Genomic DNA, 112,484 nt, shown 5'->3' with positions numbered 1-112,484 from the left:
AGGGCATCTGCCGGAATATGAAGAAGACAGATCTCAAAAAGGTGCGCGACGCCCTGCTGACGCTCCAACCCCGCGTCACCGTGCCGGACGATGTAGCTGCCAGGGCACGGGGCGCGATCGAACGGATGCTGGCCCTGCCGTAAGGGCGGTCACGGTTTTTTGTGTGCGTTCTCCTGTGCCTTCAGCTGCGCCATCACTTTATGGTAGGTCTCCTCGCCCACGCACTCCTTTGCGTACTTGCACCACTGGACGCAGGAGATGGTGTCGTTATACACCTCAAAACCGCAGGTGCTGCACTTCACGGAGACATCGTTTGAGAAGAGTTCAACCTCGTCACCGCACCGGGGGCACTTTTTGATGGCGAGCGTCGGTGTGCGGAGGTTTGCGGCACCGGGGCAGTGGTCGAGCATGTACAATAGTCACCGTCTTTCCTTATTGAAGTGCGGGCACACCGTCATGCAGGCAACACACGGGGAGCTGATCGCAAGGTGCGTCCCGGCACTGTTCACGAGGGCGGTAACAAAACAGGCACTCCACCGTCCCCGCATCAGCCGCCATGTCAGCGGGCGAAGAACAGGGGGCACGTACTCCGTCAGGTTCCGGCACCGTTTCTGGTCAACGATCCCGTCATGGATCGCCTTTTCGGGGCAGACCGTTGCACACCGGTGACAATGCGTGCAGGACGGGAGGACACCGGGTGCGGGTGACGGGACGATCTGCTGTTCCGTTATCACGGCCGCCAGCGCCAGGCGGTTGCCATACCCGGGATGGATGAGGAGCGTGTTCTCCCCGATTCTACCAAATCCCGCATCCGCTGCACAGTGTTTGAGCGAGAGCCTGCCCTGCAACCGGCCCCCTTCGACCTTCAGGGGAAATGAGGGAAGGATCGCTTCCGCCGCAGATCCGGACTGCGTGAACCGGTCCCGCAGAGCGACGGCTGCTGATTCGAGAACTGCTTTAGTACGCCCGGTCTCTTCAGCCCGTTCCTCATCCGTGCCGGAAAAGAGGCGATCTGTCATGAATGCGCCATAGAGGATCACCGTCCTGCAGCCCGGGAGAAGATCACGGGGGTGCCGTCCCGATGGTGCCAATATCCTGTCTGCATCCGCAATGCAGAATGCATCGATATTCCGGCCTGCGAAGAAACGTCCGATGTCATCGTGAGAGACATCACCGGAAGGCAGAGTGATCATGGGATGATAGCCTCTCTGTCCGGTAAACCCAAAAAGGTGCGGATCACTCGTCCGATACGATGGAGGAGCAGCAGTATCGCCCTGACGAAAGATGTATGTGGGCTGTCACCCTACTATCCGGCAGGTTATGGCCGGAAATCCCCTGATCTCCACGATACAGTACGTTGCCGGGACCCGGTCCTCGTTTTTGCTTTCGGAGATTATTCGGTACCTCGACGCACCAATGACTGTCGACGAGATCTACCGGGCGATTGCACCGGAACTGCCCCGCCTCGGCCTTGCGGCAACGCGGCGGGGCGGGGATGTCGAGATCAACAGACTGCTCCCGGGCGATGGCGGGCGGGGACGCACCAGCACATTCCTTGAGAAGAGGGAACTGCCCCCGGTTCTTGCAACTGCCATTGAGGAGTACATCACAAAGAAGGTCGGGAAGCCCTGGGATGACCCGGTCACGGCCGAACGGCTCCGGAAGGCGATCACGGCCCAGAAAGACGACTACTGGAAGCCCCTGCACAAGCGTTCGCTCCGGTACACGAAAGGCTACAGCGTGCTCGGGTACCTTGCCTACCATTTCCCGGTCTACTTCATGCAGACAGAACACCTGCTCCTGCGGCTTTTCGAGGAAGGGTTCCTGAAAAAGTCGATGACAATCCTGGATGCCGGGACCGGGCCGGGGGTTGTCCCGCTCGCCATCGCGGACTTCTTCTCCCGGCTTGACGGGGTAAAGGCCTCAGTTTACGCTATCGAGCAGTCGGAGGAGCATATCGAGGCGTTCCTCTCTCTCAGGGACGCATTCGTGCCGCGGGGCGGGCCGGTCTCGGTCAAGCCCCCCAAACAGGCGGACATCCGCGACCCGCTCCCTGCAGGCCTGCCGGAACGGTTCGACCTCATCGTCTTCTCCAATGTCCTCGGGGAACTCGCGGACCGGTCGGGAGACCCGCGGGCCGGAATTGTCGGACGGTTCGCGGAGCGGCTGTCTCCCGATGGCGCCATTCTCATTATCGAGCCGGCAGACGAGATTAATTCAACCCGCATGCGGACGCTTGCCGCCGGCCTTGAGCCTGCCGGGCTTGTCGTGCATTCCCCCTGCCCGCTGTTCCGGGGCACTGCCTGCAAAGCTCCGCGGTGCTGGAGTTTTGCCACCGCACCGGCCATCCGCCCCACGCGTCTGATGGAGACCCTTGCCCGGTGTGATGAGCCGTACCGGTACATCAACACGGACATCAAGTACAGCTATGCAGTCCTCCGGCGGGCCGCAATACCCCGCGACGGCTTACGGCTTTCCTCCGCGGCAAAGTTCCTCCAGCTCTCGAAACTGCACCTGCACGTGGGAAAGCGGGTGAACACCATGGTTGCAAAGATGAGCGGTGAACTCGGCGATGCAAAGACCCGCCTCTTCAAGGTCTGCGATGGCACCGCAAAAGCCCCGGTCTATGCCGTCCTGCCGGCATTTCACAAAACAGCGGAAAACGAGGCGCTGCTTTCTGCCGGCTACGGCACCGTACTGGAACTCAGAGGCGTGCTTGTCCGGTACAACCGGGCCCACGATGCCTGGAACCTGCTCGTAAACCGGAACACGGAGGTGCGCGAACCTGACAGGCACGGGGAATGATGCTGCCAGCCCCTGAAATACTGCAGAGATTATTAGGGTGAAGCGGTACAGTAACTACTGGTATACTCCGGCAGGGGACCATGGATACTCCGGGCAATGAGAGCGGGGATGCGGTCATCCACAGGACACAACGGCTGATCATCAACGGTATCGGCTACGAAGCCGTCTTTCTCGAGGGGCGGCTAGTCCTGGTTTGCGAGGATGCAGGAAAGCCCCGGCTGGAGATCCCCTATCAGGACATCACGCTTGCTTCCGCGGAGACCAACCGGCTGCGGGAACCGGTGATCCGGATCACCTACGGTACCGCCGACGGGGGTATGCGCGGGATCGAGCTGATCTTCATCTTCCTTGCCGCAGGGAAGAACATCCAGAACCGCGACCGGTGCCTTACCGTTCTCGAAAAGCAGGGAGTACCGGTCCGGCCCGATCCCACACCTGCAGATTACTATTCCCGCGCCCGGCGCGAGAGGATGGACGCGGGAACGCTGGATACCGCTGCACCCACCGGCCGTCCGGCCGTCCCGGAATGGACGGTATACGGCCCCGCACAGGGCACCCGGCAGGCCCTCCCTGACGAGCCGAAACCGGTATCCCCGGCTTTCACCCTTGTTGCCATCGTCCTCCTTGCAGCCATCCTGCTCGTGGCCATGGTCTCCCCGATACCGGAACCGGGGCTCCAGCACTGGGAGAAGGCGGCCGCAGCAAAGGCAGGGGTCACTGCAACGCCGACGCCTGCACCGGTGTCCGCACCGGCCGCAGCCGTTTCGAATATTGCTCATGAGCCGGGACAGACGATACCAGATTCTGTAGCTGAGGCAACCCTTCCCCCCGGTGCTGTTCCGGGGAACGGGATCTGGGTAAAGATTGCATATCAGGGATACTACGCAGGAACGCTCTCTGCCGGTGGCCTCCAGATTGATGTGAACAGTTCCGGAACCCAGATCTACCAGATGCCGGTACACGACACAGTCATCGATATCTTTGTCGAGAAAGGGGACGGCTCCGGGGAAGCTCTGGAGATTGGCGTGTATAATGGAGGAGAGGTTGTTGAGAGCGATGTGACAAGCAGGCCGCGGGGAGCACTCGAGATGCATGTTCCTGTGGGGCCTGCAATCATCCGAAATGCTACACCCGTCGGGCCGCTTGTTGTGACAACTATCCCTGAGACGGTCGCACCTTCTGGAGCGTCTCCCGTACCTTCAACCGGGGTTTTTGTCCGGGTTCTCTACCCGGGACAGTATACCGGGACTATCTCGGCAAACGGCTTTGAGCGGGCGGTAAACAGTTCCGGGGAACAGATCTTCCAGCTCTCTATGGCCGTAGGGAACATCGATGCTTTCCTTGAGAAAGGGGATGGATCAGTGCGGAATATCCTGGTGGAAGTGTACAAGAACGGGAATATGGTCACATCCGCCGATACGTCAATCCCCTATGGCGTTGTCGAGATCCACACGAGCATATGATATGAGTACTATTGGATAATACACTCAGCAAAACGTGCCAATACGGTATTGTTCAACGGATTCAGAATGTAACAACCAATTCCCGGTTCACAACAGTTCTCATCATCAGGGATCCCATTCTTTTTGGGATGACGTTCAGGGAAATCCCGTTATGTAGAGTCAGGTTGCCTTTTTCCCGATCCAATGTCACGGATACGGGAATCACTTACAGATTACAAAAAATATCAGAATGGATAATCATCAGGGCTGGTGAAATACGTCTCAAGGTTTTTGAAGGTTACCGTAGTCCCTCCACTGATGACATCGAAACCATCCCGGGCAATGACAACCCCCTCGAAGAATCCTCCACTAAAGGTAGCCTTTCCATTTGGCGCAAACAACACACCCCGGAATCCACTGCCGCCAAGGCCGGTAATTGAGATGTCGCCGGCACTTGCGATAATGACAACATCATTGACTGTAGAAGTCCAGGAACTGGAGGAATAACCGGGGGCAAATATTTTCAGGTTATCGGTCAAAGGTCCGGACGAGACATATCCACGCGCTGCATACCAACCGGAAGATTTTACCGAGGGCAGTGCTGTATCCGGCATGGCAAATCCCGGAACGGTTGCCTGATGGATGCATTTGTCCAGGATTCCCTGGTTGTAATATGCAGGGGCGCTGAGCGTCCCGGTATAATAGATGTGTGAACCTGGAGCAAGCCAGGGTGTCCAGTACAGGGTAACATCGCCGTCAACGTACACATTTCCATGAATCCGTGCGTCTTTCAGCCGGAGATTTCCCCGGACATAGACATCGCCATAGATATCCCGCGTTCCACTCAGCAGGTTCATGTCACCGGTGACATAAATATTTCCCGGATTGACCGCCGAACCAAGTCCTGCACTCCCTCCGTCAAGGGTTACATCCCCGTCAATGTAGAGGGTGTTGACTGCGATGGAGGCACCTCGATTAAGGTCGCTGGTTGATAAGGATTCCGTGATGACAACGGTAGCATCAGGTCCGGCAACCTTCGCACCGGAGAAGCGTAACTGACTTCCATAGACGAAGACATTCTCTTCGATAACATAGTTTACAAAGGGGACCGAAGAAACCTGGATATACTCTGTCCTTGTCATAGAATTGGAGCCCGCAGAATTTGTCGCGTTCAGACTTACGGTGTAATTCCCAACAGATACGAACGTGTGCTGCGGATTCTGCTGATAAGAAACATTCCCATCGCCAAACACCCATGACCATGAGGTCGGATTATTCTCCGAGAGATCCGTGAACTGCACAGTCAATGGAACGATACCGGATGTTACATTGGCGGTAAAATTGGCCACAGGCACGGGGGCGCCGGATACAGTAATAATCCTTGTTGCCGTGCTGCTGCCAAGGCTGTTTTCAGCGGTAAGCCTGACGGTATAAGTCCCCGCTGAAGTGAATGTGTGTACCGGGTGCTGGGTGAAAGATATCGATCCATCGCCAAATTCCCATACCCATGAGTCAGGACTGTATTCCGAGGTATCGGTAAACTGCACGTCCAGCGGGGCAATGCCTGACGAAACATCGGTAATGAATGATGCAACGGGAGCATAGGGTCCTCCAGCCCCTCCCGGTGTACTGTTCGAAGCCAGGACATAGGATGCAGATCCGTCCAGGTAGACCACCTGGACATAGGATGATGGCGACAGGTCGTTCATCTGTATGGTGAGCGTATCTCCTATCACCCAGTTGCCGGCAGGAGACGGGAATTTTGTTATCGAACCGGAGGGGACTGGATAGCTGTTCACCAGGATCTGGTAATTACCCTCCGGAAGGGGATCGCCCCCGTTGTGGTGAATGGTGATAATGTTGCCTTTGGAAGCGAAGAGAAAATTCACCGCAGGGATCTTCTCAGGGGGAGGTTGTGAGAATACAGAGACAGCAACAAGGCCAACTGCAGCTGCAATGATTGTGATAAGTATTACCGCGCCGAACACTTCGGAAACACCGGAATCGTCGTAGAGGCAGTGGTGCAGAGAATGCGGGCCGTACTCACATACCATGGTTATGTCACGCTCACGCTCTGTGCGTTCCCGACGAAATACATGCTGTCTGAGTTGGGGTCATATTCCAGGACAAACAACCCGACCCCCACCGGTCGGATGTTCTGGATAACAACAGTACTTGAATTTACCCCATCGATTACCATTGTACCGTTAACCGCAAGGGCCGTGTAATACGATCCGCCGGTTGACCGCACGGTCAGGGTTGATCCTACATCCTGGTATCCGGTAATCCAGGTATGAAACAACTGGGTGGCCGAAGTATTTGTCCAGGTTCCGTTACTCTTGTGTTTCCAGCTGATATCAACTACTTTCGAGCTGTCAGCGGCCGAAAATTCCCAGATCTGGTTGCCAAGGCCGAAGATCTTCCAGGACCCGGGGCTGCTTTTCGAGAGCGTTACCACAAGGATATCCCCAATTCCCAGGCTCTTCGAGGTGGTCGTTCCATACGAGATGGTCGATCCTGCCCCGGTAATATTCAACGAGAGGTGAGTATTCGGGTCGATCGTTGCTTTACCTTCCCGGTAAAAACTGATCGAATTGGCGCCGACCACGTTTGCAATCACCGGCCCGACTGTCGAGGGGGACTGGTTCATAGCATCGCCGATAACCGATACGTTGTTCAGGACAACGGAGAGCACGATCTGCGGGTCGGTGATATTCACGCAGACGGAGGGGGGGATGATGATCTCCGGGGCAGCGGTCACGGAGGGCACGGATACATCGGCCGAGGCAGACCCGATCACGGAGCCCCCGGATCCTGTTGCATTGTACACCAGGATGATTGTACCGGGTTTCTCTCCGGATGACAGCGGCACTACGAGGTTCTTGCCAAGCGACCATTCATTTCCCCCACCGGAGAGCGAGTACGCCCTCATCGTACCATCAACATACACCGAGAATGACCCGAGGGGGAGAATGTCGCCCCCGTTGTGGGTGAGGTAGAGGGTGAGCGGGTTCCTGTTGTCACTGCCCACCATAAAGTTCACATCCGGGATATTCCGGGGAGTGGCCTGTGAGTTCACGAATACGGCAACCAGCGCAACTGCGGTCACGACGAGGGAGATCAGCAGGACCGCGCCGATGACCTCGGATACGCCATCACCATCCCCCGTTCCATGAGTGGCCTGTCCCCGCATCCTGCCAGTCTTTTGGATCATCATGTAATACCCGATGCAATGTTATTGATCGTCACGGCATAATCGACAGACTGGAGCGTGAAGATGATGTCCTGGGTGGAACCTGAAACAGAAGGACCGGTGATGTTCATGAATGCCGTGCCCCGTTTGGTCACCGGGTTTTCGGTAACAGAAAAGGAATACCAGGAACCGGACGTGATACCCCCGCGCACGCGTGTCTCGTTTAAGACATTCATCCACATCAGGGCCGTGGGTTTGTCGGCAACATCGACCCGGATACTCACATAACTGTTCTGCTCCTGCGTGGCAAGCTTTACGGGAGTCCGTAACTGCGAATCAACCCGTACCGGCCCCTTTCCGCCAATCGAACTGCCCCCCAGCACCTGGATCGGGATAAGGGTAACCGATGCGAACTCGCTGGTGCCGCTGGAGGTCCGTGCAAGGGTAAAGGAGGGAGAGATCCGGCAGATGGACCCGTTATCCTGTTTGAGGAAGACACCCCCGGTCTGGTAATAGTACCGCTGCTGGACCCAGTAATTATTGCCGGACTGGTATTCCAGCACGGAGAGATTGAATACCTTTCCTTCCGGGAGGGTACTGGAATTGACCACCAGTCTGTCGCCATCGTCCTTCACTGAAAGGACCGCGGAGGAGGGTATCGGGTTGAGCAGGGGCAGAAAGAGACCGCCTGCTTCCGTAACGCCCTGTCCGGTCCCGAGGTTGAAGGATGTCGAGGTCGTTACACCGGACTGGTTGTTGATCCAGAGCGAGTCCAGGGTGAATTTGTAATCCGTGAACCGGTCCTTGACACTGTTCATCTGGACGATCTCTGCCTCCCTGCCGTTGACGGGAACGATATAGATAGTCCAGAGAGATACAGCAGCAACCACCAGGGCCAGGAGGAGGACAAAACCAATTACTTCAGAAAGAGCATGATCCCTGTTCTGCCCCGTTGTACCGGCTCTCATAATCTATTAACTCGTGTCTTGCTTGACTTATAAAGATAGTTCTGCCACAGAAGAAGGGTTTTGAATGCATATTGCCTAATACTAAGATCACATTTCAGGTACCGGTCCCTGCCGGGATCGCGGACAGGATGCACTCCATGACACTCTCAGACGGTTGTGTTCTCTGCCACCAGGGCGCAAAGATGGTCCTCTTCGTCACGGGACGCTGCCACCGTTCCTGCTGGTACTGCCCGCTCTCATCGGAGCGGAAAGGGACGGACACTGTCTATGCCAATGAAGTCCCTATCGATGTCCCGTCGCAGATCATCGAAGTAGCCGAGACCATGAGCGCACTCGGCACCGGGGTCACAGGCGGCGAACCGCTCCTCTGCCTTGAGAAGGTGACGGAGTACTGCCGGATGCTCAAGGATCATTTCGGGACGGAACACCAGATCCACCTCTACACGGCAAAGGCCCCGTCAGACAGCGAACTTGCGGAGATGCAGGGGCTCGTGGACGAGATCCGGCTCCATCCTCCCCGCGAGTGCTGGGACACGATCCTGGACTCGGACTTCATCCGTTCCGCACAGCGGGCAAAAGAGATGGGTTTCGATATCGGGATCGAGGTGCCGGCCCTCCCCGGGCTTGAACTCCTCATCCCTGCGCTCCCGTACCTTGACTTCCTGAACATCAACGAGCTCGAATGGGGGGAGACCAATGCGTACGCCATGCGGGAGCGGGGCTACGAGCTTGCCGACGAACTCCACAATGCCATCCACGGCGCCCGCGAATGGGCAGGGGAACTCCTGAAGCATGACAAGGTGCACTGGTGCTCCTCGGGATTCAAGGACTCGGTCCAGCTCCGGGAGCGCCTGAAGCGGATCGCAGAGAACACTGCCCGCCCGTTCGACGAGATCACCGATGACGGCACCATCGTGTACGGTATTGTCGAGCCGGAGGTTGGAGAGCGGGAGGCCGTTCTGCAGTTCTGCCGTGAACGGCTGGACCCGGACAGTTTCGAGGAATCGGCGGATGGCATCGAGATGGCCTGGTGGCTCCTCGAAGAGCACAAAGACGGGATGCCCGGGAAAAAGTGCGTGATCGAGCGCTACCCCAACCGGGGCATGGTCGTGGAGATGACTCCGCTATGAACCTGCAGGGCATTCTCGAACCCCTGTACGAGCAGCGGCTTTTGAGACAGTGCCGGCACATCCCCAACCACGTTGCCATCATCATGGACGGCAACCGGCGGTACGCAAAGATGCTCGGGCTGGATACGGCATCCGGCCATCGTGCAGGTGCCGACAAGACGGAGAAGATGCTGGACTGGGCACATGAACTGGGCATCCGGCACGTCACCCTCTACACGTTCTCAACGGAGAACTTCTCGCGGGAGAAGAACGAGGTCGGGTATCTCTTTGCCATGTTCAAGGAGAAGTTCCTGAGCGTCCTCACCGACGAACGGGTGAAGAAGTACCGGATCCGCGTCCAGATGGTCGGCGACCCGTCGATGCTTCCGGACGACCTTAGGGAGGCGGTCCTTGCAGCGGAGGAGGCTACAAAGGAGCATACCGGCTTCTTCCTCAACATCGCCCTCGCCTACGGCGGGAGGAACGAGATCGTCCTTGCCGCCCGGGACATCCTGGAAACCGTCCGGAAGAATGGTGCCGACCCCGATACCATCGATGTCAGCATGGTCGAGGAGCACCTCCACCACGGAAAAGGAATCCCTCCCGTTGACCTGATCATCAGGACGGGCAACGAGTGCCGGACCTCGAACTTCCTTCCCTGGCTTGCGGCAGGGCACGAGTCTGCGGTCTACTTCTGCGCTCCCTACTGGCCGCTCTTCCGGAAGATCGACCTGCTGCGGGCCATCCGGATCTACGACCAGCGGTGTGCTGCAAAAAGCGCCTGAAACTACAGCACACCAATCGTGTCCGCAATCGCGAACTCTATCTATCTTGAACAACAGATCAGGAACTGATCGCTCATGACGGGAAAGAAGGGAGAGGATCCTACAGGGGGCCTGACCGGTATCGCCATCCGGCAGGATATCCTGAGACAGGCGCTGGTATCCGGCCTTGACATCACGGAGATCTGCAACAGGGCGCTTGCCAGCGCAACCGGAATCCCGTATGACCCCATGAGGCCGGAACCGGTCGAACCCCCCGCTCCCGTTATCGTTGCAAAGGACGGGGCCGCCGCGAGGACATCAGGTGCTGCGTTGTCAGCATCCCCCGATGGAATCCACCCGGTCATCAACGCAGACGACCCCCGTGCCGCTTCCGCGGTAAAACAGGTGCCGCGGCCGGCCAAAAGGAACGTTCCCACAGCATTGCCCGGCAGGGCCCCGATACAGGAGAAGCCCCCGGCAGCCCGGTCCCTTCCTGCCAGTGCTCCCCGGAAAAAAGAGAAAATACCGGCACGGAAAAAACCGGCAAAGACCGGAAAGGGGCAGGCACTGAAACAGTTCATCGCCGAGGCGACCATTCGCGGGGATACCGAAGACGACCATGTGACAAAAGAGGCGCTCTACCAGGCATTCGTCCGGTGGTGCCGCGAGCACCGGATCACGTCGGTTCCGGAGAAAAAAACTGTCACCATTGCCCTCAAGAACCAGTTCGCCGTAAAAGAGAAGACGCTGGACGGGGAACCGGCCTGGATTAACATCCGGCTCCGGTGATGAGGCGGGATTATTTCCCGAACCGGCGGACACGCGCCTGGTAGTCCCGCAGGATCCGGAGGAAATCCACCTCGCGGAAGTGCGCCCAGTTCACGTCCGAGAAGAAGAGCTCCGAGTACACGGACTGCCAGATCAAAAAATCCGTGAGGTGGTCCCCGCCGCTCTTGATCACGACATCGGGGGCGTACTGGAAGGTCAGGTAGGACTCGATCACCTTCTCGTCCACGGTCTCCGGAGGAACATTGTCCCGTGCCATCTTCCGGATGCACTCCGTGATCTCTTCCCTCCCGCTCTTGCCCACGGCAACGACAACATCCATCCCGCTCCCGCCGGTCTCTTCGCGGCTGCCGGCATGGAGGCTTACGTGTGCAATCGTGCCGATCTTCCGGATGGCCGGAAGGAGCGAATCGATCTGCTCCGGGTCCGGTGCGGCGATGTGGAACATCAGGTGACGTATCCCGTGTGCGCCAGCCGGGCCGTGCGCTGTCACGTAGGCCGAGATCGCGTTGCACCACGAGGTGACAGCAAAGAGCGATTCGGGCGCTCCGGCAAGGTCCTCCCCGCTGATCATGAAACAGACCTGTTCCGGCAGGTCCACAATCTGCCGCCTAAGCAGCTGCGCATAGAGCCAGTAGATCATTCTCACTTAGGTATAGCCTGCCCAAGGTAATTAGGCCTGATGGTGACCCGGTCAGAGGAAGGGGCCGATGAGGTGGAACAGAAGTGCGCCGAGTGCGATTGCAAGGCTGGTCTCGAGCGCTGTGATCGAGAGCGCCGCCTTCCAGCCGAACTCCTTTGCCAGCGCGAGGATCGTGGAGATGCACGGGGCGTAGAGCAGGGTCACGAGCCCGAAGACGATGATCTGGACCGGGGTGAGGACGTCTGAGAAGACGGTTGTCCCGAGAATCGCCGCAAGGGCGAGGATGGTCATCTCCTTCCGGATGATGCCGAAGATGAACACAACGCCGGTCATGGCCGGGAGGCCCAGCAGGATCACGGTGACGGGATAGAGTGCCGCGTTGATGGGTTCAAGGAGCCCGGCGGCATAGGCCCCAGTGATGACGATGCTCCCGATAATGTAGGCCGGAAGCACGATCCCGATGAGCGACCGGGTCCGCTGCCAGGTCTGGCCGAGCACCCCTTTTACGTGGGGGACATGGTAGTCCGGCATCTCCATGATCATGCCCACCGATTCCCCGGGCAGCAGCCGGAATGCGAGCCGCCCGAGGACCACGATCAGGACAAAAACAAGCAGGTACAGGAAAAGTGCCCACCAGATATTCACAAACACGGCAACAACGCCGAGAATCACGATGGTCCGGGCCGAGCAGGGGATGAGCGTGACCAGGAATGCCGCGATCAGTTTCTGCTTGGGGGATTCGATGATCCGGCACGAGAGGCAGGCCGGCACGGTGCAGCCAAACCCGAGCACGAGCGGGATGATGGCCTTGCCGTGCAGCCCCATGCGGTGCATCCCCTTGTCGAGCATGAGGGAGAAGCGGGTGAGGAACCCGGAGTCCTCGATCAGGGCAAGGACGAGGTAGAAGGGGATGACGTAAGGCACGATAAGCGTGAGGGCGGCGACAAAACCCGTCCATGCACCGTTGAAGATGATATCCGGAAGGGATCCCGTGATCAGGGGTTCGACCGGGGCGATGCCCGACAAAAACTCCATCAGGACGCCGGAGATCCAGGCACCGATGACAAACGTCCAGACAAGCAGCCCGCCGAGCGTGGCGGCAAGGAGGAGGTACCCCAGAACGGGGTGGAGCGCGATGCGGTCGACCTTCTCGGTGAGGGTGATCTCGTTGTCCCCCGGCGACCGGATCTCCATGACCGCTGCGGCCAGTTCTTCAGCAGCATGGTACCGCTCTGCACTCATGACCGTTGCTGCCGGCTCCCCGTGTATCTTCTCCAGTTCGCGGCCGGACTCAAGGGCAGCGGCTGCCACGCCGGGAGAATGCTGCCGGACTTCCCAGACCGTGTCAGGATCGCCTTCCAGCAGCTTGATTGCCGTCCAGCGGGACGGGTAGCCCCCGGATCCCTCGGGAAGCAGGGCCAGGATCCGGGCGATTCGGTCCTCGACCTCTTTCCCGTACCGGATGGTCTTCGGGCGGGGCCGGGAGCAGGTTGCACGGACAATTGCATCCGAGAGTTCAGCTATCCCCTTTCCCTGGATCGCCACAGTCGGGATGACTGGGACGCCAAGAATTGCGGAGAGTTTCCCTGCATCGAGGATAATACCCTTCTTTGCCGCAAGGTCCGCCTGGTTTAAAGCAATCACGAGCGGGCTTTCCAGTTCCGTGAGCTGGAGCGTGAAGAAGAGGTTGCGTTCGAGCGCTGATGAGTCCAGGACGTTTACGACAACGTCCGGGTGGTCGTGGGCAATGAACTCGCGGGACACCTGCTCTTCTGTCGAGAGCGCGTTTATCGAGTAGATGCCCGGGAGGTCGATGACGCGGATCCGCCTGCCCCGGTGCTGGAGGAGGGCCTCGGCCCGTTCCACCGTCTTGCCCGGCCAGTTGCCGATATCCTGGTCAACGCCGGTGAGCTGGTTGAAGGTCGCGCTCTTCCCGACATTGGCATTGCCGGCAAGGGCCACCACGTATTCCGCCTTTGTGTCCACGGGCAGGTGCAGGAGGTCGCACCCGCTGCAGTCTTCGCACCCGCTCATTTACTCTTCTCTCCGCAGGGAGTGACAAAGATGTGATCGGCGATAGCGTGGTCGATGGCAAGTCTCGTCTTCCGGACTGCAATCTCGACAGGCCCGAGAAGGGGGGCTTTCCTGACGAGCTGGACCTCGGTTTTGAGGGTGAGCCCAAGGTCCGTCAGCCGCTGGACAACACCGGTATCTCCCCGGATGAATGCAATGGTCCCTTTCTGACCGGGAGCAAGAGTGGTGACGGGAAGAAGTGGTTCTTTTCGGGCGCTCGCGGGCGGGGCCTGCCCTTCATCGAGACAGGCCGAGCAGCTCTCCACCTTCCGGTCGCAGGCCTCGATCAGGCTGCCGTGGGGGCACCGGGCCGGGGCATTGAGCAGCTTACAGAGCGCACACTCCGTCTCATCCGAGAGCGTGTGCTCCATTTTACAGGCTTCGTCGTGGACATTTTCCCTCGTGATATGGAGCACATCGGTTAAGAAGACCTCGAGGAGACGGTGCCGGCGCTTCACCTTCCGCGCCATCTCCCGGCCCTGCTCTGTCAGGGTTGCCCCCTTGTAGGGCTCATACTTCACAAAGCCCTTGTCGGAGAGCACCTGGAGTGCTTCGGTCACGCTTGCAGGTGCCACCTTGACGCATTTGGCGATCGCCGATGTCCGCGCGATCCCGTGCTTCTCCTCGATGTCAAGGATACTCTCAAGATATTCTTCCAGCTGCTCTGACGCCATCCAGTATTTTTAGGCTTACCTAATGTTAAAATATTTCGGAATGCCTAAAAATGGCCGGATCAGGGAGCGGCTCCACCCGTTCACACGGTATCTTCGCTGCCCGGCCCGACAGGAGAGATTAATAAGTCTTCTGATAAAATGATCAATCGATAAATGTATACCTATAAGTCGGGAATTGCGCAGATAGACGAGGCATCCGGCGGTTTTGATGCCGGCACCAATATCCTGATCCTGGCTCCGCCCATGAGTGCCGCCGACCAGCTGGCCTATGCACTGACAAAACCGGTACCGGGCGAGTACGCCATCGTCCTCTCGACCAATGAACGCGCTGCCGAAGTGGTCGACGCATTCAAGGTAGCCGGGGCCGACAAGCGGTTCACCGGGGTAATCGATGCCATCACCAAGAGCTCGACACCGGGCATCACCGATACCGCCCGGCTGATGTTCGTTTCCAGTCCCACGGACCTGACCGGTATCGGGATCAAGTTCTCGAACATGGTAGAGACGATTTTCGAGGGGAATTTTGCCGACGGCGAGACCGGCCTGTTCCCGCCGCCGATACGCTTCTGTGTCAATTCCATCTCCACCCTCCTGATGTACCGCAGGCTCGAAGTCCTGTACCAGTTCCTGCACGTGCTCACGGCAAAACTGAAGAAGATCGAAGGTGTGGGGGTCTACATCCTCAACAGCGAATCCTTCGATGAAAAGACACTCTCCTTAATCAAGCAGCTGATGACCTGTGTCATCGAGGTCAAGGTCGAGCAGAATATCAACCTGATGCGTATCCGCGGGCTTTCCGGCGTGCCGGGGGACTGGATGAAATTCTCCGTCTCCAAGGGACAGGTGACCATCCTCCCATGATCTCGACCGGGATAAACGGCCTTGACGAGATGCTGGGAAGCGGCATTCCAGATGGCAGCAGGATCCTGTACAGCCTCGAGCCCGGGGTCGACGGCCAGCTTTTCATGATCTCAACCCTGTCCTGTGCACTGGCAAAGAAACGCCCCTGCCTTGTCGTCCTGCCGAATACAACGGTCGATGCATTCCGGAACGATGTACAGAGGATGTACGGGGCCCGGCCCGACCTTGCCCTGGCACCGGTCACCTTCTTCGATTCTGTTGACTGGGAACGGATCCAGAAGGGCAGCAAGTCACCGGAAGGCAGGGCACGCGAACTACAGGCACGGATCCGGAAACTCTGCCGCGAGCATGACGTGGACGTCATCTTTGTCTATTTCGATCTCTTGAACGAGGAGTTCGGGACCGATGCCGCAGCCGCGATCTTCACCTCGGCCCAGGAGAGGGAGAAGAAGATCACGCTTGTCATCGAGCACCTGAACCTGGAAGGGGAACAGCTCCTCGACCATGTCATCAGGGACCTGAACTTTGACCTCGTCCTTGCCATCCGCTCATCGTTCCGGCCCTTCCCGCAGTTCAATTATTTCACCCTCGTCCATACCTCGTGGGCAGATCTGCCCGCCCGCTCGGTCCCGTTCATCATTGGCGAGGGGAGGGTCATTCCCTACATCCCCCGCATCGTGGTCACGGGCCCGGCTTCGTCGGGAAAATCAACGTTTGTCCTCAATGCCGCGGATGACGGGCACTCTGTCGACCGGATGGCACAGGAGGGGAGCATGACAACGGTTGCGCTGGATTTCGGCTGGATCCGGTGGAAGGACTTCGACATCACGCTGTACGGGACGCCCGGGCAGGAGCGGTTCGATTCTCTCCTGCCATCATATCTCGGGCACGCGATGGGGGCACTCCTTGTCATCGATGCAACAAACGCAGACCAGCTCCCCCGTGCACGCCTCCTGATCGAGATGATTGCACGGCGGCGGATCCCGTTTGCCGTTGCGGCAAACAAGAGCGACCTTCCGGGAACCCTCGATCCAGGCCTTATCAGGAGGTCCCTCGCGATCGGTGACGAGATCCCCCTCTACCAGATCTCGGCAATACGGAAATCGGATGTGAATTTTGTTCTTGAATCGCTTGTGGATTCGATAACGCAGTTCAGGTACTGACCGGGGCAAAGAACGCATGCTGACTTTCATCGGCCTTGGCCTCTTTGATAAAACTGACGTATCGGAAAAAGGGCTCTCCCGCATCCGGAACGCTGACCGGGTCTATCTTGAGTGCTACACCTCGCGCCTCATGGGTGCGACACGGGAGGGCCTCGAGCAGTATTACAGGCGGCCGGTTACTCCGCTGTACCGGTCCGATGTGGAACAGGACCCCGATGCTATGCTCGAAGAGGCCACGACAAAGGACGTGGTATTCCTCTGCGCGGGAGACCCGATGGTCTCGACGACCCATGCCGATCTCCGGATTCGGGCAGCGTCCCGCGGGATACCGACAGCGATCATCCATGCCGCATCCATCGCAAGCGCCGTCTGCGGCCTCTCCGGGCTCCAGAACTACCGGTTCGGGAAGTCCTGTTCCCTTCCCTTCCCGCAGAAGAACTGGTTCCCGACCACTCCCCTTGACGTCATCCTCGCAAACCTGTCCCAGCGGCTCCATACGCTGGTCTATCTCGATATCCAGGACGACCGGTACATGACCGTCCCGGAAGCCGTCGCCCTGCTGGAGGAGATGGCAGCTGCACGGAAGGAAAAAATCCCGCTGTACGTGGGCATTGCCCGGGCGGGATCCGACGAGCCGGTGGTCCGGGCAGGGCCGGGAGAGTTGGTGAGGGCCTGCGACTTCGGCCCGCCCCTCCATATCCTGATCGTGCCAGCGGAACTGCACGACATGGAGCGGGAGTACCTGGAGATGTTCGCCGGCCTATGAGGATCGCAGAATGCGCAACAGTGCTTGCATCGGCCCTTGCACGGGCAACGTGCAGTGCACCGGAGGGGACACCGCTCTGGCGGACCGGGCAGGCCGTGCTCCGGATGGCGTCTGCATACGAGAGCGACGGGAAAACATTCCTTTCCGGCGATGACCCGGTCAACGCCCTTGCAGCCTTCCTGTACGGCCTGGGCTGGCTCCATTGCGGCATCGCGTCCGGCCTGCTGGTTTGTTCCGAAAAAAATCCCCAATGCCCGTTTGCAGCTCCGGTGGAGAATGTGCCGACCTCCCACTTCCTGAAACTGGACGAGAAGACCAAACGGTATGCGCGGCTCCTCAAAACGGCCCTTGCCTCGGTTACCCCTGCACCGGCCCCGGGGACACACGCTTATAATTTTGCAGATCAGGTGCTGTTCATTGCCGGGGTCTACCTGCAGAACGGAGAACGCGAGGTTTCGGCGGGAAGGACGGAAACCGCGTTATCCTGCTTCAGTTACGGGCATGGCTGGCTCGATGCCGGGGCTGAGTCCGGCTTCTTTGCGATCCATGCAAACCGCGGGATCTTCACCGTGGACTAAAACGGCTGGACGGCGAAAGAAAGAGTAAATACTTTGCCCAATAACCTGTTAGACTGACCGTTCCAGATATTCCCGGGGTTCGTCAATGGACAAGTCTCAATTGAAATGGCTCTATATTTCCGTCGGCTTCTCCCTTGCCGTCCTCGTGGTTATCCTCCTCCTCACCATCAACGAGAACACCATCACCTACCTCACCCAGATCAATCCCTGGTTCCTCCTCCTTGCATTCCTCACCCACCTCCTGACCATGTGCTTCTGGGCCATGCGGGTTAAGATGATGGCGGGTTCGCTTGGCTACCGCGTCGGATTTTGGTACAGCCTGAACCTGGTCTTTGCAAACCTCCTCGCTTCAGCAATCACACCGGCACAGGCCGGGGGGGAACCGGTCCGGGTCCACGAACTCTACAAGGCAAATGTCCCTCTCGGGGATGCCACTGCGGTCGTCATCATGGAACGGGTCCTCGATGGGATCGCCCTTGCAGCTCTGGCCGCATTCTCCATGATTGTCCTAACCGACCAGTGGAAGCAGCTCGGAACGGTCTCGGAGATCATGGTCTTTGTCACCTGGATCTTCGTTGCCGGGTGCCTCTTCCTCTTCTACCTGGCCATACGGCGCCCGGATGTGGTGAAGCGGGTCGTGGCGCGCTGCACGCGGTGGCTGACCCGTACGTGGGAGAATTCCCGTGTCGAGTCGCTGCTGGTGCGGGCGGACAAGGAAATTGATAATTTTCAGGGATCAACGATCCGGTTTGTCCACACGGCAAAAGGAGGGCTTGTCTGGGGCATGCTCTTCACCCTCCTCTACTGGGTCTCCGAGATCATCACCGCATCCCTCATCCTCGTGGGGCTCGGACAACCCCCGCTCATCCTGGAGTCGTTCGTCATCCAGCTCATCCTCGCAATCCTGATGATGCTCCCCTTAACCCCGGGGAGCTCGGGCATTGCAGAGGTCGGCGCCACGTCCATGTACGCCCTCTTCCTCCCGGCCGGGGTTGTCGGGATCTTTGTCGTGCTCTGGCGCATTGTCCTCTATTACTTCAATATCGCGCTCGGCATCCTCTCAAGCATCATCATTGTCCGGCGGGAGGCACGTGCCTGTCTCGAAGAGGGGAACTGCCCGCCACCGCCCACCTGAACCCTTATCTCGGTTGACAGCAATCACTGTGCACTGGCATGACACAGGTTCGTTGCGAGGTCAAAGGCGTTTTCATGGCAACCGGGGAGACCGCCACAATCCCCCTGGTGATCCTCACGGACGGTTCCGACCGATTCCTCCCGATCTTCATCGGGATTTGGGAGGCAGTCTCCATCAACAGCGCAAAGAACCGGGAGGTGTTGCCCCGCCCGTTCACCCACGACCTCTTTTTAGACCTCTGCGCAAAGTTCTCCATCACCCTGCGCTCCCTCCAGATCGACAGCGTTGAGGACGGGGTCTACTATGCGCAGCTCGTGTTTGTGAACAACCGTCATGAGGAATACCTGGACTGCCGCCCGAGCGACGGGATTGCGCTGGCGCTTCGCGGGGACGTTCCGATCTTTGTGGAAGAGACTGTCCTTGCCACGGCAGCACAGAAAAACGAGGACCTCCCGCAGGTGGTCGACCTTATGGCATTTCTCCAGAAATAGGGGAGAGGACGGGCCGGGCCCAAATCATTTCCGGCGGTGTTCCAGTTCTTCCATCACGTCCGCAAGGCTCACGCCCGAGGCACGGAGTGCGACGAGTACGTGGAAGAACAGGTCGGCAGCCTCGCTCGCCGTCCGCTCGGGAACGCCGTTCTTGACGGCAAGGATGAACTCCGTGGACTCCTCGCCCACCTTCTCCAGCACCTTGTCGATCCCCTTCTCATCCGCCAGAAGCCGGGTGGTATAGGACCCCTCCTTCGGGTGATCCGCACGGTCGCAGATGATCTCCCAGAGCTCGGCAAGGACCTTCGGGTCAACATTCGTCTTCATGCTTCCTCCTTTTCGAGCAGGACTTCCCCGACCTCGGTGTTGTAGAACCGCCGGGTGAGGATCCGGGCCTTCTCGATATTGCACCCGGCTTTCCCGATGGCGATCCCCAGGTCGCTCCTCTGGCGGACGAGAACATTCACCGGGGCGTCCGGGGACGGGCGTTCCACCCTCAAAACCTCGGCCGGTTTGAAGATATTGGCGATGAACGCATCCGGTGTATCGGCGAATTCGACCATCTCGATCCGTTTCCCGAGAACATTCTGCAGCCGCCTGATGTTGTCCCCTTTCTTCCCGATCGCAAGACCCATGTCGCCCTGCCGGATCACGTAGATGACCCGGTCGAACCGGTCATCGATGACGCAGTCAAGGGCGGTTGCCTTGGTGAGGATCCGCAGCTCTTCAATATACCTTCGCTCCTTAAAACCGATCGTGCGCTCCATTGTGAAAATCAATCCTATTGTATCCGCTGATTGATGGATATTCGAGATTTTTTGTATCGTATACCGGAAATGACCGGCACACATGCGGGTTTTATGAAATGATCACGCTGCAAAATTAAAAACATTGTGAAGAGCGTGCAGCGGAGGAGAAAAAAGGAGATTACTGGTAGGTGTAGGTCACGGAGACCTGCGCATTGACCGTAATGTCACCGGACTGGATGGGAGTGGTGGTTGCAGATTTCTCCAGCCTGCCTCCTGCATCCTGTGCATAGTTGGAGTACACAACCGGCATGTAGCCCTGGTAGATCTCGACAGTTCCTGTTCCGGTGATGTTGACACCCATGGCACCGGCAACCGCCTCAGCATCTGCCCTGGCATTAACTACGGCCTTCTTGAGGGCCTCGTTCCGGAGCAGGAGGGCCTGTGCATCAGAGAGCATGAACTGGATGGAATCTGCCTGGTTTGCGCCGTTTGCAACGGCAAGATCGATCACTTCTCCGGTCTTGCTGACATCATGGAGCGTGATAGTCAGGGTATTGGTCACCCGGTAGGACTTGACCTTGGGGTCAAGGAATCCCTTGGCCGAGTCGTCGTACGTGGCATAGATGTTGTACCCGGTTGTCTTGAGGGCGTCGCGGGGGATCCCGGCCGCCACAAGGGCGTCGATGACCTTGGTCATCTTGGCGGCGTTCTGTTCCTGGGCCACCTTGACATCGGAATTCTCGGTCTGGACGGACAACGTCACCTGCGCCCGGTCGGGCGTCCCGATGATATTGCCGCTTCCCTGGGCATGGATGACCTTGTCTGTTGACGAATCTCCCGTTGCCGCAGCAACGGTGCCTACCGCGGCCACCATGAGGATGGCGAGCGCAATACAGAGGAAGTTCAGTCTTCGCATCATGGTATTCGCATAATCCTTGGCCAGAAACGGGATTAAACCTTACTTTGACTGCGAACCCGGTCGCAGTCATGGCGGTGCACGAAACGTGGTGCACAGAAACTACATGAGCAGTGCGTGTCAATAGTAGAGACGATTGAGCATGGCAGCGACAATCGTGGAGAAGATATTCTCAAAAAAGTGTGGCAGGGAGATCAGGGCGGGCGAAGTGGTCATGGCCCCCCTCGACGGGGCGATGATCCACGACATCACGGGCCCGCTTGCCATCCAGAAGTTCTACGAGATGGGCGGGAAGAAGGTCTTTGACCCGAAACGTGTCATCATGCTCTTCGACCACCAGATCCCGGCGGACTCCATCGAGGCGGCAAACAACCATGTCTACATGCGGAAGTTCGCTTTTGAGCAGGACATCCATAACTATGACATCAACGAAGGGGTCTGCCACCAGGTAACGATCGAGAAGGGCCGGGCTGCCCCGGGCGAGATCGTTGTCGGGGCCGACTCCCATACCTGCATGTACGGGGCGGCAGGGGCATTTGCCACCGGTATCGGCTCCACAGACATGGGCTTTGCCCTGAAGTTCGGGGCCCTCTACTTCAAGGTTCCCGAGACGATCCGTGCCGAGGTATCGGGGAAATTCCCCCGGCGCGTGGGGGCAAAGGACCTCATCCTCGCGATCGCCCACGATATCGGCGCTGACGGGGCCACCTACAAGGCCATCGAGTTCACCGGGAAAACCGTCAGGAAACTCGACATGGCCGGCAGGATGACGCTCTGCAACATGGCCATCGAGATGGGCGGCAAGGCAGGCATCGTTGCCCCGGACAAGGTCACGTGGGAGTACATGAAAGGGCGCCGGAAGATGAAGCCCTTCGAACTGGACAGCGACCCGGATGCAACATTTGCGGAGAAGCGCTCCTATGATGTCTCTGACCTCGAACCGCAGGTCGCCGTGCCGCACAATGTCGATACCGGCGTCCCTGTGAGCAAAGTGGCAGGGACGCATGTCCACCAGGTCTTCATCGGCTCCTGCACCAACGGCAGGTTCGAGGACCTCAAGGAGGCTGCGGAGGTGCTGGGCAAGAAGAAGTTCTCCCCGAAGATCCGGACCATCATCATCCCGGCGTCACGGGACGAGTACCTCAAGACCTTAAAAGCAGGACTCATCGAGAAGTTCGTGAAGGCAGGCGCCCTTGTCGAGGCCCCCTGCTGCGGGCCCTGCATGGGCGGGGCGTTCGGCCTGATCGCCCCGGGCGAAGTCTCGCTCTCGACTTCGAACCGGAACTTCAAAGGCAGGCAGGGGAGCACGGACGGGAAGGTCTATCTCTGCTCGCCGGCAACGGCGGCTGCGAGCGCGATCACGGGCGAGATCACCGACCCGCGGGAGGTCTGACATGGCGGCAAAGAAGAGCATCCCGGTCAGGAAGATCGCACCGGAGTCGGGCCCGGTGGCGAAGAATGCCCGGACCTGGAAGTTCGGTGACGATATCGATACCGATGCGATCATCCCCGGCCGGTTCCTGACCATCAACAACCCGGACGAACTGGCAAAGCATGCGTTCGAAGGAACGAGGGACGAGTATGCAAAGAAGGTGAAGCCGGGGGATGTCATCGTCGGGGGTCGCAATTTCGGTTGCGGCTCCTCCCGCGAACACGCCCCGCTCGCCCTCGTGGGGGGAGGGGTGAAGGTCGTGGTGGCACAGTCGTTTGCCCGGATCTTCTTCCGCAACTCCGTCAATGTCGGCGTGCTCCCGGTGGTCTGCCCGGATGCGGACAAGATTGCCGACGGGGCAGCGATCCGGCTGGACATCAAAGAGGGGTTCATTGAGGCGGACAACAAGAAGTACGCCATTGAACCGGTACCGGAGTTCATGCAGGGCATCATCGATGCCGGCGGGCTCGTGGAATATGCAAAAGGACTCAAGGAGACACCCGCATGTACAAGATAGCATCAATCGGTGGAGACGGGATCGGCCCGGAGATCGTGGCCGAGGGAAAGAAAGTACTGGAAGCAGCAGGGGAGAAGTTCAACTTCGCTATCGAGTGGACCGACTTCGATATCGGGGCGGACCGTTACCTTGCAACGAAGAAGCTGGTCACTGAGGATGACCTTGCCGAACTGAAGAAGTTCAAGGCCATCTACTTCGGTTCCATCGGCGACGACCGGGTGAAACCGGGGATCTTAGAGAAAGGCATCCTCCTCGCGCTCCGGTTCCACTTCGACCAGTACGTCAACCTCCGCCCCATCAAACTCCTTGACGGCGTCGAGACCCCCCTTGCCGGCAAGGGGCCAAAGGACATCGACTTCGTGGTAGTGCGGGAGAACACCGAGGACTTCTATGTCGGTATCGGCTCCCGGTTCAGGAAGCACCAGACAATCGAGCTCGACGTTGTCCGCGACATCTACAACGTGAAGTTCGGGCTGGACGTCACGAGCGACGCAGAAGAGATTGCCTACCAGATCGGCGTCATCACCCGCGAGGGTGCACGCCGGGTCCAGACCTATGCCTTCAACCTCGCGATGCAGCGGAAGAAGAAGCTCACCTCGGTGGACAAGGCAAACGTCCTCTCGGACGTGTACGGTCTCTGGCGCGATGTCTTTTTGGATACCGCAAAGAACTACCCGGGCGTTACTACCGAGTTCAACTTCGTGGACGCCGTCACCATGTGGTTTGTCAAAAACCCCGAGTGGTTCGATGTCGTTGTCACCCCCAACATGTTCGGGGATATCATCACCGACCTCGGCGCCATGATCCAGGGCGGGCTCGGCCTCGCCCCGGGCGGGAACATCAACCCGAAGGGCACCTCCATGTTCGAGCCGATCCACGGCTCGGCACCGAAATACAAGGGCAGGGGAGTGGCAAACCCCATTGCCACCATCTGGGCGGGATCGCTCCTCCTCGACCACCTTGGCGAGCACGAGGCGGCAGCGGCAGTGGTAAAGGCTATCGAAGCGAGTATCCGCGATGGTATGGTGACCCGGGATCTTGGCGGGAAGGCGGTCAGCACCTCGAAGGCCGGCTCGTATATAGCAGAGTGCGTGAAGAAGGGCTGCTGACCGGGTTCTTCTTCACGAATCTAGTTTTTCTTTTTTCCGATCTGTTGAAACGTATGTCAAGGATCGGATTCACACCGGGACATTGTAAGACACCTGCACTTTGAGTATGAGTGAGAGCTCCCCGCCTCAGGCTCCCTCGCGGGGCGCCCTACGGGACATCGAACCTCACTGAGGTGAGATGGGAGAAGAACGCGAAGCGTTCTTCGACTTCGGCGGCCGTTCATCACAACCGGGGGTATGGGGGCATCAGCCCCCATCTATGCGAGAGAAGATTTCATCTGAACATATTTTTCCAGGCTAATCATCCCCACTAAAATACCCAATATGGTTTCGCATTCAATCTTTTCACTCATTTGTCTTACTGGAGATATGTACACCGCCCGACCCCCCCGCAAATCCGTGTCTGGGTGCCCATCCCCGTCGTAATCCTATGAAATAATGCAGCTATCAGCGAAAGAGTGCGGGGGGTCGGACGGTGTACTAAACGAACCGGTTGGAAAAATTCGGCAGAAATACAATAACATATCGACGTTAGCTACGAAAACAGGCCGGTCCGGATAGAACAATACGTACACCGTCCGATCACATCTATACCAAAAGACAGAGGATTATTTCGGGCCATCCTGCGAAAGCGCAGGTGCATCGCCATCGTCATCCGTATCGGACGACTTTGAAAAGAGCGCCCGGAAGACCCCGGCAGGACGCTTTGCCTGTTTCCCGGCAATCCGGGCACGGTACTCGTTCACCTGCTCGTCACCGGTGTAATCAGGGATGAGGTGCCCTGCCTCTTCAAGGCCTTCTTCCACCAGCATCCTGTCGGTGACATCGGTCAGGGACCCGGCAACCGCAACCGTCTTCCCGTTTTTCACCACCGGGACCTCGTTTGCCTCGACCCAGATTTTCCGCCCGTCGCGGGTTCCCATCTCCAGCCGGTAGGGGGGTTCCCGTCTCCCGGACGCGATGGCACGGATCGTCCGTTCAAGACCCGAAGCGTTCATCGGGTGGTCGGTCAGGTAGTCGGTCCAGAGGCGTTTTCCTTCGCCCGGGCGGCACCCGAGCATGTCGCGGATCCGCGGGCTGACAAAGACCATCCGGTGGTCGGGGGTATGGGTATAGTACATCTGCGCCCCGCTCTCAAGAAGGACCATGAGCTCGGCATCGCGTTTCCGGATCGCTTTCTGCTCGTTTTTCAGCGGGGTGACATCCCGCCCCGTGGCAACAATGGAGACAACCGTGTTGTCGGGGCCAAGCACGGACCGGGCCGACCAGCTGATGCAGCGCAGCCCCGTCTTTGTCGGGAGCCACTGTTCGACAATGCAGGCATAGGGGGGACGGAAGAGCTTGGTCATCTGCGTTGCGACAACATCGGAGTACCGCTCCCCGGTCACCGGCATGAAGACGCTGTTGTTCAGTTCCTCCCGGGTCTTTCCTGCAATTGCGCAGTAGGCCGCGTTGACAAAAAGGAGACGCCCTTCGAGATTGAACTGCACAATGAGATCCTGCTGGTTCTCAACAAGCTCCCGGTAATCCGCATCCATGGTATCCATACCCGAACCCTTCTGCCCGTGCCGGACCACTCCCGGAACCGTCGGGACTGGTGGGCTTCACTCACGCATGATCATCTGTCGCAGAACTATTAATGTTGCACGCTTACCGCCGTAAAAGAGGAGTGTGGGGAGAGGGAAAAATGGCGAGGTATTCAGACTGCGGCGCCAATGGTCTGCTGGCCATCCGTTACCCTTCGGATCCTGACCAGCGGGGCTTCGGGGATGCGGACGATGACCGCAAGGCGTTCCTTGCCGTAGAGCACGGCCTTGAGCGATGACAGCGAGAGGGTATAACTGCCCAGCCCGAACAGGTCGATGTTCAGGGCCTTTCCGGATGCCGAGACCTGCGCAAGGCCCCGGGTCTGGCCCAGGAAATCGCCCCAGTTCCGGGTAAGGTCCTCGACCTGGACGTGGACCCTGCCACTGACGGCCCGGATCAGGTCGGAGCGGCGGATTGCGTACCGGTTCCCGAGGATGTGGAGCTCGACAATCCCGTGGGGGATGCCATCGCTGTCAACTGCCTGCGACCTTGTTGCCTGGAGATACCCTGCTTTTTCCATCATACACGACCACCTTCTGTCGTATACAGGCGTTGATCCGGGCGATATATAACCCCCCGGCGTGCGCGGGGTGAAAGTGAAACACCGTCGGAGGGTTGAGGGAATGCGAGACCAAATCAGGGTTTTTTATCCATGCAGGAGTTCAGCACCGATTCCATGAACGAGAGTGTGCCGTTGATGCCGGCGAGCGGTGCAGGATAGATCCTGACCCGGCCCCGGAGCGGGGGGATGATCCCGGTAAATGCTTTCTCTCCTGTAAGCGAGCGTTCGAACGAGGACCCTATCACGAGGTCCGGGTCATGGGTCGCGATCAGGTCGCGGACCCGCGAGAGACCGGATACCTGCTCAGCCCTGAAACGGCTCTCGCCGGGTGCATTCCGGGTCCCGATGCAGCAGATCTCCGCGTCGAGGTAGGTATGGAGGGCTTCAGCGGCAAAGAGGGCATACGAGAAGCCGGCAAAGATCGCAGCAGACGGGGGATCGTACCGCTGGAGAAACTTGTCGCAGGCCCGGACAAGGCGCTCCTCCTGCTGCTCCAGTTCCGAAAAGACCGGGTCGCAGTCGGCACCATCAACAGTGTCGCCAATCCGGGCGAAAGTCTCACGGATGCCCGCAAGACCCAGCATTCCGCCAAGATTGTCCCCGACTCCGGAGGGGAAGTCCCCGTTGGTTCCGATGGTGTACGGGGCAGCATGGTGCACGCGGTCGTACCGGTCCGATGAAAAGACCGATGCAACGGGGACTGCCGCCATGCCAAGGAGCCTTCTGATCTCCTGGACGTTCCCGGCAGCAAACGGGTCGAAGAGACAGGTCCCGTCAATGTTGACACCGGCCGATTCCGGGTCAACCCGGGGTTCAAGCATGGCAAGGGCGCGGGCATAGCCGGTCTCGACGTCCCCGGCAAAGCCCGGGCTGTCGACAAGGATCACATCGTGCTCGGCGAGCATGGAGCGGATGTCTTCCCCAAGGAGGGCGGGAACGCAGGTCGTGATGACTGCGATCCGTTTTCCCGTTCCCGACAGGCTGCCGATCACCTCCTGGAGCCGGTCCTCCGACCCGAAGATCACGTCGTCCTCGAGGATGAACGTACCATGGAGCGGGGCATGGAGGAGGGTCGTGGGATAGTAATAACACCCGCTGGAACCGTGGATGACAACCGCAATCCCGTCGAACCCGGCAAGGCAGGCGGCAGCACCGGTCATGGCGCATGGCCAGAGGGGATTGTCGCACTCAGGCATGGGCAGCCCTCCGCCAGCGGTGGAGCATCCGCCGTGTCCCGGCGGTCCCGACAGCAGCGCTCACCGGCAGCCGGGCACACGTCCCCGGGGTGCCCATCACCAGGTCCAGCGCAGCAGCCAGCTCCTCGGCAGCAAGGAGTTCGTCCTCTCCGGAGTGGACGCGGTCGAAGGAGACGGGCACCTGTCGGAGATCGGAGAACTGGCCAAGCATCTCTTCCTGCCGCAGGCACTCCTCCCTGAGCGCTTCCTGCCCGTCGACCCCGCAGAGTACTGCAACCTCACGAATGAACGAGAGGGTTGCAGAGAGCCCGTGGGGGAACGAGGCAATGTACGGGGTGCCGAACCGGTTTTTCAGGTACTCTCCCACGGGAACAAGAGCCGGGCTCCGCAGGATATTGAGCTCTGCTCTCCCGAGCCGAGCAATCTGGTCCCACGAAAGGTTGTGGACAAACCGGAGGTTCACCGGGAGGTGCAGGAGTGAGAGTAGCCGTTCGATCTCCCGGTAATTCTCCTCAACCTCGAATTCGAGGTTCATCTCCCCGATGATGTTGACACCGCGGTCTTTCTGGCAGGGCCCTGCCGTCCCCGCAAGGGCGATGAGGGCATTGTTCATCCCGTCCTGGAACGTGCCCCCGAGGAATCCCGCCGAGGGGATGGATATCACCGGCACGCGGTACTCCTCCGAACAGACAGCGCCGACATCGTCCCCGATCGTCCCGACAACGCAGGTCGAGAGGACAACAACCGCACGGACACCCACCTGTCCCGCCGCGGATCCGATCGCCTTCCGGAGGGCATCCTCCCCCCCGAAGATCACCTCTTTTTCTGAGAGCCCCGTGGAGAGGAGGCTGGGGAGGACAGCATGGTCGTTGTCAAGCCAGCTGGCATGGAGGAGGGAGACATTGTGATGGCTGCACCCCTTCGGCCCGTGGACAACGGTGACCGTATCGCGGAGATGGGAGGTCACCGAGATCGCTCCCGTGAGCGTACAGCCGCCGAGCCTAGAGGAATTCGCGGGCAAGGGATTCGAGGTCATCAGTCTCCAGAGGAGTAGGGATGGAAAGATTGGTGTTCTCCACGATCCTTCCTGCAAGGGAACGGTAATGGCCGGCCTGGGGCGAGTCGGGCGCAAACTCGATCACGGTCTGCCGGTTCACCTCGGCCTGCTGGACAACATGGTCCCGGGGGATGTACTGGACCATCGTGCTGTTCACGCGACGGGCAAACTCCGATACCAGTTCCTCTTCGCGTGGCTGCCCCTTGGCATTACAGATCACACCGCCAAGCCGGCACTTGCTCTTCACCCGCGAGGCCAGCCTCTGGACTGCCTTGCAGATGTTGTTTGCCGCATACAGGGACATCAGTTCGCCGGAGGTGACAAGATAGATCTCCTGCGCATAGCCCTCCCGCATCGGCATGGCAAAACCCCCGCAGACAACGTCGCCGAGGACATCGTACACGATGACATCGCCGTCAAGGGCCCCGAACTTTTCGAGCAGCTGGAAGGTGGCGATGATCCCCCGGCCGGCACAGCCCACGCCCGGCTCGGGCCCGCCCGCCTCCACGCAGCGGATGCCATTGTAGCCGGTGAAGACGACATCTTTAAGGGAGACATTGGCATCGCCCCGGACCCGGACAAGGTCCATGACCGTGGGGATGAACCGGCCCTGCATCAGCATCCGGGTGCTGTCGCGCTTGGGGTCGCACCCGATCTGGAGAACGGAGAGATCCCGGTGGGAGAGCGCGGCAGAGAGGTTGGCTGAGGTCGTGGACTTCCCGATCCCGCCTTTCCCGTACAGGGCGATCTGTTTCATTACTACAGTGTGGAACGGCAATTTATATTAGATCTCCTGATGTTAACAAAAGTACACTTGCGCCGGACTGGCGAGCGTGAACGAATTTTGGGCAATGTGTCTCGCAGGAACCCCGTGGGGAGGCACAGGTATTAAGCGAAAGAACGGTGACCATAAGGTGTCATGGATCACCTGCAGACCCTGATCAAGTTCGTTGCCGGCGGGAGCATCATTGTCGGGGTAACGTATCTTGCACAGCAGGTGAACCCGAAATACGGGGGCATCCTTGCTGCCGCACCCATCATCACCACCATCGCGTTCCTGTTCACGTACAGCGAAGCGGGGATCGAAACAACCCGCCAGCTGGTCCTCGGGACCTTCTTCTTTGCCATTCCGTCGCTTCTCTTCCTCATCTCGCTCTGGTTCCTTGTCAGCCGGTGGGGATTTTTGGAGAGCCTGGGGGGAGCCTATGGGATCTGGCTTGCCTCCGTGCTCGTCATCAGCCGGTTCCTCTCCCTCGGCTGACGGGTTATTCCGGGCCGCGGACCAGGGAAAGGAAGAGGATGATGACCGGGATGACCTCAAGCCTCCCTATCCACATCACGAGGATGAAGATCCATTTCGAGATGACCGGCATATCGGGCATGACGTACCCGGTGTTGATGCCGCAGGTGGAGAAGGCCGAGACCACCTGGAAGACGATCTCCGTCAGGGAGAACGTGGTGAGGTGGTACTGCAGGACGGCAAGAGAGGCAATAAAGATGATGATAACGGAGAGGAGGATGACAAGCATGTTCTTTGCCGTCTCCAGCTCGGCTGTATCCCGCGGGATGACCCTTCCCTCTATCCGGAACGGGACAAGGACCTTGCCGCTGACAAAGAGCCGGCGGAACCACCAGAGGAGCGCCCGCACGCCAAAGGCCACCCGGTCCAGTTTGATCCCGCCGGCCGTGCTGCCGGCAGCTCCCCCGATAAAGGTCAGCATGGCGAGAAAGAGGATCGTCACACCGGCCCAGGTCTGGAGATTCACGGTCTGGAACCCGGTTGTCGTCAGTGCCGAGGCTGACATGAACAGGCCCTGGAGGATTGCGGCAGGCAGGCCGGTATCGGAGAAGAGGACCATGTCGTAGACCAGCACCGCCGTGCCGGCAAGGAGGAGGAGGAAGAAGATCCTGACCTGCTCGTCGCCGAACAGGCTCAGGCGCCGGTGCTCCAGGATCAGGAAATAGAGCTTGAAGGGCAGGGCACCCGCGATCATGATCGGGATGAGGAGGAGCTGGAGGACAACACTGTCATAGTACAGGATTCCCCCCCCGTGCAGGGTGAATCCCCCGGTGGAGATCGCCGAAAGGGCGAGATTCACCGATTCCCAGAGCGAGAGGCCGGTAAAAAGGATCAGGCCGATGGCACAGAAGGTGAGTACTGCATAGATCTTCCAGAGCGAACGGCCGGCAGCGGCAACAGCGGGCATCAGGGATTCGTCCCGGCTCTCGTCCCGGAAGATCCGCGACCGGAACAGCCCTGTGCTGCTGGCCAGCGCCACCGTGAAGGCGATGATCCCGATCCCCCCGATCCACTGCATGTACGACCGCCAGAAGAGGAGCGTGTAGGGGGCGGTATCCACGGACCGGATCATCGAGAAGGCCGTGCCTGTCCACCCGGCCATCCCCTCGAAGACAGCATCGGTGAAACTCATGTGCAGGCCCAGCATGAACGGTATCCCGCTCACCACAGCGCAGGCAAACCAGAAGAGGGCGACAGAACACATAGCCATCGAGAGCCTGCTCCCCTTGGTACTGCGGGGGAGCTGCCGGAAGAAGAGGCCGGCAACAAGAAAGACGGCCGGGACGGAGGCCATGGGCAAAAACATTTCCCACTCGGAGAAGATGATGCAGACAAGGAGGGGAAGGCACGTCACCGGGGCAATGAACGTGAAGATATCCCCGAGGTCGGCAAGGGTCGTCGAGAGGTGTTCGAGCCGGCGCATTACTATTGGGTTACCGCCGGAATCTATTAGTATTTGCCTGCGGGGGCAAAAAAGAGGAGTTACCGGCTGCTTGTCCAGAGCCCGTGGACATTGCAGAACGCCCTTACCTTGACATGGTCGGCCCTGACGGGAAACTCTGCTTCCGGCGCCTGGCCGGGCTTCAGCCCGTGGACATACAGGTTATCCCCGGAGATCACTTCGATCCACTGGATGTAGTGCTTCTCCTCCATGGGGTGGGGGACTGCCCCAAGTTTCACCCGGATCCCGTTTGCCGTCTTCCCGATGACCGGGACATGTTTTTCCTTCCCTGCATCTTCTCTCTTCTCGGCCTGCAGGTTCATCGGCTGGCCGCAGCAGACAAGGGTACCTCCCGACGGGCTCACGACCATCGTGATATTCCCGCAGACCCCGCACTTGTACACTTCAAGCATCTTTGTCATGGATTGTTCCTCACGGTTATACTATACCGATCTCTTTATGTTTCTTTGCAATGTCATCGGCAAGGCGGTTGATGGCAACAACGGCAGCTTCGTCCGGGAGTCCCTTGATAACAACCGGCTCAATCACCTCCACCTTGACATGGTCCAGCATCTTGACGATCGTCTCGGCCGCTTTCCCGCCCCAGCCATAGGACCCGATCACTGACGCAAACCGCATTTTCGGTTTTAAGGCATTGGCAAGGTAGGTGGCAGAGACCACCTGGGGGTGCGGCCCGAAGAGGACAGTCGGTGTCCCGACAACGACTGTTGCCGCGTCCACGAGGGCATAGGCCAGTTCGCCGATATCCGTGTGCGAGAGATTGAACGGTTTGACCTCAACACCCCGCTGGATGAGCGCCCCGACCAGGTGGTCGACCAGGATCTGCGTGCTCCCGTGCATGGATACGTAGGGCAGGACGACCACGTTCTTCACAGTGTCCGAAACCCAGTCCTCGTACGCATCGAGCATGAACTTCGGGTTCTTGTTGATCGGGCCGTGGCTCGGTGCAATCATGGCCGGGTTTAAGTCCCTCACCTTCGGGATGTACCCCCTGATGCTGTTCCGGAACGGCATCATGATCTCGGCAAAATACCGTTTTGCGGACCGGTATGCCTCAGCCTCGTTTGTTATGTACAGTTCGCTCGTTGCCTGATGGAACCCGAAAAGGTCGCAGGGGAAGAGGATGCGATCCTCGACAAGGAACGTTACTTGCGTCTCCGGCCAGTGGGTCCAGGGCGTGAGATGGAATTGTAAGGTCTTATTCCCGAGGGAGAGTGTTTCCCCGTCCTTTATCACCATGACGGACTCCGCCGGGATCTGGAGGAGGGCGACGAGAAGGTCGCGGCACTTCTCGTTGGTGACGACTTTTGCCCTTGGGTACATTTCCAGTACCATGGGGAGGGAGCCGGCATGGTCCTGCTCGGCATGGTTGATGATGATGTAATCGATCTGCTCGATCCCGAGCTTGATGAGGTTGACGATGAGTTCCTCCTCTTTCTTCGGGTCGACCGTGTCGATCAGCGCAGTCTTCTCGCTCCCCCGGATAAGGTACGAATTGTAGCTCGTCCCCTCCGGCAGGGGGATCAGTTCGTCAAAAAGTCTCCGGTCGAAGTCCAGGGCCCCGACCCAGAAAACATCCTTTGTAATCTCCCGTGCTACCATGGCATCATCCCGCCTTCACGAATTTGTCCTTCTCAGCGAAACAGACCGGGCACTGCCAGTCACCGGGGAGCTCGGCAAAATCCTTTCCGGGGGCAAGATCCAAGCGAGGTTCCCCTCTCTCCGGGTCATAGACATGACCGCAAATCGTACAAACGTACTTGTCCATTGCAAAAACCTCAATTCAGGTATTACAGAATGGCGTCACGCGTTAAAAAATGGTTTCGATGATGCCATTAAGTCCCTTTTTTGGGAAAGAAAGACACAATTCCGGAATCAGCCGGGATTCTCGTACACCTGGTACCGCTCAACGAAGAACCGGAACGAGCTGTTCTTCTTTGCTGCCGTATCAAGGGAGAACGATTTGAGGATCTCGAACATGAAATCGATCCGGGAATCGAATTTTCTCGGGATCCGCACATTGAAGTCCTCCTTTGTCAGGTCGTCGGTATTCCCGGTCTCCGTTATGCCCAGCTCCTGAGCAAGCGAACCGGAGATCCCGGCATAGTACCAGCTCTCGATCTCGCGGATCACGATCACGATTTTTCCCCCGTCGATCTCGCTGAACCGGTAGTACAGGATCTGCTTCTTGTCCCGTACCGACCGTTCGTTGTCGATGTCCGCGACAAAGATGTAGTCGTTCTTCATTAAGATGACGCTTTTTAAGAACCGGTTCACCTTCTCGCGCTTGATGCAGGCATAGGGGATGATCTCGATGGAATCATAGCGGGGGGCGATCAGGGGTTTGATGAGCCGGCCGAAGAACCGGACATCGTCCTCGCCCTCCACCATGATGAACAGACGCTTCTTCATTCAGATTCCCAGCAGGTTCTGGATATAGAGTTCCTCGATGCCGATCTCGTTCTCGAGGAACGTCCGCACTTCCTCCTTGTCTGCCGGCCGGGAGATTATCGAGAAGCCCTCGCTGTCCCGGGAGATGAGGAGGATGTTGTCAAGCCCGGTGTGCCGGACCACCTCGGTACTGTGGGTGGTGAGGAGGATCTGCTTCTTTTCGGAGGCCTCCTTCATCATGGCGATCAGGCGCCCGACCAGGAACGGGTGGATGTGGCTGACCGGTTCCTCGATGACGATGAACGGCTTGTCCTCGAAGTAGAGCGCAATGATAAGGGCAAAGATGACGATTGTCCCGTCGGAGAGCGAGGAGGCCGGGAGGTCCCGCTCCTTTGCATACCGTTCGCGGAGGGTGAGGATGAGGGAGACGTCCATGAACTTCTGGACCGAGAACTCCTCCACGAATGGCAGGGTGTCCCGGAGGAGGTTCGAGAACTTCCGCTTCTTCTCGGGGTCCTCGATGATCCGCTTGAGCACGAGGGCGAGGTTCCCCCCGTCGGGGTCCAGTTCGCGCTTCCCGGTGATGACCGCTCCTTTCTTCGGGAGTTTCGGGTCGATGTCGTATACTGCGATCCGGTCAAAGAATTTGTCGAGGTGGGGGAGGGGAAAGCCGTAGATGGTTTCTAACAGGAGCGTCTTCTCCGGCAACTGCTTGTTCCGGAAGAAGATGGGAATGATCTCCTCCTCCCGGAGCGGGCAGCCCTGCGGTATGGTGACCGAGTACCGGATTTTACCGTTCTCGCTCTCGATTGCAATCTTCCCCCTGCCGATAGGGCTGTCCTCGACAACACCTGCCCCGATACGCCGGCAGGACGAGACATCACACCCGATCTCGAGCCGGTCCCGGACAATGGAAAATTCGTCCTGGTGGCCGGTGAACCGCAGCGCAAACTCGTACTGGGACTCGCAGGCCCGCATCCCCAGCAGTGCCGGGCCCTCTCGCGTATTCTCCACGTACTCGAGCGTGCTCTCGGGAACGTACCGGACGCGGATAACGAGGTCGCGTGATATGCCGATCTTCGCATTCCGGAGATAGTCCGCACCGCCCTGCATGGCAATCGCGTTCACGATTCCCGCGGTGGCAATGTCCCGCAGGAACCGGAAGATACTGATGAAGTTGGACTTCCCCGCCGCGTTTGACCCGATCACGACATTGAACCGTGCAAGGTCGATGTCGAGCTCGGAGAAACTCTTGAAATTTTCCACGTGGATCTGCTGGATCGGCATATGCACTCCCTGTGTCATCGTCACCCTGGAACAAAAAGAAGGTATTGGTCAAAAAAAGGAGGGCAACGCCTGCCTCACTTGCCTTTCGGGCGGAGGTTTAAGAGATCTGCCCAGCGGAGGAGTGCATGAGAGTTGTGAGAGGGGAATACTCCTTCCGCCACCGCCTTGACGTCCTCAACCGAGTAGAAAGCATCGGGATTGAAGTCCTTGATAATGGAGACGACATGCTGGAGGTCCTGCCGCTTGATAATAGTGAAGATGACTTTCACCCTGCCCTTACCACCCTCTGCATCGAGAACCGTCACCCCGTAATCGTGCGAACGCAGGACCCGGATAAGCCCGGCCGGGTCCTCTGCTGTAATGATCCTGACGGTCGCAAGGCCGAGGGAGAGCCGCTCCTCAATGGCCATACCGATGATGGTGCCGGTGGCAAAACCCGCACCGTACGCAAGGTAACAGACAACATTGGTGAGGTTGTTCATCACCTGGCCGATGGCAACGAGCCAGATGATGACCTCGAAAAACCCGACAATGGCAGGGAGGTAGCGGATCCCTTTTGAGACAAAAATGACCCGGATCGTGTCAAGACTCATGTCGCAGACACGGGCAAGGAAGATCAGGACAGGTACGATAACGAAAGCAAAGACTTCCGGGGTGATGAACGATCCCGTCATCACTACCGGATATCCGGTGTATCCTGTTAAGGATTGTGGTGGCCATCCCCGCGGGAGGCAATCCCTGCGGGCCGCATGATACGCGTGACGGCCCCCCTCTCTGCACAACCGTCCCGGGGATTACCCGTGCGGGGCGGGGATGGTGATGTAATGCCGGGAGAGGTACCAGTGGAGGGCTGCAAGGGTACCTGCACAAAGAAGGGCTGCGGCAAGGACCGCGGGATACTGCAAAAAGACCTGTGCAGGGTCCAGCCACCCGTCCGTGAGCCAGACAAGGATCCCCGTGACGACAACCGAGACCGCCCAGACATCCCGCACGGCAAAGAAGAAGAGGGCCGAGAGGGCTCCGGCCGAGAAGAAGCGGAGAAAGGATACCGGGGTCACAGCGTCAGGAAAGTGCGCTGTCAGGGAGAGGGCAAAGAGCAGCGCCGATACTGCTGTCCCGGCAAGGATGGCCACGAGCGCCCCCCGCTCGCGGACGAACGCCTGCACGTGCGTCCCGGCAAGGACGCAGCAGACCATGGCAGATGCGATGCCGGTCGGCAGCAGGAGAAGATATACTGAAACAAACGCCATGCGGTCGGTACCAAAGGGATTCTGGAGAACGACCGCCACCCAGACGATCAGCAGGGTAAGGCTGGTCATCAGGACGGTGCGGCGTACTGATCGGAACCCGAGCTGGTGCATGTTGGCATCCCCGCGGAGGAATGCCTGCCGCATGAGGAACACGGGAACAAGGATCCCGATAAACACACAGGTCATCAGGGTATAGAAGAGAAGCCCGGACGGCCGGGGAGAGAGGAAGACCTGCGGCCACCCCTGGAAGAGGAAGGTCTCGAAGATCCAGACACCGGAGAGGATGAGGGGAAGCAGGATCAGGCGGCCGGTGACAGTCTGCATCCAGTCCCGCGGGCACACGGGCTGTCCGGCCGATCCGGTCTTCCGGTCATGTTCCTTGGTTCTCACGAACGTTCCCCTTCTTCCGGCAATTCCCGGCCCTCGCGGTAACCCGGGATCTCCGGACGAGGGCACTCTTTTCATCCATGGAACCGCCCGGGTTAAATCCGTGCTGCAATGATATCCCGGACGGCCTGTTCCCTCTCTGAAGCCGTCTTTATGGGCACCGCAATCCGTTCGCCAAATCCCGGCATGCTCTTCCGGTACAGGACTCCGAGCGCAATCCGGGCATCGGAGTTGTAGTCCCATTCCCGGGCAAGCAGGCAGGCTTTCCCGAAATCCGTGGGATCGTGGTCGGCCGGTTCGTACACCCGCGGGGTATAATAATCGGCAGCCGGGAAGAAGGTTGCACAGATCTGGAGCACGTCAATGAACGAGAATCCCTTGTGCATAACTCCCTCACGGATCAGGGTTCTGAGCTGGTCCATCTTCTTCGTGTACCCGCGTGCGATGAAGGTTGCCCCGCAGGCAAGCATCAGTTCCAGCGGGTTGAGCGGGAGCTCTGCCGTGCCGGAAGGCGTTGACTTTCCCTTAAATCCCAGCGGGGACGTGGGCGTGTACTGCCCTGTGGTAAGGCCATACACCCGGTTGTCGTGGACAAGGACCGCGATGTCGATGTTCCGTTTCGCGGCAAAGACCAGGTGATCGAGCCCTTCTGCGTAACAGTCCCCGTCGCCGCAGCAGCAGATAACGGTGAGGTCGGGATTAGCCAGTTTGATCCCGGTCGCCACCGGGATCGTCCTGCCGTGGAGGGAGTAGAAACTGTTGATGTTGAGATAATCGGCAATTTTCGCATGACAACCGATCCCTGTGACGAGGACAACATTGTCAAGCAACCGGCCTTCCTTCTCCCATTCGGCAAGAAGTGCCTTGAGTGTGTGCTGGATAGTGAAGTTCCCGCACCCCGGGCACCAGGTGTTCTGGACGTCCGTGATCAGGTTCCGGCCGGTCATGGGATCACCTCCCGCACTTTTCCAAGGAGACTCTCGTACGTGAACGGGCGGCCGTCGTACCGGAGGATCGCCTCATCAGCGGTGATGCCGTATTCTGACGCGATGGCGGCGAGCTGGCCGGTCGCGTTTTCCTCAACGCAGATGAGTTTTGTCGCGCCAGCAAGGGCAACCCGGAGCTGGGTCACCGGGAACGGTTCGAGGACAACCGGCTGGACCACCCGGAGCCCGAGGGCCTCTCCCACCTCAGCACAGACACCCTTTGTCGATCCCCAGCAGAGAAGGGCCACCGCTGCATCGGCCGTTCCAAGGACATTGACCTGCGGGAGGGTGTTCATCGCACGGGCAAGCGCCTCCTGCTTCCGGAGCCGCTTTTCTGTCATCAGGGAGACCATGTCACCCTCTTCTGTCGTATACCCGTCTTCATCGTGGGCATAGCTGTTCACCTTCACAACTGCACCCGGCGTACCGGGGAATGCAGGTGGGGAGACGCCATCGGGCATATCGGCATAGCGGCGGTACGGGAGCGATGCGGATGCTGTCCTGCCCGGAACCGCAGGTACATCTTCCCGCAAGGGGAGTGCAGCAGTGTCAACGCTCCAGGTCCCTTCCGACAGGGTCTTGTCGGGGAGGATGAATGCCGGGACCTGGAACTGCCAGGCGATCTCCAGTGCAATGGCGGACCAGGCAAGCGCCTCACCGGCATCGCCAGGGGCAACGATCAGCCGGGGAAACTCTCCCTGCCCGGCATGCAGGATAAACTCCAGCTCGGACTGCCCGGTGTACGTGGGAAGACCCGTTGAAGGACCGGCCCGCTGGGAGACCACGAAGACAAGCGGCAGCTCGGCCATACCGGCAAGGGACAAACCCTCGGTCATCAGGCAGAACCCACCGCCTGACGTCCCGACCGCAGCGCGTTTCCCGGCATAGGCAAACCCGAGCCCCATCAGGACAACGGCGATCTCGTTCTCCGGGTGGACCACGGTGATCCCGAACGTCTCCTTCTCGCCGGCAAGGAAGTGCAGCAGGCTTGAGGAGGGCGTCATCGGGTAGGAGACATATGCGTCCAGCCCGCCGCGGATGAACCCGAGGCCGATCGCCTCGTTCCCGGTCAGCAGGGGAAGGGGAGGGTTCCCGCGTTCCGGGATTGCCCGGGCAACGGTAAGCTGGTCGTATGCCCTCTTTGCTACCTTCAGGTTCAGGTCCGTCCGCTGGGGAAGCGCTGCCCGGAACACGTCCTCGACAAGTTCCCAGGATATCCCGGCAGATTTTGCAAACCCGCCGATCATGACAGAGTTCCCCATGATCTCGGGAGCCTGCTCTGCTGCAAGGATTGTTTTGACCGGAACACCCTGGCCTTCGGATTTCACCACGTCGGCGTTGAAGACAATGGCGGTACCGTCATGGACCATCCCCCGGTGCCGGGTCACGGTTTCCTGGTTCAGGGCAAGGACAAAATCCACCTTCTCCCGACAGGTCCCCACGTCGCGACTGGCGGCACGGACCACGGCGAAGTTATGTCCCCCGCGGATGAGCGAAGGGTAGTCGAAATAGAGGTAGATCCGGTACCCGAGCCGGCCGAGCAGCCGGGCCACCAGTGCACCGGCATTGTTGATCCCATCCCCTGCTCTCCCCCCGACAAGGACCGACACTTCCCGTTCTTCTGCCATGGTATCTCCGCATGATACGGTGCTGCCATGGTGCGTATATACATTGGGATGGTTGCAGGAACTCTGCCAAAAAATGTGAAACCTGCCCGGATTTCCCCGGATCCCGTTCCTTCGGCATATTCAAATAGCACGAAACCAATCATCAGAACAGGGGTGAACAGACTGGAGATGCAGAATACAGGTACCGACAGGAAGGCCTACTCCATCCATACGTCAAGCGGCATGGACATGGACGGGCTCATCAAGGCGATCCGGCACCAGAACCTCGGGATCCGGTGGCGGGCGGCCCTTGCCCTCGGGGACATCGGGGAACCGGCAATAAAGCCCCTGATCCGTGCCATGCGGGAGAACGACCACGATGTCCGGTGGCTGGCCGGGCTTGCCCTTGGCCATATCGGGGAGCGGGCGATCCCCCAGCTGCTCCGGGCATTGTCCGAGGAGGACCACGATGTCCGGTGGCATGCGACACGGGTTCTTGCCGGGATGGGGCAGGTGGCGATCCCTCACATGATAGCGGCCCTGCATGACGAGGACAGCGACACCCAGTGGCGGAGCGCGTACGTCCTTTCGAACATCGGCGAACCTGCCGTGGAACCGCTGATCCTTGCCCTTAAGGACCCGCTCTGGTGGGTGCGGGTGCGGGCGGCCTGGGCCCTCGGGGAGATTGGCGACAGGCGGGCTGTCGAGCCGCTGATCCAATCGGTGAACGACATGGACTGGTACGTGCGCTGGAGCGCTGCCGACGCACTCGGGAAGATCGGCGACAAGCGGGCCGCAGTCTGCCTCTCCAAGGCGCTCAAGGAGCCGGACTCGTTTGTGCAGGTCCCGGCCACCTGGGCGCTCGGGAAGCTCGGGAGCGATGCCCCTGTCGATACCCTCATCCAGTGCCTGAAGAGCGGCGACTGGTACGTGCGCTGGGGAGCCGCAGATGCCCTCGGCAACATCGGCGATGCCCGTGCGCTCGATGCCCTTCGGGAACTCGCCGGTGACAAGGACGAGTACGTCCGGCGTGCAGCAGACAATGCAATCGCAAAGATCGGGAAAAAAGGCGGCAGCTGACGGGACCGGACGGGTCCGCCCGGGGCCGGCATCCCGTTACTTTTTCAGCAGCTCTTCAAGGGTCGCCTTCAGGTCCGTGATCTTGTAGGGCTTGGTGAGCTTTGCGGAGAACCCGTAATCAGAATACGCGGTGACCGCAGGGTCATTTGCATATCCGCTGGAGACGATGGCCTTTACCGAGGGGTCGTACTCCCGGAGTTTCTGCATCGCCTCCTTCCCGCCCATGCCTTCCGGGACGGAAAGGTCGAGGATGACTGCATCGAACGGGGCACCGGCCTCCTTCTCGCGCCGGTACAGCTCGACTGCTGCCGCCCCGTCCTGAGCAAACATGACATCATAGCCAAGGAACGCGAGGACTTCGTTTGTCACGTCAAGAATGATCTGCTCGTCGTCCATCAGCAGGATCTTTGCTTTGCCGGCCATGATCACCCCGTATAGTTCCTTATTGATCTACCTGCTATATAGCGATAGGGGATACCAAACGGCTCTTCGTTCTCAACCCTTCGGTCCTCCATGATATGCGGGATGCGGGTTCCCCCCAACCAGGAGAGAATGGGTAAACGGGACAACAACCGGGCCGTTACTTTTTCAGTGCCCGGAGCCGGGCGGCTTCCGCCGTGTCTTCCACCCGGAGGAGGAACGTCCCGTGGCAGGGTTTCGTGTACGGGAAGACCACAAAATCGCCATCAAGGCCGATGGATATCGGGGGCAGGCCAATCACGTGGACGTCGAAGACCTTGAATCCGGGCTGAACATCAATCGATTCCCTGAAATGACTCCGGATATAATCGCGGGACTCCTTGAAGGTCGCATCCCGAAGAACAATCTCGTAATTCATCGACTCTACGCAGCCCATGGTGCCACCTCGTCGATTGCCTTCTTTAACGGCAGGGGGTTGTGGACGGCTTTTGCCGCAACCACCGTGCAGGGGAAGTCGATCTTCTTTGCCTGCTCCTCGAAATGCTCGCCATATACCAGCCCGTAGAGTTTTGCTTTCGAGATTGCGCCCATTGTTGCGGCATAACTGACCCCGGCATCGTTATGGATAAAGACAAAGCAGAGATCGAACGTCCGTTTCCCGTCCGTGATGAGGCCGATGGCCCGGTCGAGGTCGATGACCTCGCCGAGATAATGCCGGTCCTGGTCGGCAACCACAAGCAGGGTGTTTGCAGCCTTATTCCCGGCAACAACGGGAGATATCCCGGCCTTCTTCAGCCGGTTGATCAGGTAGAGCGCGATGCTGGTCTGCACCGGTACCTGCGGGCACCCGAGTACAAGGAGGGCGGTCTTTGGCTGCGGTGTCTGTCCTTCTGCCACGGTCAATCAGTCCCGGACTACTGTATTTTTGTTGCCCGTCCATGGGAAATAAGCTTGTGTATTCCGGACCCCCCGGGCATCCGCCAGCAGGCGATTTAGTCCCGCGTCTCTTCCTGCACCCATGCGAGATAGGGCGGGTGTCCCGCGATGACCGGCAGGACAATGATCTCGGGAACCTCGTACGGGTGCATGCCTTTTAATTCCCGTATGACCAGATCCGCAAGGCTCTTTTTTGTCTTCATGATAAGCAGGTGTTCCCGGTCATCGCATGCCTCTCCCTTCCAGCGATAGAGCGACCGTACGGGAGTGATGTTGACACAGGCAACCAGCTCCTTATCAAGAAGCCGTTTTGCCAGGTCTTCCGACCGCGATGGCGGCACCGTTGACCAGATCACGCACATCCCTGTTGCCGGTTCAGCCTGTTGCATTGTCTCCATGCCGCTGATCTTATTCCTGCAGGATGATAAGCATGGTTCATGAGGGGGGGCGGCACAGGAGGAAGATCCATTCCATGAACGGAGTTAAATTCTATAGCGTCCAGCGCCAAAATAGTGGGTACCTATGTACGCATCACGCATGAGCAATCTCCCGCCGTACCTTTTTGCACGGATCGACGCGATGAAAGCCGAACAACGGAAGAAAGGTGTCGATCTCATCGACCTCGGTGTCGGCGATCCGGACCTTGCAACGCCGCCCCATATCGTAGATTCCCTCATTGCGGCAGCAAAGGACTCAAAGAACCACCACTACCCGGACTATGCCGGCATGCCGGCCTACCGGAACGCCGTTGCCGGCTGGTACAGGAAGCGGTTCGGTGTCACGCTCGACGCTGACAAAGAAGTCGTTGCCCTGATGGGCTCCAAGGACGGCATCGCCCATATCGGCGAAGCGTTCGTCAACCCCGGCGACTATGTCCTCGCCCCGAGCCCCGGCTACCCGGTGTACCGGACCGGCACCCTCTTTGCCGAGGGGAAGGTGCACGAGATGCCGCTCCTGCGGGAGAATAATTTCCTTCCCGTCCTCTCCGACATCCCGAAAAACGTGGCAAAAGCCGCAAAGATCCTGTACATCAACTACCCGAACAATCCCACCGGTGCCATTGCCCCGGCCGGGTTCTACAAGGAAGTCGTGGACTTTGCCCGCGACAATGATATTGTTGTGGTCTCGGACAATGCGTACTCCGAGGTCTCCTTTGACGGCTACAAGGCTCCCTCATTCCTTGAAACTCCCGGTGCCATGGAGATCGGTATCGAGATGCACTCGCTCTCGAAAACCTACAACATGACCGGCTGGCGGATCGGCATGGCGGTCGGCAATGCCGACGTCATCGCGGGCCTCGGGAGGGTCAAGACGAACGTGGACTCCGGCGTCTTCGATGCCGTGCAGCACGCCGCCATCACCGCACTCTCCGGCCCGCAGGACTGCGTAAAGGAGGCCTGTACCATCTACCAGGAGCGCCGGAACGTGCTCTGCGAGGGATTACAAGACCTCGGCTTCGATGTGCCGGTCCCGAAGGCGACCTTCTATGTCTGGGTGCCGGTAAAGGACTGCATGGAATTCTCCGGCCGGCTCCTGACCGAGGCAGGCATCGTTGCAACGCCGGGCGTCGGTTTCGGTGCAAGCGGGGACGGCTATGTCAGGTTTGCCATCACCCGCCCGGTTGCACGGATCCGGGAAGCTATCGAACGCATGCGGAAGATGCAGCTGTGAACCTCCACCGCTTCCTCACGATCACGAGCGGCCATCCCATTCACGAGTAGCGGAGGACCTGCCCTGTGCTCTTCCACTATGCGCTGGTCGACGACCTCATAACAAAAGAGGAGTTCGAACAGCGCGTTGAGAAGAAGATCGACGAGTGCGGGGACCTCGTGGACGAGCCGACCGCCGCGATGATGGTGGTCGGAGAGCTGGGCCGGGAGCATGTCAAGATCAAGGGGCTTTGTGCAAAGTCCAGCCTCTTCTCTTTTTTCGGGAAAGTTGTTGACAAGACGGAACCTAAGGAGTTCGACCGGGCCGATGGCGAGAAGGGCTGGGTCGCAACACTCCTCCTTGGCGACGAGACCGGGACTACCCGTGTCGTTCTCTGGGACGAGAAGGCAGGGGCCGCGCTGGACGTGACGGCAGGGGAGGCCCTGGAGGTCATCGGCCGCCACCCGGGAAAGAATACCCGGGAGATCTATGCACTGGCGTTACGGAAAGTCAGCATCGAGATCGCAGGCCCGGTGCTGAAAAACGGGAACGCCAGCCTCTCGAACGAGCCGGTCGAGCTGGACGTTCTTTTGGTTTTCCGCGGGGAGCCCCGCACCTATACCCGTCGCGACGGATCGACCGGGGAGATGGTGGAAGCCCTTGTCGCAGATGCTACGGGGACCGCACGGCTTGTTGCATGGGCACCGGACCTCCTCCGTTCCGTGTCGCCGGGCTCCTGCCTCCATATCACGGGCGCAAAACCGAATCAGCGCGACGAGGGGCGGAGTTACAGCCTGGACGAGAAGAGCACGGTCGTGCCCACAGACCTTGCGGTATCTGTCCCGTTCACACCGCCGGGCTCGGTGGGCGACCAGGGGATCTATTCCGTTACGGGCGAAGTGAAGCAGGTGCAGCAGCCCCGGTCGTTTACCGCGCGGAACGGGACCCCGTCGTGGGTGAAAAATATCGTAATTACAGACGGGAGCGATGACCTGAATGTTGTGCTCTGGGGCGACCATGCGCTCGTCCCGCTGGCCGCCGGGGACAAAATCGAGGTCTTCCATGCCACCGCGAAACCCGGCCGGTTCGGGAACATCGAGCTTGCGGCAGGACGCGGGAGCGTGGTGAGGATCCCGGACGAACGGGCCTGGCCCATTGTCTTTTCCGGGACCATCATCCCGGGCCCGGGGTGCACCTTCATCGACAATGGCAGCGAGCGGTACCTTATCGATGCGGACTTCCCGACCGGGACGGAGCTGCAGGTCACCGGCACCGTTCGCGGCAGCCGTATCCTCCCGGAAGAGATCGTGCCGGTGGCGATCACGCCCGAGACGGTTACAGCGCACATAGCGTCCTTAAAGAAAGCCCTGGACGAATGAACGGCACTTTCACCCTGCGCACGCTGGGGGGTTTATGTGCTAATCTTTTACATCTTGTTGTGCCATAGGAGTGTTATAAGAAATGGCTGAAGGACCACTCGAGATTGAAGATTTACCGGGCGTCGGCCCGAGCACTGCGGATAAACTCCGGGAAGCCGGTTACCTCTCGGTCGAGAGCATTGCCACGGCATCGCCGGCAGAGCTCTCCGAGGTCTCGGAGATCTCGGAGTCCACGGCAAAGAAGATCATCAAGGCTGCCCGCGAGGCTGCCGATGTCGGGGGATTCAAGACCGGCAAGGACATCTTCGAGCAGAGAAAGGATGTCCGGAAACTCTCGTTCCGTGTCCCGGAACTGGATACCCTGCTGGGCGGGGGGCTTGAGACGCAGGCCATCACGGAGATGTACGGTGAGTTCGGTTCCGGTAAGAGTCAGATCGTCCACCAGATGGCGGTCAATGTCCAGCTCCCGGAAGAGGAGGGCGGGCTTAACGGCAGCGTCATCTATATCGATACCGAGAATACGTTCCGCCCCGAGCGTATCGAGCAGATGGTCAATGGTCTTGGCCTCGACAATATCCCGGATACCCAGGAGTTCCTCGACAATATCCATATCGCCCGTGCCCACACCTCCGACCACCAGATGCTCTTGATCGACAACTCCCGCGAGCTGGCAACCGAGCTCAAAGAGAACGGGAAGCCGGTCAAGCTCTTCATCATTGACTCGCTCACGGCCCACTTCCGGGCAGAGTATGCCGGCCGCGGCACGCTTGCAGCCCGGCAGCAGAAACTGAACCGGCACATGCACGAGCTCTTCAAGCTCATTGACGAGCACAATGCCGTGGGCCTCGTGACGAACCAGGTCATGTCCAACCCGGCGGTCTTCTTCGGCGACCCGACAAAGCCGATCGGCGGCAACATCGTCGGGCACACGGCAACGTTCCGTCTCTACCTGAGAAAGAGCAAGGGCGGGAAACGCATTGCACGTCTCGTGGACAGCCCCAACCTCCCCGAGGGCGAAGCGCCGTTCATGGTCGAAGAGGCAGGCCTCAAGTCGTGCTGATATATCCGAGACCTTCATCAGAAGGTAGAGGACGAGAAGAAATCCGAAGGATTTCTTCGAACCTGTCGAAACTCGAAGTTTCGAGGATTATCAAATCCGAGAAATGAGAAGAATCCATCAGGATTCTTCGAAGAACGCTGATGCGTTCTTCTCGTCCTCCAGGTCTGATGACCTGTCGGATCGCGAGGATTTAATCCCGAGCCGTCAGAGAGTACATCGTGTTAAAAGCACTCATCACTGATATCGACGGCACCATCACCGGCCCCGACCGCAGGATCCATACCGGGGCAATCGAGACGATCCGCTCGCTCGTGGACGATGGGGTTGAGGTAGTGCTCGCAAGCGGGAACGCCTCCTGCCTCATGGACGCCCTCTGCAAGATGATCGGGACAAAAGGAACGTTTATTGCCGAGAACGGGGGCGTATACCGGATCGGCTTTACCGGCACGCCACGGATCATCGGGGGCCAGAAAGCCGTAAGAATTGCCCTTGATGCCATCCAGGCCCATTTTTCCCGGAAGGGTGTTGAGCTGAACCTGTACAGTCCCACGTACCGGTTTGCCGACCTCGCGTTTGCCCGGACCGTAGCGGTTGAAGAGGTCCGGGAGGTCATACGGGATCATCCGGTGCAGGTGATCGATACCGGGTTTGCCATCCACCTCCAGACCCCGGGAATCAGCAAGGGGACAACCCTTGTCATGCTTGCAGAGGCGTTGGGCCTGAAACCGGAGGACTTCCTTGCAATCGGGGACTCCGTGAACGACACCCGGATGATCCAGGTCGCCGGTATCGGCATTGCGGTTGCAAATGCCCATCCCGACACAAAAGCAGCTGCAGATTATGTCACAAAAGAGCCGTACGGCAATGGGTTTGTCGAAGGCGTAAAAAAGTATTCTTCTTATTTCCGGGCAAGGTAGCGGTCGACAACGATATAGTCCTTGATATCCTTGACAGCCTCAAAAGAGACCTTTAAGATCTTGTCGTCTTCCATATCATAGTTCGAGGTATCGAAACTGGCGTCCGGGTGGACGAGCATCTCGACAACCTGGCCGGAGTCGAAGTCAACCCGGAGGTTCTTTAAGGTGCCGATGACCTTCCCGTCATTGCTCATTACCTTTTTTCTCGAGAGGCTGCGGGCGAATACACGCGTCATAAAAAAATTGACGATGTATAAATATTTAAATTGTTCTGAATTGGCGGCAAAAATGAGTTTTTGATGAAAGAGCAGAAAAAATCGTTATTTGAACATTTCTGCGGCCATCCTGACATCGGTACCCCGGAGGGTCTTCCGGCCGGCATGGTCCGCCATCTTCTTGGCTTCCTTTGCAAGAAGCGCCCCGTACTCCTCCATCAGGCCGGCAAGGGTCTCGGTGGCATCCGCGCTGACCCGGTCAGCACCGGCTTTTTTGATGATCCGTTCTACTGCTGCTTGGGATATCTCTGTCATGATACACTGATCCTCCCATAAAAAATAGCGGGGAATATGTAAAGATATTGTGATTTAAAGCGACGGGAAGACCCGGATGATGTCCGACTGCGTAATGATGCCCACGGGCTTGCCATCCTCGATGACGATCAGCCGGCCGATCTCGCGTTCCTTGAACTGCCGGATGACCTCGAACAACTTGATATCGGACGGTGCTTCGACAACGTTCATGGTCATGCAGGCCGCGGCCTTTGTCGAGAGCGGGAGTTCCTTCTCAACCGCTTTTGCAATGTCGCTCATCGTGATGATGCCGGCAAGTTTCCCGTTGTCGACAACCGGTGCGCCGTGGATGCGGTGGCGGTTGAAGAGCGAGAGGACGTCCATTAAGGAATCGGTGCTTTTCAGGGTGATCAGGGGCGACGACATGTAATGCTTGATCGACCGCTTCGGGAGCGAGATGATCTCGTTCGTTGAGATGAGGAGGGACTGTTTTGCCTCGTCCTTGCCAAAGACCTCGCCGCGGATGAGGAGCTTGTTGACCGGGGTCGGCCCGATGGTGACCTGATCGCCGATCTCGAAGAGCTTGGCGCTGCCGACCAACTTGATGACCGCGTGGCAGATATCCGGGTGGCAGAGGGTGGTGAAGTCCACTTCCTGGACGTGAGCCCCTCGTATCTCCTCGCCGTTCCGGCTGATCGGGACATCGTAGTCCCCTTCGGCAGTGCTCATGTTGAGCTCCCGGTACGCGGTCTCCGTGGGGATGTAGCCCCCTTTCGGCCCGGGAACGCCATCGACAAGCCCGATTGCCTTTAAGGCCTGCATCTGGTTTCTCACCGTCCCGGGATTCCTCTGGATCATCTCGGCGATCTCCTCGCCCTTGATCGAGTGCGAGTGCTGGTGGTAGAGGGTGATCAAGGTGATGAGGATATCCTTCTGGATGAGGGACAGGTCCATAACGATAATCCGTTTGACGTTCCATAATAAATAGATAGGTAGGCAGGCCGGCTGTGGAATTCGAGAAGATGCCAACGGTGCCCACTGCGGATGAGATCCTTGACCGGAGTTTCCGCCGTGCGGCAAAGAAGATGAAGGAGAAGACCAACAAGGAGCGGGCGAACCAGGAGTTCGTCCGGGCCGTGGGTGCAGCAATCCATGACCGGCTCGTGTACATCATCCGGGGGTTTCCCGAGTTCGAGAAGATCCACCCGTTTTACCGGGACCTTGCGGAGATCCTGTACGGGATCGACAGGATCAAGCAGTCCCTCGGGGCAGTAGGCTGGGCGGCAAAGCACACCAAGATGGTGGGAAACCAGCTGGCGTTCCAGTCCCGGAAAGCCGAGGACACGCTGGTTGTCCGCAAGCGGGCAGTGGCCCGGCTCGCCTCCATGGTCCACCAGATCGACAAGGACCTGCATTTCTTAAACGAGGTCAGGAATGTGCTGCGGACCCTTCCCAATATTGAGGAGGGGTTTACGATTGTCATTGCCGGTTACCCGAACGTGGGGAAGTCCTCGTTCATCCGGCGCGTCTCTTCCGCTGATCCGGAAGTGGCCTCATACCCGTTCACCACGAAGGGGATCATCGTGGGCCACCGCGAGATGGGACGCGAACGGATCCAGTTCGTGGACACCCCCGGTATCCTTGACCGCCCGGTAGAGGAGCGGAACGCGATCGAGAAGCAGGCGCTCTCCGCGATCATGAACGTTGCGGATGTCATCCTCTTCATCACCGACCCTTCCGAGCACTGCGGGTACCCGATGTGCGTGCAGCTGAGCCTGCTTGAAGAAGTGAAGGGCATGGTCAGCGTTCCCGTCATCGTTGTCGCGAACAAGTCGGACATCTCGGTTGCCGACGGGTATATCACAATGTCAACCGCGGACGGGACGGGTATCGATGCGGTGCTTGCAGAACTCCTCGTGCACAAGCCGGAGCCGGAAGCAAGGAGGAGGTCGGAGGATATCCGGTCTGCCCTCCCGCAGGAGCCGGAGGAGGCGGAGTCGTATACGGACGAGGGAATGCTCGGGGCAGATAAACCACAGCGGAAGCGGGTGCGCAGGCCGCGGAAGCCGAGGACGAAAACGGGGAATGAATAAGGGGGCCGGATCCATCCCCTCCCGGACACTCCGGCCGGGCTCATGTCCGGATTATCCCCATTTCATCGAACCAAAAGGCAACAATTAATCCGATTTTGGCGCCCGTATTATTCCCAGATTCTCGAAATTTCCCCTATACTTCAATATTTCTGAAATCAATCGCTGGAATTCGCCAAAAAACGCGACTATCGGGAAACCCGTTTCTCAAAATGGCCTCCGATCTGAAAAATAAGCCCAAATCAAAGGGATAGTTTTATGAGAGAGCCCCCCGGCCGGGATGCCGGTTGCGAGCCGGAGTTTTTTGATCCGCCGGATCAACCGGTCGCGGTCTTCCATGTGCCGTCGCCTCCCTACCGTAATCGGGGAGAGGAATGCCCTCGACCCGGGGCATCCTTCATGGTACCTTCACCGTTGCAAGGATGCGATCGATGATCGAATCGGTCGTGACATTGTCCGCCTCTCCCTCGTAGGTGAGAAGGATCCGGTGCCGCAGGACATCGTGGGCAACGGCCCGTATGTCCTCGGGGATGACATATCCCCGCCCGGCCATCAGGGCATGGGCTTTGCCGCCGAGGACGAGGAAGATCGAGGCTCGCGGGGAAGCGCCGAGCGCAATGTACTTCGTGTCGGCGAGGCCGTGCTCCGCAGGCTTCCGTGTGGCGTTCACGATCCCGCTGACGTACTTCTTGATGGCGGGATCGGCATATACGGTCTGCACGAATGCCTGGAGTTCCAGGATTTTCTTTGCCGGGATTACCTTCTCCGGGACGGCCGCGATCCCTTCCGTGAACCGGTCGAGGATCCTCACCTCGTCTTCCCGGGAGGGGTAGGTCATCAGGATCTTGAACATGAACCGGTCCAGCTGGGCCTCGGGGAGCGGGTACGTGCCCTCGGACTCGATGGGGTTCTGGGTGGCAAGCACGAAGAACGGCCGGGCAAGCGTATGGGTCTCGCCCTGGATCGTGACCTGCCGTTCCTGCATGGCTTCGAGAAGCGCTGACTGGACCTTGGGAGGCGCCCGGTTGATCTCGTCGGCAAGAACGAAATGTGCGAAGACCGGGCCCTTCACCGTGGAGAACGTTCCATCCTTCTGGTTGTAGATCCTCGTTCCCGTTATGTCGGCGGGGAGGAGATCGGGGGTGAACTGGATCCGGACGAACCTGCAGTCCAGGCATTGCGAGAGCGTCCGGATCGTGAGGGTCTTTGCGATCCCCGGCACTCCTTCGAGGAGCACGTGGCCGCCGGCGCAGAGCGCGAGGATGAGCCGGTCGATCGCGTCGTCCTGTCCCACGACAACGGTCTTTATTCCGGCCCGGAGCCGCTCGAGCTCGTTTGCGTACTCCAGTGCCCGGTTTGTCAGGTTTTCAATCTCTTTGTCCATGCACACACCGTTCCCCATCCATTTCTGGCCCCTGTCATCGTACAGCCTTCCGGCTAATCCACTGTAATGAATCCGGTCTTTACCGTTGTGTTGGTCCCGTACTCGTTCGTAGTCGCGAGACTGACCGTGTAGAGACCGGGACGGGTATAGGTGCAGAACGGGGTCTTCTCTGTGCTGTCAACCGTGCTGTCGCCGTTGAAGTCCCAGGCCCATGCGGAGATGTTCGTCCCGACGGAGGTATCGCGGAACTGGATGGTGAGCGGGGCATAGCCCCAAGTGGTGTTCACGGCAAACCGCGCCCGTGGCCTTCCGTCCGTCACAGCGATGAACGCCGGCATGAGCTTTGTTGCCGTGCCGCGTGCGTCCGTGACCGTGAGGTTTACCGCATAATCTCCCGAAGCGGTGTACACGCAGACCGGGTCCTTTTCGGTACTGTCGATTGTACCATCGTTGTCGAAGTCCCAGGCCCGGCTGGCAATATTCTCCCCGGTGGAGTTGTCCGTGAAACGGACGGCAAACGGCGTGATCCCAGCGGTCTCGTTTGCCGAGAAGTCCGGGGTGGCACTGCTTCTCGCGGTGATGAAATCGATGGCGGAGATCGCCTCCACCCCATACGGGTTGGTGATCCAGAGGTTGACCGTGTAGTTCCCGGGTTTTTTGTACACGCAGGCCGGGTTCCGTTCGGTACTGTCGATGACGGTATCGTTGTCGAAGTCCCAGGCCCACCCGGTGATGTCCTTTGCTGTCGTGTTGTCGGCAAACTGCACCCAGAGCGGGGCAAGGCCTGACGTGACGTTTGCGGTGAAATCGACCGCTGCGCCGTTTGTCACGGTGACGAACGCGGGGACCGATGTCGTGTTGGTGCCGTATGCGTTTGTGACCGTGAGCCGGACGGTATAATCCCCTGCGGTAGTATAGACGCAGACCGGGTCTTTTTCCGTGCTGTCAACGGTGCCATCGTTGTTGAAGTCCCATGCCCTGGCGGTGATATTTGCCCCGGTCGAGTTGTCGTACAGCCGGACGGTGAGCGGGAGGCCCCCGAAGGTGGTGTTGGCGGTGAACCGGGCAATGGGAAGGGGGTCTTCTACGGTGATGAATTTTTCCAGGATGGTCGTGTTCGTTCCCGAACTGTTGGTTGCTAGGAGGCTGACCGTGTAGTTCCCCGTGAGGTTGTACACGCAGACCGGGTTCTTTCCGGTGCTGTCGATGACACCGTTGTTGTCGAAGTCCCACGCCCACGCGGTCACACCCTGTGCTGTTGCATTGTCGGCAAACTGCACGGCAAGGGGCGGGAGGCCTGAGGTCGCGTTCGCCACGACCACCGGGACGGGGCCGGGGTTTGCCACGGTGATGATATCCGTCATGGTGACGGTCTCCGTCCGGAAGCTGTTCGTCGCCCAGAGTGTCACGGAGTAGGTTCCCGGCAGCCGGTACACGCAGACCGGGTCCTTCTCCCGGCTGTCGATGATCCCATTGTTGTCGAAGTCCCACGCCCACGATGTCGGGGCCCCGGCAGAGGTGTCGGTGAACTGCACCCAGAGCGGGGCCGTTCCGGAGGTGACATTGTACGCGAAGTCCGGCTGCGGGGGGATGTTCTGCGCTGCGGTATCCGCTGACGCCCCGCATGCGAGGGCGAGCAGGAGGATGGCGGCGATGGCCCGGGGGATCCACGGTCCGGCTGTCATTTTTCATCCCACCGGAGCGGGTCGCGGTCACGCCGCCTCTTCTTCAGATAGCCGGCGGTTGCCACGGTAAGGATGGCAATTGCGGCGATGATCTCTGCGGCAAGGAAGAGCGGGTTCTTCCAGAGTGTTTTCATTCCCGGCCCGGTTGCGTTGCTGACGGCTGGCATGATGGATTCCTCCTGCGGTGCGGGCTGCACCTCTCCGGTCGGCCACGGGGTTATCCTCACCTTCGGTTTCGTGGGTTCGGTTTGGACCGGGGTTGCGGTCGGCGTGGCGGTCGCGGTCCCCGTTGCCGTGACGGCGGGAATTGCTGTGGTGGGCGGGTAATAAGTATAACTGTCGCTCCCGCCATAATACGACCAGGACGACGAGGAGCTGCTGGTCGTTGTCGTCACCGGTGCGTATGCGGTCAGGACGAATGTCGAGAGCCCCTCGGGTGAGACCGCAACAAAGTAGTCGTTGCCGTCCGCAGCGCAGAGGCCGGTCCATTCGGTTGTCAGGAACGTGACTTTCCCGGCATCCGACCGGTGCATGACCACGATGCGGGATTTGCCGCCGTTGTCCTCGACCCAGGTGTGGTTGACCGCCATCGTGATGTTGGCACTCTGGATGATGCCGCCGGTGCCGGAATTGGCGATATCGGTCTTGGTGAAGTTGACCGTGTACGCGGTTGCCACGATCTCCTTATTCTGCGAGGAGGCCGCCAGCGTGAACGAGCTCCAGACCGATGCGTCGGGATCGGACGAGATGGTGCTGGTGATGGCGGCCGTGCTGTTGGGGACCTGTGACATCGTCAGGGAGAGCGTGACGTTCGGGTTGCCGAGCGACTCGATCGGGACGGTGACATTCGCGGCAACGGCCTCGACGCTCTGCACGGTGCCGGTCAGGTTGCCCAGTCCGTCATCTGCCGGAGCGGCAGCAAGAGCGACATTGAGGTGGTCCCAGGTGCTGCTGACATTGGTCACGGTTATGATATTGCTGCTGGTGGTCGAGTTGCTGGCGTTGACCGCGATGGTCTGGGCGGAGCCGGTTGTTGTAGCGTTGACGCCGGTGAGGGTGAAGGCATTCGTCGTCTCTTTCGGGGCCGTAACGATGATGTAGCCGGACCGGGTCTTTGTATCGGAGCCCTTGCTGTTGGTTGCGGTGAGCTTGACCGAATAGGTGCCGGCTGCCGTGTAGGTGTAGTCCGGGATCTGTTTGGTATTGTCGATGACTCCGTCATTGTCAAAGTCCCATGCCCAGCCGGTCGGCGTGTTGAGCGAGGTGTCCTTGAACCTCGGGTTGAATGGCGCGATGCCTTCGGTCTGGTTGGCGGCGAAGTCCGCGACCGCGGGGAGGCCGATAGACGGGGAGACCACGATATATCCGCTGCTGTTGATCTCATTGGTGAAGCCCATGCCCTTGGCGGTCTTCCAGCCATAGACGCCGAAACTTGCTGTGTCAGGAAGGTTTGTGAAGGTGTACTGGATCTTCACCGCACCGTTATTGACGAAGCTGGTGTTCTTGACGGCCCCGACCCGGGTATCGATGAACATGAGCTGGTACATGTATGCCGTACTGTTCATGTCCTCACCATGGATGAGCGGGTAGTCGACATCGCCCTGCGTGGGTTTCCAGTTCTGCGGGCCGTAGAAGAGGTCCTTCTTGGTAAATGTCTGGTCGAGAGCCGCGGACTGGTACGTGCCGGATACCGGCGCAGAGCCGGAAACGGGTGTCCACGTGTATCCGCTCGTCCTGATCCTGACCGCAAAATTATCCGGGACCGTGCCATTAACGGCAACCAGCAGGATGACGTCGTCTTGGTAATCGGAACTTATGGCATAGAACGTCCCGTCCTGGCTGACCGTTTCTGTTATCTTCCCGGTGTTGTCAGAGGCATCCGTTGAGATATGGAGAGACGCGAGGCCGCTGCCTTTCGAGGCTGAAGGTACGTAATAGGTCCCGTTATTCGTAGTATCCCACTGTATGCCATCGTGGTTTGCTGTCCGGATATAGACATTGTGGTAGTCGGGCAGGGCTCCGGTCTCGTTGGCCACGTAGATGAGGCTTGACGCCGAGTGCGTAGTGCTCCCCTTGCTGTTGGTTGCGGAGAGTTTCACTGTGTAAGTCCCGGCTGTACCATAGGTGTGCGTCGGGTTCTGGTAGGACGATGCCCCGCCATCGCCGAAGTCCCACGTCCAGCCGGTCGGAGTGTTGGTCGATGTGTCTGTGAAAGTCACGGTCAGCGGGGCGACACCGTTGACAACCGATGCGGTGAACGAGGCGACCGATGTTCCGGCGGATTCCGACACTGTGATGTAATTCGACCGGGTAACGGTGTTGGATCCCTTGTCGTTGGTTGCGGTCAGTTTGACCGTGTAGGTACCGGCGCTGCTGTAGGCATGGACCGGGTTCTGTTCAGCTGATGTGCTGCTGTCGCCAAAGTCCCAGGACCACGAGGTCGGGACGCCGGTCGACGTGTCCGTGAATTGGATTGGTGCAAGGATGGCCGCGACGGTTGTGTTCGCCGTGAAACCTGCTACCGGTCCGACTGATCCTCCGGTCCCGACAACCGAGTACCCGCTCATTGTCTTATCGGAAGTGAGTGCGTTGGTCCAGCCGATCATATCAGCACCGGCATTAGAGTTCTTGCAGTACCCATAGACGCTGAATGCCGCAAAGGAGGTCAGGTTCTGGAATGAGTAGTTGATCCTTACCGCACCGTTATTCATGAGACTCGAATCCGGATGGAGCACCCCGGAGTTCAGGTCAACGAACATCAGCTGGAAGGTATTTGCGGTGTTGCTCATGTCCTGTCCCGAATAGATGGGATAATTCAGGCCGTCCGCCGTGGGTTTCCAGATCTGGGGGCCGTACCGGAAGTCGCTGCCCGAGAACGTCTGGCTGAGTGCCGAGGACTGGTAGACAATGCTGTCGGCGGTGGGAGCGGTGTTGCTTGCGGTATTCGGGGTCCAAGTATACCCGTCGGAATTGATCGTCATCCGGAAATCGTCCGGAAGGGTTCCGTTGACCGCGACCATCAGGATGATCTCGTCCTCATATCCCTTTCCGCCGGAATCTGTGGCATAGAACGTCCCGCTCTGGTTCTCGGATATGGTCACCTGCCCGTAATTCGCTGTCGGGTCTGTGGAGATGTGCAGGGCGTTCAGTCCCTGGCCTGCACCCTGGAATAGGATGTGGTAGGTGTTGTTGCTGAAGGAATTGTACTTCGGTCCTGCAGTATTTGCAACAGCGACATAGATGTCGTTGTAGGTCGGGAGCGGCTGGGTTATCGCAATATAGGACAATTTCGACACAGTATCCGGCCCTACACCGTTTGTTGCCGTGAGTTTTACTGTATAGGTGCCAGCTGTCGTGTAAGTGTGCGCGGGATTCTGGAGAGAGGATACCCCGCCGTCACCGAAGTCCCAGGACCAGCTTGTCGGGGCATTCGTCGACTTGTCGGTGAACTGGACTGCGGAACCGACCGGTGCAGATGTTGAATTTGCCGCAAAATCCGCGGCCGGGGGGCTGGTGACCGGGTCCACGGTATACCCGCAGGCATCATTGTTGCTCGTCATGATGACGCCGGTGCCGTGGTTGGACCGCATGTACCAGCCATAGGCATTGAACACCGCCCGGCCGGAGAGGTTGGTGAAGCTGTAGTCTACCCGGAGCTGGCCGTTGTCAGGCAGGCTCGTGTTCTGGCACGTGCCGGCCCGGAGGTCGACGAACATGATATGGAACTGGTTGATCGGGTCGGTCTGGTCCTCACCGTAAAAGATCGGCCGGTCCGCGGTGCTGTCAGGCTTCCAGCTCTGCGTGCCGTAGATGAAGTCGTTCTTGTCAAAGGTCTGGTCAACCCCGGTAACGCGCTGGGTCTCGCCCGGGGCGGCGAACTGCCAGATGTTCGTTATGTCCGGTGAACCGACGTCAAATATCTCGCCGGTCGATTTGATATGGACCTTAAAATCGTCCGGGATGGTGCCGTTGACGGCGATCATCAGGATGCCGTTGTGCATGGTCTGCTGCCCGCCGCTCTGCGAGATCCAGAAGTGGCCGGACTGGCTGGACGTGGTGGTGCGATCGGCAGCGTTCCAGCTCGAACTCAGCGCGGAGATGCGCATCGGGTTCGTCCCGCCGCCGGCGTTCCGGAACATGACCCAGTAGGTGTTCGGGACGTAGGTATAGGCGCCGCCGGAGTTAAACACGCCGTTCGGTACATCGAACCTGACACCCTCGTCGTTGGCTGTGTAGATGTTGATGAAGTGGAAGTTGGAGAGCGGGGCCTCCGCCGCAAGGACCGTGACGGGATACGTGCTGGTGTTGGTGCTGGTCCCCTGGGCGTTGGTTGCCGTGAGCGTGACCGTGTAGTTCCCTGCCGAAGTGTAGGTATGCGACGGGTTCTTCAGCGCCGACGTACTGCTGCTGTCCCCGAAGTTCCAGCTCCACGATGTCGGGTAGTGCGCCGAGGTATCGTTGAACTGGACGGCCAGGGGCGCAAGGCCGACGCGGTGGGAGACCGTGAGGTTTGCCACGGGCGCGGCCGGGGCATCGATCGTGATATAGCCGGTCTTCGTGAGGATATTGGATCCGTATGAGTTGGACGCGTTCAGGCTCACATCGTAGGACCCGGCTGACGAATACGTGTGGACCGGGTTCCGGAGCTCGCTGTACGTCGCGTCGCCAAAGGACCAGTTCCACGCGGTCGGGTTCAGCGTGGACGAGTCGGTGAACTGGACGGCCAGGCCGGGGATGCCGCCGGTCTGGTTGGCGGTGAAGGATGCCACGGGGATGGTTGGAGCAGAGACCGCGATATATGCCTTTTTGCTGGTGGTGTTGCTGCCCGCGGGATTGGTCACCGTGAGGTTGACCGTGAAGTTTCCCGGTGCCGTATACGTATGGGTTGCATTCTGGCTTGAAGCGTAGCTGCCGTCGCCAAAGGACCAGTTCCACGCAGTCGGGATATTGGTAGACTGGTCGGTGAAGCTGACCGGCAGGTTATAGAACCCCCCGGTGACGTTTGTGGTAAAGGCGGCTGTCGGCGCCGAATAGACCTTGATATAACCCGTCCTGCGGAGGTAGTTTGTCGTCCCGTACGTCTGGTTGACGATGGAAAGGTTGACCGTGTAGGACCCGGGGGATGTGTAAGTGTGGGACGGGCTCTGGAGCGTTGAGGTGCCGCCGTCCCCGAAGTCCCAGGACCAGGACGAGGGGCTCACGGTCGAGGTGCCGGTGAACTGGACGGCAAGCGTCTCTTTTCCGGCGGTCTGGTCTGCGGTGTAATCGACCACGCCGTTGAAGGCGTATAGTTTCCCCTCCTTCGTTGCGACGTACACGGTTCCGTCCGACCCGATCGCGGGGGAACCTTGTATATCTTGAGCTAATCCTGTCCCAAGTGTGAAGATCCATTTCTGGGTCGCGTCAGGGTTCAGCGCATAAAAATTCCTCGTTTTACCTGAAGCTGTCGAATAGGTCCCGAAATAAATCGTGCCATCAGCGCCGATTGCGGGGGCTTCCGGTATCATTGCAGATGTAGTAAAGTTCCATTTCTGGGTTCCATCAGAGTTCAGCGCAAAAAACTTCCCATTCGCATAACGTGATCCGATATAGATCGTCCCATCCGAGCCGACGGCGGGTCCGGCAGCTATCGAATATCCGGTCGTGAAATTCCATTTCTCGGTCCCATCCGGGTTCACCGCCCAGAGCTTCTTGTCCGTATATGACGTTACATAAATCGTGCCATCAGCACCGATTGCTGGCTGGTTATAAACAGATCCCCCGGTTGTGAAGGTCCATTTCTCGGTCCCGTCTGGGTTCACCGCCCAGAGTTTCTTGTCAGCATAGGTTCCGATATAAATCGTACCGTCAGGGCCGATTGCCGGTGAACCTCCCCGCATACCTCCCCCGGTTGTGAAGTTCCATTTCTCGGTCCCGTCCGGGTTTAGCGCATAGAGCTTGTTGCTGCTATAACCTGGCACATAAATTGTACCGTCGGGGCCAATTGCCGGTGAGGCCTGGACTGATCCCCCAGTTGTGAAGTTCCATTTCCGTGTCCCGTCTGGGTTCAGCGCGGTTAAATTATAGTTCGTGTAGTCCCCGAAGTATATCGTGCCATCGGACCCTATTGCAGGTGAATAATAAAGATTCCCTCCGCTATAGTATGTCCACTTGACGGACCCGTCAGGGTTGATGGCATAGAGATTCTTGTCGCCATAATTCGGGATATAGATAGTACCATCCGGCCCAATGACCGGGCTACTATACGTGAAGTTACCGGGTGCTGGATAGATCCATTTTACCGTAGCGTCCTGCGAACCGATGAACGGGGACCGGCCGGTGTTGTTGAGATCGTATCCGTACTTCGGCCACGGGCTGTTGGCAAGCCCGCCATCCGCCATGGCAGGAACCATCATGAATACAAGACAGAGCAGGAGCGCCGCTACCCGGAAGAGCCGCGGGATCATGAAACTCCTCCAAGCGGATTGCCAGACGGTTCATCGCAACGCGGCCGGTTTCCAAGGACAACCGGGGATTGCATCGGGAAAATCGGCCCCGACATATGCCGGACGAGGAACTGTGCCGGGGGTGGGGTCCTGAAGTACATCAGGCATATATTGGCCTCACCACATGTAAAATGTTTTCACTTTATTTTTTATAATTATTAAATGAATTATGTTAATAGGAATTTTTCAGTTAATAATCTCCGCTTGATCCGGGCCTGGCAGGGTAAATCCCATAGGAACGGGTTCGCGAAAAAAAGGAGATTGCATGCCGGTGAACCGGCATTGTTCCGGGATTTGTTCCAGGTTGCCAGATCAGGACCCGGGGAGGATTACCTGGTATCCGCTCTGTGCTGTCCCGCTCAATGCATTGAGCCAGTGGATAGTGCCCTTTGCCTGCGGGGCGTCCCAATTGTATACGTAAGTGTTGAAGGTCACATTCATGGGATCCTTGGGGGTGCTTGTGATCGAGTACGAGACATTGATCGTACCATAGTCCTTCAGGTTCTGGTAATTTGCCCAACGGTTCGATACCAGTCCCGCATTGAGATCAACCAGAATCAATTTGAAGTCCTTGTCGGCTGCCATGTCCTGGCCGCCATAGATCGGGTAGTTGTCCAGAGGTGCGAATTTCCATCTCTGGGTAACGTCACCATTGGTGTTCTCCAGGTAATTGTCAACATTGAACGAGCGGCTCACTGTTGAATAGTTGTAATACAAATCATCATAACCTGGATCAAACCAGTCCGGTGCGACTGCTCCCGCCAGAGGGTCCCAGTTGTATCCTTTCGCATCGATCTGGATCGCGAACTGGGCCAGGTCCGTCTGGTTGGTGCTGTTGACCGCTATCAGGAGAAGGGCGGCATCATCGCCGGTATGCCCACCGGTGCTCGATACGTAGAAGTAGTGGGATTTTTCCGTCGAATTCGTGAGCTGGCCGTAGGGACTGGAGAAGCTGTTGGTAATGTGGATCGCGTTCATCCCCTGCGTCCCGTTCACCATCCAGAAATAATAGCTTCCGTTACCATTGTAACTGAAATCGTGGTCATTGCCATCATTATCCCCGTGGGTCCTAATCCCGTTTGCGGGAATAATGAAGGTATCGTTGTTCGACGACCACGCGTTGCTCGCCGCCACCGGCACCACCGCCAGCGCGACAAAGAGGAGGACGACCGCCGAGGCCATCCACCACATCCTGTTCATGTGTGTTTGTTCTTTTCTCATACGAAAACCTCCATGCAGGGCTCCGCCCTGCATGCGTCAATAATTTGCATTAAACTCTTGCAAATTATCAACTAATTTTAATTGATCGCGTATAAACTGATATATCTTTCGATTGCATAAAAATTGTAAATATAATTCCTTTTTGGAAATTTGAGAATAATCAAACCCGGATTTCTTTCCGACAAAGGTGGCGCGCCACACTGCACCGGGGATGGCCGGCAGGGAAATGTTTTTCATAGGGTTGGGATCGATCCAGATATCAGACACCTGACCGGGACCGGCCTGATCCGGGCCCCGCCTTTCCATAGATCCGGCCGGGCGGCAGCACAAATCCTGGCGCAGGCCAGCCGCACGGGAACTGGAGACGGGACACAGGCGAACCGGGAAAGCGGACCGGGCGGTGGAGAAAGATGCAGGAGAAAGGGAGAGACCTGGCGGGGGTCGGCGGGGGATTTTCCTCACAAAGTTGATGACCACGACAATACTATATCTGCTGAGTGATTGACATGGCGGAATATAAGAACACCGAGATTATTTTTATTGTCGAAGAATCTCCGGAAGGCGGATACGAAGCCCGGTCGTTGAACCATTCCATCTTCACGGAAACAGATACCTTTGACGAACTCAAAGAGATGGTTCACGATGCGGTCTCCTGCCATTTCACCGGTAAGGACCGGGCCCGCTTTGATCCGGCTCCACATGGTAAAAGAGGAACTGATAGCAGTATGAAACTGCCGAGGAATGCCGATGGCGACAAACTCACCCGCCTTCTTCCTGCGGTTCGAGCACTACCGTATATTGCATGATCATTCCTTGGTCGTGCAGGCAATACCTGTTCTCTGTCATGACGAAACGCGATCCCGTTAAGCGGAGAATGAGAATATCAGGAACAGCACTCTCGGAAAAGGGTCTGCCGGGAATTCCGCTGCGCCAGGAACCCGTGCACACCAGCGAGCCGGATTACCGGCCGGAGTGGTGCGCCGGAATCGACAACCTGCCTAGGCCATCACGTACCGCGTCGCACGTCCCTTTCCATCGATCCTGATGACGTTGTTCTCAACAATCCGGATCAGTTCTTTCCCGGCAGCCTGCTGGTAAATGCCATACGATCGCATCAGATCGCTGTTTTTCACCGGACCATGCGAGGATAATCGTTAGTAATCATTCCGAAGATCCCGAAATATCATATGTACCAACACAAATATACTCCGGAAATAAGTGTTGTTGATGACACTGACCGGTGAGCAGAAACTGGTACTGAAAACCATCTTCCGGATGAGTACCGGCAACCCCTCCGTCCTGCTCGAACGGGGCCTGATAGAAAACGTCCGGCCAAGCCGGGAACGGATGGAGGAAGTTCCGGCACAGCATATCTGATTATGTGACATCCCGGGGAAATCCCCCATCCGGAATCGCTGGAATAACATCAGCCGCATTCATGCCTGAAGCCGGGCCGGATAATCAGGAAAGAACCCGTGGGGGATATTATACCGGGTCGGGACGATTACTTCGAGGAGATCTGGATTTTTTTATAAGAACCCAGCCTGAGGATACAATCAAGTTTCTTGACCCCTTTAATAGTCGGGTCGATTTCAAGAGCCCTGTCATAGCACCAGATTGCTTCCTCATAGTATTCGAGATCCCGGAGAATCCTCCCTTTCGTCAGCCATGCCTGGGAAAAAAAGAGATTTATCGATAATGCTTTGTTCACATTCTCAAGGGCGACTTTGTGCTGCCCCAACTGGTAATATGCATTCGCAATATGGAACCAGGCGTTCTCATTTTTCGGGGTGATTTGCAGTACATTGTCGTAGGCGTTTATCGCCTCCGTGTACCGGCTGAGTTTATAGAGTGAATCTCCAATAATGAGCCAGGCAACAGCATTTAACGGATCTTGTAATAGCGCTTTTCTGCAAGCAGTGATTGCCCGGTTATATCGGCAATTCTGGAAAAACTCCAGCCCGATCAAGGTCCAATCACTGTCATCTATCAAAATAAACACCGGATTCTGCTGATGAGGTACAGCAGTATAAGGTAAATAATGTTACTAAATTCAATGGCAATGTCAATATATATAATTAAACATGCATTGTTTAAATAAGTACTACATAGATCATTGAAAACAGGAAAACCTGATAGTCTAGGAAAAATTGCTATACCGGAGTATAGTCGCGTACTAGACACGACACCGGATACCGGTTCATCGATGGAGGAGATAGATTCCGGACATCAGGGTAAATAAACCCATCACAGATATGGTGTTGATAACACTGAACAACGAGCAGGAAAGGGTCCTCTCCACTATCTTCCGTCTCAGTACCGGCAACCCCACCGTCCCGGTCACCATCGGCGCAATCCACCATTCCTTCACGGACATGGACGTCAGTGTCCTCGTCCGGCACCTCTCCGTCCTGCTCGATCTCGGCTTGATCGAAAACGCACGCCCGGGCCGCGAGCGGCTGGGGAACACATACCGGATCACTGCAGCAGGGATCGCGTACTGTTCGCATTCAGGTAAAAATGAGTTGTGATACCTGTTGTGCCGGACAGGAAATGCACTCAATGTAACTGTTTACCTGCACCTCCCCCGAGATACTCTACATGGTAAAAGGAAAACCAAAGCTATCCTTTTATACCAACACGGTAGATTGTGTCATGGTGAAAACCATGAAGATCAGTGCACGAAACCAGATTGCGGGCACCGTCAAGTCCATCAAGAAGGGCCCGGTAAGTACGGAAGTCGTCATCAATATTGGCGGCGGCCACGAGATGGTCTCCTCGATCACCACCCACTCGGCAGAGTCCCTGAAGCTGAAAGAGGGCTCCAAGGTCTACGCAGTTGTCAAGGCCTCCGAAGTGATGGTGGCAGTAGACTAATCTCTTTTTTTTGTTGAGGGTCTTCAGACCTGAAACACGAGAAGAACCGTAAGGTTCTTCGAATTATTCGAGGGTCTTCAGACCTGAAACACGAGAAGAACCGTAAGGCTCTTCGATGTGTTCGTGCATCATCAGATCCCGGTTAAAACCGCGTCCCGAACAGCGCATCCACGTATTCCGAAGGATACGCCCCCTGCTCCGGCGCGAACCAGACCTCTGCCTCCCGTTCGCCCACGATCAGGTTGATCTCCACGAGCCCGAACTTGTGGATGATGGCCCGTGTGCCGGACGGCGTCTCGCGGATATACAGTTCCTGGTCCTGTAGGAACGCCTCGATGTCCTCGTCCGTAACCGGGCGGGAGAGCCGGTACATCCGGCGCGTCCATCCGGGGAACGGGGGAACCGGGTCGGTGAACGGTGAGGTCATCTGCTTCAACCATAGGTAATGGTTCCCGGGACTTAATGCCAGCGGACGTTTCCGAAGATACCGGTGCCCGCTAGCCGGGGAAGGACAGCATCGGTTTCGCCGGGAGGGGCGGGGTCCGTCCTAATCGTCATCGTCGATATACACGATGGGGCAACAGGCCGGGCATATACAAAAGGTGTCGGGCTTTTTTCCTGCCGGGTACTCCCGGTTGCAGGCCCTGCAGCGGAGTTTTCGCCCGTCTGGAGGAATCTGTCGAAGGCGATGGTTTGTCATAAGAACGAGAACGCATGCAGGGATTACCGGTTCCTGTCGGGAACCGGTCCTGACCACGGACCGGCTCGCTTCCAGACGTATCCTGATCGTTGATGAGACTCTTTGTTGTGAGCTTATCCTGTTCATTTGTCCGTTCGGTTGACAACGCATCTCAATCTCTTGGGCACCTGGTGTGTGATTGCCGTATGGCTCGATGGATCTTTTTTGGAAATGCGTTATCATCCATCTGATAGGCCGGAGCCGTATAAATAGTTAATTATTTCACTTTAATTAAAAAGAAAATCAACAATTTTTAGTTGATAGCCGGTATTCCCGAGGTCGTTGGATGGCATGTTGCGGAACCGGTCAGTCGTCGTCATCGTGCCCGTGCCTAGCATGGCCGTGGCACCGGCCCCGGCCGGACCCCGGCACGTGCCCGCCGGGACCATGGTCCTCATCCTGCCACGATCGCTCCAGTACCCCGCCTTCCGAAGTGTGGACACGGATTCCATCGATGAGAACCGTCTTGCACTCTCCCGAGGCATCCTGGATGGAGACGGAATCGCCGGGCCGGATCGTGATGTCTTTTAACTTCTCCCGCTTGCCGTGCATCTGGAGGTCCTCGACCAGCACGTGGGTACCACAGGACTTGTTCAGCACCATCTGCACAACGCCCGAGTGGACCAGCTGCCGCATGCAGTGTGCCGGGAGGAACCGCATCCGGAACCCGACCACGGGTTCGTGCCGGACGGTCCTCGCAATACCTTCGAACCCGATCTCGTGGTAGGCCCGTATGTCAAACACCTTCGTATCCGTACGGGCTGCCATCGGCCCGACCGTATGGCAGGAGAGGATGCCGGTCACGGGATCGACCGAGAATACTCTGAGCACGTGCTGGATGGGACAACTTGGCTCCACCGGCCGTCCCCGCAGGATGTCCCCGGGAAGAAGATCCCACCGCTCGGCAAGGTCCGGCCGGAGCAGCTGGATATGCCGGCGGGCCGAAGGCTCGTTCGGGAACGGGTGGATCGCAAAATCGTAATCGAATCCCAGCAGGTCCCGGCCGGATCCCGGTCGGGCAGCCGGCAGTGAGTCCCGCTTCTCCGGCCGCTCGTAATACGGGCAGTCCGGAAGATCTTTTTTCCCCTGCCGGGCCAGGAGCAGGAAATCGCTGCAGTTTGCGGCCCCGCAGGCCCCGCAGTTCCGGCCGGGAGGTTCCCATGCCATCCCGTTTCACTCTCCCCGGTACAGGTCGTCGGCGCCATCGAGGGTCTTTAAGATCCCGAAGTGCTGCTGCCACCCGATCTCCTTCTTCCCGGCACAGATCGTGCACACGGCAAGGGGGGGCATGCCCCGGAGCACGATTGCATCCGGGTCGAGGATCTCCGGCATCGCCCGGATCGCCTTCATCAGGAACCGTAGCCCGGTCCCGTGCACCGCGTTCGTCTCGATGATGTCGGCACGGGGGGCAACCTCCCGCACCCGCTCCCGAAATACTTCCTTCTCCGCCTGCGAGATCAAATCCACTTTCGTCACGACCGCGATATCGGCAAGGGCGATCATGGGCGCCATCTTGAGGGGGCTGTTCGTTCCCCCGACTGCAGAGAGCACCGCGATCCCGAGCGACTGGGTAGTGTACGGCGTGCAGCGGAGGCAGAGACCGGCACTCTCGACAATGAGGATGCCGGCACCCAGGTCCTCTGCCCACGAGATCGCATCGCGGAGCACGAGGATCCCGGTATGGTCGGGACAGACATCGCCGGAATAGACCTTCTTCGTCGGGATCTTAAATTCCGCTTTCAGCTCCTCGTCTTCGAAAGCACGGACAACATCGATCTTTAAGAATGCGATCAGGTGCTCTCCCGCAAGCTGCCGGATGATCTGCCGGACAACCGCAGTCTTACCGGCGCTTGGCGGCCCGGCAAGGATGATGAGCTTCAATTCGTATCAGCCTCCTCGGTTAGGATCTCCCCGGCCCGGATCTTCTCCCGTACCCGGGAGAAGGCGCCATCGATCCAGGTCATCCGGGTGAGGACCGCCTGCTCGCGGTCGCCCGGTTCGAGGAGCTTCTCCACCGAACCGTTCCGCATCACGATACGCCGGTCCGAGAGGAGCGCGAGGAGGGGGTCGTGGGTGACGAAGATGACAGCCTTGTTGTTTTTCCGGAGGGAATCGATCACGTTCTCCTTGAAGATCCCCCCGCTCTCCACTTCGTCAAGCAGGATGATCGGGGCGCTGCTCACGGCAATGGCATCCGCAATCAGGAGCGAGCGGGTCTGCCCCCCCGAGAGCGCGGTCATGCGCATCGTGCTGTCGATCTTCTCTCCGGTGAAGCGATTGGCAAGCGTGATGGTCTCTTCCGTGCGGGTGGTATCGGCGATCTTCCGGGCCTTCACGTGCATCTCCAGGAACTCGCCGACCGTGAGATCCGCGAGACACTTGGTGTTCTGGGTGATGAGCGCGATCGGTTTTTTTGCCGGGTCCCGCACCATCTCGTCGGGGGGCACCTCGCCGTTGACGAGCACGGTCCTCCCGGTCACGGTATCTCCGCTCGCAAAGACCTCGATGTCGTTGATGAACGCGGTCTTACCGGAGCCGGTCGGCCCGACGATCGAGACCAGATCGCCTGCCCGGATCGTAATCTCGGTAAATGACTCCCGGTTCCCGTCCTTTGATTTGCCGGGCAGGACCGTTATCGTCTGGATCTCGCTGGACTCATCAGGCATGTACGGATACTCCTCCTCAGGTTCCGGACCGGGATCTCCGGGCAGTCACGGGATGATACTCTCCGACACGGTAGCTGTCCCGTTTCATGGGGAGCTCTCTTTGTCATTCACATCTTCCTCCAGATGACAAGACCCGCCCCGATAACGGCGACCACGATAATGGCATCGAAGAGGAGCCCGGCGATCTTCTCCCCCAGCGGCGAGGTTCCCCCGGCTGCACCCGGGCTCTGGTTTACCGCCGGTGTCGGCGCCGGGGTACCCGACGTAACGGCCGCAAGGGCAAATGTCGAGAGGCCGGTTGGCGAATCGGCCGTGAAGAGCTCGTTGCCGCGTTCGTCCGTCCCCAGGTACCGCGTCGGGAGCACCGTTGTCCTGCCATCGTCAGCACGGTGGATGATCACGACCTGCCCGGTTCCGCCTTGTGAAGCGACCCAGGCTGGGCTGACCGCCATCGAGATGGTGGCATCCCGGATGATCCCGCCGTTCTCCTCATTTGCGATACCGTCCTTGCTGTATGCCACTGTGTACGCGACTGCCGAAAGGTCATTGCCGTTCGCCTTCACGGCATCCCGGAAGGCGGTCTCCCCGGCAGGCCCGCACCCGGAGACAGCAGTGCTCGTGATGGATGCCGCCGAATCGGGAAGCCCTGCAAGGCCCAGGGACATCGTGACCGAGGGGTTCCCGAGCGATACTGACGGGACCGTAACCGGCTTTGTCTCTGCCTGGACGCTTTTTATCGTACCGGAAAGAGTCGTCCCATCGTTTACCGGCGGGGCGGCAAATGTGATGGCAACATTCTCCCAGCTCCCGCCGGCACTGTTCAGCCTGACAACGCTTCCGGACGTTTCGGCGGGCGCCTGCCGGGTATCGATCGTCACGTCCTGCTTCCCTCCGTTCGTCCCGGCCCGGACACCGCTGAAGGCAAACGAGCTGGTGGAGACTGCTGCTGCTTCTCTTTTCCCGGTACCCGGATTGCCCTGCCCGGCCTCAGCCTTATCCGACGATATCCAGCCAATATCGCTGTCAAGGGACACCTTGTCGACGACGTGGATGTAACCGGTGCGGTTCACTGAGAACCTCCCTCCATCGCTGGTAGTGACTACTAAATTCACGGAATACGTGCCGGGACTTTTGAATACATAGGCGGGATCTTTCACAGTACTCTCAGGCTTGCCGTCACCGGTAAAGTCCCATGCCCAGGCAATCGTCCCGGGAATGCCCGAGACATCGGAGAACTGGACGGAGAGCGGGGCTACGCCGGAGGTAACGCTGGCAGTGAAATTGACAGGATACGAAACACCGGTGAGAGGGTTCGTGTAGCTGCCGTTCTGGTTCCCGGTGCCGGTTGCTCCGCCACTGTTTGCCGCGGATCCACCCGTCGGTGCCGTGACTATGATAAGGTTTGTCTGGGTTTTTGTTGTCGTAATACCCTGGTTATTGGCATCCGTGAGGGCAACCGTATAAGTCCCTTCCTTGGTGTAGACATGCACCGGGTTCCTTTCGGTCGAAGAAAACCCGTCCCCAAAATCCCATGCCGAGAGGGAAATTGTCTGGACAGTGGTGTCGTTAAAATGCACCGTAAGAGGAGCCGGACCGCTCACGGGAGCCGCGGTGAAGTTGGTCTCGGGCCCGCGGTAGGATGGGGTACTGCCGCTATAGGTCGGGAATTCCGATGCCCGGCTGGCGTATTGGGGCCCGAGCACCGTATATCCGCTGATCATGGACGGGTTGCTGTTCTGAGACGGGGATGTAACGCCGTTAGTCCAGGAGATGCCGTGCCCCGCTGGTGCATTATCGGCCCAGGCGTACACGTTGAACGTAACGACTGTATCCAAGTTCTCTATCGTGTAATCGACCCTGATCGCCCCGTTGTCTTTCAGGGAGGTATGATCAAGATCCCCGTTTGGGCCGAGATTCCCGCTCTTGAGATCCACGAACATCAGCTTCCAGAGGTTCGTGGTATCGGACATATCCTGCCCATAATAAAGGGGGTAGTCTGCCGGCTGGTTGTTCCCGCAGGGTTTCCAGGTCTGCGGTCCGTATACAAAGTTGGATCGGGTAAACGTCTGGTCAACGGCACCGGAACGGTACGTTATCTCAGAGAGTGTTGGCTGGTAACTCAGTACGCCGTTCGGCACCCAGATATACCCGCTCGATTTTATATGGATGGCAAAATTGCTGGGGATATCACCTTTCACAGCAACCAGGAGGATGAAGTTGTCATCATACCCACGACCGCCGGTCTGCGTGATATAGAACGTCCCGGACTGGGAAGTCGTCGTTGAAACATCCCCGAAGTTGCGACCCGTTGAATCGAGCGCCGATGTCGACGAGATATGGATTGCGTTGATACCGCCCCCCCCGGACTGGTTGAACTTGAAATAATAATCCATGCCGGTCGGCGCCGGGGGATTAGCTACGGCAAGGTTGTCGACATTGTGTTTTGCCGGGAAGATACCGAGCGCAGTGGAAGAATCATCCGCTCTTGCAGGCGGGATAGTGACCGCTGCAGCAAGGAAGAGTACGAGAAGGGATAGTATCCATAATTTCCTGATACTGATAGGGAAATCTTGTATTTTTTCATTCATTCGTGTGCTCCGGGGCCCTTCAAGAAGTTAATAATATATCTTTAATTTCAAAGTTAGATAATCATTTTTATTTGATATCCCGGGAAACCAGTATGTCACCCGACGGTGTTTCCTCACCGGCACTATCCGGAACAACCAGCACTGTTGCGGGAAAATACAAGCATAAGAGATAATGTCACAAAGAAGGAACGCAAAGCGGCGGCATTCATGAGACCTTTCGTCACCATAGCAGGTATTTTCATCATATTCCTTTGCGTACCGATAGCCGGTGCCTCGGAAGTTGCCCTCACAACACCCCAGAGTGAATATTATTTTCCGACCGGCAGGGAAGCCGTCATCCCCTTTACCATTGTAAGTACTTACGACCACGATATCACCGGGACCCTGACGAGGACGGAGATCCTGATGGGGCCCGAAAATGGCGGAGCGCAGACAGCGGGCGTCCATTCCCAGGCCTTCTCCGCGTTCACGGAAATGCGCACCGTTTCCCTTCCCGTTGGAACATCGGACGTCCCGGCCGAGTACCTCCTCACGATATCGTTTGATTACCAGGAAGGAGGAGACCGGCGTTCCAGCCTGGGGGGGATAGCGGTCCATTTTGTCATGGACGCAGGGAATACTGGCAACAACCAGGACACTCTGGTCAGCACCGATAACGGAATTACATCTGCCGGGGCACCTTCAGGGAGTCCTGCTCCCGCAACAAAATCACCAGACCAGGATCTGCAGGCCAGACTCCAAAATAACCAGATGCCGCAGGATATAGCCCTGCTGAAAAACACCCTCGGGCAGGAAAGGAATGTTTCAGGCAGTGATACCGATTCCCTCAGGGCGTATGTCCTTTCGGATCCGATTGTCCTGTCGATAAACCAGACCCTGGCCGGTGCGGGATTCTCTCTGGAAAACGCCGACTTCAGACCGGTATCAGCCAGTTCCGGTTCCTTTACCCTCACCTATAAATCCGGAACAAAAACCGTTCAGGTCTCCGGCCCGGTACAGGATACCCGGGTTGGTTTTGCCGAGGAGATCTCAAATAGTGCAGTTCCCCTGCCACAACCCCTTGAAGACAATACAACGTTCCGTCAGTATGGCAACAGCATGGCAGAGGCCGGGTTCACTGTCAGCCGGACCCGGATCAACGTCACGCCGGGATGGGATACGATCAACCTGTCCTATACAAACCAGGGGGGCCGTATCGTCCGCTTCAATGCGCAGGTTGAAGGAGGGACCGTTGTTGCTGCGGAGGGGGAGAGCCCGGAAGACCCGCTAGCCCCCATCCTTCCCGTCATTTCCTTTGGGGCAATCCTCCTCATCTCCGCAGGGATCTGGTACCTGGCCAGGACGCACAATGGAGGGGTCCCGTTACCGGCACCTTTACCGCCCGGGCCGGAACCGCAGGAGTCGTACAGGAAGATTGCCAGCCGGCTCCTTGACGAGGCTGAGCGGGAAGCCGCAGGGGGATCCTGGCCGGAAGCGTACCGGAAGACCGGGCGGGCGGTACGGGTCTTCGTATCGCACGAGAGGGGGGATGGCAGGGAAACGACCAGCACCGAGGTAGAACGCTTTGTACGACCCTCAGCGGATTCCGCTGGTATCGGATATATCCTTGAACGGTGCAGGATCGTAGGATTTGCCCGGGGAACGCCGAACCCCGCGGAACTCCGGAAAATGATAAAGGATATCCGGGTGCTCCTGAAAGAGGAGCTGGTGGCGGGATAGTCCGGTCAGCTAAGGAACTCACTGCAAATCCCGTTCAGGCTTTCCTGTTAACATTTGCAAAAGGTTAAACAAAACAGTAGCATATCTCTCACCTGCCAAAGGAGCAAACCCGTACGATCTACATCTGCATTGACGATACGGACACGCTGACCGGGCCCAGGGGGACCGGGAAACTGGCGCGTGCCATCGCCGACACCATCGCCCGCGACTACCCGGTTTTCGGCGTCACTCGCCACCAGCTTTACGTCCACCCCGACATCCCGTACACCTCGCACAACAGCGATGCCGTCATCCACGTGGAGACAGACGCGGACGATGCCATGGATCACCTCTTCGAGATCGCCGAACAGGTCATGCTCGACGATTTCCTGGAAGGCAGCGATCCCGGCCTGGCCGTGGCATCCGAGAGGCAGATTACGCCTTCCCTGATCGTGTACGGGCAGGACGCAAAATGCTCCGTTCTCACCCAGGAGCGGGCCAGGACGCTTGCAAAGAACCTGCATATCCGGCTCAAGGGCCTCGGGGGCACTGAGGACGGGGTCATCGGCGCCATGGCCGGACTTGGGCTCGCCTACCTGAAATGCGACGGGCGATACCTCCAGAAAGGGATAGTCCGCAGCATTCTGGACTCCTGCACCGTGGAACGGCTTTTTGAGGCAGGAGTCGATGAAGTCTGTTCCCTTGACGGCACGCAGTATACCACCGGAACCGTGTACTTCCGTCCGGGCAAGTCCCCCCGCTTCTGCCCGGTGTGCGGCAGGACGGTCGTTTTCGTGAAACAGGAAAAAGACCGCCTGGTAGACGATAAAAGGGATTAATATGGAGTTCCGTGCCCGGGTCGGACTGGTATTCGTCCTTATCGGCTGCTTTCTCGGGGGGATGGTCATACTCGACATGGTCGGGGACACCCTGTTCCCGACTTCCCTGGGGCAAACAGAACTGGTGCCGGGTGTATTCACCGATCAGGTCTTCACCAAAGCAGGATTCCTGTACGGTCCACAACCATGGCGTCCCAGTTACAACCCTCTGGGCATCGACCCGGGGCAGGACGTCCTTGATAACGAGAGCTGGTTCCTGATGTTCATTGATGCCAATACAACACCGGTCAGCGGCAATCCCATGGTCAAGAGGCTTGGGATAGTAAGGGTAACATATAATTTTACCAGCCTCTCGGGCAGGGCCGTCTTCCATGTCTATGGCCTGACGAACAGAACCGGGGTGCCAACACGGACGAACCGCCAGACGGGGATCCGGCAGTGCGCTTATGTCGTGACGGGAGATGCACCAGCGGGTTCTTCCATGCCCGCAGCTTCCCCTCTTCGAGTGTCCGGCACACACGGGTATACTGTCGCCGTCTCCAATAACCAGGTCGCAGATCTCCGGAGCATGACCGCCACAACCCGCCAGATGTGGTTCAGCGGGCCCTTGAGTGGCCAGGGGGCACTGCATATTGCGGCAAATCTTACGAAGCCTATGGGTGGGATCACGGACACGACAAACCTGAACGGGACGTTCTATATCACCGCTACCGGTGGAGATGCAGGGTACGATACGCTTCTCCTCGTCGCAACCGATCACCCCCAGCCGGACGATTTCGCCCTCAGGATCAGGACAGAATTCGTGAGGACGAGTTAAAATGCCGGTAAAGAGACCCTACTTCTCCCTGCACGAGGTCGCCCTGCTCTCGCTCTGCGCCACCCTCATCGTGGTCCTGAACACGGCGTTCACCATCCCGCTGAAGATCCCCGGCCACACCGGAATCTACTGGGTGGTCCCGGTCATCATCGGCGTCGGCATCGTGAAGAAGCCGGGGGCAGGGACCTTCATCGGGCTCATCTCCGGGATCCTCGCGACCCTCTTTGGGCTCAACACCCTCCACATCTTCAATATCTTCATCTACGTTGCGCTGGGCGGGACAATTGACCTCCTCGGGTTCCTCTTCTTCTACCGTCTCGACCACCCGGCCGCCGGGTTCATTGCCGGGGCCTGCGGGAACCTCGCCAAGATGGCAGTCAACTACGCCCTCCAGACGTTCCTCGGGATCCCGGCAGCCTTCATCGTCATCGGGATCGGGACTGCGTCCATCACGCACTTCATCTTCGGCGGGCTCGGGGGCATTGTCGCAGCGCTGGTCCTTGCCCGGCTCATCAGGGCGGGGGTGGTATCGCGTGACGGGGCATGATCCCGTTATTACGATCCGCGGGCTCTCGTTCCGGTACCCGCCATCCATTTCAGGAAGGGCCGGCTTTGCCCTCCGCACCATCAGCCTTTCCATTGATCCCGGGGAATTTGTGGTCGTCACCGGGCACAGCGGCTCCGGTAAGTCCACCCTTGCCCGGTGCCTGAACGGGCTCATCCCCCATGCCACCCGGGGGACCATGGACGGCCGTGTTGTCGCAGCCGGGCTGGACACGCGGGAGCACGATGTCCCCGACTTTGCCCGGACGGTCGGCCTCGTCTTCCAGGACCCCGCATACCAGATCGTGACCAGTGATGTCGAGAGCGAGATCGCCTTTGCGCTTGAAGCCCAGAACCTCCCGGAAGAAGAGATCCAGACGAGGATCGAAACGACTGTCTCGCTCCTCCGGATCGGGCACCTGCTGGGAAGGACAACAGCCGACCTGTCGTGGGGGGAACGGCAGCGGGTCGCTATCGCATCCGTCCTCGCTGCCCGCCCGAAAGTCCTTGTCATGGACGAACCCTTCTCCGGGATCGATCCCCCTGCTGCGGCAGAACTGGCAGGCCTCCTGCACGACCTCAAAAAGGAGACCGGGATCACGATTGTCATCTTCGAGCACCGCACAACCTGGCTCCATGCGATTGCCGACCGCTGGATCGCCATGCAGGACGGGACGGTCGTCTCCGATACCAGGCCGGCCGCCGGGGGGGATGCCTTCGGTAAACCGGGGCCGGCTGCCACCCGGTTCCAGCTGGGCCGCCGGGAGATCCCGGCCATTCATCCGGCTCCGGTGCTCTCGCTCCGGAACGTGACGTACACCTACCCGGGACAGAAAGGACCGGCCCTTTCGAAGGTGAGCCTCGACTTCTATCCCGGGGAACTTGCGGTCATCACCGGCCCGAACGGCTCGGGGAAGACAACGCTCTTAAAACACTGCAACGGCCTCCTAGTTCCCGACGGGGGGGTCGTCCTCCTCGGCACCAGTCCGCTCGCGGGAAAGACCGTTGCGGAAGCGGCCCGGACGGTCGGGCTCCTTGGCCAGCACGCGGATCACCAGCTCTTCGAGGACACTATCGCCGGCGAAGTGTCGTTCGGCCCCCGAAACCTCGGGAAGATCGGCAGCATACTCGACGAGGCGGTGCAGACAGCCATACACATGTGCTCCCTCAGTCACATCGACCCGGCAACGCCCCCGCTCGGGCTCTCCGGTGGCGAGAAGCAGCGGGTCGCACTCGCCGGTATCCTCTCGATGGAGACACCGGTTGTCGTCCTCGACGAACCGACCTTCGGCCTCGACCCCGGGCTGAAACACTCGCTGTCCTCGCTGCTCCGGACGTTATGCGCCGGGAAAAAGTGCGTCATCCTCGCAACCCATGACGAGGAGTTCGCGGAATCGTGCGGCGACCGTTTCATCCGGATTGCCGGCGGGCGCATTGCAGGAGATTACCGGAGAGTGACGGAAACGCATGACAACTCCCATTCCCCGGGAGAATGGGTGATCCCTGCCGGGGGTGGCGATCCTGGAGTGCCATGACCCGCCGGCCGGGACGGGAATGACAAAGAAGGCCAGGAGGCTCGCCCTCCTCCGCTTCCGGCCGGGCACCTCCTTCCTTCATCGCCTCGACCCCCGTACGAAACTTCTCATGGTCCTTGTCGTGAGCATCGCGGCGCTCCTGTTCAGCTCGCTCTCTGCACTGGCCCTGGTATTTCTTTTCCTGCTGGTCCTTGCCATCACCTCGCGGATGGGGACGGCTCTAGGAAAAGCGCTTACACTCATCCTCCCGCTCCTCCTCCTCGTGATCGTGCTCGACAGTTTCTTCTCAAAGGCACCGTCCGGCACAGTCTGGTTCTCCGCGGAAATCGGCATCCTCCACCCGGAAGTCACGACAGGGGGAATCCTCTTCGCCCTCTCGATGGGCCTCCGGCTCCTCACGCTCGCCGGGATATCGTTCCTCTTTGTCATGACCACCTCTCCCGATGACCTGGTGAGGAGCCTCCGGGGCATGCGGGCCCCGCCGATCCTCACATTCTCGCTCGGGTATGCCCTCCGGTCAACAACCGCACTTGCCGATGACACCCGGCAGATCATCGACGCCCAGCGGTCGCGGGGATTCGAGCTGGACAAAGGGAGCCTTGTTGGGAACAGCAACCGGCTCGTGGCGCTCTTTGCCCCGGTCACCGTCTCCCTCCTCAAGCGGTCGAAATACACGGCCGATGCCATGCAGGCCCGGGGCTTCCGCCAGTCGGAGAACCCGGCCTGCTGCCGGTCGCAGGAGTTCAGCCGGGCGGATGCAGGGATGGTGGCAGGACTGGCAGTCCTTGTGCTCGTGCTCATTCTCGTTACGGGGATCCCGGGAGGGGGATGATGCCGCTGCAGCCTTCCCCAAAGAAACGATTCGCTCGCCGCCCGGGCCGGAACAGTCTCCGTCGTTCTCATAAGAAGAGAGCCCGCCGGGCAAAAAAGGACAGGGACGTGAAACACACGATACTCTCCAAAAAAATGATGGAAGTCCTGCGGTACCGCAAACAGGGGATGACGCTTGGGCAGATCGCAGAGATCTATGGCACAAGCCGGGCAGACATCTGCGTAACCGAGAAGCGGGCGCGGCAGAAAATCATGAAGGCAATGATAACCCTGAACGCACTCCGGTTTCTCGATGTGACTCCTATCTGTACATTCAGACAGGGATCGGATCTGATGGACGTGACTGCGGCATTTTATGCAGAGATGGCCAAACGGGGTATCCCGCTACCCGAAGATCCCATGGAGCTGATCAACCGGCTCCGCTCCGAGAACACGGAACGGATCCACGGACGACTCATCAAAAAAGACATTGACATATATCTCCTGAATGACGGGGAGATCTATTCGCGATAGAGGAAACATAATTATCGGAAAAATGCCCGGGAGTAAAAAAGGAGGGATCAGATAATATTTCCTTCGCGCTTGATCTTCATGTCGACATGGGCGTCCACCTGGTTGCCGTCGAACTGGACGATATACTCCCCGGCATTCCGGATGGTAAACGTCTTTTTCGTGATATGACCGTATTCGAGACCGAACCCATCCTGCATGATCTCCTGATGGGAGCGGGGATCATAGATCGTGACGGTGAATTCCGACTGGGGGCAGATATAGGTGATATTGAGAAGATCATCGGTTATTCCCGCTTTTTTTGCGGACGTTGTTTTGTTGCCCCCGATCTTACTGTCGTGAACAATCAGCGGGGTGACCTCGTACTCGATCACGAGTGGCGGTTCCCTGACATTCACGTTCATGGCAGTCGGGGCCTCGCCGAGATAATAGGAAAGATCTCCCGAATAGATATACGCATACGAACTCTCATCTGATGTCTGGGAAGGTGCAGCCAGGGTCCGGTATACCAGCCGGTCTTCGCCATTGATGACGGGTGTGACCGAAGAAACATAACTCACAACCGGTACCGGGGTCGCAGTCGTTGGGACGAAGATTGCGGAACCCGCAGCCCCGCCCCCGCTGGCCGATACGTTACCCGGGGCGGCGGTGCCGGTGAATGCTGATGATGGGGAGCTTTTCACATCAGAGCCGGCTCCGGCCGGCTTGACGAGAAGAGTGAACAACGACGGGCTGCCAAGGGCAAATACATTGATGATATCCGCGATCAGGATAATCCCGATAAGCAGCAACAAGATCACCGGAAGGCGGTCGGAAATTTTCTTATCCATGGGATAACTATTTCTCAATAGTTATTATTTATTAGTTTACTTTTGTATTTTGTTAGGTAAAAATGTTTTATATTCTGACCGGGCACAGTTTACTGGAAGCCCGGCATGATTCCCTCGCGCGGGTCGAAGAGCACCTCACGGTGCTCCATCGAAAACTTCGTTTTTCTCCTATCTCAATTCTGATGATCTTCAACATTCTCCAGCGCTTACTGCCCTTGGGGCAGTAATCGCTCATCCAAAAGGCACCGATTAAGCAATTTTTGGAGCCTGAAATGACCCCCAACTGTAGAAAATAACACCAATTCACCATCCGTTCCAAATCCGCACCCTGTAATTCGCCAAAAAACGCGATTTCCCAAAAACCTGTTTTTCAAAATGGGCTCCGATCCGAAAAATAAGCCCAAATCAAAGAGGTAGTTTTCAGGCAGAGAGAGACTGAGAAGAGGTACCCGGGTAACACCCGCTTTCAAAGAAAAAAAGATTGGCTGGTTAGTACCCGCCCATACCCGGGGGCATGCCACCCATACCGCCCATGCCACCGGGAGGCATCCCTCCGGCCGGCCCGGCGGATTTCTGGGCTGCGATGATATCGTCGATGCGGAGGATCATGACGGCTGCCTCCGTCGCACTGGAGATGGCCTGCGTCTTCACGCGGAGCGGCTCGACAACGCCCGCCTTCAGCATGTCAGCCGGTTTCTTGGCATCGGCATCAAGCCCCACCGTTTTCTTCCCGGCCTGGTGAGCCGAGCGCAGCGCAACAAGGATGTTGATTGCGTCAACACCGGCATTCTCGGCAAGGGTCCGCGGGATGATCTCCACCGATGCGGCAAACGCTTCGATGGCGAGCTGGGCCCGGCCACCGACCGTTGCGGCATGCTCGCGGAGCCGGAGCGAGAGCTCGACCTCGGGGGCTCCACCACCGGCAACGACCTTCTTCCCTTCGACAACAACCGAGACCACCATCAGGGCATCGTGAATGGCCCGCTCGAGTTCATCGACAACATGCACCGTGCCGCCCCGGACAACGATCGAGACCGCTTTCGGGTTCTTGCACTTCGAGACATAGATCATGTCGTCGCCCGAGACCTTCTTCTCCTCAACGAGGCCGGCTGACCCGAGGTCATTTTTGGTGATGGCATCAAGGCTCGTCACGAGGTTTGCCCCGGTTGCCCGGGCCAGGTTCTCGCTGTCACTCTTCTTGACACGGCGGACGGCAAAGATGCCGGCCTTTGCCAGGTAGTGCTGGGCAAGATCGTCAATCCCTTTCTGGCAGAAGAGGACAGTTGCGCCACTCTTGACCACCTTGTCCACCATGGCACGCACCATGTGCTCCTCCTCATCGAGGAATGCTGCGGCCTGCCCGGGGGTGGAGATGTTGATCTTCGCGTTCACCTCGGTCTTCTTGAACTCCAGCGCCGCGTTGAGGATCAGGATCTTTGCATCGGTCACTGACTTGGGCATGGCCGGGTGGACCCGTTCCTTGTCGATGGCCATCCCTTCGATGAGGGTTGTGTCATCAGCTGAGCCACCGACCTTTTTCGTGACATTGATGTGGGCAAGGTCGGCTTTTCCATCGGCGTCGGTGACGGACGTTACCGCCTTCACGATGATATCGCTGAGCAGGTCCTTCCGTACTTCCGCGTTCTTGCCACTCAGGGCAGTAATGGAGATCTTCTTCAGCATCGCTGTGTCGGTCGGCTTCACGGTGACGGCGATGCCATCGAGGATTGAAAGCGCCTTCTCCGCGGCCATCTGGTACCCTTCCGTGATCACGGTCGGGTGGACGCCCTGGACAACCAGCCCTTCGGCGCTTTTCAGCAGTTCGCCGGCAATGACAACCGAGGACGTTGTCCCATCACCGACTTCGTCGTCCTGGGTCTTGGCCACTTCCACGATCATCTTTGCTGCCGGGTGCTCGATGTCCATCTCTTTTAAGATCGTCACCCCGTCGTTCGTGATCGTGATGTCCCCGATGCCATCGATGAGCATCTTGTCCATCCCTTTGGGGCCGAGCGTTGAGCGGACTGCTGCTGCAACGGCCTTTGCCGCTGCAAAGTTGCTGTTCTGGGCTTCCTCTCCCCGGTTCCGGGTAGTTCCTTCTTTTACGATAATAATGGGTTGTCCCCCGAGTTGTTGCGCCATGATATACCTCGCTATACTTCGATTTTCCGCGGGTGTTCCGACGGTCTGTTACCACCGCTGTGCGGACATCATCTCCATCAAAACAAGAAGTCATCAGCCCGGATCCGGGCGATTGATGGTGGACCTCATCACCAGATGATAAAAATGATGGGCCGCCATCGGGTTTATGTGTATCCCTTTTTTCGGGACGGCAGGGCACGTTCCCGCAAGGGTACGATCGCCATGGCCGGCCGGTCCTTCCCGGCCCGGCCAGGCATCCCGGTCCGTCCACTAGAGAAAGGAGATAAATGCTTCAATGGTATCATCTGTCATGAAACACGGCAGAAAAAAAGCCGGGCATGACGAGCCTGAAGACCAGGTCCATGGCGGGCATGGTGCCGGCGGGGAGACCAGCGACACTCCCGGAGGGATTGATGCCGTCCGTCTCCTCCAGCTGATCACCGGAGGGGTTGCACTCATCATCCTGGCCTGGCTTGTCCTCCACACGGTCCTGAACATCATCTGACCCCGATTCCGGGACCACCATTCCTCTCCAGCCAGCCAGTCCCGGCACCCCTCCGCAGTGTCATTCAGCCCCTCATACCCGCGATCACCTGCGGATCTTGTCGATGATCAGGATGATAACAAGTGACCCGGCAATGAACGTTGCAAGCCCACCCGTCTGGATCCATGCATTCAGGTAATGGGCCCCGGCAATATAGGTTGCATCCGGGAACTCGAACCCCGAAACAAGGTGCACGCCAATGGTGACGAGAAGCGCAGCCGGGATGACGTACTTGCAGAGCGGGAAGACAACCCGGCTCATCAGGAACGATTGTTTTGTTTCGGACACGAAGATTTCCCGCGGCAAAAACCAGGTGAAGGCTATCGCCATGATGGCAGCAGAAAGGTGGAGCCCGATCGTGCCGATTGTCTCGTCCATGAGGTCGAGCACGGGGATACCGCCAAGAGAGAGCTGTACTGTGCTGAAACTCAGTGCCGGTATGATGCTCACCACGAGAAGGACGCCGGTCAGTACAGCCGTGGTTCTCCTGCGCGTCCATGCGGTTGCTTCCTGTACCGACGCAACGGAGACCTCCAGCATGGAGACTGCCGAGGTGAATGCGGCAAAGAAGAGGACGACAAAGAAGGCCACGGCGACCACCTGCCCTGCCGGCATCAGGGAGAATGCAAGGGGGAGGGTCGTGAAGGCAAGTTCCGTGCCCGCGGAGGGGGAGAGACCGAACGAGAAGACGATCGGGAAGATGACCAGTGCCGCAAGGAGCGAGACCGAGACATCGGTGCAGGTGATGACGAGGGACGAACGGGGGATATCCTCCTCCTTTGCCAGGTACGCACCGTAGGTCAGGAGGATGCCCTCGCCTACCGAGAGGGAAAAGAATGCCTGCCCGAAAGCAGCGACCCAGACATCGGCATGAAGAAGGACGGAGAAGTCCGGGGTGAAGAGGAACCCGATGCCCTCCCCGAACCCGGAGAGTGTGGTGCAGTAGAGGACCATGACTCCAAGGATGATGACAATCAGGGGGACCATGGTCACCGAGACGCGCTCGATCCCGTTCTTCACCCCGGCGGCAACCACGAGCCCGGTCAGGAGGACCGCAATGACCGCAAAGATGACGGGCAGGTACGATCCGGTGAACGTGGCAAACGTCCCTGCACTCCCTGTTGCAGAGAACAGGGTATACGCGATCGTCCAGCCGGTGATGACAAGGTAGTAACTCAGGATCAGGAAGATGATTGCGCAGACGAGCCACCCGATGATGCGGAATTCGGGCCGGACTCCCCTGAATGCACTCACAACCGTTCCCCGGAAATGCCGGCCCATCGTGATCTCGAGGATCATCAGCGGCAGGCCGAAGACAAAGACTGCGATGAGGTAGGGGACAAGGTAGGCTCCCCCGCCGTTTTCCCCCAGCATGGCCGGGAACCGCCAGATGTTGCCGATCCCCACGGCGGCACCAATGGCGGCAAGGATGAAGACTGCGTGCGACGACCAGCGTTCCTTTGTCTGTGCGCTCATAGTCTCCCCCGTTCATTTTCCGGAGGTTTTGTCGTCCCCCACGTGAACCCGGAGCCCCAGGGCCATCCCCCTTCCGGCGGTTCGGGCTCATCCGGTTCCATCTCCGTCTCCCCCGTGATGATGCGGCGGACCGCCTGCGCTGCATCCGGTGTCGTGAGGATGAGGAGGGTGTCCCCGTCTTCGAGCACCGTTGCCCCGCGGGGCGAGAACTGCTCGCTGCCCTTTGCGATCAGGATGATCAGGGTACCGGCCGGCAGACCGAGGTTCACGATCTGCTTTCCGGAGGCCGGGGAACCATGGGGGACAACGAGCTCGAAGAGTTCGTTCCGGGAATCCTCCGGGGAATCCAGTTCCAGCCCGAACCGCGACCTCCCGGGGAGGGGAGCGGCGAGCCCCAGGTGCTTTGCCACGAACGGGATCGATGTCCCGTGGAGGAGCGCGGATGCGATCACCATGAAGAAGACCAGGTTGAAGAAGACCTGGGCCTGCGGCACGCCGGCAATGAGCGGGAACGTGGCAAGCACGATGGGAGCTGCGCCGCGGAGCCCCACCCACGAGATCATCAGTTTCTCGTTCTTCTTCATCTTCCACGGGAGGAGCGAAAGGTATACCGCAATCGGCCGGGCCACGAAGATCAGGACGATGGAAATGATGATACCGGGAACGAGCACGGGCAGGAGCTCGGAGGGGAAGACAAAGAGCCCGAGCGTGAGGAAGAGGGTGATCTGCATCAGCCATCCGATACCCTCGTGGAACCGGATCAGGCTTTTCCGGTGGACAATGGCACTGTTGCCGATGACGAGCCCGGCAATGTATGCGGCAAGGAACCCGTTGCCACCTACAATTGTTGTCAGGCCATAGATGAGCAGAGCCGAGGCGAGGGTCAGGACCGCGTAGAGTCCTTCGTACTCCACCTTTACGGCATTGATCAGCCAGGCTGCACCCTTCCCCATGCCGTACCCGAGGAGGCCCCCGACCGCCATCTGCTGCACGAAGAGAGGCACCAGCGAGAAGAACGAGGTACCAGGCTGCATCAGGAGCGTGATGGCCCCGATGGTCAGGAGGATTGCCATGGGATCGTTGCTGCCCGATTCGAACTCGAGGAGCGGGCGCAGGTCGCCCTTGAGACTTGCCCGGCGCGAACGCAGGATGGAGAAGACCGCTGCTGCATCGGTTGACGAGACGATCGCACCCAGCAGGAACCCTTCGAGCGGGGAGAAACCCAGCAGGAAGATCGCTGCAGCGCAGACAACCAGGGCCGTGAGGGCAACGCCGACTGTCGAGAGCATGAGGCCCTTGTACAGGACGGGTCGTACTTCCGTCCACCGCGTATCGAGACCTCCCGAGAAGAGGATGAGGGCAAGACCGACAACGCCGATGCTCTGTGCTATAAACGGGTCGTCGAAGTAGATCCCGCCGGGGCCTTCGGAACCGGCAAGCATGCCGACAAAAATGAAGATCAGGAGGGCGGGAAGGCCGAGCCTCCCCGAGACCTTGTTCGCGATGATGCTGAACAGGATAAGGACTGCGGCACCGGCAAGGACGTATTCGATCGCTATCATAGTCTTCGTTCGCCCTACCCGGCCGTACCTGGCGGGGACTGCCTCCCCATCCCGCCGGACCCGTTGTTTCCGGTCATTCGCGTTGTATCCCCCTATTCTTTTGTCTCCCGCACCCGGATATCGATCTGCCGGAACGGCATCTCGATGCCTTCTCTCTGGAACCGGCTGAGGATCTCCCGGTTGATCCAGTCTTCGGTCTCCCACTGGAGGCTGAAGTCGTTGATCCAGAGAGTAAGCTGCCCGTTGAGTGCGGATTCCCCGAATTCGCGGAGAAAGACCGCGGGAGCCGGCTCGGAAAGGACCCACGGGGTCTTCTCCACAGCGTCCCTCGCAATGGAGAGGAGTATCTCCGTGACCTTGTCCATATCCGTCCCGTAAGCAACGGAGAACGGGATCCGGACTTTCAGGGTGGTATCGGGCATGGAATAGTTGGTCACGACATTCGAGGTGACCGTGGTGTTGGGGATGGTCACGATCTGGCTGTCCATAGTCCGGATCCGGGTGCTCCGGGCGCCAAGGCGCACGACATCGCCAAAGAACGTGTCGATCCGGACCCGGTCACCCAGCCGGAAGGGCTTGTCGAAGGCAATGACAATGCCGGCAAAGAAGTTGCCGATGATGTCCTGTGCGGCAAGAGCAACGGCTATCCCGGCAATCCCGGCAGCGGCAAGCAGCGCGGTGATATCGATCTCGAAGGTGTGCAACAGGATGAGGAAAACGACAAACCAGATGACATATTTTACGATGATGAGGAGGATCTGGATGATCCGGTCAAGGTCGGCTTCCGTCCGTTCCGCAAGCAGGGTGCCGTACGTCCTGATAAGGTTGGAGAGGAAGACCGAGACTGCCCAAGCAGCAAGGAGGATGAAGACCGCGTTGATGATCTGGCCGGTGCTGAACCTGCCCAGGGTTGACGGGACAATGTCGTACTGGGTCAGCGCAATATAGATCGAGATGAGGACGATCCAGATGACAAGGGGGGTGCCCACCGCATTCAGGATGATATCGTCCAGGTGGGTGGTTGTCTGTTCGGCTTTCTTCTTCAGCCACCAGATGATGCCCCAGGCAATGCCCGCGATGACGAACCCGACAACAATCGTGATAGCAGCGAAGATGATATTTTCAAGCATCTCAGGAGGTCTCCCATTTTTTAAAGAATACTAAGTTTCTCTTCACGACTCTTCCCCGTTCCTTTCCGCGTCCTTTCGATCATACTCTCTTTTGGCCGGTTTAAATGCATATGGTCTCCTGCCCGGCCCTTATGGTATACCGGTACGGGTGGGAACGCCAACGGGCCGGGCCGGATCATTCGTTCCGGCATTTCGTACGGTCCTGCGTCACCCTGTCAGAAGAGCCACATCTTCCGTGGTGTATAATCGGTCAGTGCATGCCGGTAATCGTCAAACCACCGTGCCACGGGGTTTGCCTTAAAGACCATGAATTTCCCGATGTTTGCCGGGTCGGCGGCCTGGTGGTACCGCATGAAGACATGCCCGGCGGTCTTCCCGACAAATTCAATCTTGCCGGTTGCGTGCGACATGACGAACCGGGCCCGCTTTGCAAGCCCCGAGCAGGCCTGCCAGGACTTCTGGAGGATCTCGTAGGACTGCTCGACCGGCACCTGGAAGATCTGGTTCCCGAGGGAGGGCCGGCACTGGAAGACGTAATACGGGGAGATGCCGGCAAAGGAGACCTTGCGGAAGAGTGCGGTGAGTGTATCCGGGTCGTTGTTGATCCCGTGAAGGATGGGGGTCTGGTTGACAACGGCAACACCGGCCTTCCTTAACGCATCGGCTGCCTGCATCGAGACTTCGGTGAGCTCGCGGGGGTGGTTGAAGTGCGCCATTACGTAGATCCGCTTCTCCGCCGTGCTGTAACGCGAGAGGACCGACAGGAGTGCCGGGTCATTGAGGATCCGGTACGGGTTGTACGCGAGCAGCTTGCTCCCGATCCGGATGATATTGACGTGGGGGATCTCGCGGAGCTCGCGGAGGACACCTTCAAGCCTCTTCGTCTCCAGCATGAGGGGGTCGCCCCCGCTTAAGAGGATGTTGGTGATCTCCTTATGCTCGCGGATATAGTCGAGGGAGCCGGAGATGTCCTTTACCGTTTCGCGCTCGCAGGACATGAAGAGGCGTTTCCGGAAACAGAAGCGGCAGATACCGCCACACACATCGGTGAGGAGAAGAAGGCCGGTCTGGTCATACTTGTGCTGGAGACCGGGTTTCCGGGTAAAGTCCCGTTCGCACGAGGGGTCGCTTGACCCGCAGCCGGTAAGTTCGGATGCATCGGGGATCACAATCCTCCTGAGGGGGTCGTGACGGTTCTTCCAGTCGATTAAGGAGAGGTAGTAATCGTTCGTGCGGAACGGGAACGTGTCCGTCACGGTCTCCATCGTCTCTCTCTCCTTGGGGGCAAGCCCGACACGGTTGTCGAGCTCGTCTACAGTAGTAATGTATCTGGGATTCACTAGTATCACCTCGGTTCCGGAGGTTTTCTCTGTCCGTTTGAGGACAGGGGCGAGCAGTGCAGAAATATCTAAACGATGATGAACAGGAATGAAACGTACCTGATTGCACTACTCAGTAAACGTTTTTTTATGGACCCTATCCTTTAAACCCTTTTTGCAATTCCCAAAAGAGAGAGAAGGGGAGAGAAGCCGGGTTTATCCCCGCACGAGGTCCTACCCGGTGATCTTTCCTGCGGAATATTTGCTGCGCAAACACATGGCTGGATACTGGGGGGATAGGGCGTCATTCTCCGCTGCACCCTGCCGTGATCAGGACCGGCCGATGCGCCCGCCGCACGACCGCGCTCGTTGTGCTGCCGATGATGAGCGCACGGAGTTCCCGCATCCAGCCCTCGCCCTTCGGGCTCATCAGGATGAGCGTTGCAGAAAGCCGGTCGGCAGTTGCCGTAATCTCGTCGGGGGGATAGCCGATGTGGACCACCGGCTCCGCTTCACGTCCCCTGCCCGCAAGCTCGTGTGCAATTCCTGCCAGGTTCTCCTTTGCAGCCCCGACCGCTGCCTGGATCTCTTCTCTGGATTCGCCCTTGTCTACCACGTGGAGAAGCGTGACCTTCCTTTGTGCCGGGATACGGGCAAGGCAGGCGAGTGCATCGCGTGACGGTTCCGAGAAGTCGAGCGGCACAAGAATGCGGGAGAACAGGCTCGGACGGCTGCCCATGGAACAGGACTCCGGCGGAAAGCGCATGAGGAGGACCGGCATCTTTGCATGACGGGTGACGTTTGCCGACACGCTGCCAAGGAGGATACTCTCTATCGTGTTCCTGCCGCGTGCACCCATGACGATGAGGTCTGTCTTCTCCCGCTCTGCCTTCTCAAGAATGGTGAGCGGGATGTTCCCCCGGGTAATCGTGTTCACGAGGGTCTCGATTTTTATGTCCGCCACGAGCCCGGCCTGTTCCAGCATCCTCTGGTTCTCTTTGATCAGGATCTTCGCGTTCTCGATCTTCGGGTCATGCTCCCATCCCCGTAGCGACGCCCGAGTGGCATCGACCACGTGAAGGAGGATGACCTTTTTTACCCCCGGAATGTCCCTGACGTACTCAAGCACCTTCTGCGAGTCCGGGGAAAAATCCGTTGGCAGCAGAACGTTCTCAAACATGTTTCCTGCTCCTGATTGTTAGATGGTTGTCCCGTTATTTAAGGCAATGTCAGATGGCAGGATGATGACACTTCAGCTACCTCTCCGCCGGCAGATTCCGTGTTGGCGAACGGGAATAAGTGCATCATTCCGTTTCCGTACCGTTGTTAAAAGGAGACGATATCGGTTGCCCGCTATCTCCCCTCACCAATGCCTGCCCCCTTGTCATCATACGTGCAGTACTCTCCCTTGTAGAACCAGTTGCGGTACACGATGGGCGTGATGATGGTCGTGAGCAGGCTCATCAAAACAAGTGCCACGTAAACGCCCTGCCCGATGATCCCGGCTTCGAGTCCGATGAGCGCAACGATCATCGCCACCTCCCCCCGGGGAGCCATACCAAATCCCACGATGAGCGAGTCCTTGCCGCAGAGCCCGCCGAGCTTTGCCGGGATCCCGCAGCCGATCACCTTGGTCAGGATCGCAACAAGGGTCAGGGCTGCGAGGAAGATGACGATCTCCGGTGTGACCTGGTGAAGGTCGGCGATGATGCCGAGCGAGACAAAGAAGATCGAGGCAAAGATGATCTGGAGGTACTCCGCCCCTTCCTTGAGGCTGTGGCTCTGGTGGAGTTCCACGTCCTTGAACGAGACGCCGGCAATGAACGCCCCGACAATGGCCGAGAGCCCGACCAGTTCGGCAAACATGGCATACAGGAACGCGAGCATCATCGCAAAGATGAAGATAAACTCAGGGTATTTCCGGACAAACGGTGTCGCATCGAGCCGCACGAGGAATTTGCTGATCACGAGCAGGCCGAATGCTCCCGCGAGAACGATAAACGCTACCGCCTTGACCGTGACGACCGCGATGCCGAGATAAGAGAACGATCCACCAACCACGTCCGTGCTGATCGCAAGTACCAGCAGGGCAAGAACATCATCAATGACTGCAGCCCCGATGATCGCTTTGGCGGCTTCCGTCTGGAGCTTGCCCAGTTCCTTCAAGACATTCGCGGTGATCGCAATGCTCGTTGCCGTGCACGCAGTCCCGACGAAGATGGCGCTGGCCGAGTCAAACCCGAAGAGGACGGCAAGCCACCAGCCGCCAATCCACGGCACGATGACACCGACAGCGGCAATGGCAAAGTTCCGCGGGTGGAGGATGTCCTTCATGTTGAACTCGAAGCCGATGACAAAGAGCAGGATCACAGCCCCGAGATGGGCGAGGCTGCGGACAAAGTCCGTATAGGTGATCCACCCAAGAACGCTCGGGCCCACGAGGAGGCCGACCAGGATGAGGCCGATGACGGCCGACTGGTTGATCCGCGATGCGATGAGATATCCGCCGAGCGCAACGAAGAGGAGCAGGCTCATCTGGAATTCAGGTGAGGTAAACAGGCTCTCCATGGGATCATACTGGGAAGGATGAGTAAAAACCCTTTGTGACGGGGACGGGAGAAGAGGGGTCAACGGAACCGGTTCTGGAATGGGAAATGCTCATTTACATAAAATAATGGCCCCCCCTTGCGCCAGCCCTGTCCCCATGGGGGTGCTGAAGGTCGTCAGACCTGAAGCAGGAGAAGAGGGTTTCACCATCTTCGACTCGGGGGCGCTGAGGATGCCTCGGTATTACCTGTACGGGATATCCCGCTGATACGAGGGGACAGGTAATACGGCATCATCGCCTCAGGGGGGTGCCCACGCGGCAGGGCGGAGCCCCAAGAGCGTCAAATCTCTACAAATTTCCAAATCACGAGATGTCCGGACTAATCAAGCGGTCTCATGTGGATTACAGAGATCCCAAGATTCACCTGATTCTCCTTTACGCAAACCCTACCGCCGACCACCCAATCAAAAATCCGATGATCGTCCCACCACAAATCGGCGGCAGCCCGGCCTGCGGCTTCCCGGACATGACAAAGTACAGGAGCACGACAAGACCCGCGACCGAACCAAGAATTGCCCCAAGCGCCGGGAGATTGATAAGCCCGCCCAGCCGTGAGCCTTTCAGGAAAACATTGGCCGAGACCACGAGGATCGCGGGCATGATCATGTCGCCCATGCCAATGATGAACGCTGCCCGCTCGCCACCATCGGCAAGCTTGCCAATCCCTTCTTTGATGAACGAGTAGTCTTTCCGCTTGGGGATGACAAAGAGAATGGGCGTTTTCTGGTCGATGACACCTTCGGCCAGCGTGATCATATGCTTGGTTTTGTACACGGAGATCGCGTCGTAGGCTGCGAGCAGGACGAGAAGGATGAGGACCGGGAGGATCTCCAGCGAGGCCCCGAAGATCGCTGCCACCCCGGCCCCGATAAGGACACCAAGGCCATCGATGACGTACCATTCCGGGAATTTGTATAACAGGATCGTGGCCAGGATGGCAAGGATGAACGCAATGACCATTGCCGGGTCGGTCTCACCCATCGCCGCGAACGTGACCGCCGCAAAGATGTAGCAGAACGTCAGGAAGATGGAGATCCCGATAACCGCCGCGATGACCCGCTTCATATCATACTTGATCAGGACAAGAAGGAATGCCGTGAAGACAAGCAGGATGCCGATGAACCAGACCGGGTTTGCCAGGTCTTCCGGGTTCTCGAAGGCCACGATGCCCGAGGCCTGGACGGGGAGCGAGAGGAGGACGGCTCCGATCTCCACGGCAAGGAGCAGGAGCGGCATTGCGATCAGGGGGGCGAGGTTCTTTGTCTCCATTGAACAATCTCCGTGCCGGATGACGGCACCGGTTTAGTTAGATTAATTAGTGCGCTCTCATCATGTTAAAAGCATGGAGATACGCGAGTACTTACCCGATATCCTGCTCACGGTCGTGATGGTCGTATCGACCCTCGTCCTCATTCTCCGGTTCTGGCAGGACCTGATCATCGCGGTCGCGGCAGCCCTGATGATGCTCTCGATCGGGGGGCTCTTCCTCTCGCTCGAAGTCAAGATGCGCAGGCTCGAAGAGAGCGTGATCACCCGTGAGCGGATGCTGCGGACGAACCTCGAGGAGATCTCCACCCGCATGGTGGAGAAGTACGACATGGCCATCACCCACCTCGACGAGCACGTAGCCGAGCTCTCGCGTCGGGCATACCGGTAATTGGACCCCCGGGGCTGAGAACGAATGGGCGTTGCACTACGGGATATCATCGCGGACTATAAGACACCGGTCAGCTGGGAGGCCCTGCCGGGCATAGCGGCAGTGGACGCCAACAACACCCTGTACCAGTTCCTCACCATCATCCGGCAGCCGGACGGCACGCCCCTGATGGACCGCCAAGGAAGGGTCACCTCCCACCTCTCCGGTATCCTCTTCCGGATCTCGAACTTCATGGCAAAGGGGATCAAGCCGGTCTTTGTCTTCGACGGGAAGCCCACGCAGCTGAAGCAGGCAACGATCGAAGAGCGCCGTAAGCTCCGCGATACAGCCGGGGAGAAGTGGCGGGAAGCAGTTGAACGCGGGGACGAAGCCGAGGCATACAAGCAGGCGCGGTCATCGACACGGGTCGACGACACGATCATCAGAACATCCAGGGAACTCCTCGGGCTCATGGGAATCCCGGTGGTGCAGGCACCGGGCGAGGGAGAGGCGCAGGCCGCGTTCATGGTGGCGAGGGGCGATTGCCTGTACGTCATCTCGCAGGACTACGACACGCTCCTCTTCGGCGCCCCGACTCTTGTCCGCAACCTGACGGTATCGGGCAAGCGGAAGATCCGGGGCCGGCAGATCACGGTGAATCCGGAACGCATCGTACTTGCTGAAACGCTTGCAGGGCTGAAGCTCACCCGCGAACAGTTGATCGAGATCGGAATCCTCGTGGGGACGGACTTCAACCCGGGCGTTGAAGGCGTTGGTGCAAAGACCGGCCTGAAGATCGTGCAGAAGGGGGAATTCGCGGCAAAACTCAAAGAAAAACAGCCGGACTTCGACCCGGCACCGGTGATGGAGATGTTCTTAAAGCCACCGGTCACAACGGAATACTCGGTTGCCGCAGGCCATCCTGATGCTGAAGGGATCAAAAAGATGCTCTGCGATGGTTACGACTTCTCGGAAGAGCGGGTGGACAAGGCACTCGAAGGGTTCTCGGTGAAGGCCGGGCAGAAGACGCTCGAGAGCTGGTTCTGAACGCATCCACAAGGTTTCTCTTTTCCTGCCGCCTATCTTCATCAGACAGCCGGCCGGCCCTGAACCGGCGGCCGAGGAATCATCATGAAGAAGGATCCGGTCTCCCCGCAGTATGCATTTCTCGTTGAAAAAGCCAGGGAACTCGGTGCGAAAGATGTAAAAGTGATCCCGGCAGCGGATATCGTTGTCGAGAACCGCATCCCTCTCAAGTGCCGGGCCGGCTGCATCAGCTATGGGAAGAAACTGATCTGTCCGCCGTACGTGCCAACCCCGGACGAGTTCCGGAAGATCCTCTCGGAGTACCGCTACGCCCTGCTCGTGAAGTTCATCTCACCGGCAGAAGCCGATCCTGTCGTGATCTGTTCGATCTACAAGTACTGGCTTGATCCCGAAGCACCAGCTGACAGGAAGGAGCAGGCAACGCAGTTCTGGAAAGATCACTTCAACGGCACCGGTGCATTCGCACCGATGATGCTTGAACTGGAACGGACCGCGTTCAATGCCGGCAACCCGTTCGCTCTCGCATTCGTCAACGGCTCGTGCCGGCTCTGCGAGACCTGCAACGTGAAAGCAGGAATCTGCGTACATCCCACGCAGGCCCGGATTCCCGAGCATGCGGTGGGCGTCAACATGGTGAAGACTGCAGAGAAGGCGGGGATGCCGATCCGGTTCCCGGTACAGGGACACCCTGAACTCATGGCACTCCTTCTTATAGACTGAGCGCGATGGAACCACTGAGGATGTGGCCATGACCGAACACAAGCTGAAGCCCGCCGACCGGGTCGAGATCACGGTCCTGGTTGACAACTATACGGACGTTCTTATGAACACTTCTTCAACGCCCGTTGACCGACGGCTGCCGTACAACCCTGACCGGCATATCCTGGCCGAGCACGGCCTCTCCTGCCTCGTGAAGGTATTCTCTAGGAAAAAGGAGCATGCCATTCTGCTGGATGCCGGGCTCTCCGCTGAGTGCCTGCCCCGGAATGCCTGCCAGATGAGGATCTCCCTTGCCGGGATCGAAGCGGTTGTCTTAAGCCACGGCCACTATGACCATACCGGGGCACTCGATTGCGTTGTTTCCGGAGCAGGGCGGCAGATCCCCCTCATCGCCCACCCGGATGCCTTCCTCCCCCGCAGGCGGAATGTCCCTGGAAAAGGCATCTTCAACCAGCGCTTCCCGGACGCTGTGGCACTGAAGAGAGCAGGGGCCGACATCAGGATGCGCAGCGGACCATCGACCCTTGCAGCCGGTCACCTGCTCGTCACGGGTGAAGTGGAGCGGAAGACATCCTTCGAGAAGGGTGTGACGGGGGCTGAGATCGAGCGGGACGGGAAATGGGTCGCCGATCTCCTCCGCGACGACCAAGCACTGGTGATGAGCGTGAAGGACAAGGGGCTTGTTGTGCTGAGCGGCTGCGCCCATGCCGGGATCATCAATACCGTGGAATACGCAAAGAAGATCACCGGGACCGATCACGTCCATGCAGTCCTGGGGGGGTTCCACCTTTCCGGCAAGGTATACGAACAGGTCGTCCCCCCGACCATCGAAGCGATGACGCAGATCAACCCGCAGTACATTGTCCCCATGCACTGCACCGGGTGGAGCACCATCAACCGGTTCATGACAGCAATGACGGGGAAGTGCATCTTAAACACGCTCGGGACAACATACGTGTTCTGACTGGGGCCGTTTTTCTCTCAGGTGAGAGAGGGGCCATCCGGCCCCGCTTTTCAGCACTTCGCTTCGCAGTCAAAGGCAGCAGCCGGGTCCGCAGTCTCCCGTGCCACGCACTGTTCCACGCAGGCCTTGCAGGTGGCAAACTGCGAATCGGTCACGAGCGTGCAGCTCCCGCCGCTCGAATCACAGCGGGCGTACTGTCGGCACTTGTCACCGAGACGGTATTCCATGGTACAGACTTCAGGCGGATTGGCACCGCAGGCAAGGTCAAGGCCGTGGCAGCTGGTTATGCCACAGGATGACCCGGAGGGCACAGGGGCAGTTGTTACCGGGGAGACCGGAGGCATGGGTTTTGTGTCCGGCGGTGCAGACATGCAGCCGGCAAACAACACAACAGCCGTCAGCAGCACAGCCACGACAAGGGTAAGGACTACAGGGTGTTTCATAGCAGATCAGTTCTCCGGTTGACTATTCATCCCGGGCACTATTTATCGGTTTATTTAGCTGCGAATTCTCTCGCAGTATTGACATTCCCGAATCCCGGATGAGCATGTATAAACCCCGGCAGTGAGAAATCTCTCAACACAGAAACCCTCCTGACAAAACCCCGGTGATCCACAGATGCAGCTCCAATCGTGCAAAAAGACCTACAACAACGAGACCCAGCGTGCTGTCCCCCTTGAAGAGACCCTTGCCCGGATCGAGCCGAAAGTCGCGGCTGCCGGCATCACCCGCGTCGCGGACATCACGAGCCTGGACCGGATCGGGATCCCGGTCTTCTCCTGCATCCGGCCCACGGCAGAAGCAGGGGCAATCACAGTTTACAACGGGAAGGGGGCAACGGTCGAGGAGTCGCGGATCTCGGCCATAATGGAAGGGATAGAACGGTATTCCGCGGAAGTCCATGACCGCGAGATCCGGGTCGCGCTCTATGACGAGATGAAGATGGAGGGAAACGTCCTTGACCCGCACGACCTCATCCTCCCGGAAGGCGCCCAGACGGACCGGTTCATGTCTTGGTGCCGGGGGTACGATATCGCACGCGGCGAGGACCTCTGGGTACCGGCCTATGCGGTCTTCCACCCGGTCCCGTTCCAGTACCGGGGGCCCATGCGCACGAATACCAACGGCCTTGCATCGGGGAATACCCGGGAGGAGGCGATCTTCCACGCGCTCTCCGAGGTAGTCGAGCGGGACGCATGGTCACTTGTGGAGACGACACGCAACACGGGACCGGCGGTCATCGATATTGACGATCCCACCATCCGCGATATGCAGAAGAAGTTTGCCGATGCCGGGGTCGAGGTGACCGTCCGCGATATAACAAGCGACATCGGCATCCCCACCATGGCCGCGGTTGCAGACGACGTGCTGACAAAAGACCCGATGCTCCTTACCATCGGTATCGGAACGCACACGAGCGCCCGGATCGCGGTGATGCGGGCGCTGACCGAGGTTGCGCAGAGCCGCCTTACGCAGATCCACGGGGCACGCGAAGACACGACGCTTGCCGAGATGCGGAAGCGGATGGGGTACGAGCGGGCAAAGCGGATCAACGGCTACTGGTACCGCGACAACGGGACTATTCCCTACAAGGACGTTACATCATCCGACAGCGATGACTTCAAAAAGGATATCGAGTTCGTTGTTGAGTCCTTAAAGAAGCAGGGCCTGGACCGGGTGATCGTCGTGGACCTTACCCGGGAAGAGATCGGGATCCCGGTTGTCCGCGTCATCGTGCCGGGCCTTGAAGTGTTCGCCATGGATCCGGAGCGGAAAGGGGAGCGGGTGAAGAATGCAGCGGATCACCGTCTTTCTCGGGCCAAGCCTTGAGCGGGAAGCTGCCGAGAAGATCCTTCCCGCAGAGTACCGGCCACCGGCAAAACGCGGGGATCTCCTGCGGGCAGCAGAAGAAGGTGCAACGATCATCGGTCTTATCGACGGGGTCTTCCACCAGGAATCCGCTGTTGCCCACCGCGAGATCCTTGCCGCCGTAAAGAAGGGTATCAGGGTAGTAGGGGCATCCAGCATGGGGGCGCTCCGGGCCGCCGAGATGGACACGCTGGGCATGACCGGGATCGGTGAAGTATACCGGTTGTACAAAAACGGGGAGCTCATCTCCGACGACGAGGTCGCGCTCGTCTTCGACCCGGAAACCGGGCTCTCCCTGTCTGAACCTCTCGTCAATATCCGTTTTACCCTGAAACGGGCGGAAACCGAGGGGACCATAACCTCGCAGGAGCATGCAGACCTGCTCGCTGCTGCAAGATCCGTGTTTTACCCGCAACGCACGTATCCGAAGATCGTATCAGCGGCAGGAAACGCTCTCGATCCCTCTACCGCACAACAGTTTCTATCATGGGTAATGGACCATGCCGTTGACCGGAAGAGGCTGGACGCGATCGAGGCACTGGAATACATCCGGGACCTGGCCGCCAAAGGTTCCTGAAAAAAGGATAGTTTTACTCCACTTTTGCCCAGATGTACGCGAACCGCTGGAGTGCCGTGATGTGGCCGAACAACCCGAAGAGGACGAGCATCCAGCCAAGGAGCGTGAGCCCGACAATTGGCGAAGGGTAGAGCAGGCTCGCGACACCTACAACAAGAATCATGACCAGCCGGTCTGCCCGCCCGAGAACCCCGCCATAGTAGCGCCCGACACCCACGGCCTGTGCTTGCGTACCGAGATAAGATGACATCAGGACACCGGTCAGGGCGAAGACCCCGATCTGCCACGGGACAAGGCCCCCGGCAAAGATGCCGGTGATGATGAAAATGTCCGCGTACCGGTCCACGGCATGGTCGAGGAAGTCGCCCCGTTTGCTCTGGGCCTTCATCTCCCGGGCAACGGCTCCGTCCATGGCATCGCAGAAGGCGTTGGCCGCAACTGCGACCACTGCCCAGAGCAGCATGTTGAAGAAGAAGAGGAGCCCTGCTGCCATCGAGGCAAGGAGCGCCGCGATGGTGAAGAAGTTCGGGGTCAGCCGGCACCGGATGGCAACCGCTACCAGGGGATCGAAGAAGACCTTGGCGCTGGAGCGGTACTGATCGAGGGTCACAGGTGCGCCTCCAGATAGGACGACCAGTCTATGTGGCCGAAATCTGCCGGGATCTCCCCGCGGACGAACGCCTCGATCCGGTCGGCACAGTACGCAGCATCGCGGCCGGTGGTATCGAGCTCGAAAATGTGGGACGGGTCGTGTTCCTCGATCGTCTCTATAAGACAGGAGTCGAGGGCTTCCGCCTCGGTGTTCTCCCGAATTTTAGCTTCACGGTACTTGCGCTGTTCTAAGCGGGCAGCGAGTTCATCGGGGCGGCAGCGGAGGACCACCACACGATCACAGGGGAGCAGGTGGGCGAAGTGCCCCTCCACAAACCCGTCAACCGGTTTGAACTCCGCAACCCACCGGTCCACGTCGATAATCTGCACATCGCGCTTCTCGTCTTCACCGGTGACATAGGGGCCGACCGTTTCGGTGATGTGGACAACCGTATGCCCGCGGCGGGCCAGCTCGTCTGCGATCATCGATTTGCCGGTGCCGGGCGTGCCGGTAATGCCACACATCATAGGCTGTTGATCACCTCAAGGAAGAGCTCGTTCTCCCAGTCCGCGCCGATACTGGCCCGGATATAATGATCCTCAAGACCGGTGAAACTCCGGCAGGACCGGACCACCACGCCTTTCCTTGCCAGCTCCTCCACGATCTCATCGCTCTTGTGGGGCGAGACATCGATCATGACGAAGTTTGCATCGGAGGGCATGACAGGATATTTCACTTCGTCCATGAAACGCTTCCGCCAGCGTTTCACCTGAGCGATATAGCGTTCCGCACGCTCCCTGTCGGAAAGCGCCGCTGCGGCAGCAGCCATGGAGACCGCATTGACCGCAAACGGGGTCCCGGCCCGGTTATACCACGGCGGAAGCCAGCGGGGCGTGAAGGCATAGCCGACCCGGAGCCCGGCAAGGGCATACACTTTCGAGAGGGTCCGGCCAAGGACAAGGTTCTCGTGCTTTCTCATCAGTGGGAGGTAATCGATTCCCGAGAACTCCACGTAGGCATTGTCGAGGAAGAGCAGGCCCTCGATCCCTTCGAGGATCTCCTCGACAACCGGAACCGGGGTCGCATTCCCGGTCGGGTTGTTGGGGGAGCAGAGGACCGTTACCTTCGCGTCCTTCGCTTCTTTCAACAGCTTCCTGGGATCGACCGAGAAGTCTGCTTCCCGGGGAACCGTTGCTGTCTCGGCTCCCTGCCCCATGGCGGCGAGCGCGTAAAAGGAGAAGGTCGGGGTCGAGATCACGACCTTCTCGCCGGGTTCGACCAGCGTGCGTAAGATCGTCTCAATGACACCATCCATCCCGACCCCGGTCACGAAGTGTTCGTGCGCATAGGTGGCGCGGAGGGCGCTCATGAGGACGCTGGCCTTCTCATCGGGATACCGGTTCACGGTCGCGAGGGCATCTGTTGCAGCGGCAAGCGCTGCAGGGGAGAGCGGTTCGGGGTTCTCGTTACTCGCGAGCCGGGCGATGCGGGTCATGCCGTACTCGCGTGCGATATCCTCCGCTTTTTTCGCAAAGACATACCCGCTCTTCTTCTTGTAGCAGGACCTAACCAAGCGTTCCATTGAGGACCTTCACTACCGTGTCGATCTCGGCATTGCTGATGGTGAGCGGGGGCACGAGACGGAGGTTGCCGTCCGCTGCGCAGTTGACGAGCACGCCCTGCTCCGCACACTTCTTCTGGATCTCGGGACACTTGTCGCCAATCGTAATCCCGATCATGAGCCCCCGGACACGGGGGTTGTATTTCGCAAGCCCGTTCCGGAAACGCTCGCCCTTGACCGCCACTTCCGGCAGGATCTTCTCGATCACACCGAGCGTGGCAAGGGAGGCGGCGCAGGCAAGCGGTCCACCGGCAAAGGTGCTCCCGTGCTCGCTTTTCTTAAACTCCAGATCTTCCCGGGCAGCGAGAGCTCCCATGGGGAACCCGCTCGCGATCCCTTTTGCCAGGGTAACGATATCCGGTTTCACCTTCGTGTGCTGAATGCCCAGCCACTTCCCCGTGCGGCCAAGACCGGTCTGTACCTCGTCCACGATCATGAGAGCCCCGCTCTTGTCGCAGACTTCGCGGATTCCCTCAAAGAACGTGTCGGGAGGGATGATGACACCCGCTTCACCCTGGATCGGCTCGACAATGACACCGGCGGTATCGGAATCAACGGCCTTTTTCAGGCCCTCGAGATCGCCATACTCAACGAAGGTCTTCTCCATACCGAGCGGTTCGAAAGGCTCGCGGATCGCGGGCTTGTGGGTGACGGCAAGGGAGCCGATCGTCCGCCCGTGGAACCCGTGGGTAAAGGCAACGAACTTCTTCTTCCCGGTCCTGACGCGGGCGAGTTTCAGGGCACCATCCGTGGCTTCAGCTCCCGAGTTCGAGAAGAATGCCTTGTGCATCCCGGTGATTTCGACAACTTTCTTTGCCACCTCACCCTGGTGCGGGACATAGTAGAGATTAGAGCAGTGGATTAACTGGTGAGCCTGGTCGCAGATCGCCTTTACGACCTCCGGGTGGCAGTGGCCGGTGCTGCAGACCGCAATCCCTGCAACGCAGTCGATATACTCCTTCCCTTCTCCATCCCAGACTTTAGATCCTTCCCCTTTGACAATTGCCATGTCACGGGAGAACGCAGGCATGAAATAGCGCTCGTCAAGCGCTTTCATCTGTTGTGTTGTTTCCATTCCCATCACGTTTTTGTATTTCTCAGAGTATCTCAGATTATTCGTATTCGATGGTTGCCGGGGGTTTTGCCGTTACATCGTAGACAACCCGGGCAACACTCGGGATATCGGCAGTGATTCTCGACCCGATCTTCATGAGATGGTCGAACGGGATGTTGACCGGTTCAGCGGTCATCGCATCCCGTGAGTGGACCGCTCTCACCGCCACGATCCACCCGTGGATCCGGTTGTCGCCCTTGACACCGGTCCCGAGGCCGAGCAGGGCTGCAAAACACTGCCAGGGGCGGTACTTCTCCACCAGCTCATCCTCGACAATCCAGTTGGCTTCGCGGACAACGGCAATCTTCTCTTTCGTTGCCTCCCCGATCACTCTCACCGAGAGGCCGGGGCCGGGGAAGGGCATCCGGTGCTGGATCTCCTTTGGCAGGCAGAGGGCGCCGGCAACCTCGCGGACTTCGTCCTTGTACAGGTCGCGAATCGGCTCGATCACTTTCGTGAACTCCATCTTTGTCGGCATCCCTCCCACGTTGTGGTGGCTCTTGATTCCGCCCTGGCTCTCGATGATGTCAGGGTAAATCGTGCCCTGCAGGAGGCATTTGGCCCCCTTCTTCTTTGCTTCGCGCTCGAAGACGCGGATGAAGCGTTCGCCAACCGCCTTGCGCTTCGCCTCGGGATCCACGATCCCTTTCAGTGCTCCAAGGAACTCGTCCTCTGCCTGCACGACATCGAGAGAGATGCTGCTGAATACCTGCCGGATCCGCTCGGTCTCGCCCTTCCGCATCAGGCCGGTGTCGATGTAGATGGGGATGAGGTTATCTCCGATAGCCCGGGCAGCGAGGGCGGCACAGACCGAACTGTCCACCCCTCCCGAGAGGGCCATGACGACTTTCTCCGATCCCGCAGAGGTCTGTATCTCCTCGATTGCCTTTGCGATGAATTTCTTCGTATTAACCATGGTTTTCTCTGCTCCTGTTCTTGGTTTTTCGTCCTATTTCGTCCGCTTGTTTGCCCTACAAGCCTCGACAAAGCCCAGGTAGGGCGGCGACGGTTTTGTCGGCCTCGATTTGAACTCCGGGTGGAACTGGGTGGCAAAGAAGAACGGATGCCCGGGGAGTTCCAGGCACTCCATCCGGTTTTTATTCGTAGCCGAGAAGACAAGCCCTTCCTTCTCCAGTGTTGCGATATACTCCGGGTTTACCTCGTACCGGTGCCGGTGCCGCTCGATCACCTGCTTCTCTCCATAGAGTTTCCGTGCAAGGGTCCCGTCGCGGATGTCAGCCGTGTAATTGCCAAGACGCATCGTTCCGCCCAGTTCATGGAGTCCTTCCTGCTCGGGCAGGAGGGCAATCACGTGGGTGCCCTCGCCAAACTCCTCGCTTGTGGCATCGGCAATCCCGGCAACGTGCCGGGCATATTCAGCGGTTGCCAGCTGGAATCCGAGACAGAGGCCAAGGAATGGCACCTTGTTTTCGCGGGCAAACTGGATCGCCTCGATCTTGCCCTCGATCCCGCGTTTGCCAAAACCACCGGGAATCAGGATGCCATCATAGTCTTTTAAGGAACAGCGCTCGTACCGCTCGGCATCCAGCCATGCGATCTTCACCTCGGTGGAGAGAGCACGGCCGGCATGCTTGAGGGCTTCCTTGATGCTGATGTAAACGTCCTCGATGCCGTACTTGCTGACGATGGCTACGGTCACCCGGCTCGTGTACTCCTTGTTGACAACCCGGTACCACGAGGTGTCTGCGTCCTTCCGGTCGAGGCCGAGATGGGCGGAGAGGACATCGGCAATGCCCTCCTTCTCCATCTCCATCGGGACCGCGTAGGTGTCCGGAGCGGTTGCTGCCGAGATGACCGCATTCTGGGGCAGGTCGCAGAACGCCGAGATCTTGCGCTTGGTATTGGCGCTCATCGGGTGCTCGCTCCTGCCAACAATGATGTCTGCATGAAGGCCCAGTTCCCGCAGTGCCTTCACCGAGTGCTGCGTGGGCTTGGTCTTCATGTCGCCCATCGTATCTTCCGGGATCAGGGTCACGTGGATCAGGACATAATCGTGCTGGGGGAGCTCTCCCCGCATCTGGCGGATCGCTTCCAGGAAGGGCATGCTCTCGATATCGCCGACCGTACCGCCAACCTCAACAAGGCAGATCTCCGCTTTTGTCCCGTCCGGGAACTCCTCCTCTGCTGCCTGGCGGATGCAGGTCTTGATCTGGTCGGTGATGTGGGGGATGATCTGCACGGTCTCGCCCAGGAAGTCGCCACGGCGTTCCTTCTCGATCACCGTGCGGTAGACCTTGCCGGTCGTGATATTGTGGGAAGCCGTGAGCTCGATGTCAAGGAAACGCTCGTAGTTGCCAAGGTCGAGGTCTACTTCGCTCCCGTCCTTTAAGACAAAGACCTCGCCGTGCTGTGCCGGGTTCATCGTACCGGCATCGATATTCAGGTACGGGTCGATCTTGACCGCGGTGACGCGGTAGCCCCGGTTTTTCAGGATCCGGCCCACGGATGCCGCCGTGATCCCCTTGCCCAGTCCGCTCATCACACCGCCGGTAACAATGATGTACTTCACGTGATCTCCCCGATTGCTGTATAGGTTGCTCATAATCCGTATTAGTGTTGTCGTACTGCGGCGGGGGGAGACCGTTTTTCACCCCTCCGGACACCAATTCCAAGGAAGAAAGTTCATTTAGGCACAAACGAAAAATAAGAGGCATGGAATCTAGGTATTTCCTGACCGTTGTTGCTTTGGTCCTGGTCGCAGCACTCGCAATCCCCCCGGTTGCCGCGGCCACAGGAGCAGACCCTGCAACAGAATACTTCAATATGGCACAGGTTGCCATCGGCAATGGAGACTACAGCCGGGCTGTCGAACTCTTTGACAAGGCACTTGCCGAGAACACGACCCTGATCAGCCAAGGCGATACGCTCATGTACCTCTATAAGGACAAGGCCGCCGCGCTTGCTGACATGGGAAAATATGACGATGCCCTCACGACAGTAAATGCGGGACTCGTGCAGTTCAAGAACAGTACCGGCATGTGGAACAATAAGGGCTACATCCTGTTCAGGATGGGCCGCTACAACGAGGCCGTTGATGCCTATAGCCAGGCCGTGACCATCGACCCGGCATACGAAAAAGGCTGGATCAACACGGGCGACGCCCTGGTAAAGGCCGGAAGGGCCGGTGAAGCAATTGAAGCCTACAACAAGGCCCTCAGCCTGGACCCGGAGAGCAGCTCGGCAAAAGAAGGACTTGCAACAGCCCATAAAGAAGCCGGACCCGGTTCAATGCTCATCATCCTTGTCGTCATTGTCATCGTCGCTGCAGGGGCAGCCGTGTGGTATGTGAAGTTCCGCAACACAGACGCCAGGGATACAGGTTCCAAAAAGAGCGGAAAGAAAGAATAATTTTTCTGATACATCCGTTATTTTTTTTAGGATTCCGTTTCCGTTTATTTTGTTTCTTTGGTCACCGTGAACGCAGCAGAAGTCCGCGAGAGCAGGGATCTCTCCCCACCATTGTCTGCCCAGACCTCCGCCTCGCAGAAGGCCACTCGTCGCCCTTTCCGGATGACCCGACCTTCGGCCGTGATCGATCCTTCGCGGACGCCCCGGAGGAAACTGGTAGATTCCGAGATGGTTGCGATCCCCTCGCCGTCAGCCAGTTGTGTGTAGATGGCAAGCGCCATCGCCTCATCGGCAAGGGCAACAAGCATTCCGCCCTGGAGCCAGCCCACACCGTTGTGCATGTCCGGCCGTACCTGCATCGCCAGCTCGGCCTTCCCGTCACCGGCACTCACGACATCGATTCCCATCAGGCAGAAAAAGGGATTCGCTGCCCGGCCGTTTCGCTGTATCCGTTCGCGATAGTTCATAGTCTTCTTATGCATCTTTTGCCGGGCGGGGATTAAGATTCCCCTTTTTTGTGCAGGTTCACCCTGCGCAGGGTGCCGGGTTAATAAGTCACAACGATCGACCACTCCTCTATGCAGGACACAGAAACCAAAGAGATGCTTGCAGACCTCATCTGGCTGAATGCGGTCATTGCAACGGAACTGATCCAGATCACCGAGAATACATCGGCAATCCTCCGGAAATCCGCTCCCCCGGCAAGCTGTCTCACCGAGCATAACGCCCTTCGTGAGACAGCACTTGCCATGGCAGAGAAATACCGGCCGGGCACGATGCTCTCCCAGCATCTCACGAAGCACCAATAGAACAGTGACCATGGCAGGATTACCACTAACGTTATTGGGAATCTTTCCCAACCATTATGCAGGTTATCCTGCCACGATCCTTTCTGTGAGCACCATACAGGCTGCAGAATACGCAGCCGGATACGGATCCCAGCCTGACAGATTGTAAAACCATGATTCCCGAACCAGCACCCCGCCATAGTCTCGTCATCCCTGCCTATAACGAAGAGGCCCGGATCACCCCGCTCCTTGAGAGCATCACGGAGTTTGATGGAGAACTCATCATTGTCTGCGATGGAACGGACCGGACCGCAGAGATTGTGAAAACAATCTCTGCCCGCCGCACAGACCTTATCATCCGCTGCCTTGAATTTGATCACCGGCTGGGAAAAGGAGGGGGGGTCCGGGCCGGTCTTGCTGTGGCACGGGCACCGCTGGTCGGGTATTTCGATGCGGACGGTTCGACCACCCTTGGCGAGATGCTCCGTCTCTTCTCGTCGCTGGACTCTGCAGACGGTGCAATCGGTTCCCGTTGGGTACCCGGATCCAACCTCACGGTCCGCCAGGGGTGGATGCGGAGGATGGAGAGCCGGGGATTCAACCTGATTATGAGAATCCTGTACGGGCTCCCGTACCACGACACCCAGTGTGGTGCCAAGGTCTTCAGGAAAACCGCGGTGGATGCCGTCCTGTCATCGATGGTCTCCAACGGATTCGAGTTCGATGTCGAACTTCTCTGGCGGCTTCGTTCTGCAGGATACACAATCATTGAAGTCCCCATTGAATGGCAGAACAAGGGCGACTCGCGGGTGAAGAAAAGGGACATGATCGGGATGCTCTCCGGCCTGCTCCGCGTCCGCCTGCACCGGGGCAGGGCATGACCTCACGGGATCCTAAAGAAACGACAAGGGAGGCGTTCCGGCTCTTTGAAGACGGCAGGTACCAGGATTCGCTTGCTGTCTGTAACCGGTTGCTGGAGGGGGCAAAGGACCCTTCCCTCGAAGTCCTTGCGGCAACGAATCTCTTCCATATCGGCCGGTACGAGGATGCCGAGGTCTTCTTCCGTGACCTGGCCGTCAGGATGCCGGACTCTTCGTATGTCCACAGTTACCTCGGAAAAGTGCTGGAAGCCCGGGGGGATGATGAGGCGACATCCGAACACGCTGCGGCGGTCCGGCTGGACCCGGCTAACCAGGATGCCCTGAGGAGTTATGCCGGGTATCTCCTCTCCCATAACGACTTCCGGGGAGCCCTGCCATTATTGCTCCATCTCACGAAACTGGCCGGAACAGAGAAAGATACCGGTAACCTGGTGCGGGCGCTCATCGGTTGCGGAAGGGGGGAGGAAGCGCTAGTAATACTCAAGGGGCAGGAGGGGAGCCGGTCATTCTTACCGGAATATGTCGAAGCACTCCTCCAGGTACAGGACTTTCGTGGCGCAGCAGGTTACGCACATTCTGCATGGGAGTCAACACGTGACCCGACCATGCTTCGGATCTATCTTGATGCGCTTGCCCGGTATGACACCGGCCGGGCGCTTGAAGCCTATGCTTCCGTTCTGAAGGATCAGCCGGATGGTCCCCTGTTCTTCGATTATGTCCATGCCCTCCATTTCGCGGGAAGGCCCCGGGATGCGCTCAAGGCTGTGCTCGACCTCCTCGCCCTCAGCCCGGGCGAACCGGAGTACCGCCTTGCCGAGTGCGACCTGCTCGGTGCTACCGGAGATACGGCGCGGGCACTGGAACGGTACGAGCGCCTTGTGCAGGACGAGCTGGCTGCCAAAACCGACATGATCAAGCTCGGGCGAATCATTGGCGGGTACCGGAGGTTCCTGACGAAAACCCTGTCCGCAGACGAAGCAGAGCGTCACCTCCTTGACACGGTATCTGGTGACCTGAACGTTGTGAGCCTGCTTGAGACCGCCCGATTCTACGAGGAGACCGGGAACCCTGCCATGGCCCGGTCCTGGTATTACCGGGCATACCGGGCGGACTTCCTTGCCGGGGGGCTGGACTATGCGTTGTTCCTTGCGGGAAACGGGGAAGAGCGCGAGTGCGAGAAGGTGATGATCTATATCCTTTCCAATGTCCGGAAAGGGTCCGATCTTGTGCGGGTGGCTGCCCTCATTGTCGAAGGGAGCGGCAGGATGCATACCATGAAGCGCTTAATGGATCAGTTGATCCGGAAGCTGGAGGGTCGGACAGGATCGCTCTCCACCGAAGGCAGGGAGATCCTCGCTAACGCGTTCTTCCATTCAGCGACGAATGCACTGGAAGCTGCGGATTACCCGGCCTGCAAGTACTTCTGCCTCCGGGGCATCGATGCCCTGCCGGCCCACCCGAAGACATTACCGATGGAAGACTATCTTGCCCTTCTTGTGCGCTGCAAGGAGTACGCCCTTGCCGATAGTCCTGTCCTGCCGGCGCACCAGCCAGCGGAGAAGCAGGGAGCCGCACCGGCCGGGAGCATGATTGTGGAACAACTCGGCCTTTCCGAGCAGGAGCAGAAGATCGTCTCGTTCCTCCGCCACCACCGGAAGGCAAGCGAGATGGAGCTCCGCACCCTCCTTGGGACGCGGAGGATTGCCGGGGTGGTGAACCGGCTGGTACAGAAGGCGGCATCGCAGGGCATCAGCCTGATTGCGAAGAAAGGGATGGGAGAGGACGGAGAGATCTATGAGTATTGCGGATCCTGAACGGATGGAGAAAAACCGGCTCGAAAGCATCAACATCATCAACGCGCTCCGGCGGGGTACCGTTCCGGCGGGAGGCCTTGAGCGGATCGCTGTCGGCCTTGAGGTGGAAGAGGGAGTTATCGGAAAGCAGCTGGACTATGTGGCCAGAGGCGGCGGCGACCTCAAGTTCATCCGCGGGGAGTACGGGAGCGGCAAGACGTTTCTTGTCGCACGGGCCCTCGAGATCGCCCGTTCCAAGGGATTTGTCACGTCCCACATCGTGATCTCTCCGGGAATCCCCCTGCACAAGCTCCGGGGAGTATACCAGCAGGTGTGCGCCAACCTCCGGACTACTGGCGAAGAACATGCCCTGAAGGCGATTATCGATACCTGGCTCTTCAACATCGAGGAGCGGATCCTCTCTGTCAGCGGGGAGGCTGAAAACGATGCTGCCCTCGAAGCCGCAACGGAACGGGAAATCGAGGCCGCCCTTGCAGGGATCTCCTCGCTGAACTCCGCGCTTGCTGCCACCCTGCGGACCTATTACCGGGCTGGAAATGCCGGTGACTTCACGCTCGCCCAGGCTGCGCTCGGGTGGATCTCCGCAGAGCCGAACATTGGCCGCGAACTGAAGGCAAAGGCCGGAGTAAAGGGCGACATCGATGATTCAGTCGCCTTCATCTTTCTCCAGGCGCTCGTCTCGATCATCCATGGCGCCGGGTACAGCGGTCTTGTGATTGCCATTGACGAGCTGGAGACCACCCAGGGACTCCAGCGGAATCAGCGCGAGAAAGCGTACCAGGTCCTTGTTCGGATCATCGATGCCGTTGACAAGGGGGAGATGCCCCGCTGTTTCTTCCTCTTCACCGGAACGCCGGCATTGTTTGACGGGTCACGCGGGATCCGCTCCCTTCCCCCGCTCTACGACCGTATCAGTGTTACCCAGAGTGACGATTTTAAAAATCCCCGGCAGCCGCAGATCCTTCTCTCAAAGTTCGACACCGCAAAGCTCGAACTTGTTGCGCTCCGGGTCGTGGACGTGTATGCACAGGCCTATTCAGAACCCGACCGGGAACGGATCTCCCACCGGTTCATCCGGGCGATGATCCGGAAGATTACCACCCGTTTCGGGGGCCGTGTCGACATCATCCCGCGGATCTTCCTGAAAGAGTTTGTCGATATCCTGGACAAGTGCGAGCTGTACGAGGACTATAATCCCCATGATGCCTATGATTTCGATGCCGGCCACCTCAAAGGGGAACTTAAAAAAGAGGAGGAGGCCGTCATGGTGGTCACCTTCTGACCGCACAGGTGCAGATCAACCTTTTTTTTAAGGTCCAACAGCACACGATCTTTCCATGAGAGGGGTATGCCTGCTGCTGTTCCTGACGGCAGTGATGCTCGTGGCAGTCCCGGCTGCCGCGGCAGTCACCCTCACCATCGATGCATCCCCAAAGACAGCCCATATCGGCGACACCATTGTCCTGAACGGGACTATCAACGGATCCGCAACCATCGCCGTATTCCTCTTCCTGACCGGAGACCACCTCGATACGCGGGGCGTTGCGCTCGATAACCTGAACATTCCTGCAGGACGGGGTATGTTCACCACGGCACCCGTGCAGCTTGCGGACAAGTCCTGGACCTACACCTGGGACACTTCTGCCATTATCGGCACGCTCGAACCCGGGAAGTATACCGTCTACGTCACCGACCGACCGATGGACCGTCTCAGGTTTACCAAACCCGAATATGCGACCGCGGAGATCGAGTTCCTCCCCCCAATGCGCCCGGTGGAGGAAACTCCGCTCGACCCGCCCCTGCCGGTTGCGGGGCTCATCTGCGCCGCATTTCTTCTGGCTGCCGTTGGCCGGAAGCAGTGATCGCTGAACAAAACCGCCCCAGCCCGTGTTTCTCCCGCATCTTTTTCTGCGGTATTACGGGGACATCGCCTCCGGGCCGGTCAACGGTATGCAACACCGATCATGATTCCCGACTTCCTTTATGAAGGAGGGGGTCGGACAAGGACATACTGCTTTTCAAACTGGCTTTCTTCATTTGCCGGAAGAACGTGGCTCGGCCGGGATCTTCCGTCTTAACCTGATGCAGGAAAGGGCCGTGCCTGCTGAAACGATCCCGTGTTCGTACGGGCTCCGGAACCAGATTGCCCCTGCCCGACCCCCCGTTTCAGGCAGGCAAAAACACCATAATTTCCTGTGGAATTTGCGATGTAAATTCCCCTAAAAATCTTCCATGAGAAGCCAAGGGGGGTCGGGCAGGGGTGCGTTGGTGCACGAGATAATCATCCCTCCGGATCAGGAGTATTTCCCGTCACGAAAGGTTGGAAAACGAGTCCCGGTACCAACTGGTCGGGAATCTCTGGGTTCTTAACGCGACAGAAAGAAAAGGAGGATTACAGGGAGTTACAATGCCCGCCGGACCTTTACGGACTGGGAGTGGGCATACAGCCCCTCGGCTTCGGCAATCGTCTCAACAATATCACCAATCGCTTCAAGCCCGTCGCGGTCGATGATCTCCACCGATGCCGTCTTGCAGAAGTGTGCAACATCCAGCCCCGAGTACATCTTCGAGTACCCTGCAGTGGGAAGGCAGTGGTTGGTGCCGACCGCATAGTCGCCACAGGCAACCGCCGAGTACCGGCCAACGAAGATGGCGCCGGCATTCTGTACTTTTGTCACTACCATGAGCGGATCGGCAACCTGGATGGAGAGATGCTCGGGTGCCACGACATCGGATGCCGCGATTGCCTCGTCGATATCCTTCACTACAGTATACCCGGAGTTCTTCAGGGCCTCGACAATGATCTCTTTCCGGGGAGCCTCGGCCACCATCTTCTCGATCTCCTTTCCGACCTTTGCCGGGAGGGTGGGATCCGTTGTGATGAGGATGCAGGCTGCGTTCGGGTCGTGCTCGGCCTGTGCAAGGACGTCTGCTGCAACAACTTTCGGGTGGGCCGTGCTGTCCGCGATGATCCCGATCTCACTCGGGCCTGCCGGGAAGTCGATCTCGGCATGTTCGCGGAGCATCATCTTTGCGAGGGTAACATAGATATTGCCGGGGCCGACAATCTTCTGGACCGGACGGATGGATTCCGTGCCAAGCGCCATGGCCGCAACTGCCTGCGCACCGCCCGCCTGGTAGATCTCGGTGACACCTGCAATGTCAAGCGCAACAAGGGTCAGGGGCTTGATGGGCGGTGGCGAGCAGGCACAGATCTCTTTTACCCCGGCAACCTTCGCCGGGACAGCGCACATCAGTGCAGACGACGGGTAGGCTGCCCTGCCGCCGGGCACGTAGAGGCCGACCCGGTTCAGGCCGGTAGACTTCATCCCGAGGACAACACCCGGCTCCATCTCCTCGAACCAGAGATCACGGGGCCGCTGGCGTTCGTGGAAGCGTTCGATCCGGGCGTGGGCTTCGATCAGGGCCTCGACAACCTGTGCATCAACTTCGTCGTATGCGGATTCCCGCTCCTCATCGGTAACCGCAACATGCTCCAGCGTGCAGTATTTCTTTGCCAGGTCAATGAGTGCGGCATCCCCCTCGTTTTTCACCCGCCCGATGATCCCGGTGACGGTCCCGCGTGCATCCTCAAGGCTCGTCTTCCGTGCTGCGAGCCATGCATCGATCCCGACTGCCTTCCACATAGTGCCAATATCTTCAGCAGGAAAGGTTGTTAAGGTTTCTGCTCATGGGAGAAACGCTGGAATGCCGGGTGCCGTAAGCGCCCGAAACGATTCCTTGTTGTCCCGGCAGGGTATCACAGACACGGGACATCGTGCGAAAGCGCACCTGTGGCCTCCGGTAACAACAAGGGCTATTGCCCTTCAGAACGCACATGAGTGATAGGAACGTGGGATTATGGGAAGCCCTTACCTGAACGGCAATGAAGCAATCATCCTGTCAACGCATAACGTGGTTATCAACACGACACCGGCAGAGGCGATCCTGACCAGCCAGCGCCTTATCCTTGTTGATGCCCGCCACTCGCGGCTGCGGCCGCAGGACATTCCCTTTGCATCAGTAGAGACAGTAACCATTGGAGAGAATACCTCGATGGACCCGGTCCTCTCCCTTTCCATTGTGCTTCCGGATGAGACACGCCACACCCTCGGTATCGTCTTCCCGCAGGCTCCCCGGCAGAAACGGACCAGTGAACGGGATGAATGGGCTGCAAAGATCCGGGAGATGAGCCTTGGTGAACAGAAGGAGGGCGGAGTGAAACCTGCTGAACTCGTGCCTCCCTGGGTTGCCGGTGAACTTCCCGAGGAAGAAGGGGGGATGGGAGAGGGAACAGGAACGGAAGCAGGAGGGCATGTCAATCCCCCTCTTGCACCACGGAAACCCCGGGCAAAGGCTTCCTCCGGCAACCGCCGCATCTTCCTTGCAGCCGGGATCGTGCTGGTCCTTGTAATCACCCTTGTTGCAGCAGTCACGTTCCTTGCACCCACATTTACCGGCAATCTTCCAAAAACTCCCGTGACACCAGTTCCCACAGAAGTGATACCATCAGTCACGCCTTCACGTGCTGCCACAGAGCAGCCGACAACTGTGGCAACACAAGAGCCAGCGGAGACACCGGAAACCACACCCGTTGTGACGGCAACTGCGGTTCCCGAAGCAACGCAGGCTCCTGCTCCCCAGCTCTCGGGGGTCTGGGTCAGAATCCAGTACTATGGGAAATACACAGCCGCGTATGGCACCTCAGGCCGTATAAGGGAGGTATCCGCAAGCGGGGAACAATACTACCAGATCCCGGCAAAAGACCAGATTGTCGATGCAGTTGTCCAGAAACTGGATGCATCTGGTGATCTTCTTGTGGTGTCCATCTATGAAGACGGGGTCATGGTCAAAGGCAGCTCAACCACAAAGCCCTACGGGACCGTCGAGATCCATGCGGACTTACGGCCTTCCTGACGGGCACCGGCACACGGAACAGTCAGCGGGCATATCCTGCGGACGCCCTTCCCATTCCTTTTTCCCGGAAGCGATCACGAGGACCCGGTCCCCGATCTCGTGACAGTCGGCCACGCGGTGAGTGACGATGATGCAGGGGATATGCATGCGGTCGACGAATGTTTTTATCAGCTGTTTGACAGTATGGGTGCTTTCAAGATCCAGAGAAGAAAAAGGCTCATCCATCATCAGGAGCGTTGGCCGGATCGCGATCGCCCGGGCAAGGGCAACCCGTTGTTTCTGGCCGCCGGACAGGCGGGAGGCTGTGACCCCGGAAAGGTCACCAAGGCCCATGGTCTGAATAAGATTCCTGACCTGTTCTTCGATCTCCTGTGAGCTTGCGTTGTGTGCCCGGAGCCCGTATGCAATATTCTCTCTGACCGACAAGTGGGGAAAGACCGCCGTGTTCTGGAAGACATACCCGATCCTGCGGTCCTCAATCGGGACAGAGATATTCCGGCGCGGTTCACAGAAGGTTGTACCGTTCAGGCGGATGCAACCGGCGTCCGGTTCAAGGAGCCCGGCAAGGATATTGAGGGTCGTGGATTTTCCCGAACCATTGCTTCCCATCAGGACAAGGATCCCGCCGGGGCGGACCGAAAATGAGAGATCAAGCTCAAAGTCCCTCAGTTTTTTCCGGATTGCTGCATCAAGCATGCGGCACCTCGGTTTTTGTGAGGATTCTCACCGCAATCATAATGAGGAAGGAGATGATAACGAGCAGGATGGATATGGTCAGCCCGAGATTGAAATTGCTCTCCATTCCCACATAGACCGCAAGGGGCATGGTCTGGGTGACCCCCGGGAGGTTCCCAGCAAACATGATGGTAGCACCAAACTCGCCAAGGGCCCGGCCAAAGGTCATGACCGCTCCGGAGACAAGTCCTCCTGCCGTCAGCGGGAGGGTGATGGTCAGGAATGTACGCAGGGGGGAAGCCCCGAGGGTCCGGGCGGTGTGCTCATAACTCCTGTCGAACTGCTCGAAGAGGGATTTTGCCTGCCTGAGATAGAAGGGCGAGGCAACGAAGATCTGGGCCATGATGACGGCAAGCGTGGTGAAGGCGATCGGGATCCCCAGCATCCTGAAGTACTGGCCGAGAAGCCCCATCCTCCCGTAGAGCACGAGGAGGGCAAACCCTGCCACCGCCGGGGGAAGGACAAGAGGGAGATCGATGAGCGTGTCCACCAGTACTTTTCCCGGGTAGGCGGAGCGGGAGTGCACATACGCAAAGGGGGTGCCGACAAGGATGACGACCAGGAGTGAGATCGCCGATGTTGTGAGGCTCAGCCAGAGCGCGCTGATCACAAGAGGATCGGAAAGCGATGCCCAGAACAGCTCGGGAGTTGTACGGAAGAAGAGCGCGGCGATTGGCAGTGCCAGGTAAAGTGTGACTGAAAGGACCAGGACAATAGCTCCGGTGTACAGGAAGAGACGACGGTATTTTTCCGGGATGAGGGATGGTGGTTTCATGGAGCCGGACCTGATCCGAATGGGTGTTCAACAATACAGGTAAACTCCCGGATATAATAAATAAAAAGGATTAGAGGGGCCTGAAGCCATAGTCCTCAAGGATCTGCTGGCCATCCGCTGAGAGCATGAAAGTCTCGAAATCGGCTGCTGCCCCCTTGCTCGTGGAGTCTTTCATAACACCGATTGTGTAGGTCTGGAGGTAATTGATCGCTTTCGGGACCGAAATGGCTACGAACTTGTCCTTGCCGGCGATGTACGTAGACTCGTACACGAACCCTGCATCTACTTCACCAAGCTCAACCTTGCCCGCAACAGCAGGTTCGGAGGTCTCATATGTCACAATGTTGCCATATACGGAGCTGTTCCATTCCTTGCCATAGTTGGCAGACTTCGCCAGGTTTGCAATCACAGACGTTGTTGCGGTCCCGACCGGGACGCTCTTATCGGCAACGGCAATCTTCACTCCCTTTTTGGCAAGATCGGAGAGCGATCTGATGTTTGCCGGATTGTCCTTGGGCAGGATCACAATCACGTAGTTGGACGTGAGCGGCTTTACCGTGCCGGAGACAAAGTAGCCGCCTTTTGTCAGTTCATTGGTGTAGGAATTGCTGGCCGAGATGAAGACATCGCAGTAGGCGCCATTCTGGACCTGGGTCTTGAGGGCCTGGGTTCCTGCCAGGTTGAAAACCACCTTGTGTCCAGGGTACATTTTCTCAAAGCCCTCAGCAAGCTTCGGTGACACACCGGAAAGTGACGCTGCGGTGTAGGCAACAACATTTCCTTCAGAATACGTGTAGACCGGTTTGGGGGTGCTGGTGGGTTTCACAGCTTCCTTGGTTGCGGCAGGAGCTGCCGTGGTCACGACAAGCGTGGGTGCAGCAGTCTCCAGAGCGGCCGGTGTCGACACCGGTGCTGCGGTTGCAGACGGTGTGGCAGGAGCCGTTGAAGTGGACGTGCAACCGGCGATCAATGCCGTTACAAGCAGCAGGTTGATGACGATACCGATGATCATGAGGGTTCGTGTCGATGATTTCTGTTGCATAAGAATCGTTCCTCTGCACGGATGTGTAGGTTGGAATAGGGTAAAACTATTTTCTTTTATTACTGAAATAAGTAAATTGATACAAATTAATAGTGCGGGACTCATAATTTCTCTCGCGAAACCGTATCGTTCGCTGACGGACAGGCGTATCATTTTCCGGCAGTTGCCTCGTTATGCAATCCTATATCATAGTCCCCCTCCGTAAAGTAAATTAATAATATTAAACATATCAATAAAGTTAAACAAAAAATATTATAAGTTACCAGTGTCAATACCTATGTGTCCCTTTGGATACACGCACCAACCGGACGCATGCACACACAACAGGATTTACCCACATACCTCTGGTTTATGGGCCGGATGCCGGGAGCAGCACATCTACGATTTGCCACGGCTTGATCCCGGGCAGGGAACCCGGTCCACACCTCACCTGTTTTTCCTTTCCGGTCCTGCAAGACGGCGGCAGGGTCTCTGGATCCCCTTATGATTCTTATCAAGCCAAGGACGCTCGGTTCAGCGGCCGGCTAAAAAGCATATCTTCCCGTACAACAAAGATGAGATGATACTGAGGTATCATGAGCGTCCCGTACCTGAACCGCGGCGAATCCATTGTCCTGACAACCCACCGCGTGAGCACCGGCTCTGTCCTGTACGACGCAATGCTGACAAACCAGCGCCTCATCCTCATGGACAGCCGGTACGACCGG

The 112,484-nt window shown here is 58.4% G+C and carries 113 protein-coding genes and 1 riboswitch (2 of these 114 running past the window's edge); of the genes, 48 read left to right on the top strand and 65 right to left on the bottom strand.

Going from position 1 to position 112,484, the window contains the following annotated elements; all coding sequences use genetic code 11:
- Positions 1-143, top strand: partial view of a quinolinate synthase NadA gene (gene nadA / locus METFOR_RS04015; protein WP_015284825.1) — the 3' portion only. The gene continues 778 nt to the left of window position 1, outside the view; 143 of the gene's 921 nt are visible here — the last part of the coding sequence; the start codon falls outside the window, past its left edge; the stop codon is at positions 141-143.
- A gap of 6 nt (positions 144-149) precedes the next feature.
- Here nadA and METFOR_RS04010 read toward each other — a convergent pair whose 3' ends face one another.
- Positions 150-410 (bottom strand): hypothetical protein, encoded by a 261-nt coding sequence (locus tag METFOR_RS04010; RefSeq protein ID WP_015284824.1) that lies wholly within the window; start codon positions 408-410, stop codon positions 150-152.
- A gap of 9 nt (positions 411-419) precedes the next feature.
- Positions 420-1,193, bottom strand: coding sequence for a hypothetical protein (locus METFOR_RS04005; protein WP_015284823.1), 774 nt, complete (start codon positions 1,191-1,193; stop codon positions 420-422).
- Between the two features lie 127 nt (positions 1,194-1,320).
- Here METFOR_RS04005 and METFOR_RS04000 point away from each other — a divergent pair, with 127 nt between their 5' ends.
- Together METFOR_RS04000 and METFOR_RS03995 are read left to right on the top strand one after the other, a co-directional pair.
- Positions 1,321-2,805: a small ribosomal subunit Rsm22 family protein gene (locus METFOR_RS04000; protein WP_015284822.1), complete on the top strand. Its 1,485-nt coding sequence runs from the start codon at positions 1,321-1,323 to the stop codon at positions 2,803-2,805.
- A gap of 80 nt (positions 2,806-2,885) precedes the next feature.
- Positions 2,886-4,268: a hypothetical protein gene (locus METFOR_RS03995; protein WP_015284821.1), complete on the top strand. Its 1,383-nt coding sequence runs from the start codon at positions 2,886-2,888 to the stop codon at positions 4,266-4,268.
- Positions 4,269-4,492: 224 nt separating this feature from the next.
- Here METFOR_RS03995 and METFOR_RS14445 read toward each other — a convergent pair whose 3' ends face one another.
- Genes METFOR_RS14445 through METFOR_RS03980 form a run of 3 tightly spaced genes read right to left on the bottom strand, consistent with a single transcriptional unit; the run spans position 4,493 to position 8,408 of the window.
- Positions 4,493-6,301: a PKD domain-containing protein gene (locus METFOR_RS14445; RefSeq protein WP_015284820.1), complete on the bottom strand. Its 1,809-nt coding sequence runs from the start codon at positions 6,299-6,301 to the stop codon at positions 4,493-4,495.
- 2 nt (positions 6,302-6,303) lie between these two features.
- On the bottom strand, positions 6,304-7,464 hold the full coding sequence (locus tag METFOR_RS03985; protein ID WP_015284819.1) for a type IV pilin N-terminal domain-containing protein: 1,161 nt from the start codon (positions 7,462-7,464) through the stop codon (positions 6,304-6,306).
- Positions 7,461-8,408, bottom strand: a complete 948-nt coding sequence (locus tag METFOR_RS03980) for a hypothetical protein (RefSeq protein WP_015284818.1) — start codon at positions 8,406-8,408, stop codon at positions 7,461-7,463. The genes METFOR_RS03985 and METFOR_RS03980 overlap by 4 nt, the downstream gene beginning before the upstream one ends.
- Before the next feature lie 137 nt (positions 8,409-8,545).
- Between METFOR_RS03980 and METFOR_RS03975 the strand changes: the two genes are divergently transcribed.
- The 3 genes from METFOR_RS03975 to METFOR_RS03965 all read left to right on the top strand — a co-directional run bounded on the left by METFOR_RS03975 (position 8,546) and on the right by METFOR_RS03965 (position 11,070).
- Positions 8,546-9,538, top strand: a complete 993-nt coding sequence (locus tag METFOR_RS03975) for a radical SAM protein (protein WP_015284817.1) — start codon at positions 8,546-8,548, stop codon at positions 9,536-9,538.
- Positions 9,535-10,302, top strand: a complete 768-nt coding sequence (uppS, locus tag METFOR_RS03970; RefSeq protein WP_015284816.1) for a polyprenyl diphosphate synthase — start codon at positions 9,535-9,537, stop codon at positions 10,300-10,302. The genes METFOR_RS03975 and uppS overlap by 4 nt, the downstream gene beginning before the upstream one ends.
- A 75-nt stretch (positions 10,303-10,377) precedes the next feature.
- A complete protein-coding gene (locus METFOR_RS03965; protein WP_015284815.1) occupies positions 10,378-11,070 on the top strand; it encodes a hypothetical protein in 693 nt (230 codons plus the stop codon).
- A gap of 10 nt (positions 11,071-11,080) precedes the next feature.
- Here METFOR_RS03965 and METFOR_RS03960 read toward each other — a convergent pair whose 3' ends face one another.
- The 3 genes from METFOR_RS03960 to METFOR_RS03950 are packed head-to-tail and all read right to left on the bottom strand — an operon-like array spanning position 11,081 to position 14,457.
- Positions 11,081-11,710 carry an undecaprenyl diphosphate synthase family protein gene (locus tag METFOR_RS03960; protein WP_015284814.1) on the bottom strand — a complete coding sequence of 210 codons (630 nt, stop codon included), beginning with the start codon at positions 11,708-11,710 and terminating at the stop codon, positions 11,081-11,083.
- Positions 11,711-11,761: 51 nt separating this feature from the next.
- Positions 11,762-13,744: a ferrous iron transport protein B gene (gene feoB / locus METFOR_RS03955; RefSeq protein ID WP_015284813.1), complete on the bottom strand. Its 1,983-nt coding sequence runs from the start codon at positions 13,742-13,744 to the stop codon at positions 11,762-11,764.
- A complete protein-coding gene (locus METFOR_RS03950) occupies positions 13,741-14,457 on the bottom strand; it encodes a metal-dependent transcriptional regulator (protein ID WP_015284812.1) in 717 nt (238 codons plus the stop codon). The genes feoB and METFOR_RS03950 overlap by 4 nt, the downstream gene beginning before the upstream one ends.
- A gap of 153 nt (positions 14,458-14,610) precedes the next feature.
- Here METFOR_RS03950 and METFOR_RS03945 point away from each other — a divergent pair, with 153 nt between their 5' ends.
- From METFOR_RS03945 to METFOR_RS03920, 6 genes are all read left to right on the top strand, one after another.
- Positions 14,611-15,318: an RAD55 family ATPase gene (locus METFOR_RS03945; protein ID WP_015284811.1), complete on the top strand. Its 708-nt coding sequence runs from the start codon at positions 14,611-14,613 to the stop codon at positions 15,316-15,318.
- Entirely contained in the window at positions 15,315-16,481 is a 1,167-nt protein-coding gene (locus tag METFOR_RS03940) for a GTP-binding protein (protein ID WP_015284810.1), read from the top strand. Before METFOR_RS03945 ends, METFOR_RS03940 begins: the two co-directional genes overlap by 4 nt.
- A gap of 16 nt (positions 16,482-16,497) precedes the next feature.
- Positions 16,498-17,247, top strand: coding sequence for a diphthine synthase (gene dph5 / locus METFOR_RS03935; protein WP_015284809.1), 750 nt, complete (start codon positions 16,498-16,500; stop codon positions 17,245-17,247).
- Positions 17,244-17,825, top strand: coding sequence for a DUF357 domain-containing protein (locus METFOR_RS14440; RefSeq protein ID WP_015284808.1), 582 nt, complete (start codon positions 17,244-17,246; stop codon positions 17,823-17,825). The genes dph5 and METFOR_RS14440 overlap by 4 nt, the downstream gene beginning before the upstream one ends.
- A gap of 85 nt (positions 17,826-17,910) precedes the next feature.
- Positions 17,911-18,960: a lysylphosphatidylglycerol synthase transmembrane domain-containing protein gene (locus tag METFOR_RS03925; protein WP_015284807.1), complete on the top strand. Its 1,050-nt coding sequence runs from the start codon at positions 17,911-17,913 to the stop codon at positions 18,958-18,960.
- Between the two features lie 38 nt (positions 18,961-18,998).
- Positions 18,999-19,451 (top strand): bifunctional nuclease family protein, encoded by a 453-nt coding sequence (locus METFOR_RS03920; protein ID WP_015284806.1) that lies wholly within the window; start codon positions 18,999-19,001, stop codon positions 19,449-19,451.
- A 24-nt stretch (positions 19,452-19,475) separates the two neighbouring features.
- Here the strand turns inward: METFOR_RS03920 and hisE are convergent, their stop codons facing one another.
- The 3 genes from hisE to METFOR_RS03905 form a co-directional block, all read right to left on the bottom strand.
- Positions 19,476-19,778: a phosphoribosyl-ATP diphosphatase gene (gene hisE / locus METFOR_RS03915; RefSeq protein ID WP_015284805.1), complete on the bottom strand. Its 303-nt coding sequence runs from the start codon at positions 19,776-19,778 to the stop codon at positions 19,476-19,478.
- The gene (locus METFOR_RS03910; protein WP_015284804.1) at positions 19,775-20,218 is read right to left on the bottom strand and encodes a NusA-like transcription termination signal-binding factor; all 444 of its coding nucleotides are present in this window, start codon (positions 20,216-20,218) and stop codon (positions 19,775-19,777) included. The genes hisE and METFOR_RS03910 overlap by 4 nt, the downstream gene beginning before the upstream one ends.
- Positions 20,219-20,378: 160 nt before the next feature.
- Positions 20,379-21,119 carry an SIMPL domain-containing protein gene (locus METFOR_RS03905; RefSeq protein WP_015284803.1) on the bottom strand — a complete coding sequence of 247 codons (741 nt, stop codon included), beginning with the start codon at positions 21,117-21,119 and terminating at the stop codon, positions 20,379-20,381.
- 139 nt (positions 21,120-21,258) lie between these two features.
- On the opposite strand from METFOR_RS03905, the gene METFOR_RS03900 reads away from it, so the two are divergent.
- The 3 genes from METFOR_RS03900 to METFOR_RS03890 are packed head-to-tail and all read left to right on the top strand — an operon-like array spanning position 21,259 to position 24,174.
- On the top strand, positions 21,259-22,509 hold the full coding sequence (locus tag METFOR_RS03900) for a 3-isopropylmalate dehydratase large subunit (RefSeq protein WP_015284802.1): 1,251 nt from the start codon (positions 21,259-21,261) through the stop codon (positions 22,507-22,509).
- A gap of 1 nt (position 22,510) precedes the next feature.
- On the top strand, positions 22,511-23,065 hold the full coding sequence (locus METFOR_RS03895) for a LeuD/DmdB family oxidoreductase small subunit (protein WP_015284801.1): 555 nt from the start codon (positions 22,511-22,513) through the stop codon (positions 23,063-23,065).
- Entirely contained in the window at positions 23,053-24,174 is a 1,122-nt protein-coding gene (locus tag METFOR_RS03890; RefSeq protein ID WP_015284800.1) for an isocitrate/isopropylmalate dehydrogenase family protein, read from the top strand. Before METFOR_RS03895 ends, METFOR_RS03890 begins: the two co-directional genes overlap by 13 nt.
- A gap of 608 nt (positions 24,175-24,782) precedes the next feature.
- Here the strand turns inward: METFOR_RS03890 and METFOR_RS03885 are convergent.
- The 5 genes from METFOR_RS03885 to cfbC form a co-directional block, all read right to left on the bottom strand.
- On the bottom strand, positions 24,783-25,721 hold the full coding sequence (locus METFOR_RS03885; RefSeq protein WP_015284799.1) for a PAS domain-containing protein: 939 nt from the start codon (positions 25,719-25,721) through the stop codon (positions 24,783-24,785).
- Between the two features lie 152 nt (positions 25,722-25,873).
- Positions 25,874-26,284, bottom strand: a complete 411-nt coding sequence (locus tag METFOR_RS03880; protein ID WP_015284798.1) for a hypothetical protein — start codon at positions 26,282-26,284, stop codon at positions 25,874-25,876.
- A 113-nt stretch (positions 26,285-26,397) separates the two neighbouring features.
- Positions 26,398-27,519 (bottom strand): nitrogenase component 1, encoded by a 1,122-nt coding sequence (locus METFOR_RS03875; protein ID WP_015284797.1) that lies wholly within the window; start codon positions 27,517-27,519, stop codon positions 26,398-26,400.
- Positions 27,512-28,555 carry a nitrogenase component 1 gene (locus tag METFOR_RS03870; protein ID WP_015284796.1) on the bottom strand — a complete coding sequence of 348 codons (1,044 nt, stop codon included), beginning with the start codon at positions 28,553-28,555 and terminating at the stop codon, positions 27,512-27,514. The genes METFOR_RS03875 and METFOR_RS03870 overlap by 8 nt, the downstream gene beginning before the upstream one ends.
- Complete coding sequence (gene cfbC / locus METFOR_RS03865) at positions 28,521-29,333, bottom strand: Ni-sirohydrochlorin a,c-diamide reductive cyclase ATP-dependent reductase subunit (protein WP_015284795.1); 813 nt, start codon at positions 29,331-29,333, stop codon at positions 28,521-28,523. Before cfbC ends, METFOR_RS03870 begins: the two co-directional genes overlap by 35 nt.
- Positions 29,334-29,495: 162 nt before the next feature.
- On the opposite strand from cfbC, the gene METFOR_RS03860 reads away from it, so the two are divergent.
- On the top strand, positions 29,496-29,837 hold the full coding sequence (locus METFOR_RS03860; protein WP_015284794.1) for a GlpM family protein: 342 nt from the start codon (positions 29,496-29,498) through the stop codon (positions 29,835-29,837).
- 4 nt (positions 29,838-29,841) lie between these two features.
- On the opposite strand, the gene METFOR_RS03855 is transcribed toward METFOR_RS03860, so the two are convergent.
- The 10 genes from METFOR_RS03855 to METFOR_RS03810 form a co-directional block, all read right to left on the bottom strand.
- The gene (locus tag METFOR_RS03855; RefSeq protein WP_015284793.1) at positions 29,842-31,299 is read right to left on the bottom strand and encodes a TrkH family potassium uptake protein; all 1,458 of its coding nucleotides are present in this window, start codon (positions 31,297-31,299) and stop codon (positions 29,842-29,844) included.
- Between the two features lie 59 nt (positions 31,300-31,358).
- Positions 31,359-31,739, bottom strand: a complete 381-nt coding sequence (locus METFOR_RS03850; protein ID WP_015284792.1) for a desulfoferrodoxin — start codon at positions 31,737-31,739, stop codon at positions 31,359-31,361.
- A 16-nt stretch (positions 31,740-31,755) separates the two neighbouring features.
- Positions 31,756-32,940, bottom strand: coding sequence for an FprA family A-type flavoprotein (locus METFOR_RS03845; RefSeq protein ID WP_015284791.1), 1,185 nt, complete (start codon positions 32,938-32,940; stop codon positions 31,756-31,758).
- Positions 32,941-32,944: 4 nt separating this feature from the next.
- Positions 32,945-33,106: a rubredoxin gene (locus tag METFOR_RS03840; RefSeq protein ID WP_015284790.1), complete on the bottom strand. Its 162-nt coding sequence runs from the start codon at positions 33,104-33,106 to the stop codon at positions 32,945-32,947.
- Between the two features lie 107 nt (positions 33,107-33,213).
- Positions 33,214-33,750, bottom strand: a complete 537-nt coding sequence (locus METFOR_RS03835; RefSeq protein ID WP_015284789.1) for a hypothetical protein — start codon at positions 33,748-33,750, stop codon at positions 33,214-33,216.
- Positions 33,751-35,016: an AAA family ATPase gene (locus METFOR_RS03830; protein ID WP_015284788.1), complete on the bottom strand. Its 1,266-nt coding sequence runs from the start codon at positions 35,014-35,016 to the stop codon at positions 33,751-33,753.
- Positions 35,017-35,090: 74 nt separating this feature from the next.
- Complete coding sequence (locus METFOR_RS03825) at positions 35,091-35,690, bottom strand: DUF2179 domain-containing protein (RefSeq protein WP_015284787.1); 600 nt, start codon at positions 35,688-35,690, stop codon at positions 35,091-35,093.
- Between the two features lie 120 nt (positions 35,691-35,810).
- Positions 35,811-36,656 (bottom strand): hypothetical protein, encoded by an 846-nt coding sequence (locus tag METFOR_RS03820; RefSeq protein ID WP_048110795.1) that lies wholly within the window; start codon positions 36,654-36,656, stop codon positions 35,811-35,813.
- 92 nt (positions 36,657-36,748) lie between these two features.
- Positions 36,749-37,600, bottom strand: a complete 852-nt coding sequence (locus METFOR_RS03815) for a thiamine pyrophosphate-dependent enzyme (protein WP_015284785.1) — start codon at positions 37,598-37,600, stop codon at positions 36,749-36,751.
- On the bottom strand, positions 37,597-39,267 hold the full coding sequence (locus METFOR_RS03810) for a 2-oxoacid:acceptor oxidoreductase subunit alpha (protein ID WP_015284784.1): 1,671 nt from the start codon (positions 39,265-39,267) through the stop codon (positions 37,597-37,599). The genes METFOR_RS03815 and METFOR_RS03810 overlap by 4 nt, the downstream gene beginning before the upstream one ends.
- 168 nt (positions 39,268-39,435) lie before the next feature.
- Between METFOR_RS03810 and METFOR_RS03805 the strand changes: the two genes are divergently transcribed.
- Complete coding sequence (locus METFOR_RS03805) at positions 39,436-40,326, top strand: HEAT repeat domain-containing protein (protein ID WP_158491345.1); 891 nt, start codon at positions 39,436-39,438, stop codon at positions 40,324-40,326.
- 36 nt (positions 40,327-40,362) lie between these two features.
- Here the strand turns inward: METFOR_RS03805 and METFOR_RS03800 are convergent, their stop codons facing one another.
- From METFOR_RS03800 to cutA, 4 genes are all read right to left on the bottom strand, one after another.
- Positions 40,363-40,749 (bottom strand): response regulator, encoded by a 387-nt coding sequence (locus METFOR_RS03800; protein ID WP_015284782.1) that lies wholly within the window; start codon positions 40,747-40,749, stop codon positions 40,363-40,365.
- 157 nt (positions 40,750-40,906) lie between these two features.
- Positions 40,907-41,182: a DUF1894 domain-containing protein gene (locus METFOR_RS03795; RefSeq protein ID WP_015284781.1), complete on the bottom strand. Its 276-nt coding sequence runs from the start codon at positions 41,180-41,182 to the stop codon at positions 40,907-40,909.
- Positions 41,170-41,643 carry a DUF1890 domain-containing protein gene (locus METFOR_RS03790; RefSeq protein WP_015284780.1) on the bottom strand — a complete coding sequence of 158 codons (474 nt, stop codon included), beginning with the start codon at positions 41,641-41,643 and terminating at the stop codon, positions 41,170-41,172. The genes METFOR_RS03795 and METFOR_RS03790 overlap by 13 nt, the downstream gene beginning before the upstream one ends.
- Before the next feature lie 95 nt (positions 41,644-41,738).
- Positions 41,739-42,080 carry a divalent-cation tolerance protein CutA gene (gene cutA / locus METFOR_RS03785; RefSeq protein ID WP_015284779.1) on the bottom strand — a complete coding sequence of 114 codons (342 nt, stop codon included), beginning with the start codon at positions 42,078-42,080 and terminating at the stop codon, positions 41,739-41,741.
- Between the two features lie 124 nt (positions 42,081-42,204).
- Here cutA and METFOR_RS03780 point away from each other — a divergent pair, with 124 nt between their 5' ends.
- The 4 genes from METFOR_RS03780 to METFOR_RS03765 all read left to right on the top strand — a co-directional run bounded on the left by METFOR_RS03780 (position 42,205) and on the right by METFOR_RS03765 (position 46,688).
- Positions 42,205-43,353: an LL-diaminopimelate aminotransferase gene (locus METFOR_RS03780; protein ID WP_015284778.1), complete on the top strand. Its 1,149-nt coding sequence runs from the start codon at positions 42,205-42,207 to the stop codon at positions 43,351-43,353.
- Between the two features lie 65 nt (positions 43,354-43,418).
- Positions 43,419-44,711 carry a single-stranded DNA-binding protein gene (locus tag METFOR_RS03775; protein WP_015284777.1) on the top strand — a complete coding sequence of 431 codons (1,293 nt, stop codon included), beginning with the start codon at positions 43,419-43,421 and terminating at the stop codon, positions 44,709-44,711.
- Positions 44,712-44,793: 82 nt separating this feature from the next.
- Complete coding sequence (gene radA / locus METFOR_RS03770) at positions 44,794-45,771, top strand: DNA repair and recombination protein RadA (protein ID WP_015284776.1); 978 nt, start codon at positions 44,794-44,796, stop codon at positions 45,769-45,771.
- Between the two features lie 218 nt (positions 45,772-45,989).
- On the top strand, positions 45,990-46,688 hold the full coding sequence (locus METFOR_RS03765; RefSeq protein WP_015284775.1) for a phosphoglycolate phosphatase: 699 nt from the start codon (positions 45,990-45,992) through the stop codon (positions 46,686-46,688).
- Here the strand turns inward: METFOR_RS03765 and METFOR_RS03760 are convergent.
- From METFOR_RS03760 to METFOR_RS03750, 3 genes are all read right to left on the bottom strand, one after another.
- Positions 46,670-46,924 (bottom strand): PRC-barrel domain-containing protein, encoded by a 255-nt coding sequence (locus METFOR_RS03760; protein WP_015284774.1) that lies wholly within the window; start codon positions 46,922-46,924, stop codon positions 46,670-46,672. The genes METFOR_RS03765 and METFOR_RS03760 overlap by 19 nt on opposite strands.
- Before the next feature lie 84 nt (positions 46,925-47,008).
- Positions 47,009-47,218: a histone family protein gene (locus METFOR_RS03755; RefSeq protein WP_015284773.1), complete on the bottom strand. Its 210-nt coding sequence runs from the start codon at positions 47,216-47,218 to the stop codon at positions 47,009-47,011.
- 54 nt (positions 47,219-47,272) lie between these two features.
- Entirely contained in the window at positions 47,273-48,151 is an 879-nt protein-coding gene (locus METFOR_RS03750) for a CBS domain-containing protein (protein WP_015284772.1), read from the bottom strand.
- Positions 48,152-48,219: 68 nt separating this feature from the next.
- On the opposite strand from METFOR_RS03750, the gene METFOR_RS03745 reads away from it, so the two are divergent.
- Positions 48,220-49,290, top strand: a complete 1,071-nt coding sequence (locus METFOR_RS03745) for an NOG1 family protein (RefSeq protein ID WP_015284771.1) — start codon at positions 48,220-48,222, stop codon at positions 49,288-49,290.
- Between the two features lie 394 nt (positions 49,291-49,684).
- On the opposite strand, the gene METFOR_RS03740 is transcribed toward METFOR_RS03745, so the two are convergent.
- The 5 genes from METFOR_RS03740 to METFOR_RS15235 all read right to left on the bottom strand — a co-directional run bounded on the left by METFOR_RS03740 (position 49,685) and on the right by METFOR_RS15235 (position 60,539).
- A complete protein-coding gene (locus METFOR_RS03740) occupies positions 49,685-50,671 on the bottom strand; it encodes an AAA family ATPase (RefSeq protein ID WP_048111119.1) in 987 nt (328 codons plus the stop codon).
- Positions 50,672-50,724: 53 nt separating this feature from the next.
- A complete protein-coding gene (locus tag METFOR_RS03735; RefSeq protein WP_015284768.1) occupies positions 50,725-52,356 on the bottom strand; it encodes a PKD domain-containing protein in 1,632 nt (543 codons plus the stop codon).
- The gene (locus METFOR_RS16135) at positions 52,353-58,802 is read right to left on the bottom strand and encodes a PKD domain-containing protein (protein ID WP_015284767.1); all 6,450 of its coding nucleotides are present in this window, start codon (positions 58,800-58,802) and stop codon (positions 52,353-52,355) included. The genes METFOR_RS03735 and METFOR_RS16135 overlap by 4 nt, the downstream gene beginning before the upstream one ends.
- Before the next feature lie 351 nt (positions 58,803-59,153).
- Positions 59,154-60,062: a hypothetical protein gene (locus METFOR_RS03725; RefSeq protein ID WP_015284766.1), complete on the bottom strand. Its 909-nt coding sequence runs from the start codon at positions 60,060-60,062 to the stop codon at positions 59,154-59,156.
- A 36-nt stretch (positions 60,063-60,098) separates the two neighbouring features.
- On the bottom strand, positions 60,099-60,539 hold the full coding sequence (locus METFOR_RS15235; RefSeq protein ID WP_148277586.1) for a hypothetical protein: 441 nt from the start codon (positions 60,537-60,539) through the stop codon (positions 60,099-60,101).
- 29 nt (positions 60,540-60,568) lie between these two features.
- On the opposite strand from METFOR_RS15235, the gene METFOR_RS03715 reads away from it, so the two are divergent.
- Together METFOR_RS03715 and METFOR_RS15485 are read left to right on the top strand one after the other, a co-directional pair.
- The gene (locus METFOR_RS03715; protein ID WP_015284765.1) at positions 60,569-60,868 is read left to right on the top strand and encodes a hypothetical protein; all 300 of its coding nucleotides are present in this window, start codon (positions 60,569-60,571) and stop codon (positions 60,866-60,868) included.
- 421 nt (positions 60,869-61,289) lie between these two features.
- Positions 61,290-61,439, top strand: coding sequence for a hypothetical protein (locus tag METFOR_RS15485; RefSeq protein WP_015284764.1), 150 nt, complete (start codon positions 61,290-61,292; stop codon positions 61,437-61,439).
- 127 nt (positions 61,440-61,566) lie between these two features.
- On the opposite strand, the gene METFOR_RS03710 is transcribed toward METFOR_RS15485, so the two are convergent.
- Positions 61,567-62,031 carry a tetratricopeptide repeat protein gene (locus METFOR_RS03710; RefSeq protein WP_158491344.1) on the bottom strand — a complete coding sequence of 155 codons (465 nt, stop codon included), beginning with the start codon at positions 62,029-62,031 and terminating at the stop codon, positions 61,567-61,569.
- A 286-nt stretch (positions 62,032-62,317) separates the two neighbouring features.
- Between METFOR_RS03710 and METFOR_RS03705 the strand changes: the two genes are divergently transcribed.
- Both METFOR_RS03705 and METFOR_RS03700 read left to right on the top strand, forming a co-directional pair.
- Positions 62,318-62,593: an RIO2 family protein gene (locus METFOR_RS03705; RefSeq protein ID WP_015284762.1), complete on the top strand. Its 276-nt coding sequence runs from the start codon at positions 62,318-62,320 to the stop codon at positions 62,591-62,593.
- A gap of 70 nt (positions 62,594-62,663) precedes the next feature.
- Positions 62,664-62,939 carry a TOBE domain-containing protein gene (locus tag METFOR_RS03700; RefSeq protein ID WP_015284761.1) on the top strand — a complete coding sequence of 92 codons (276 nt, stop codon included), beginning with the start codon at positions 62,664-62,666 and terminating at the stop codon, positions 62,937-62,939.
- Between the two features lie 142 nt (positions 62,940-63,081).
- On the opposite strand, the gene METFOR_RS03695 is transcribed toward METFOR_RS03700, so the two are convergent.
- From METFOR_RS03695 to METFOR_RS16130, 5 genes are all read right to left on the bottom strand, one after another.
- Positions 63,082-63,366, bottom strand: coding sequence for a hypothetical protein (locus tag METFOR_RS03695; protein WP_015284760.1), 285 nt, complete (start codon positions 63,364-63,366; stop codon positions 63,082-63,084).
- 618 nt (positions 63,367-63,984) lie between these two features.
- Positions 63,985-64,845 (bottom strand): (Fe-S)-binding protein, encoded by an 861-nt coding sequence (locus METFOR_RS03690; RefSeq protein WP_015284759.1) that lies wholly within the window; start codon positions 64,843-64,845, stop codon positions 63,985-63,987.
- A gap of 6 nt (positions 64,846-64,851) precedes the next feature.
- On the bottom strand, positions 64,852-65,559 hold the full coding sequence (locus METFOR_RS03685; RefSeq protein WP_015284758.1) for a GTP-binding protein: 708 nt from the start codon (positions 65,557-65,559) through the stop codon (positions 64,852-64,854).
- Positions 65,556-66,344 carry an ATP-binding cassette domain-containing protein gene (locus tag METFOR_RS03680; protein WP_015284757.1) on the bottom strand — a complete coding sequence of 263 codons (789 nt, stop codon included), beginning with the start codon at positions 66,342-66,344 and terminating at the stop codon, positions 65,556-65,558. The genes METFOR_RS03685 and METFOR_RS03680 overlap by 4 nt, the downstream gene beginning before the upstream one ends.
- 107 nt (positions 66,345-66,451) lie before the next feature.
- On the bottom strand, positions 66,452-68,932 hold the full coding sequence (locus tag METFOR_RS16130; RefSeq protein ID WP_015284756.1) for a PKD domain-containing protein: 2,481 nt from the start codon (positions 68,930-68,932) through the stop codon (positions 66,452-66,454).
- Between the two features lie 207 nt (positions 68,933-69,139).
- On the opposite strand from METFOR_RS16130, the gene METFOR_RS03670 reads away from it, so the two are divergent.
- The 7 genes from METFOR_RS03670 (at position 69,140) to METFOR_RS03640 (ending at position 75,708) form a co-directional block, all read left to right on the top strand.
- On the top strand, positions 69,140-70,651 hold the full coding sequence (locus METFOR_RS03670) for a hypothetical protein (RefSeq protein ID WP_015284755.1): 1,512 nt from the start codon (positions 69,140-69,142) through the stop codon (positions 70,649-70,651).
- Between the two features lie 296 nt (positions 70,652-70,947).
- A complete protein-coding gene (locus METFOR_RS03665; RefSeq protein WP_324602936.1) occupies positions 70,948-71,469 on the top strand; it encodes an ABC transporter substrate-binding protein in 522 nt (173 codons plus the stop codon).
- A gap of 1 nt (position 71,470) precedes the next feature.
- Positions 71,471-72,286, top strand: a complete 816-nt coding sequence (locus tag METFOR_RS03660; RefSeq protein WP_015284753.1) for a hypothetical protein — start codon at positions 71,471-71,473, stop codon at positions 72,284-72,286.
- Between the two features lies 1 nt (position 72,287).
- The gene (locus METFOR_RS03655; RefSeq protein ID WP_015284752.1) at positions 72,288-72,833 is read left to right on the top strand and encodes an ECF transporter S component; all 546 of its coding nucleotides are present in this window, start codon (positions 72,288-72,290) and stop codon (positions 72,831-72,833) included.
- Positions 72,820-74,364, top strand: a complete 1,545-nt coding sequence (locus tag METFOR_RS03650) for an ABC transporter ATP-binding protein (protein WP_015284751.1) — start codon at positions 72,820-72,822, stop codon at positions 74,362-74,364. The genes METFOR_RS03655 and METFOR_RS03650 overlap by 14 nt, the downstream gene beginning before the upstream one ends.
- A 19-nt stretch (positions 74,365-74,383) precedes the next feature.
- Positions 74,384-75,196 carry an energy-coupling factor transporter transmembrane component T family protein gene (locus METFOR_RS03645; RefSeq protein WP_015284750.1) on the top strand — a complete coding sequence of 271 codons (813 nt, stop codon included), beginning with the start codon at positions 74,384-74,386 and terminating at the stop codon, positions 75,194-75,196.
- Complete coding sequence (locus tag METFOR_RS03640; protein WP_083883390.1) at positions 75,193-75,708, top strand: Tfx family DNA-binding protein; 516 nt, start codon at positions 75,193-75,195, stop codon at positions 75,706-75,708. The genes METFOR_RS03645 and METFOR_RS03640 overlap by 4 nt, the downstream gene beginning before the upstream one ends.
- A 47-nt stretch (positions 75,709-75,755) precedes the next feature.
- Here the strand turns inward: METFOR_RS03640 and METFOR_RS03635 are convergent, their stop codons facing one another.
- Both METFOR_RS03635 and thsA read right to left on the bottom strand, forming a co-directional pair.
- Entirely contained in the window at positions 75,756-76,535 is a 780-nt protein-coding gene (locus METFOR_RS03635) for a hypothetical protein (protein ID WP_015284748.1), read from the bottom strand.
- Between the two features lie 489 nt (positions 76,536-77,024).
- Positions 77,025-78,677: a thermosome subunit alpha gene (gene thsA, locus METFOR_RS03630; protein WP_015284746.1), complete on the bottom strand. Its 1,653-nt coding sequence runs from the start codon at positions 78,675-78,677 to the stop codon at positions 77,025-77,027.
- Between the two features lie 77 nt (positions 78,678-78,754).
- A riboswitch (Fluoride riboswitch) is annotated at positions 78,755-78,819 on the bottom strand.
- A 168-nt stretch (positions 78,820-78,987) separates the two neighbouring features.
- On the opposite strand from thsA, the gene METFOR_RS03625 reads away from it, so the two are divergent.
- Positions 78,988-79,182, top strand: coding sequence for a hypothetical protein (locus METFOR_RS03625; protein WP_148277585.1), 195 nt, complete (start codon positions 78,988-78,990; stop codon positions 79,180-79,182).
- A gap of 84 nt (positions 79,183-79,266) precedes the next feature.
- Here METFOR_RS03625 and METFOR_RS03620 read toward each other — a convergent pair whose 3' ends face one another.
- The 7 genes from METFOR_RS03620 to METFOR_RS03590 all read right to left on the bottom strand — a co-directional run bounded on the left by METFOR_RS03620 (position 79,267) and on the right by METFOR_RS03590 (position 88,585).
- Positions 79,267-80,697: a sodium-dependent transporter gene (locus METFOR_RS03620; RefSeq protein ID WP_015284744.1), complete on the bottom strand. Its 1,431-nt coding sequence runs from the start codon at positions 80,695-80,697 to the stop codon at positions 79,267-79,269.
- Positions 80,694-82,259, bottom strand: a complete 1,566-nt coding sequence (locus METFOR_RS03615) for a potassium/proton antiporter (RefSeq protein WP_015284743.1) — start codon at positions 82,257-82,259, stop codon at positions 80,694-80,696. Before METFOR_RS03615 ends, METFOR_RS03620 begins: the two co-directional genes overlap by 4 nt.
- Positions 82,260-82,351: 92 nt before the next feature.
- Complete coding sequence (locus METFOR_RS03610) at positions 82,352-83,389, bottom strand: mechanosensitive ion channel family protein (protein WP_015284742.1); 1,038 nt, start codon at positions 83,387-83,389, stop codon at positions 82,352-82,354.
- 215 nt (positions 83,390-83,604) lie between these two features.
- A complete protein-coding gene (locus METFOR_RS03605) occupies positions 83,605-84,729 on the bottom strand; it encodes a KamA family radical SAM protein (protein ID WP_015284741.1) in 1,125 nt (374 codons plus the stop codon).
- 283 nt (positions 84,730-85,012) lie between these two features.
- Positions 85,013-85,888: a universal stress protein gene (locus tag METFOR_RS03600; protein WP_015284740.1), complete on the bottom strand. Its 876-nt coding sequence runs from the start codon at positions 85,886-85,888 to the stop codon at positions 85,013-85,015.
- Positions 85,889-86,061: 173 nt separating this feature from the next.
- Positions 86,062-87,276: a cation:proton antiporter gene (locus METFOR_RS03595; protein WP_015284739.1), complete on the bottom strand. Its 1,215-nt coding sequence runs from the start codon at positions 87,274-87,276 to the stop codon at positions 86,062-86,064.
- 415 nt (positions 87,277-87,691) lie between these two features.
- On the bottom strand, positions 87,692-88,585 hold the full coding sequence (locus METFOR_RS03590; RefSeq protein ID WP_015284738.1) for a presenilin family intramembrane aspartyl protease PSH: 894 nt from the start codon (positions 88,583-88,585) through the stop codon (positions 87,692-87,694).
- Positions 88,586-88,658: 73 nt separating this feature from the next.
- On the opposite strand from METFOR_RS03590, the gene METFOR_RS03585 reads away from it, so the two are divergent.
- The 4 genes from METFOR_RS03585 (at position 88,659) to METFOR_RS03570 (ending at position 91,683) form a co-directional block, all read left to right on the top strand.
- Positions 88,659-88,973 carry a hypothetical protein gene (locus tag METFOR_RS03585; protein ID WP_015284737.1) on the top strand — a complete coding sequence of 105 codons (315 nt, stop codon included), beginning with the start codon at positions 88,659-88,661 and terminating at the stop codon, positions 88,971-88,973.
- Positions 88,974-88,997: 24 nt separating this feature from the next.
- On the top strand, positions 88,998-89,999 hold the full coding sequence (gene fen / locus METFOR_RS03580) for a flap endonuclease-1 (protein WP_015284736.1): 1,002 nt from the start codon (positions 88,998-89,000) through the stop codon (positions 89,997-89,999).
- A gap of 84 nt (positions 90,000-90,083) precedes the next feature.
- Positions 90,084-90,719: a DUF2284 domain-containing protein gene (locus tag METFOR_RS03575; protein WP_015284735.1), complete on the top strand. Its 636-nt coding sequence runs from the start codon at positions 90,084-90,086 to the stop codon at positions 90,717-90,719.
- A gap of 28 nt (positions 90,720-90,747) precedes the next feature.
- Positions 90,748-91,683 (top strand): MBL fold metallo-hydrolase, encoded by a 936-nt coding sequence (locus METFOR_RS03570; RefSeq protein ID WP_015284734.1) that lies wholly within the window; start codon positions 90,748-90,750, stop codon positions 91,681-91,683.
- A 50-nt stretch (positions 91,684-91,733) separates the two neighbouring features.
- On the opposite strand, the gene METFOR_RS03565 is transcribed toward METFOR_RS03570, so the two are convergent.
- Positions 91,734-92,126 (bottom strand): hypothetical protein, encoded by a 393-nt coding sequence (locus METFOR_RS03565; protein WP_015284733.1) that lies wholly within the window; start codon positions 92,124-92,126, stop codon positions 91,734-91,736.
- 175 nt (positions 92,127-92,301) lie between these two features.
- On the opposite strand from METFOR_RS03565, the gene METFOR_RS03560 reads away from it, so the two are divergent.
- Together METFOR_RS03560 and METFOR_RS03555 are read left to right on the top strand one after the other, a co-directional pair.
- Entirely contained in the window at positions 92,302-93,513 is a 1,212-nt protein-coding gene (locus tag METFOR_RS03560) for a YcaO-related McrA-glycine thioamidation protein (RefSeq protein WP_015284732.1), read from the top strand.
- Complete coding sequence (locus tag METFOR_RS03555; protein ID WP_015284731.1) at positions 93,476-94,129, top strand: TfuA-related McrA-glycine thioamidation protein; 654 nt, start codon at positions 93,476-93,478, stop codon at positions 94,127-94,129. The genes METFOR_RS03560 and METFOR_RS03555 overlap by 38 nt, the downstream gene beginning before the upstream one ends.
- Positions 94,130-94,142: 13 nt before the next feature.
- Here METFOR_RS03555 and METFOR_RS03550 read toward each other — a convergent pair whose 3' ends face one another.
- The 6 genes from METFOR_RS03550 to METFOR_RS03525 are packed head-to-tail and all read right to left on the bottom strand — an operon-like array spanning position 94,143 to position 99,986.
- Entirely contained in the window at positions 94,143-94,739 is a 597-nt protein-coding gene (locus METFOR_RS03550; RefSeq protein ID WP_015284730.1) for a CDP-alcohol phosphatidyltransferase family protein, read from the bottom strand.
- Complete coding sequence (locus tag METFOR_RS03545; RefSeq protein ID WP_015284729.1) at positions 94,736-95,248, bottom strand: adenylate kinase family protein; 513 nt, start codon at positions 95,246-95,248, stop codon at positions 94,736-94,738. The genes METFOR_RS03550 and METFOR_RS03545 overlap by 4 nt, the downstream gene beginning before the upstream one ends.
- Positions 95,245-96,303: a histidinol-phosphate transaminase gene (hisC, locus tag METFOR_RS03540; RefSeq protein WP_015284728.1), complete on the bottom strand. Its 1,059-nt coding sequence runs from the start codon at positions 96,301-96,303 to the stop codon at positions 95,245-95,247. The genes METFOR_RS03545 and hisC overlap by 4 nt, the downstream gene beginning before the upstream one ends.
- Positions 96,287-97,423, bottom strand: a complete 1,137-nt coding sequence (locus METFOR_RS03535) for an aspartate aminotransferase family protein (RefSeq protein ID WP_015284727.1) — start codon at positions 97,421-97,423, stop codon at positions 96,287-96,289. Before METFOR_RS03535 ends, hisC begins: the two co-directional genes overlap by 17 nt.
- 31 nt (positions 97,424-97,454) lie before the next feature.
- Positions 97,455-98,372 (bottom strand): glutamine-hydrolyzing GMP synthase, encoded by a 918-nt coding sequence (gene guaA, locus METFOR_RS03530; RefSeq protein WP_015284726.1) that lies wholly within the window; start codon positions 98,370-98,372, stop codon positions 97,455-97,457.
- A gap of 33 nt (positions 98,373-98,405) precedes the next feature.
- On the bottom strand, positions 98,406-99,986 hold the full coding sequence (locus tag METFOR_RS03525; protein WP_015284725.1) for a CTP synthase: 1,581 nt from the start codon (positions 99,984-99,986) through the stop codon (positions 98,406-98,408).
- Between the two features lie 143 nt (positions 99,987-100,129).
- On the opposite strand from METFOR_RS03525, the gene METFOR_RS03520 reads away from it, so the two are divergent.
- Positions 100,130-100,825 carry a tetratricopeptide repeat protein gene (locus METFOR_RS03520; RefSeq protein WP_015284724.1) on the top strand — a complete coding sequence of 232 codons (696 nt, stop codon included), beginning with the start codon at positions 100,130-100,132 and terminating at the stop codon, positions 100,823-100,825.
- A gap of 44 nt (positions 100,826-100,869) precedes the next feature.
- Here the strand turns inward: METFOR_RS03520 and METFOR_RS03515 are convergent, their stop codons facing one another.
- Positions 100,870-101,307: a PaaI family thioesterase gene (locus tag METFOR_RS03515; RefSeq protein ID WP_015284723.1), complete on the bottom strand. Its 438-nt coding sequence runs from the start codon at positions 101,305-101,307 to the stop codon at positions 100,870-100,872.
- Positions 101,308-101,403: 96 nt separating this feature from the next.
- On the opposite strand from METFOR_RS03515, the gene METFOR_RS03510 reads away from it, so the two are divergent.
- The 5 genes from METFOR_RS03510 to METFOR_RS03490 all read left to right on the top strand — a co-directional run bounded on the left by METFOR_RS03510 (position 101,404) and on the right by METFOR_RS03490 (position 106,170).
- Complete coding sequence (locus METFOR_RS03510) at positions 101,404-101,634, top strand: hypothetical protein (RefSeq protein ID WP_015284722.1); 231 nt, start codon at positions 101,404-101,406, stop codon at positions 101,632-101,634.
- 152 nt (positions 101,635-101,786) lie between these two features.
- Entirely contained in the window at positions 101,787-102,494 is a 708-nt protein-coding gene (locus tag METFOR_RS03505) for a dolichyl-phosphate beta-glucosyltransferase (RefSeq protein WP_015284721.1), read from the top strand.
- Complete coding sequence (locus METFOR_RS03500; RefSeq protein ID WP_015284720.1) at positions 102,491-104,308, top strand: tetratricopeptide repeat protein; 1,818 nt, start codon at positions 102,491-102,493, stop codon at positions 104,306-104,308. Before METFOR_RS03505 ends, METFOR_RS03500 begins: the two co-directional genes overlap by 4 nt.
- Positions 104,289-105,590 (top strand): BREX system ATP-binding protein BrxD, encoded by a 1,302-nt coding sequence (brxD, locus tag METFOR_RS03495; protein ID WP_015284719.1) that lies wholly within the window; start codon positions 104,289-104,291, stop codon positions 105,588-105,590. Before METFOR_RS03500 ends, brxD begins: the two co-directional genes overlap by 20 nt.
- A gap of 55 nt (positions 105,591-105,645) precedes the next feature.
- Positions 105,646-106,170: a hypothetical protein gene (locus tag METFOR_RS03490; protein ID WP_015284718.1), complete on the top strand. Its 525-nt coding sequence runs from the start codon at positions 105,646-105,648 to the stop codon at positions 106,168-106,170.
- A 540-nt stretch (positions 106,171-106,710) separates the two neighbouring features.
- Here METFOR_RS03490 and hisD read toward each other — a convergent pair.
- Positions 106,711-107,955: a histidinol dehydrogenase gene (gene hisD / locus METFOR_RS03485; protein ID WP_015284717.1), complete on the bottom strand. Its 1,245-nt coding sequence runs from the start codon at positions 107,953-107,955 to the stop codon at positions 106,711-106,713.
- A gap of 214 nt (positions 107,956-108,169) precedes the next feature.
- On the opposite strand from hisD, the gene METFOR_RS03480 reads away from it, so the two are divergent.
- A complete protein-coding gene (locus METFOR_RS03480; protein ID WP_015284716.1) occupies positions 108,170-109,225 on the top strand; it encodes a hypothetical protein in 1,056 nt (351 codons plus the stop codon).
- On the opposite strand, the gene METFOR_RS03475 is transcribed toward METFOR_RS03480, so the two are convergent.
- From METFOR_RS03475 to modA, 3 genes are all read right to left on the bottom strand, one after another.
- On the bottom strand, positions 109,211-109,921 hold the full coding sequence (locus METFOR_RS03475) for a sulfate/molybdate ABC transporter ATP-binding protein (RefSeq protein WP_015284715.1): 711 nt from the start codon (positions 109,919-109,921) through the stop codon (positions 109,211-109,213). The two genes, METFOR_RS03480 and METFOR_RS03475, sit on opposite strands and share 15 nt — an antisense overlap.
- Positions 109,914-110,735, bottom strand: a complete 822-nt coding sequence (locus METFOR_RS03470; RefSeq protein WP_015284714.1) for an ABC transporter permease — start codon at positions 110,733-110,735, stop codon at positions 109,914-109,916. The genes METFOR_RS03475 and METFOR_RS03470 overlap by 8 nt, the downstream gene beginning before the upstream one ends.
- Positions 110,736-110,805: 70 nt before the next feature.
- Positions 110,806-111,777 carry a molybdate ABC transporter substrate-binding protein gene (modA, locus tag METFOR_RS03465; protein WP_015284713.1) on the bottom strand — a complete coding sequence of 324 codons (972 nt, stop codon included), beginning with the start codon at positions 111,775-111,777 and terminating at the stop codon, positions 110,806-110,808.
- 575 nt (positions 111,778-112,352) lie between these two features.
- Between modA and METFOR_RS03460 the strand changes: the two genes are divergently transcribed.
- On the top strand, positions 112,353-112,484 hold the beginning of the coding sequence (locus METFOR_RS03460) for a hypothetical protein (RefSeq protein WP_015284712.1). Its footprint extends 1,536 nt past the window's final position; the window shows 132 of its 1,668 coding nt (coding positions 1-132); its start codon is at positions 112,353-112,355; the stop codon falls past the right edge of the window.

Source organism: Methanoregula formicica SMSP, assembly GCF_000327485.1.
Taxonomy (GTDB): domain Archaea; phylum Halobacteriota; class Methanomicrobia; order Methanomicrobiales; family Methanospirillaceae; genus Methanoregula; species Methanoregula formicica.
Note: the sequence above shows the minus strand (reverse complement) of the source record. Positions and strands in the feature narration are given on the sequence as shown.

What these genes read in the sequence shown, in the direction of transcription:
- METFOR_RS04010 (WP_015284824.1), bottom strand. Translation starts at nt 410, where the DNA reads ATGCTCGACCACTGCCCCGGTGCCGCAAACCTCCGCACACCGACGCTC.
- METFOR_RS04005 (WP_015284823.1), bottom strand. Translation starts at nt 1,193, where the DNA reads ATGATCACTCTGCCTTCCGGTGATGTCTCTCACGATGACATCGGACGT.
- METFOR_RS04000 (WP_015284822.1), top strand. Translation starts at nt 1,321, where the DNA reads ATGGCCGGAAATCCCCTGATCTCCACGATACAGTACGTTGCCGGGACC.
- METFOR_RS03995 (WP_015284821.1), top strand. Translation starts at nt 2,886, where the DNA reads ATGGATACTCCGGGCAATGAGAGCGGGGATGCGGTCATCCACAGGACA.
- METFOR_RS14445 (WP_015284820.1), bottom strand. Translation starts at nt 6,301, where the DNA reads ATGGTATGTGAGTACGGCCCGCATTCTCTGCACCACTGCCTCTACGAC.
- METFOR_RS03985 (WP_015284819.1), bottom strand. Translation starts at nt 7,464, where the DNA reads ATGATGATCCAAAAGACTGGCAGGATGCGGGGACAGGCCACTCATGGA.
- METFOR_RS03980 (WP_015284818.1), bottom strand. Translation starts at nt 8,408, where the DNA reads ATGAGAGCCGGTACAACGGGGCAGAACAGGGATCATGCTCTTTCTGAA.
- METFOR_RS03975 (WP_015284817.1), top strand. Translation starts at nt 8,546, where the DNA reads ATGACACTCTCAGACGGTTGTGTTCTCTGCCACCAGGGCGCAAAGATG.
- uppS (WP_015284816.1), top strand. Translation starts at nt 9,535, where the DNA reads ATGAACCTGCAGGGCATTCTCGAACCCCTGTACGAGCAGCGGCTTTTG.
- METFOR_RS03965 (WP_015284815.1), top strand. Translation starts at nt 10,378, where the DNA reads ATGACGGGAAAGAAGGGAGAGGATCCTACAGGGGGCCTGACCGGTATC.
- METFOR_RS03960 (WP_015284814.1), bottom strand. Translation starts at nt 11,710, where the DNA reads ATGATCTACTGGCTCTATGCGCAGCTGCTTAGGCGGCAGATTGTGGAC.
- feoB (WP_015284813.1), bottom strand. Translation starts at nt 13,744, where the DNA reads ATGAGCGGGTGCGAAGACTGCAGCGGGTGCGACCTCCTGCACCTGCCC.
- METFOR_RS03950 (WP_015284812.1), bottom strand. Translation starts at nt 14,457, where the DNA reads ATGGCGTCAGAGCAGCTGGAAGAATATCTTGAGAGTATCCTTGACATC.
- METFOR_RS03945 (WP_015284811.1), top strand. Translation starts at nt 14,611, where the DNA reads ATGTATACCTATAAGTCGGGAATTGCGCAGATAGACGAGGCATCCGGC.
- METFOR_RS03940 (WP_015284810.1), top strand. Translation starts at nt 15,315, where the DNA reads ATGATCTCGACCGGGATAAACGGCCTTGACGAGATGCTGGGAAGCGGC.
- dph5 (WP_015284809.1), top strand. Translation starts at nt 16,498, where the DNA reads ATGCTGACTTTCATCGGCCTTGGCCTCTTTGATAAAACTGACGTATCG.
- METFOR_RS14440 (WP_015284808.1), top strand. Translation starts at nt 17,244, where the DNA reads ATGAGGATCGCAGAATGCGCAACAGTGCTTGCATCGGCCCTTGCACGG.
- METFOR_RS03925 (WP_015284807.1), top strand. Translation starts at nt 17,911, where the DNA reads ATGGACAAGTCTCAATTGAAATGGCTCTATATTTCCGTCGGCTTCTCC.
- METFOR_RS03920 (WP_015284806.1), top strand. Translation starts at nt 18,999, where the DNA reads ATGACACAGGTTCGTTGCGAGGTCAAAGGCGTTTTCATGGCAACCGGG.
- hisE (WP_015284805.1), bottom strand. Translation starts at nt 19,778, where the DNA reads ATGAAGACGAATGTTGACCCGAAGGTCCTTGCCGAGCTCTGGGAGATC.
- METFOR_RS03910 (WP_015284804.1), bottom strand. Translation starts at nt 20,218, where the DNA reads ATGGAGCGCACGATCGGTTTTAAGGAGCGAAGGTATATTGAAGAGCTG.
- METFOR_RS03905 (WP_015284803.1), bottom strand. Translation starts at nt 21,119, where the DNA reads ATGATGCGAAGACTGAACTTCCTCTGTATTGCGCTCGCCATCCTCATG.
- METFOR_RS03900 (WP_015284802.1), top strand. Translation starts at nt 21,259, where the DNA reads ATGGCAGCGACAATCGTGGAGAAGATATTCTCAAAAAAGTGTGGCAGG.
- METFOR_RS03895 (WP_015284801.1), top strand. Translation starts at nt 22,511, where the DNA reads ATGGCGGCAAAGAAGAGCATCCCGGTCAGGAAGATCGCACCGGAGTCG.
- METFOR_RS03890 (WP_015284800.1), top strand. Translation starts at nt 23,053, where the DNA reads ATGTACAAGATAGCATCAATCGGTGGAGACGGGATCGGCCCGGAGATC.
- METFOR_RS03885 (WP_015284799.1), bottom strand. Translation starts at nt 25,721, where the DNA reads ATGGATACCATGGATGCGGATTACCGGGAGCTTGTTGAGAACCAGCAG.
- METFOR_RS03880 (WP_015284798.1), bottom strand. Translation starts at nt 26,284, where the DNA reads ATGATGGAAAAAGCAGGGTATCTCCAGGCAACAAGGTCGCAGGCAGTT.
- METFOR_RS03875 (WP_015284797.1), bottom strand. Translation starts at nt 27,519, where the DNA reads ATGCCTGAGTGCGACAATCCCCTCTGGCCATGCGCCATGACCGGTGCT.
- METFOR_RS03870 (WP_015284796.1), bottom strand. Translation starts at nt 28,555, where the DNA reads ATGACCTCGAATCCCTTGCCCGCGAATTCCTCTAGGCTCGGCGGCTGT.
- cfbC (WP_015284795.1), bottom strand. Translation starts at nt 29,333, where the DNA reads ATGAAACAGATCGCCCTGTACGGGAAAGGCGGGATCGGGAAGTCCACG.
- METFOR_RS03860 (WP_015284794.1), top strand. Translation starts at nt 29,496, where the DNA reads ATGGATCACCTGCAGACCCTGATCAAGTTCGTTGCCGGCGGGAGCATC.
- METFOR_RS03855 (WP_015284793.1), bottom strand. Translation starts at nt 31,299, where the DNA reads ATGCGCCGGCTCGAACACCTCTCGACGACCCTTGCCGACCTCGGGGAT.
- METFOR_RS03850 (WP_015284792.1), bottom strand. Translation starts at nt 31,739, where the DNA reads ATGACAAAGATGCTTGAAGTGTACAAGTGCGGGGTCTGCGGGAATATC.
- METFOR_RS03845 (WP_015284791.1), bottom strand. Translation starts at nt 32,940, where the DNA reads ATGGTAGCACGGGAGATTACAAAGGATGTTTTCTGGGTCGGGGCCCTG.
- METFOR_RS03840 (WP_015284790.1), bottom strand. Translation starts at nt 33,106, where the DNA reads ATGGACAAGTACGTTTGTACGATTTGCGGTCATGTCTATGACCCGGAG.
- METFOR_RS03835 (WP_015284789.1), bottom strand. Translation starts at nt 33,750, where the DNA reads ATGAAGAAGCGTCTGTTCATCATGGTGGAGGGCGAGGACGATGTCCGG.
- METFOR_RS03830 (WP_015284788.1), bottom strand. Translation starts at nt 35,016, where the DNA reads ATGCCGATCCAGCAGATCCACGTGGAAAATTTCAAGAGTTTCTCCGAG.
- METFOR_RS03825 (WP_015284787.1), bottom strand. Translation starts at nt 35,690, where the DNA reads ATGACGGGATCGTTCATCACCCCGGAAGTCTTTGCTTTCGTTATCGTA.
- METFOR_RS03815 (WP_015284785.1), bottom strand. Translation starts at nt 37,600, where the DNA reads ATGACCGGCCGGAACCTGATCACGGACGTCCAGAACACCTGGTGCCCG.
- METFOR_RS03810 (WP_015284784.1), bottom strand. Translation starts at nt 39,267, where the DNA reads ATGGCAGAAGAACGGGAAGTGTCGGTCCTTGTCGGGGGGAGAGCAGGG.
- METFOR_RS03805 (WP_158491345.1), top strand. Translation starts at nt 39,436, where the DNA reads ATGCAGAATACAGGTACCGACAGGAAGGCCTACTCCATCCATACGTCA.
- METFOR_RS03800 (WP_015284782.1), bottom strand. Translation starts at nt 40,749, where the DNA reads ATGGCCGGCAAAGCAAAGATCCTGCTGATGGACGACGAGCAGATCATT.
- METFOR_RS03795 (WP_015284781.1), bottom strand. Translation starts at nt 41,182, where the DNA reads ATGGGCTGCGTAGAGTCGATGAATTACGAGATTGTTCTTCGGGATGCG.
- cutA (WP_015284779.1), bottom strand. Translation starts at nt 42,080, where the DNA reads ATGGAGACAATGCAACAGGCTGAACCGGCAACAGGGATGTGCGTGATC.
- METFOR_RS03780 (WP_015284778.1), top strand. Translation starts at nt 42,205, where the DNA reads ATGTACGCATCACGCATGAGCAATCTCCCGCCGTACCTTTTTGCACGG.
- radA (WP_015284776.1), top strand. Translation starts at nt 44,794, where the DNA reads ATGGCTGAAGGACCACTCGAGATTGAAGATTTACCGGGCGTCGGCCCG.
- METFOR_RS03760 (WP_015284774.1), bottom strand. Translation starts at nt 46,924, where the DNA reads ATGACGCGTGTATTCGCCCGCAGCCTCTCGAGAAAAAAGGTAATGAGC.
- METFOR_RS03755 (WP_015284773.1), bottom strand. Translation starts at nt 47,218, where the DNA reads ATGACAGAGATATCCCAAGCAGCAGTAGAACGGATCATCAAAAAAGCC.
- METFOR_RS03750 (WP_015284772.1), bottom strand. Translation starts at nt 48,151, where the DNA reads ATGGACCTGTCCCTCATCCAGAAGGATATCCTCATCACCTTGATCACC.
- METFOR_RS03745 (WP_015284771.1), top strand. Translation starts at nt 48,220, where the DNA reads ATGCCAACGGTGCCCACTGCGGATGAGATCCTTGACCGGAGTTTCCGC.
- METFOR_RS03740 (WP_048111119.1), bottom strand. Translation starts at nt 50,671, where the DNA reads ATGGACAAAGAGATTGAAAACCTGACAAACCGGGCACTGGAGTACGCA.
- METFOR_RS03735 (WP_015284768.1), bottom strand. Translation starts at nt 52,356, where the DNA reads ATGACAGCCGGACCGTGGATCCCCCGGGCCATCGCCGCCATCCTCCTG.
- METFOR_RS16135 (WP_015284767.1), bottom strand. Translation starts at nt 58,802, where the DNA reads ATGATCCCGCGGCTCTTCCGGGTAGCGGCGCTCCTGCTCTGTCTTGTA.
- METFOR_RS03725 (WP_015284766.1), bottom strand. Translation starts at nt 60,062, where the DNA reads ATGAGAAAAGAACAAACACACATGAACAGGATGTGGTGGATGGCCTCG.
- METFOR_RS03715 (WP_015284765.1), top strand. Translation starts at nt 60,569, where the DNA reads ATGGCGGAATATAAGAACACCGAGATTATTTTTATTGTCGAAGAATCT.
- METFOR_RS15485 (WP_015284764.1), top strand. Translation starts at nt 61,290, where the DNA reads ATGACACTGACCGGTGAGCAGAAACTGGTACTGAAAACCATCTTCCGG.
- METFOR_RS03705 (WP_015284762.1), top strand. Translation starts at nt 62,318, where the DNA reads ATGGTGTTGATAACACTGAACAACGAGCAGGAAAGGGTCCTCTCCACT.
- METFOR_RS03700 (WP_015284761.1), top strand. Translation starts at nt 62,664, where the DNA reads ATGGTAAAAGGAAAACCAAAGCTATCCTTTTATACCAACACGGTAGAT.
- METFOR_RS03695 (WP_015284760.1), bottom strand. Translation starts at nt 63,366, where the DNA reads ATGACCTCACCGTTCACCGACCCGGTTCCCCCGTTCCCCGGATGGACG.
- METFOR_RS03690 (WP_015284759.1), bottom strand. Translation starts at nt 64,845, where the DNA reads ATGGCATGGGAACCTCCCGGCCGGAACTGCGGGGCCTGCGGGGCCGCA.
- METFOR_RS03680 (WP_015284757.1), bottom strand. Translation starts at nt 66,344, where the DNA reads ATGCCTGATGAGTCCAGCGAGATCCAGACGATAACGGTCCTGCCCGGC.
- METFOR_RS16130 (WP_015284756.1), bottom strand. Translation starts at nt 68,932, where the DNA reads ATGAATGAAAAAATACAAGATTTCCCTATCAGTATCAGGAAATTATGG.
- METFOR_RS03670 (WP_015284755.1), top strand. Translation starts at nt 69,140, where the DNA reads ATGAGACCTTTCGTCACCATAGCAGGTATTTTCATCATATTCCTTTGC.
- METFOR_RS03660 (WP_015284753.1), top strand. Translation starts at nt 71,471, where the DNA reads ATGGAGTTCCGTGCCCGGGTCGGACTGGTATTCGTCCTTATCGGCTGC.
- METFOR_RS03655 (WP_015284752.1), top strand. Translation starts at nt 72,288, where the DNA reads ATGCCGGTAAAGAGACCCTACTTCTCCCTGCACGAGGTCGCCCTGCTC.
- METFOR_RS03645 (WP_015284750.1), top strand. Translation starts at nt 74,384, where the DNA reads ATGACAAAGAAGGCCAGGAGGCTCGCCCTCCTCCGCTTCCGGCCGGGC.
- METFOR_RS03640 (WP_083883390.1), top strand. Translation starts at nt 75,193, where the DNA reads ATGATGCCGCTGCAGCCTTCCCCAAAGAAACGATTCGCTCGCCGCCCG.
- METFOR_RS03635 (WP_015284748.1), bottom strand. Translation starts at nt 76,535, where the DNA reads ATGGATAAGAAAATTTCCGACCGCCTTCCGGTGATCTTGTTGCTGCTT.
- thsA (WP_015284746.1), bottom strand. Translation starts at nt 78,677, where the DNA reads ATGGCGCAACAACTCGGGGGACAACCCATTATTATCGTAAAAGAAGGA.
- METFOR_RS03625 (WP_148277585.1), top strand. Translation starts at nt 78,988, where the DNA reads ATGAAACACGGCAGAAAAAAAGCCGGGCATGACGAGCCTGAAGACCAG.
- METFOR_RS03620 (WP_015284744.1), bottom strand. Translation starts at nt 80,697, where the DNA reads ATGAGCGCACAGACAAAGGAACGCTGGTCGTCGCACGCAGTCTTCATC.
- METFOR_RS03615 (WP_015284743.1), bottom strand. Translation starts at nt 82,259, where the DNA reads ATGATAGCGATCGAATACGTCCTTGCCGGTGCCGCAGTCCTTATCCTG.
- METFOR_RS03610 (WP_015284742.1), bottom strand. Translation starts at nt 83,389, where the DNA reads ATGCTTGAAAATATCATCTTCGCTGCTATCACGATTGTTGTCGGGTTC.
- METFOR_RS03600 (WP_015284740.1), bottom strand. Translation starts at nt 85,888, where the DNA reads ATGTTTGAGAACGTTCTGCTGCCAACGGATTTTTCCCCGGACTCGCAG.
- METFOR_RS03595 (WP_015284739.1), bottom strand. Translation starts at nt 87,276, where the DNA reads ATGGAGAGCCTGTTTACCTCACCTGAATTCCAGATGAGCCTGCTCCTC.
- METFOR_RS03590 (WP_015284738.1), bottom strand. Translation starts at nt 88,585, where the DNA reads ATGGAGACAAAGAACCTCGCCCCCCTGATCGCAATGCCGCTCCTGCTC.
- METFOR_RS03585 (WP_015284737.1), top strand. Translation starts at nt 88,659, where the DNA reads ATGGAGATACGCGAGTACTTACCCGATATCCTGCTCACGGTCGTGATG.
- fen (WP_015284736.1), top strand. Translation starts at nt 88,998, where the DNA reads ATGGGCGTTGCACTACGGGATATCATCGCGGACTATAAGACACCGGTC.
- METFOR_RS03575 (WP_015284735.1), top strand. Translation starts at nt 90,084, where the DNA reads ATGAAGAAGGATCCGGTCTCCCCGCAGTATGCATTTCTCGTTGAAAAA.
- METFOR_RS03570 (WP_015284734.1), top strand. Translation starts at nt 90,748, where the DNA reads ATGACCGAACACAAGCTGAAGCCCGCCGACCGGGTCGAGATCACGGTC.
- METFOR_RS03565 (WP_015284733.1), bottom strand. Translation starts at nt 92,126, where the DNA reads ATGAAACACCCTGTAGTCCTTACCCTTGTCGTGGCTGTGCTGCTGACG.
- METFOR_RS03560 (WP_015284732.1), top strand. Translation starts at nt 92,302, where the DNA reads ATGCAGCTCCAATCGTGCAAAAAGACCTACAACAACGAGACCCAGCGT.
- METFOR_RS03555 (WP_015284731.1), top strand. Translation starts at nt 93,476, where the DNA reads ATGCAGCGGATCACCGTCTTTCTCGGGCCAAGCCTTGAGCGGGAAGCT.
- METFOR_RS03545 (WP_015284729.1), bottom strand. Translation starts at nt 95,248, where the DNA reads ATGATGTGTGGCATTACCGGCACGCCCGGCACCGGCAAATCGATGATC.
- hisC (WP_015284728.1), bottom strand. Translation starts at nt 96,303, where the DNA reads ATGGAACGCTTGGTTAGGTCCTGCTACAAGAAGAAGAGCGGGTATGTC.
- METFOR_RS03535 (WP_015284727.1), bottom strand. Translation starts at nt 97,423, where the DNA reads ATGGGAATGGAAACAACACAACAGATGAAAGCGCTTGACGAGCGCTAT.
- guaA (WP_015284726.1), bottom strand. Translation starts at nt 98,372, where the DNA reads ATGGTTAATACGAAGAAATTCATCGCAAAGGCAATCGAGGAGATACAG.
- METFOR_RS03520 (WP_015284724.1), top strand. Translation starts at nt 100,130, where the DNA reads ATGGAATCTAGGTATTTCCTGACCGTTGTTGCTTTGGTCCTGGTCGCA.
- METFOR_RS03515 (WP_015284723.1), bottom strand. Translation starts at nt 101,307, where the DNA reads ATGCATAAGAAGACTATGAACTATCGCGAACGGATACAGCGAAACGGC.
- METFOR_RS03510 (WP_015284722.1), top strand. Translation starts at nt 101,404, where the DNA reads ATGCAGGACACAGAAACCAAAGAGATGCTTGCAGACCTCATCTGGCTG.
- METFOR_RS03505 (WP_015284721.1), top strand. Translation starts at nt 101,787, where the DNA reads ATGATTCCCGAACCAGCACCCCGCCATAGTCTCGTCATCCCTGCCTAT.
- METFOR_RS03500 (WP_015284720.1), top strand. Translation starts at nt 102,491, where the DNA reads ATGACCTCACGGGATCCTAAAGAAACGACAAGGGAGGCGTTCCGGCTC.
- brxD (WP_015284719.1), top strand. Translation starts at nt 104,289, where the DNA reads ATGAGTATTGCGGATCCTGAACGGATGGAGAAAAACCGGCTCGAAAGC.
- METFOR_RS03490 (WP_015284718.1), top strand. Translation starts at nt 105,646, where the DNA reads ATGAGAGGGGTATGCCTGCTGCTGTTCCTGACGGCAGTGATGCTCGTG.
- hisD (WP_015284717.1), bottom strand. Translation starts at nt 107,955, where the DNA reads ATGTGGAAGGCAGTCGGGATCGATGCATGGCTCGCAGCACGGAAGACG.
- METFOR_RS03480 (WP_015284716.1), top strand. Translation starts at nt 108,170, where the DNA reads ATGGGAAGCCCTTACCTGAACGGCAATGAAGCAATCATCCTGTCAACG.
- METFOR_RS03475 (WP_015284715.1), bottom strand. Translation starts at nt 109,921, where the DNA reads ATGCTTGATGCAGCAATCCGGAAAAAACTGAGGGACTTTGAGCTTGAT.
- METFOR_RS03470 (WP_015284714.1), bottom strand. Translation starts at nt 110,735, where the DNA reads ATGAAACCACCATCCCTCATCCCGGAAAAATACCGTCGTCTCTTCCTG.
- modA (WP_015284713.1), bottom strand. Translation starts at nt 111,777, where the DNA reads ATGCAACAGAAATCATCGACACGAACCCTCATGATCATCGGTATCGTC.